Annotated in this window: 61 protein-coding genes and 7 tRNA genes (1 of these 68 cut by a window edge); 35 read left to right on the top strand and 33 right to left on the bottom strand. The window is 67.5% G+C overall.

What is annotated here, in order from left to right; all coding sequences use genetic code 11:
- From OEL49_RS12050 to OEL49_RS12070, 5 genes are all read left to right on the top strand, one after another.
- On the top strand, positions 1-930 hold the end of the coding sequence (locus OEL49_RS12050) for a PAS domain-containing protein (RefSeq protein WP_287874824.1). 2,937 nt of this gene lie to the left of the window's left edge; 930 of the gene's 3,867 nt are visible here — the last part of the coding sequence; the start codon falls outside the window, past its left edge; the stop codon is at positions 928-930.
- Entirely contained in the window at positions 927-2,051 is a 1,125-nt protein-coding gene (locus tag OEL49_RS12055) for an HD domain-containing phosphohydrolase (RefSeq protein ID WP_287874826.1), read from the top strand. Before OEL49_RS12050 ends, OEL49_RS12055 begins: the two co-directional genes overlap by 4 nt.
- 40 nt (positions 2,052-2,091) lie before the next feature.
- Positions 2,092-3,222, top strand: coding sequence for a response regulator (locus OEL49_RS12060; protein WP_014237810.1), 1,131 nt, complete (start codon positions 2,092-2,094; stop codon positions 3,220-3,222).
- 331 nt (positions 3,223-3,553) lie between these two features.
- A complete protein-coding gene (locus tag OEL49_RS12065) occupies positions 3,554-4,078 on the top strand; it encodes a hypothetical protein (RefSeq protein WP_157870644.1) in 525 nt (174 codons plus the stop codon).
- Positions 4,079-4,093: 15 nt separating this feature from the next.
- On the top strand, positions 4,094-4,696 hold the full coding sequence (locus OEL49_RS12070) for a hypothetical protein (RefSeq protein WP_014237811.1): 603 nt from the start codon (positions 4,094-4,096) through the stop codon (positions 4,694-4,696).
- Between the two features lie 147 nt (positions 4,697-4,843).
- On the opposite strand, the gene parC is transcribed toward OEL49_RS12070, so the two are convergent.
- Together parC and OEL49_RS12080 are read right to left on the bottom strand one after the other, a co-directional pair.
- Complete coding sequence (gene parC, locus OEL49_RS12075) at positions 4,844-7,387, bottom strand: DNA topoisomerase IV subunit A (RefSeq protein WP_287874830.1); 2,544 nt, start codon at positions 7,385-7,387, stop codon at positions 4,844-4,846.
- 2 nt (positions 7,388-7,389) lie between these two features.
- On the bottom strand, positions 7,390-9,363 hold the full coding sequence (locus tag OEL49_RS12080; protein ID WP_287874832.1) for a DNA topoisomerase IV subunit B: 1,974 nt from the start codon (positions 9,361-9,363) through the stop codon (positions 7,390-7,392).
- Between the two features lie 346 nt (positions 9,364-9,709).
- Here OEL49_RS12080 and OEL49_RS12085 point away from each other — a divergent pair, with 346 nt between their 5' ends.
- Entirely contained in the window at positions 9,710-12,070 is a 2,361-nt protein-coding gene (locus OEL49_RS12085) for a penicillin-binding protein 1A (RefSeq protein ID WP_287874834.1), read from the top strand.
- A gap of 247 nt (positions 12,071-12,317) precedes the next feature.
- Here the strand turns inward: OEL49_RS12085 and OEL49_RS12090 are convergent, their stop codons facing one another.
- Complete coding sequence (locus OEL49_RS12090) at positions 12,318-12,896, bottom strand: hypothetical protein (RefSeq protein ID WP_287874836.1); 579 nt, start codon at positions 12,894-12,896, stop codon at positions 12,318-12,320.
- A gap of 473 nt (positions 12,897-13,369) precedes the next feature.
- Positions 13,370-13,444, bottom strand: a tRNA-Val gene (locus tag OEL49_RS12095).
- Positions 13,445-13,601: 157 nt separating this feature from the next.
- Here OEL49_RS12095 and gltX point away from each other — a divergent pair.
- From gltX to OEL49_RS12145, 10 genes are all read left to right on the top strand, one after another.
- Positions 13,602-14,993 carry a glutamate--tRNA ligase gene (gene gltX, locus OEL49_RS12100; RefSeq protein ID WP_014237815.1) on the top strand — a complete coding sequence of 464 codons (1,392 nt, stop codon included), beginning with the start codon at positions 13,602-13,604 and terminating at the stop codon, positions 14,991-14,993.
- Positions 14,994-15,059: 66 nt separating this feature from the next.
- A tRNA-Ala gene (locus OEL49_RS12105) sits at positions 15,060-15,135 on the top strand.
- Positions 15,136-15,158: 23 nt separating this feature from the next.
- Positions 15,159-15,234 (top strand) — tRNA-Glu (locus OEL49_RS12110).
- Between the two features lie 89 nt (positions 15,235-15,323).
- Positions 15,324-15,400, top strand: a tRNA-Asp gene (locus OEL49_RS12115).
- A 232-nt stretch (positions 15,401-15,632) separates the two neighbouring features.
- Positions 15,633-15,708, top strand: a tRNA-Ala gene (locus OEL49_RS12120).
- Between the two features lie 23 nt (positions 15,709-15,731).
- Positions 15,732-15,807, top strand: a tRNA-Glu gene (locus OEL49_RS12125).
- Positions 15,808-15,862: 55 nt separating this feature from the next.
- A tRNA-Asp gene (locus OEL49_RS12130) sits at positions 15,863-15,939 on the top strand.
- Positions 15,940-16,016: 77 nt separating this feature from the next.
- Complete coding sequence (locus OEL49_RS12135) at positions 16,017-16,778, top strand: SIR2 family NAD-dependent protein deacylase (RefSeq protein WP_014237816.1); 762 nt, start codon at positions 16,017-16,019, stop codon at positions 16,776-16,778.
- Positions 16,779-16,962: 184 nt separating this feature from the next.
- Complete coding sequence (locus tag OEL49_RS12140; RefSeq protein ID WP_287874839.1) at positions 16,963-18,780, top strand: lytic transglycosylase; 1,818 nt, start codon at positions 16,963-16,965, stop codon at positions 18,778-18,780.
- 291 nt (positions 18,781-19,071) lie between these two features.
- The gene (locus OEL49_RS12145) at positions 19,072-20,292 is read left to right on the top strand and encodes an MFS transporter (protein WP_014237818.1); all 1,221 of its coding nucleotides are present in this window, start codon (positions 19,072-19,074) and stop codon (positions 20,290-20,292) included.
- Between the two features lie 108 nt (positions 20,293-20,400).
- On the opposite strand, the gene OEL49_RS12150 is transcribed toward OEL49_RS12145, so the two are convergent.
- From OEL49_RS12150 to OEL49_RS12160, 3 genes are read right to left on the bottom strand one after another with little or no spacing between them, the layout of a single operon-like run.
- Complete coding sequence (locus tag OEL49_RS12150) at positions 20,401-22,413, bottom strand: dipeptide ABC transporter ATP-binding protein (protein ID WP_014237819.1); 2,013 nt, start codon at positions 22,411-22,413, stop codon at positions 20,401-20,403.
- Positions 22,413-23,861, bottom strand: a complete 1,449-nt coding sequence (locus OEL49_RS12155; RefSeq protein WP_014237820.1) for an ABC transporter permease — start codon at positions 23,859-23,861, stop codon at positions 22,413-22,415. Before OEL49_RS12155 ends, OEL49_RS12150 begins: the two co-directional genes overlap by 1 nt.
- Before the next feature lies 1 nt (position 23,862).
- Entirely contained in the window at positions 23,863-24,840 is a 978-nt protein-coding gene (locus OEL49_RS12160) for an ABC transporter permease (protein ID WP_014237821.1), read from the bottom strand.
- A 132-nt stretch (positions 24,841-24,972) separates the two neighbouring features.
- Between OEL49_RS12160 and OEL49_RS12165 the strand changes: the two genes are divergently transcribed.
- Positions 24,973-26,241 carry a TIGR03862 family flavoprotein gene (locus OEL49_RS12165; protein WP_014237822.1) on the top strand — a complete coding sequence of 423 codons (1,269 nt, stop codon included), beginning with the start codon at positions 24,973-24,975 and terminating at the stop codon, positions 26,239-26,241.
- 82 nt (positions 26,242-26,323) lie between these two features.
- Positions 26,324-26,809 carry a diguanylate cyclase gene (locus OEL49_RS12170; RefSeq protein WP_014237823.1) on the top strand — a complete coding sequence of 162 codons (486 nt, stop codon included), beginning with the start codon at positions 26,324-26,326 and terminating at the stop codon, positions 26,807-26,809.
- A gap of 42 nt (positions 26,810-26,851) precedes the next feature.
- Here OEL49_RS12170 and OEL49_RS12175 read toward each other — a convergent pair whose 3' ends face one another.
- The 10 genes from OEL49_RS12175 to ppx form a co-directional block, all read right to left on the bottom strand.
- Positions 26,852-28,456, bottom strand: coding sequence for a sensor domain-containing diguanylate cyclase (locus OEL49_RS12175; RefSeq protein WP_043799383.1), 1,605 nt, complete (start codon positions 28,454-28,456; stop codon positions 26,852-26,854).
- Positions 28,457-28,508: 52 nt separating this feature from the next.
- Positions 28,509-29,378: an EamA family transporter gene (locus tag OEL49_RS12180; protein WP_014237825.1), complete on the bottom strand. Its 870-nt coding sequence runs from the start codon at positions 29,376-29,378 to the stop codon at positions 28,509-28,511.
- Positions 29,379-29,431: 53 nt separating this feature from the next.
- Positions 29,432-32,440: a PAS domain S-box protein gene (locus OEL49_RS12185; protein ID WP_157870647.1), complete on the bottom strand. Its 3,009-nt coding sequence runs from the start codon at positions 32,438-32,440 to the stop codon at positions 29,432-29,434.
- A gap of 163 nt (positions 32,441-32,603) precedes the next feature.
- Positions 32,604-33,392 (bottom strand): enoyl-CoA hydratase, encoded by a 789-nt coding sequence (locus OEL49_RS12190; RefSeq protein WP_014237827.1) that lies wholly within the window; start codon positions 33,390-33,392, stop codon positions 32,604-32,606.
- Positions 33,393-33,463: 71 nt separating this feature from the next.
- The gene (locus OEL49_RS12195; protein ID WP_287874848.1) at positions 33,464-35,122 is read right to left on the bottom strand and encodes an acyl-CoA synthetase; all 1,659 of its coding nucleotides are present in this window, start codon (positions 35,120-35,122) and stop codon (positions 33,464-33,466) included.
- 59 nt (positions 35,123-35,181) lie between these two features.
- On the bottom strand, positions 35,182-35,769 hold the full coding sequence (locus OEL49_RS12200; protein ID WP_014237829.1) for an ABC-type transport auxiliary lipoprotein family protein: 588 nt from the start codon (positions 35,767-35,769) through the stop codon (positions 35,182-35,184).
- A complete protein-coding gene (locus tag OEL49_RS12205; RefSeq protein ID WP_014237830.1) occupies positions 35,766-36,689 on the bottom strand; it encodes an MlaD family protein in 924 nt (307 codons plus the stop codon). The genes OEL49_RS12200 and OEL49_RS12205 overlap by 4 nt, the downstream gene beginning before the upstream one ends.
- A gap of 19 nt (positions 36,690-36,708) precedes the next feature.
- On the bottom strand, positions 36,709-37,482 hold the full coding sequence (locus OEL49_RS12210) for an ABC transporter ATP-binding protein (RefSeq protein ID WP_014237831.1): 774 nt from the start codon (positions 37,480-37,482) through the stop codon (positions 36,709-36,711).
- Positions 37,479-38,594, bottom strand: coding sequence for an MlaE family ABC transporter permease (locus OEL49_RS12215; protein WP_014237832.1), 1,116 nt, complete (start codon positions 38,592-38,594; stop codon positions 37,479-37,481). Before OEL49_RS12215 ends, OEL49_RS12210 begins: the two co-directional genes overlap by 4 nt.
- Positions 38,595-38,598: 4 nt before the next feature.
- A complete protein-coding gene (gene ppx, locus OEL49_RS12220; RefSeq protein ID WP_014237833.1) occupies positions 38,599-40,134 on the bottom strand; it encodes an exopolyphosphatase in 1,536 nt (511 codons plus the stop codon).
- A gap of 231 nt (positions 40,135-40,365) precedes the next feature.
- Between ppx and ppk1 the strand changes: the two genes are divergently transcribed.
- On the top strand, positions 40,366-42,474 hold the full coding sequence (gene ppk1, locus OEL49_RS12225) for a polyphosphate kinase 1 (protein ID WP_014237834.1): 2,109 nt from the start codon (positions 40,366-40,368) through the stop codon (positions 42,472-42,474).
- A gap of 256 nt (positions 42,475-42,730) precedes the next feature.
- Positions 42,731-43,297: an NADPH-dependent FMN reductase gene (locus tag OEL49_RS12230; protein ID WP_014237835.1), complete on the top strand. Its 567-nt coding sequence runs from the start codon at positions 42,731-42,733 to the stop codon at positions 43,295-43,297.
- 110 nt (positions 43,298-43,407) lie between these two features.
- Here the strand turns inward: OEL49_RS12230 and OEL49_RS12235 are convergent, their stop codons facing one another.
- Positions 43,408-45,630, bottom strand: a complete 2,223-nt coding sequence (locus OEL49_RS12235; RefSeq protein ID WP_014237836.1) for a RelA/SpoT family protein — start codon at positions 45,628-45,630, stop codon at positions 43,408-43,410.
- Between the two features lie 184 nt (positions 45,631-45,814).
- On the opposite strand from OEL49_RS12235, the gene OEL49_RS12240 reads away from it, so the two are divergent.
- Positions 45,815-46,741 carry a DMT family transporter gene (locus tag OEL49_RS12240; protein WP_014237837.1) on the top strand — a complete coding sequence of 309 codons (927 nt, stop codon included), beginning with the start codon at positions 45,815-45,817 and terminating at the stop codon, positions 46,739-46,741.
- On the top strand, positions 46,741-47,541 hold the full coding sequence (locus tag OEL49_RS12245) for a zinc-dependent peptidase (RefSeq protein WP_014237838.1): 801 nt from the start codon (positions 46,741-46,743) through the stop codon (positions 47,539-47,541). Before OEL49_RS12240 ends, OEL49_RS12245 begins: the two co-directional genes overlap by 1 nt.
- On the opposite strand, the gene OEL49_RS12250 is transcribed toward OEL49_RS12245, so the two are convergent.
- From OEL49_RS12250 to OEL49_RS12265, 4 genes are all read right to left on the bottom strand, one after another.
- Positions 47,511-48,284, bottom strand: a complete 774-nt coding sequence (locus tag OEL49_RS12250; protein WP_014237839.1) for an alpha/beta fold hydrolase — start codon at positions 48,282-48,284, stop codon at positions 47,511-47,513. The two genes, OEL49_RS12245 and OEL49_RS12250, sit on opposite strands and share 31 nt — an antisense overlap.
- Position 48,285: 1 nt before the next feature.
- Entirely contained in the window at positions 48,286-49,191 is a 906-nt protein-coding gene (locus OEL49_RS12255; RefSeq protein ID WP_014237840.1) for an alpha/beta fold hydrolase, read from the bottom strand.
- Positions 49,192-49,258: 67 nt separating this feature from the next.
- Positions 49,259-50,296 carry a potassium channel family protein gene (locus tag OEL49_RS12260; protein ID WP_287874858.1) on the bottom strand — a complete coding sequence of 346 codons (1,038 nt, stop codon included), beginning with the start codon at positions 50,294-50,296 and terminating at the stop codon, positions 49,259-49,261.
- Complete coding sequence (locus tag OEL49_RS12265) at positions 50,293-50,859, bottom strand: DUF2062 domain-containing protein (RefSeq protein WP_043799396.1); 567 nt, start codon at positions 50,857-50,859, stop codon at positions 50,293-50,295. Before OEL49_RS12265 ends, OEL49_RS12260 begins: the two co-directional genes overlap by 4 nt.
- Positions 50,860-50,935: 76 nt before the next feature.
- Here OEL49_RS12265 and OEL49_RS12270 point away from each other — a divergent pair, with 76 nt between their 5' ends.
- Entirely contained in the window at positions 50,936-53,413 is a 2,478-nt protein-coding gene (locus OEL49_RS12270; protein WP_287874860.1) for a DNA internalization-related competence protein ComEC/Rec2, read from the top strand.
- A gap of 32 nt (positions 53,414-53,445) precedes the next feature.
- Here OEL49_RS12270 and OEL49_RS12275 read toward each other — a convergent pair whose 3' ends face one another.
- The 3 genes from OEL49_RS12275 to OEL49_RS12285 all read right to left on the bottom strand — a co-directional run bounded on the left by OEL49_RS12275 (position 53,446) and on the right by OEL49_RS12285 (position 57,552).
- Positions 53,446-55,467, bottom strand: coding sequence for a methyl-accepting chemotaxis protein (locus OEL49_RS12275; RefSeq protein WP_014237872.1), 2,022 nt, complete (start codon positions 55,465-55,467; stop codon positions 53,446-53,448).
- Between the two features lie 101 nt (positions 55,468-55,568).
- A complete protein-coding gene (lolD, locus tag OEL49_RS12280; RefSeq protein WP_043798326.1) occupies positions 55,569-56,270 on the bottom strand; it encodes a lipoprotein-releasing ABC transporter ATP-binding protein LolD in 702 nt (233 codons plus the stop codon).
- A 40-nt stretch (positions 56,271-56,310) separates the two neighbouring features.
- Positions 56,311-57,552 (bottom strand): lipoprotein-releasing ABC transporter permease subunit, encoded by a 1,242-nt coding sequence (locus OEL49_RS12285; RefSeq protein ID WP_287874890.1) that lies wholly within the window; start codon positions 57,550-57,552, stop codon positions 56,311-56,313.
- Between the two features lie 234 nt (positions 57,553-57,786).
- On the opposite strand from OEL49_RS12285, the gene OEL49_RS12290 reads away from it, so the two are divergent.
- Both OEL49_RS12290 and recJ read left to right on the top strand, forming a co-directional pair.
- A complete protein-coding gene (locus tag OEL49_RS12290) occupies positions 57,787-58,860 on the top strand; it encodes a hypothetical protein (protein WP_287874863.1) in 1,074 nt (357 codons plus the stop codon).
- A gap of 36 nt (positions 58,861-58,896) precedes the next feature.
- On the top strand, positions 58,897-60,594 hold the full coding sequence (recJ, locus tag OEL49_RS12295; RefSeq protein ID WP_014237876.1) for a single-stranded-DNA-specific exonuclease RecJ: 1,698 nt from the start codon (positions 58,897-58,899) through the stop codon (positions 60,592-60,594).
- A gap of 125 nt (positions 60,595-60,719) precedes the next feature.
- Here recJ and OEL49_RS12300 read toward each other — a convergent pair whose 3' ends face one another.
- Positions 60,720-61,616 carry a DMT family transporter gene (locus OEL49_RS12300; protein ID WP_014237877.1) on the bottom strand — a complete coding sequence of 299 codons (897 nt, stop codon included), beginning with the start codon at positions 61,614-61,616 and terminating at the stop codon, positions 60,720-60,722.
- A gap of 130 nt (positions 61,617-61,746) precedes the next feature.
- Between OEL49_RS12300 and prfB the strand changes: the two genes are divergently transcribed.
- Both prfB and lysS read left to right on the top strand, forming a co-directional pair.
- A protein-coding gene (prfB, locus tag OEL49_RS12305; RefSeq protein WP_014237878.1) for a peptide chain release factor 2 occupies positions 61,747-62,851 on the top strand; the annotation gives its coding sequence in 2 pieces (ribosomal slippage) (positions 61,747-61,827 and positions 61,829-62,851; 1,104 coding nt in all).
- Between the two features lie 26 nt (positions 62,852-62,877).
- The gene (lysS, locus tag OEL49_RS12310) at positions 62,878-64,380 is read left to right on the top strand and encodes a lysine--tRNA ligase (RefSeq protein WP_152089066.1); all 1,503 of its coding nucleotides are present in this window, start codon (positions 62,878-62,880) and stop codon (positions 64,378-64,380) included.
- 123 nt (positions 64,381-64,503) lie between these two features.
- On the opposite strand, the gene OEL49_RS12315 is transcribed toward lysS, so the two are convergent.
- The 3 genes from OEL49_RS12315 to OEL49_RS12325 are packed head-to-tail and all read right to left on the bottom strand — an operon-like array spanning position 64,504 to position 69,681.
- A complete protein-coding gene (locus OEL49_RS12315; RefSeq protein ID WP_287874868.1) occupies positions 64,504-67,299 on the bottom strand; it encodes a response regulator in 2,796 nt (931 codons plus the stop codon).
- Positions 67,296-67,826 (bottom strand): YfiR family protein, encoded by a 531-nt coding sequence (locus OEL49_RS12320; RefSeq protein ID WP_287874870.1) that lies wholly within the window; start codon positions 67,824-67,826, stop codon positions 67,296-67,298. The genes OEL49_RS12315 and OEL49_RS12320 overlap by 4 nt, the downstream gene beginning before the upstream one ends.
- A 1-nt stretch (position 67,827) precedes the next feature.
- On the bottom strand, positions 67,828-69,681 hold the full coding sequence (locus tag OEL49_RS12325) for a TonB-dependent receptor plug domain-containing protein (RefSeq protein ID WP_287874872.1): 1,854 nt from the start codon (positions 69,679-69,681) through the stop codon (positions 67,828-67,830).
- A 371-nt stretch (positions 69,682-70,052) separates the two neighbouring features.
- Between OEL49_RS12325 and OEL49_RS12330 the strand changes: the two genes are divergently transcribed.
- Both OEL49_RS12330 and mnmC read left to right on the top strand, forming a co-directional pair.
- On the top strand, positions 70,053-70,751 hold the full coding sequence (locus OEL49_RS12330) for a glycine zipper 2TM domain-containing protein (RefSeq protein ID WP_287874875.1): 699 nt from the start codon (positions 70,053-70,055) through the stop codon (positions 70,749-70,751).
- A 46-nt stretch (positions 70,752-70,797) separates the two neighbouring features.
- Positions 70,798-72,765 carry a bifunctional tRNA (5-methylaminomethyl-2-thiouridine)(34)-methyltransferase MnmD/FAD-dependent 5-carboxymethylaminomethyl-2-thiouridine(34) oxidoreductase MnmC gene (mnmC, locus tag OEL49_RS12335; RefSeq protein WP_287874877.1) on the top strand — a complete coding sequence of 656 codons (1,968 nt, stop codon included), beginning with the start codon at positions 70,798-70,800 and terminating at the stop codon, positions 72,763-72,765.
- Here mnmC and OEL49_RS12340 read toward each other — a convergent pair.
- Positions 72,749-73,699, bottom strand: a complete 951-nt coding sequence (locus OEL49_RS12340; RefSeq protein ID WP_130459273.1) for a LysR family transcriptional regulator — start codon at positions 73,697-73,699, stop codon at positions 72,749-72,751. The genes mnmC and OEL49_RS12340 overlap by 17 nt on opposite strands.
- 120 nt (positions 73,700-73,819) lie before the next feature.
- On the opposite strand from OEL49_RS12340, the gene OEL49_RS12345 reads away from it, so the two are divergent.
- Positions 73,820-74,746: a sodium-dependent bicarbonate transport family permease gene (locus OEL49_RS12345; protein ID WP_130458640.1), complete on the top strand. Its 927-nt coding sequence runs from the start codon at positions 73,820-73,822 to the stop codon at positions 74,744-74,746.
- 69 nt (positions 74,747-74,815) lie between these two features.
- Here the strand turns inward: OEL49_RS12345 and OEL49_RS12350 are convergent, their stop codons facing one another.
- From OEL49_RS12350 to OEL49_RS12360, 3 genes are all read right to left on the bottom strand, one after another.
- Complete coding sequence (locus OEL49_RS12350; RefSeq protein ID WP_287874880.1) at positions 74,816-75,706, bottom strand: FHA domain-containing protein; 891 nt, start codon at positions 75,704-75,706, stop codon at positions 74,816-74,818.
- A 176-nt stretch (positions 75,707-75,882) separates the two neighbouring features.
- Positions 75,883-76,371 carry an FKBP-type peptidyl-prolyl cis-trans isomerase gene (locus tag OEL49_RS12355; RefSeq protein ID WP_014237888.1) on the bottom strand — a complete coding sequence of 163 codons (489 nt, stop codon included), beginning with the start codon at positions 76,369-76,371 and terminating at the stop codon, positions 75,883-75,885.
- A 10-nt stretch (positions 76,372-76,381) separates the two neighbouring features.
- A complete protein-coding gene (locus tag OEL49_RS12360) occupies positions 76,382-76,846 on the bottom strand; it encodes a peroxiredoxin (RefSeq protein ID WP_014237889.1) in 465 nt (154 codons plus the stop codon).
- A 222-nt stretch (positions 76,847-77,068) separates the two neighbouring features.
- Here OEL49_RS12360 and OEL49_RS12365 point away from each other — a divergent pair, with 222 nt between their 5' ends.
- The 5 genes from OEL49_RS12365 to OEL49_RS12385 all read left to right on the top strand — a co-directional run bounded on the left by OEL49_RS12365 (position 77,069) and on the right by OEL49_RS12385 (position 82,597).
- Positions 77,069-77,752: an SIMPL domain-containing protein gene (locus OEL49_RS12365; protein ID WP_287874882.1), complete on the top strand. Its 684-nt coding sequence runs from the start codon at positions 77,069-77,071 to the stop codon at positions 77,750-77,752.
- A gap of 135 nt (positions 77,753-77,887) precedes the next feature.
- Positions 77,888-79,378, top strand: coding sequence for a TolC family protein (locus tag OEL49_RS12370; RefSeq protein ID WP_287874884.1), 1,491 nt, complete (start codon positions 77,888-77,890; stop codon positions 79,376-79,378).
- A 2-nt stretch (positions 79,379-79,380) separates the two neighbouring features.
- Entirely contained in the window at positions 79,381-80,637 is a 1,257-nt protein-coding gene (locus tag OEL49_RS12375; protein ID WP_287874886.1) for an efflux RND transporter periplasmic adaptor subunit, read from the top strand.
- Positions 80,637-81,383, top strand: coding sequence for an ABC transporter ATP-binding protein (locus OEL49_RS12380; protein ID WP_287874888.1), 747 nt, complete (start codon positions 80,637-80,639; stop codon positions 81,381-81,383). Before OEL49_RS12375 ends, OEL49_RS12380 begins: the two co-directional genes overlap by 1 nt.
- Complete coding sequence (locus OEL49_RS12385) at positions 81,377-82,597, top strand: ABC transporter permease (protein WP_014237894.1); 1,221 nt, start codon at positions 81,377-81,379, stop codon at positions 82,595-82,597. Before OEL49_RS12380 ends, OEL49_RS12385 begins: the two co-directional genes overlap by 7 nt.
- Positions 82,598-82,876: the final 279 nt, after the last annotated feature.

The following is an 82,876-nucleotide window of genomic DNA, read 5'->3' on the forward strand; positions in this document are numbered from 1 at the left end:
CCCCTGGCGCCGGAGCTGCAATACCTGGAGCGGCCCCTGCGCGCCTGCCATGTGGAATCCCTGGCCCTGGGCCAGTGCGCCGCCGGCACCACGGCGGCGGACCCCCAGCGCCGCCTGGGCGGCATCGCCATCCTCATCGCCGAGGACAACCAGGCCAACCGGCTGGTGCTGCGGGAACTGCTGGAATCGGAAGGGGCCAGCATCGTCTGCGTCGAAAACGGCCTGGAGGCGGTGGAAACCCTGCAACGACGCGGCCCCCAGGATTTCCAGCTGTTCCTCACCGACGTCCAGATGCCGGTCATGGACGGCTACACCGCGGCCCGGGAAGTGAGCCGCCAGTACCCGGAACTGCCCATCATCGGCGTCACCGCCAACGTCACCCTGGAAGACCGGCAGAACTGCCTCAACGCCGGCATGGTGGACCACGTGGGCAAGCCCTACCAGCTCGACGCCCTGGTGGAGGCCATCCTGCGGGTGGTGCGCAGCGACGCCCGGCCCTCGCCCCTGTGGCAGGCCCCGCCCAACCCGCTGCCGGTGCAGGCGGCGCCGGCGCCGGCAGCCCCGGCCCAGGCCGACTCCGGCGAACTGGACTGGCCCCAGCTGCGCAGCCGCCTGGGGGTCAAGCCCGGGCTGATGGAACGCTTCCTGCGCCTGTTCCTGGAAAGCAACGGCCGCCTGCCCGACGAACTGCGGGACCTGGCCTGCAACCCGGACCTGGAACGGCTGCGCCGCCTCGGCCATGCCCTCTACGGCTCCGCCGCCAACCTGGCCGCCGTACCCACCGCCACCCTGGCCCGCCGCCTGGAATACGCCGCCGCCACCGGCGAGCCGGAAAGCACGGTCCTGGCCGGCGAGCTGGCGGACCAGCTGGAGCGGCTGTTCGCCACCATCCACCAGTATCTGGACCAGTTGCAGGAGAACGCGCCATGACCTCCCGGCCCATCCTCGTCATCGCCGACGACCAGGCGGAAAACCTCCTGCTGCTGGAGGCCATGCTCCAGGAAGACTACGAAGTGCGCACCTTCCCCGACGGCACCGACGTCCAGCTCTACCTGAAGCAGGGCGGCCGGGCCGACATTTTCCTGCTCGACATCGTCATGCCCCACCTGGACGGTTTTTCCCTCTGCCGCCAGATCAAGGCCAATGCGACCACCCGGGAACTGCCGGTGATCTTCATCACCGCCCTCGACAGCCCGGACGTGGAAGCCCGGGGCCTGGCCCTGGGCGCGGTGGACTTTATCCACAAGCCCTTCTCCATGCCCGGCATCAAGGCCCGCCTGCGCACCCACCTGCAGCTGGCCGCCACCAGCCGCCAGCTGCGGGAGCAGAACGAAAACCTGGAAGCCCTGGTGGCCCAGCGCACCCGGGAATACATGGAGCAGACCCGGGAACTGCTGCAGCGCAAGCAGCAGGTCATTTCCGGCCAGGAGGCCACCATCCGCGCCTTCTGCTCCCTGGCCGAAGCCCGGGACAACGAGACCGGCAACCACATCCGCCGCACCCAGAACTACGTGCGCATCCTGGGCCTGGAACTGCAGGACCACCCGGACTTCCGCCACCACCTGGACGACCAGGTGGTGACCCTGCTCTACAAGTCGGCCCCCCTGCACGACATCGGCAAGGTGGGCATCCCCGACCGCATCCTGCTCAAGCCGGGCAAGCTGGACGCCGCCGAGTGGGAAATCATGCGCGAGCACTGCCGCATCGGCCGCGACGCCATTTCCCAGGTGGCCAAGGAAGTGGGGGAAGACAACGACTTCCTGCGCTACGGCATGGAGATCGCCTACGGCCACCACGAGCACTGGGACGGCGGCGGCTACCCCCAGGCCATCAGGGGCGAGGACATTCCCGTCTCGGCCCGCCTGATGGCCGTGGCCGACGTCTACGACGCCCTCATTTCCCGGCGCGTCTACAAGCCGCCCATGCCCCACGACGAAGCCCTGGCCTACATCGTCGGCCAGGCCGGCAGGCATTTCGACCCCACCGTGGTGGCCGCCATGCAGGCCCAGGAGCGGGCCTTCGTGCGCACCGCCACCGAATTTAGCGACTGAACCAATTCACATCAGCAATCAGTAATCTGCGGGAGGAACCATGAAGATTTTCATCGTCGACGACGACCCCCTGGCCCGGCTGGTCACCACCAACAGCCTGGAAGAACAGGGCTTCACCATGATCGAGCTGGAGGACGGCCAGGCCTGCCTGGGCCGGGTGGAGGAGCAGCCCGACATCATCATCCTCGACGTGGAAATGGACGGCCTCGACGGCATCGCCACCTGCCGCGCCCTGCGCCAGGACGGCCACGAACGGCCCCACGTGCTGTTCATCTCCAGCCACGACGACATGGAGACCCGGCTGGCGGCCTACGACGCGGGCGGCAACGACTTCCTGGTCAAGCCCTTCATGCCCGACGAGCTGACGCGCAAGATCCGCCAGGCCATCGGCCAGCTGGAACTGCGCGACTCCCTCGCCTCCCGGGCCGACATGGCCCAGACCGTGGCCTTCTCCGCCATGTCCTCCATGGGCGAGATGGGCGCCGTGCTCGAATTCATGCGCAAGTCCTTCCTTGCCCTCAGCCCCCGGGAACTGGCCCAGGAAATTTTCAACACCCTGGGCGGCTACGGCCTCCAGGGCGCCGTGGAAATCCGCAGCCCCGACCACGCCCCCCTGCACTTCAGCAGCCAGGGCTCGGTAGCCCCCCTGGAAAGCGCCATTCTCGAATACGCCCGCAACCTGCCGCGCATCGTCCAGTCCGCAGAACGCATGGTCATCAACTACCCCCTGGTGACCCTGCTCATTCCCCAACTGCCCCAGGACGACCCGGACCGGGTCGGCCGCCTGCGGGACCACCTGGCCATCGTCGCCGAAGCCGCCGAAGCCCGGCTGCAGGCCCTGGGCACGGAAAACCTGCGCCTGGCCCAGGCCGAAGCCATCGTCCAGGCCGTCACCCAGCTCAGCGTCACCCTGGAAGAGATCGAAAAACGGCAGCAGGAACAGCGCCTGCAAGCCCAGGCCGCCCTGATCGCCCACCTGCACGAAATGGAAGACGCCTTCGTCCGCCTGGGCCTCAGCAGCGAACAGGAACACTCCCTGATCCGCATGGCCCGCGCCGCCATGGAAGACCAAAGCGCCTCCCAGGCCGGCCAGGAGACGCTGGAAATCAGGTTGAGGGAAGTGGTGCGGGCGTTGAACCGGGCTATTCAGGGGAAGGCGGTGAGGCAGTGAGGGGGAATGAATGTTTGTCGGCCGAACGGAAACGACGGCTGCTCGCAAAAATTGGCAATTCATAATTGGACCGACTTTCTTGAGCCGAATCTCTACCTAGCCATGTCCACTTCCGACCATGAGTGGTCATTGATGAATTTGTCCCGTAAGCGGACATCCGAGCAACCTTCTTGGTGTCCGCATTATTGGAGTTGTTATACGGACCCATCGGAGGCCACTTCCTTGCCCCACAAGCAATTCCTTAAGCATAGTTGCTGCCTGTATATCAATTCATATACGGACCCAGAGGGTCCGTTTAATAACTCTTAGGTTTCTCAACACAGAGGTGCGTATGTCCCAGGAAACTCCGAAGATGACTTTTGGTGACGTCATTACTCAGAAAGACGTCACTGACGCCATATTCAAGAATCTGACTTGGTATCTTGCCTGTGGCGCATTGTTGAAATTCACCATTGCGCTCGGGCCATCCGGCAATTGGTGCTTAGTGCTCCTCATGTTCGCAACTTTCATCGGTCTATTCACCTTGAACATGGCGTTTGGTGTGAATCACATCCTCATGCCGATTGACGCAGGGCTCGGTCAAACTCTCGATCAACTGCGACAACAGAACGCCGCCGATAAAAGGAACAGCAGCAAGTTCAAAAGAACCCTTGGTTTCATGTTTGGCTCCTTGAAGGGCTGGACTTACCTTGGCTTGTCATGCATCTACGTGGCGGTCACTTTTCAGCTTGTAGGTTTGGCCGCTAACAGTGTTCCGGCCCCAAGTGACCCTACCAAGGTTGCGGAGGTGGCGGCGCCTCAGGGAGTGGCGACGAACGAGAAAGCTAACCCTGCGGCGGGGGACACTGCGCGATAAAGTCGCGCAGCGTCCATGACCTCCACGTTGGGTGCTTTAATGTCTCCCCTAGAAAAGAGCACATTCGCGAAGATGTTTGAGGCTGCCGAGTTGTGCCGGGAGCGCGCTCTTGATATTCCTATGCTTGTATTGCTCTACACGGCGATGGATACGTTGGCTTGGGCGCTTTATGGCGATAAGACCCAAGGGGTTCGCGAGCGGTTCACTGCGCTCTGCGACAGTCACATTCTTCCAGGCAGTAGCATTCAATGTGCGGCGCTAGAACTCTACGCCGCAAGATGCTCTGTTCTCCACACCCTTGGGTGGGAGTCGGATTTGAGTAAATCAGGTAAAGCAAGGTCAGTCTTCTACTCATTCGGTACTGACGATCCAACGCTAGCTCAAGCAGCACTCGAACTTACCAATCCAGGCCAATTTGTCTCGCTTAGGCCCGATGAACTTCTAGTTGCTGTTAAGGGGGCCGTCGCAACAATTGCGAAGCTCGCTTCCAAGGACGAAGGGCTTGCTACCCGCTTGTCCATTGCTGCAGGTAAACAGTTCAGATCGCTCGAATCCACCGCTGGTGACAAAATTTTTGGGGCGTTTATTGAAAGGATGCAAAGCAATGAACGCACCTAACCCGTCATTCCAGTGGACCGCCTCCGGCGGCCGCTGAATTCCAACGTTGAACTTCCGCTTTCCCAAGCAACCGATTTCAGCTTTGAGTCGAAAGCAGTCAAAAAAAAGGGGCGCCTAAGCGCCCCTTTTCTTTTCCCATCAACCGCCCTACTTCAGCGGCGTCTCCCGTACAAAGCCCACCGGCTGGGTTCTACCGATGAAGGCTTCGCCCTTGCGGGCCCGGGCGCTGAGGAAGATTTGCACGTCCTTGGGCGTCACGGACATCTGGGTTTCCTTGCCGGTCTTGGAGATGCAGCGGATCTGCAGGGTCTCGTCGGAGGCGGCCACGGCCACGGCGGCCAGGGTGTCGCCTTCGTTGAGTTTCATCAGGATGACGCCACGGCCGCCCCGGGGCAGTTCGTTCACGTCGGCGATGGGGAACACCAGCAGGCGGCCGCCGCTGCTGATGGCGAGCAGGGTTTCGTGGCTGTCGAAGGTCCATGGCGAGAGAATGGTGTCGCCCGGCTCGACGCTGATGAACTGCTTGCCGGCCTTGTTGCGGCCGAGCATGTCGCCGATGCGGCAGGTGAAGCCGTAGCCGCTGGAAACGGCCAGCAGCACCCGCTGTTCGGCGTTGCCGCAGACCATCTGGGCCACCTTGGCGCCGCTGGGGATGGTGATGAGGGTGGCCACCGGCACGCCGTCGCCGCGCCCGCCGGGCAGGCTGGAGACGGGCACGGTGCAGGCCCGGCCATCGGTGAGCAGCACCACCACGTTGTCCACGGTGCGGCATTCCTGGGCGGCGAAGAGGCGGTCCCCTTCCTTGAAGCCGACGGTGGAAAGGTCGAGGCCGTGGCCCTGGCGGGTGCGCATCCAGCCCTTTTCGGAGAGCAGCACGGTGACGGGTTCATTGACCACCACCTGGGCCACGGCGGCCCGCTCGGCGGCTTCCACCACGGTGCGGCGCTCGTCGCCGTATTTCTTGGTGTCGGCCTTGATCTCGCTGATGATCAGGCTCTTCATGGCCTTGTCGTCGGCCAGGAGGTTTTCCAGGCCGGCCTTCTCTTCCCGCAGCTCGGCCAGTTCCTGCTCGATCTTGATGCCTTCGAGGCGGGCCAGCTGGCGCAGGCGGATTTCCAGGATGTCTTCGGCCTGGCGGTCGGAGAGGTTGAAGCGGGCGATCAGCGCCGCCTTGGGCTCGTCCGACTCGCGGATGAGGTGGATCACTTCGTCGATGTTGAGGAAGACGATGTGCCGGCCTTCCAGGATGTGGATGCGGTCGTTCACCTTGCCCAGGCGGTGCTCGGTGCGGCGGCGCACGGTGTCGAAGCGGAAGGCGATCCACTCGGCCAGCAGGTCCTTCAGGGTCTTCTGCCGCGGCCGGCCGTCCAGGCCGATGGCCACCATGTTGATGGGGGCCGAGGATTCCATGGAGGTGTGGGCCAACAGGATGTTCATGAACTCGTTCGCATCCTGGCGGCTGGAACGGGGTTCGAACACCAGGCGCACCGGGTGCTGCTTGTCGGATTCGTCCCGGGCCTTTTCCAGCACCGAGAGGATCAGCTGCTTGGTCTGGGTCTGTTCCTGGGTCAGGGTCTTCTTGCCGGTCTTGACCTTGGGATTGGTCAGGTCCTCGATCTCTTCCAGGATCTTCTGGTTGGAGGCGGAGGGCGGCAGTTCATAGACCACCAGCTGCCACTGGCCCCGGGCCAGTTCTTCCACCTTCCAGCGGGCGCGCACCTTGAGGGAGCCGCGGCCGGTCTCGTAGGCGTTGCGGATGTCGGCGGGGGTGGAAATGATCTGGCCGCCGCCGGGGAAGTCCGGCGCCGGGATGTATTCCATGAGGTCGGCCACGGACAGTTCGGGCTTCCTGATCAGGGCGATGGCCGCTTCGGAGACTTCCCGCAGGTTGTGGCTGGGCATTTCCGTGGCCATGCCGACGGCAATACCGGAGGCGCCGTTGAGCAGCAGCATGGGCAGGCGGGCCGGCAACAGGGCCGGTTCCTGGAAGGCGCCGTCGTAGTTGGGCTGGAAATCCACGGTGCCCATGTCCAGCTCGCCGAGCAGCAGCTGGGCGATGGGGGTGAGGCGGCATTCCGTGTAACGCATGGCGGCGGCGGTGTCGCCGTCCCGGGAACCGAAGTTGCCGATGCCGTCCACCAGGGGGTAGCGCAGGGAGAAATCCTGGGCGACGCGGACGATGGCTTCATAGACGGAGGAATCGCCGTGGGGGTGGTATTTACCGATGACGTCGCCCACCACCCGGGCGGACTTCACCGGCTTGGCGCCGCTGGTCAGGCCCAGCTCGTTCATGGCGTAGAGGATGCGGCGCTGCACCGGCTTCTGGCCGTCGCAGACATCGGGCAGGGCCCGGCCCTTGACCACGCTGACGGCGTATTCCAGATAGGCCCGCTCGGCGAAGAGGGCCAGGGGGGCGGAATCGGCGTCCGTCGGCAGGGGCGGCAGGGGGGCCAGGTTGTTGCCGCCACCACTGCCCCCGGAGGCAGCAGCCACGGGCATGTCCGCCTCGGCATCGCCAGCATCGCCGCTGGATGCGGCTTCCAGGGCACCGTCCATTTGCGCTGCCTGTTCGATCAGGTGTTCGGCCACGGCCTCGGCCTGGGCCACTTCGGCGGCAGTCGCCTTGTTGTCGTCGGCGGCGAAGAGATCGCCGCTCAGGCTGTCGTTGTTATGGTCGTTCTTGTGGGTCATGGTCAGATATCCGCCTCGACTTCGTTACCGTGCACTTCCAGCCATTCGCGGCGGGAGCTGGCTTCGCCCTTGCCCATGAGCATGTTCATCTTGGCGATGGTCTCTTCCATGGGGTAGTCGCCGAATTCCACCCGCACCAGACGGCGGGTGTCCGGGTTGAGGGTGGTGTCCCACAGCTGTTCGCTGGACATTTCGCCCAGGCCCTTGAAGCGGGAGATGGAGAGGGCTTCGAGCTTGATGCCTTCCTTGACCAGCTTGTCCTTCACCGCTTCCAGCTCGTTCTCGTCCAGGGCGTAGATCTTGCGCGGCGGCCGGTTCTTGCCCTGGCCCGGCACGTCCACCCGGAACAGGGGCGGCTTGGCGACGTAGATGTTGCCGTTGGCGATGAGCTTGGGGAAATGGCGGAAGAACAGGGTCAGGAGCAGACACTGGATGTGGCTGCCGTCCACGTCCGCGTCGGACATGATGATGACCTTGCCGTAGCGCAGGCCGTCGATGCTGGTGTCGCTCTCCAGAGTGTGGTGGTCCACGCCGATGGCGACGGCGATGTTGTGGATTTCCACGTTGGCGTAGAGCCGGTCCGGCTCCACTTCCCAGCTGTTCTGCACCTTGCCGCGCAGGGGCAGGAGAGCCTGGAATTCCTTGTCCCGGCCCTGCTTGGCGGAACCGCCGGCAGAATCGCCTTCCACCAGGAACAGCTCGTTGCGCTCGATGTCGTCGGATTCGCAGTCGGTGAGCTTGCCCGGCAGCACGGCGACGCCGCTGCCCTTCTTCTTTTCCACCTTCTGGGCGGAACGCTGGCGGCTCTGGGCCTGCTTGATGGAAAGCTCGGCGAGCTTCTTGCCGTATTCCACGTGCTCGTTGAGCCACAGCTCGAAGGTGTCGCGGAACATGGCGCTGACCAGCTTCACCGCGTCCCGGGAATTGAGGCGGTCCTTGGTCTGGCCCTGGAAGCTGGGGTCCAGGATGCGGGCGGAAAGGAGGAAGCTGGCGCGGCCGAAAACGTCTTCCGGCAGCAGCTTGACGCCCTTGGGCAGCAGGCTGTGCATGTCCACGAAGCTCTTCACGGCCTGGAAGATGCCGTCCCGCAGGCCCGATTCGTGGGTGCCGCCGCCGGGGGTGGGAATCAGGTTCACATAGGATTCCCGGGCCAGGGCGCCCTCTTCCGTCCAGGCGATGGCCCAGGCGGCGCCCTCGCCCTCGGCGAAACCGTCGCCGTTGGTCGGCTTGCCGGCGTATTTTTCGCCGACGATCATGGGGATCACCAGGTCGGTGCCGTCCAGCAGCTCGGCCAGGTAGCCGCGCATGCCGTCCTTGTAGGCCCATTCCTTGGTCTCGCCGCTGCGCTCGATGTGCAGGGTGACGGCAACGCCGGGCAGCAGCACGGCCTTGGAGCGCAGGATGTGCTCCAGCTCGCCCATGGGGATGGTGGGGGAATCGAAATACTTGGCGTCGGGCCAGGCGCGCACCCGGGTGCCGCTGGCCTTCTTCGGCGCATCGCCGATGCGGACCAGGGGCTCCACCACGTCGCCGGCGGCGAAGACCAGGCGGTGCATGCCGCCTTCCCGGGCCACTTCCACCTCCAGGCGGGTGGACAGGGCGTTGGTGACGGAAACGCCGACCCCGTGTAGGCCGCCGGAGAAGCTGTAGGCGCCGCCGGCGCCCTTGTTGAACTTGCCGCCCGCGTGCAGGCGGGTGAACACCACTTCCACCGTCGGCGCATTTTCCACCGGGTGCAGTTCCACCGGAATGCCGCGGCCGTTGTCGGCCACGGAAATGGAACCATCAACATGGACGGTGACCAGGATGCTCTTGGCGAAACCGGCAATGGCTTCGTCCGCCGCGTTGTCGATGACTTCCTGGATGATGTGCAGGGGATTTTCGGTCCGGGTGTACATGCCCGGACGCTGCTTCACCGGTTCCAGTCCCTTGAGGACCGTGATCGACGAAGCGTTGTAATCGGAAGGATTGCTCATGGTGCTTTTTTCCCCGTTTCGGGCAAAGCGGCAAAAACGCCGCGACAGGCTAAACAAAACGGGCGTCAGATTACCAAATTCGGGCCGGCAACGCCCATCCTGCTTGTATGACAGGCGGGCCGCCAACCGGCCCCGGCGCGGTACCTCACCCCTACCGCCCCCCATTTAATCGTTGAAAAACAAGGGCCATCCCCGAGAAAAGCGGCCGCAGTCCGATAATTCCCCGACTATTGCGGTGCAGCGATAAAATTGGCGCCAGGCAGCCGTTCCAGCGCCAGCCAAGAAGTCCGGCCCCGCCCCGCCTGCGGCAAGGGCAGCGGCCAGACAGCGGAAAGCGATCCAGCCCTTGAATCCCCACACCTTCCCCGTTCGCCTCCAGACCCTCCTCCTCGACTACTGGCAACGCCTGCGCCACCTCGGCTGGCGCGGCGTGCTGCTGCTCCTGGCCCTGCCGCCGGCCCTGCTGCTGGCCTACGCCCTGCTGCTGATCCCCTTCACCCCGGGCATCAGCGACCTGCGCAAGGCCAAACAGGAGCAGCCAGCCCGCATCCTCAGCGCCGACGGCAAGGAACTGGCCGTGTTCAAGCGGGCCAACCGGGAATGGGTGAAGCTGGCCCAGGTGTCGCCCCGGGTGGTGGAGGCCCTCATCGCCACCGAGGACCACCGCTTCTACCAGCACCACGGCATCGACTGGCGCCGCACCGTCGGCGCCGCCCTCAACACCTTTTCCGGCGACCGCCAGGGCGGCTCCACCCTGACCCAGCAGCTGGCCCGCAATCTCTACCCGGACGAAATCGGCCGGGCCCCCACCCTGACGCGCAAGCTGAAAGAGGCCATCACCGCCCTCAAGATCGAGGCTCTGTATACCAAGGAGGAAATCCTCGAGACCTACCTGAATACGGTGCCCTTCCTCTACAACGCCTACGGCATCGAAATGGCGGCCCGCACCTATTTCGACACCTCCGCCGGCAACCTGGACGTACTGCAGAGCGCCACCCTGGTGGGCATGCTCAAGGGCAACAGCTATTACAACCCGGTGCTCAACCCGGAACGGGCGGTGCAGCGGCGCAACACGGTGCTGGCCCAGATGGTGAAGCGGGAACGCCTCTCCCCGGCCCAGTTCGACGGCCTGAAGAAAAACCCCCTGCGCCTGGACTTCGAGCGCCAGAGCGAGCCGGAAGGCCCGGCCCCCCACTTCGCCCAGCAGCTGCGCAAATGGCTCATCGCCTGGGCCGACGACCATGGCTACAACGCCTACGCCGACGGCCTGGTGGTGTACACCACCCTGGATTCCCGCCTGCAGACCTGGGCCAACCAGGCCGTGGCGCGCCAGGGCTACGTGCTGCAGAACCAGGCCGATGCGGCCTGGAACCGCCGCGGCGGCTGGAACGCCGCCAATCCCCTGGTGCGCACCCTGGTGGGTGAAACGCCGGAATACCGCAGCGCCGTCGCCGCCGGCCTGGGCCAGGAGGAGGCACTGAAGAAACTCCTAGCCGACAAGGCCTTCATGGCCGCCCTGCGCCAGCAGAAGACCCGCATCCAGGCCGGCTTCCTCGCCCTGGACCCGCGCAACGGCCAGGTCCGGGCCTGGGTCGGCAGCCGGGATTTCAGCCAGGACGCCTTCGACCACGTGCAGCAGGCCAAGCGCCAGCCCGGCTCCACCTTCAAGCCCTTCGTCTATGGCGCCGCCTTCCTGCGGGGCGCCCAGCCCGGCGACAGTCGCATGGACCAGGCCGTGGAAATCCCCCTGGCCGGCGGCGAAATCTGGCGCCCCGCCGACCACGAGCCGCCCAGCAACCAGCCCATTACTCTGGCCACCGCCCTGGCCCTGTCGAAAAACACCGTCACCGCCCAGCTGATGCAGGAAGTGGGCGCGGTGCGGGTCGCCCGCCTGGCCCAGGCCATGGGCATCCGCCAGAGCCGGCTGGAAACGGTGCCCTCCCTGGCCCTGGGCACCAGCCCGGTGAGCCTCCGGGAAATGGTCGCCGCCTACGGCACCATCGCCAACGGCGGCGGCTACCTGGAGCCGGTGCTGGTGAGCCGCATCGAAAACGGCAAGGGCAAGATCCTGGCCGAATTCGCCCCGGCGGACCCGGAACCGGCCCTGCCACCCAAGGTGGCCTACACCCTGGTGGACACCATGCGCGGCGTCATCGACCGGGGCACCGGCAGCGCCATCCGCAGCCGCTTCGGCATCCGCGCCGACGTGGCCGGCAAGACCGGCACCACCCAGGACAACACGGACGGCTGGTTCATCCTCATGCACCCCCAGCTGGTGGCCGGCGCCTGGGTCGGATTCAACGATGCCCGCATCACCCTGCGCAGCGACTACTGGGGCCAGGGCGCCCACAGCGCCCTGCCCATGGTGGGCGATTTCTTCCAGCAGGCCCTGCGCTCGCGCCAGATCGACGCCAAGGCCCGCTTCGCCGAACCCGAGGACAGCAACCTGTTCACCCGCGTCCTTGCCTGGGGCCGGGACTGGTTAACCCAACTGCTGGCCCCCGCGCCGGAAGCGCCCCCGCCCCACAGCTCCCGCCGCGCCCCCGCCCCGACCAGCCCGCCGCCGCAACCCGAGCCCCTGCCCGTCGAACCGCCCCCGGCCCCCCCGCCGGAAGAGGCCAACCGCTACGGCGAACCGGGCTTCAATCCCCTGGCCCCGCCGCCGCCCAGTGCCCCGACACCCAGCACTCCGGTGGAAGGCCAGTAGATCTGTCCATCCAAATCAATTCCTGGGCTGCAAAAACCACCGGCTGAAGTCTTTTCCGAGGCTGTCCCTGGGGCGGGATGGCTACGATTCCCCTGCAGCAGAGAAGACGAGTCTGAAGCGCGTATCGAAGACAGCACCCGGTGGCTGCAGATGGGCCACATCACAGGCTCTCGCCGGTGGGATTTCCACCGGCGCATGAATCGACGAACTGCGCCAGACTCCCCCAGCGAAGGACCGGACTAGATGGTCACAATTGCCCACCCTTGGTGTAGCTCTTGACCCTTTTGATATACGGTTCGCATCCAGCCAGATTGCCGCTGAACTCCCAATCCTTGATGACCTTGTCCTCCCCCACAACCAATTTGATGGTGCAGTTATAGCTAACAGGTACCAATTGAGATGAGGTTGTGGTTCCAAAAACCGGCGTGCGTCCTACATATCCAGTCGTAGTCGCCGTTTGGGGCATAAAAACTGCTGAATTCCGGCTTTCTCCCCAGTAATAGACCGTGTCCCCGGAAAACTCCTGCTTACTGTTCGGATAGCCGAGAGCACTGAATGCTTCCTTCTCATGTCGTCCTACCAAGGCATTGAGACCATCCTCAAGCTGACCAAAGGTTGCGCAACCAGACAGGGCGACTGCAGCGACAACGATAGCGAGGTTTTTTTTCATAGGCTTTTTCCTCTCCAGGTTCAACGAGGGGGCAGATTCTACGAAAACCTTTTTGCCACGGGCAAGCCTCCGGACAACATGAAAAACAACGTAGGTCTCCTGCTGCCGGAGCAAGGAAATGGGCTTGTCGCCCACGACCTCGAGAAACGTGGCCATAGAGGTAGCATCCTTCGTTAGCTCCATGACCTTGCTCTAAGGACACCTCTCGACAAACTCGCCTACCCGCCAGGATCACGGAACTGGTTGCGGCTTGGTTGGAGCGAGGGAGCGGCCCCCTTGGCCTGCGTTATGGCTGCTCCCCACAGAGAAGTAGCGGGCATACCCAGCAGAAAGCTCCGCGAAAAACTTGGCCAATGCAAAGCTCTTGGTACCGATGGCAAGGCTCTTCTCGGCAACGAAGGTTTCGGCAACCCGGACGAAACAGTAGTAGGAAACACCGACAGCCGGCACGGAGCAGGCAGGGGGATGATGACGAAAGGGGAAAACCGGGGGACGAGTCTGAGGTCGCAAAGGACATCGACAGGACTAGCGGAGATGGGGCTTTTTGCCAGAGCAGAAGGCAAAAAGCAAAAAAGCCGCCAAAAGGCAGCTTTTTGTTCTTCGTCACACCGTCGTTTTCCAGAGATTTCTGGTGGGTGGTACAGGGATTGAACCTGTGACCCCTGCCGTGTGAAGGCAGTGCTCTACCGCTGAGCTAACCACCCGGTGCGTCGAAGAGGTGCGCATTAGACCACAACAATTTCGGGTGGTCAAACGTTTTTGAAAAAAACATCTTTTCTCCCCCGGAGCGCCCGCTGCCGGGACCGGCGTCCATGGCATCCATTACAATAGCCTTCTTTTGTTCAACGCCAGACACCCACCATGATCCGTACCCGTTTCGCCCCCAGCCCCACCGGTTATCTGCACATCGGCGGCGCCCGCACCGCCCTCTTCTCCTGGGCCTACGCCCGCCGCCACGGGGGCAAGTTCGTGCTGCGCATCGAGGATACGGACGTGGCCCGTTCCACCCCGGAAGCCGTGCAGGCCATCATCGACGGCATGAACTGGCTCGGCCTGGAGCACGACGAAGGCCCCTTCTACCAGATGCAGCGCATCTACCGGTACAAGGAAGTGATCCAGCAGATGCTGGAAGCCGGCACCGCCTACCACTGCTACACCTCCCCCGAAGAACTGGAACAGATCCGCGAAGCCCAGCGGGCCAAGGGCGAAAAGCCCCGCTACGACGGCCGCTGGCGCCCGGAGCCGGGCAAGACCCTGCCCACCCCGCCTTCCGGCATCCAGCCGGTGGTGCGCTTCAAGAACCCGGTGGACGGCGTGGTGACCTGGGACGACCTGGTCAAGGGCCGCATCGAGATCAGCAACAGCGAGCTGGACGACTTCATCATCGCCCGGGCCGACGGCACCCCCACCTATAACTTCTGCGTGGTGGTGGACGACTGGGACATGGGCATCACCCAGGTCATCCGCGGCGATGACCACGTGAACAACACCCCGCGCCAGATCAATGTGCTGCAGGCCCTGGGCGCCAGCGTGCCCCAGTACGCCCACCTTTCCATGATCCTGGGCGACGACGGCCAGAAGCTGTCCAAGCGCCATGGCGCCGTTTCCGTCATGCAGTACGACGAGGACGGCTATCTGCCGGAAGCGGTGCTCAACTACCTGGGCCGCCTGGGCTGGTCCCATGGCGACGACGAAGTGTTCTCCATGGAACAGTTCTGCCAGTGGTTCGATCTGGACCACATCACCCCGTCGGCCGCCCAGTTCAATACGGAAAAGCTGAACTGGCTCAACGCCCACTACATCAAGCAGGCCGACAACGGCCGCCTGGCCGACCTGGTGCGCCCGCGCCTGGCGGCCCGGGGCATCACGCCGGCGCCGGTGCCGGCCCTGGAATCCATCATCGCCCTCTACAAGGAACGGGTGCATACCCTGAATGAGCTGGCGGATGCGGCCGAGGTGTTCTACATCGACATCCACCCCAACGCCGAACTGCTGGCCCAGCACCTCAGCGAGGAAGCCAAGCCGGCCCTGGCCGACTTCATTGCCGGCGTCCAGGGCGTCAATTGGGAAGCGCCGGCCATCGGCGCCCTGATCAAGGAGACCGTGGCCAAACACGGCCTGAAGATGCCCAAGCTGGCCATGCCCCTGCGGGTGCTGCTCACCGGTCAGGCCCAGACCCCGTCCGTGGATGCGGTGGTGGCCCTGTTCCCCCGGGAAAAGGTGCTGGCACGACTGGCCGCAGCAAAAATTTAAAAAAAGTTGGCAAAGAGGGTTTACAAGCCAAAAAACGCTCCCTATAATTCGGCCTTCTTTCGCGGCGGGGGTATAGCTCAGCTGGGAGAGCGCTTGCATGGCATGCAAGAGGTCCGCGGTTCGATCCCGCGTACCTCCACCATACAAATGCGAAAGATACCTAGGGTCCCCATCGTCTAGAGGCCTAGGACACCGCCCTTTCACGGCGATAACCGGGGTTCGAATCCCCGTGGGGACGCCACCTACAGCAGGGCTTGCTGATCGACAAAATCAGCAAGCCCTAAGTTTTGTAAGCGGCACCAGTTTTACCGTTGCAAGCTTCAGAAGTTCGGAGTGGTAGTTCAGTTGGTTAGAATACCGGCCTGTCACGCCGGGGGTCGCGGGTTCGAGTCCCGTCCACTCCGCCAGCTAAAAGCAAAAAGCCAGCAGAAATGCTGGCTTTTTGCTTTTCAGCCCTCCCCTTGTCACCCCCGACCGCCCTACGAGCCTTTCCCCATCAGGCCCACAGCCCGTCAAAGAGTACGCGGCAAGAGACAAAACAGGGACTTATCCAGGTGAATGGCGATTTTCTTAAAAAAAATCACAAAAGGGCTTTACAACCCCAAAAACGCTCCCTATAATTCGGTCTTCTTTCGCGGCGGGGGTATAGCTCAGCTGGGAGAGCGCTTGCATGGCATGCAAGAGGTCCGCGGTTCGATCCCGCGTACCTCCACCATACAAATGCGAAAGATACCTAGGGTCCCCATCGTCTAGAGGCCTAGGACACCGCCCTTTCACGGCGATAACCGGGGTTCGAATCCCCGTGGGGACGCCACAGATTCAAGTGGTACCGGCAGCATCGGTAGCGCAGTACAGAGTTAAAGCAGTTTGGAGTGGTAGTTCAGTTGGTTAGAATACCGGCCTGTCACGCCGGGGGTCGCGGGTTCGAGTCCCGTCCACTCCGCCAACAAAATAGAAAAAACCGGCCCTGGGCCGGTTTTTTCGTTTCCAGCCCCCATTTCCTCATATCTCCGGGAATCCGCCATGGACACAGCCGCCACCCTGGATGCCGTTGCCGAAGAACTGGCAGAGGCCCGCCGCGTCCTTTTCATCACCGGCGCCGGCATCTCCGCCGACTCGGGACTGCCCACCTACCGGGGCGTCGGCGGACTCTACGAGGAGGACCTGACGGCGGAAGGCTTCTCCATCGAAGAGGCGCTGTCAGGCCCCATGCTGCACCAGCATCCCCAGATCACCTGGAAATACCTGGCCCAGATCGAGCGCACCTGCCGCGACGCCCGCCCCAACCGGGCCCACCAGGTCATCGCCGATCTGGAACGGCGCGGCACCGCGGTCACCGTCTTCACCCAGAACATCGATGGTCTGCACCGCCAGGCCGGCTCTTCCGACGTCATCGAGATCCACGGTCGCCTGCATCATCTGCACTGCACCCGCTGCAGTTACGAGGTGGAAGTGGACAGCTTCTCCGATCTGGAACTGCCGCCGGCCTGCCCCCGCTGTAACGCCCTGGTACGGCCCCGGGTGGTGCTTTTCGGCGAATCCCTGCCGCAGATGGAAATGGAACAGCTGCTCCGCACCCTGGATGCCGGCCCCGACATGGTCTTTTCCATCGGCACTTCCAGCCTCTTTCCCTATGTGGCCGAACCGGTGCTGTGGGCCAGCGAGCAGGGCATCACCACGGTGGAGATCAATCCGGGCACCACGCCCGTCAGCCCCTTCGCCGACCACCACATCACCCAGGGGGCTGCCGCCACCCTGGAGGCCCTGTGGCAACGCCTCCGGTAAAGACCGTACGTCATTCCAACGGCCTGGATTTTTTACCTTTGGCAGCGGATATCCCCTTCTTTTCATAGGGTATAATTCCGCGATTAGGTCATCCTGAAACGTCGTGCCCGACGCCCGGCCCGCCTGCCGTGCCGGCCCTCGGGAATCCCCCCGCCTGGCGGGGAACAGCAGACAAAGAGAATCTATGACGCTCGACGACACGCTAGGCTGCACCCTCCGCTTCATCCGGCAACTCCATCGTTCCCTCCCGGCCCTGGCCTGCGGCGCCCTCTTCGCCGCCACTCCCGCCCAGGCCAACGACCAGCCCCTGACGCTTTCCTTCGCGCCCAGCCTGCAGTCCATGGTGCCGTCCCGCACCGAACTGTCCGCCCGCCCCGAAGCCAGCCCGGTCCAGAACGATGGCAGCCTGCCGGTGGAGGAGATCGCGCCGATCCCCCAGTTACCCCGCACCATCGACCTCACCGCCTCCCCCGACAACCTATGGGAACGCATCCGCAACGGCTTCGGCATGCCGAACCTGAACAACGACCTGGTGCTGACCCACCAGCAGTGGTACATGAACCGGCCCGATTACGTGCGACGCATGGTCGAACGCAGCCGCCGCTACATGTTCCACATCGTCGAGGCCATCGAGAAGCGCGGCATGCCCATGGAACTGGCCCTGCTGCCCATGGTGGAAAGCGCCTACAACCCCATGGCCTATTCCCGCAGCCACGCTTCCGGCCTGTGGCAGTTCATTCCCTCCACCGGCAAGAACTTCAAGCTGGAACAGAACTGGTGGGTGGACGACCGGCGCGACATCATCGCCTCCACCTCCGCCGCCCTGGACTATCTGCAGACCATCTACGAGATGCACGGCGACTGGCAGCTGGCCCTGGCTTCCTACAACTGGGGCGAAGGCGCCGTCGGCCGGGCCATCGCCAAGAACCGGGCCAAGGGTCTGCCGACAGATTACGAAAACCTGACCATGCCGGCGGAAACCCGCAACTACGTGCCCAAGCTGCAGGCCCTCAAGAACATCCTCTCCAACCCCCGCCTGCTGGCCCAGTTGGACCTGCCCCAGATTCCCAACCAGCCCTACTTCGCCGCCGTGGCCAAGCCGGCCGACATGGACGTGAAGGTGGCGGCCAAGCTGGCGGAAATGCCGGTGGATGAATTCGTCGCCCTCAACCCGGCCCATAACCGCCCGGTGATCAAGGCCGACCGTCCCCTGGTGCTGCCGGCGGAAAAGGTGGAGCGCTTCCGCGCCAACCTGGAAAACAACGAAGCCCCCCTCTCCTCCTGGACCTCCTACACCCTCAAGGCCGGGGAAAAGCTGGACAAGGTGGCAGCCCGCCTGGGCGTCTCCGTAGCCCACCTGAAGACGGTGAACGGCCTGCCGCCCAAGGCCAAGGTAGGCGCCGGCACCACCCTGCTGGTCCCGGCCCGGGACGGCATCGAAGGCGACCTCGCCGTCGCCTCCTTCACCCCGCCGGCAGCCGAAACCGCACCCGCCCGCAGCGACGCCCGCGCTGATTCCCGTGCCGACTCCCGCAACGAACCCCGGGCCCAGCCGGCCAAGTTCCACGTGGTCAAGAAAGGCGACACCCTCTTCTCCATCGCCCGCCGCTACGACGTTTCCGTGGACGAGCTGAAGCGCTGGAACAAGCTGGGCCGCAACATGGCCGCCGGCACCAAGCTCACCGTGGCCCCCGCCGTCGCTGCTCCCGCTGCTGCCGCCAAGACCACGGTGGCCAGCGCCCCGGCCAACGGCCGCGTCAGCGCCACCCTGGAAGGCAAGAACCTCAAGCTGAGCAAGAACGACAAGGCCCCGGCCAATGCCAAGGCCGCTGCCGCCAAGGCCAAGATGGCCCGCTACACCATCCGCAAGGGCGACACCCTGGCCGGCATCGCCAAGAAGTTCAAGGTGGAAGCGGACGACATCAAGCGCTGGAACAAGGTGGCTCCGGGCAACCTGAAACCGGGCCAGACCATCACCATCCAGCTGGCCCAGAACGACTGAGGCCGAAGGACGACGGATAAAGGCGCCTGCGGGCGCCTTTTCTTTTGGCCGACGGGGCGCGGCAAGGATTTTCCGCCTTCCGCCACCTTTCCCCGACGGCTACGTTGTGGCGCGCCTAAGCTGCCGCCACCTGCAGGTGCAGCCCTACACCGTCATCTCCAGTGCTTCAAGTACGGATATCCCCGCTCCGGCGGGATTGCGGCGGGGCGTAGAATTCAAGCCTTCGCCGCCGTCCCTGCCGGCGCCGGGCCGCGCCTGGCCGCCCCGGAACCCGGCCTCCACTCGCTGACCATGACCCCCACGTCTTCCACCGCTGCAGCCGCCGATAACGGAGGGCTGCAAGCCGGCACTCCCGCCTTCCGTCGCGCCAACCTGGCCCTGGCCACCGGCGGCTTCACCTGCTTCGCCCTGCTTTACGGCACCCAGCCGGTGCTGCCCCAGCTCACCCACGAGTTTGGCATCTCCCCGGCCAGCGCCAGTTTCAGCGTCGCCGCCGGCACCCTTTCCATGGCCCTGCTGCTCATTCCCCTGAGCCTCATCGCCGACCGCTATGGCCGGGAACGGCTGATGCGCCTGGGGCTGCTGGGGGCCGCCTTGTTCGCCTGCGCCTCCGCCTTCATGCCGGACTTCCACCTGCTGGTGCTGTGCCGGGCCCTGCTGGGCGCCTGCATTGCCGGGGTACCCGCCGCCGCCATGGCCTACCTGGGGGAAGAGATCGCCCCCCACGCCCGAGGCCGGGCCATGGGCCTCTACATCGCCGCCAACGCCCTGGGCGGCATGTCCGGGCGCTTTCTCTCGGCCCTGGTGACGGGCTGGTGGGACTGGCGCCACGGCCTGGGAGCCCTGGGCCTGCTGGGGCTGCTGGCGGCCTTCACCTTCTGGCGCCTGCTGCCGCCGGCCCAACACTTCAGGCCCCGCTCCCTGAAGCCCCGCCTGCTGCTGGCGGACGTGGGCCGCATCTACGCCGACCCGGGCCTGCCCTGGCTGTTCGTCACCGCCTTCCTCATCATGGGCAGCTTCGTCGGCATCTACAACTACCTGGGCTTCCGCCTCAGCCTGCCGCCCTACGGCCTGGGCCCGGCGGCCATCGGCGCCATCTTTCTGCTCTACGCCGTGGGCAGCGCCTCCTCGGCCCTGGCCGGCCACCTGGCGGACCGCATCGGACGCAGCCGCATCGTGCTGCTGATGAGCCTGACCATGGCCGCCGGCATCGGCCTCACCCTAGCCGCGGCCCTGCCCCTGATCATCCTCGGCCTGGCCGTGTTCACCTTCGGCTATTTCGCCGTGCATGCGGTGGCCAGCGGCTGGGTGGGACGCCGGGCCGGGCCGCGGCGGGGGCTGGTCTCCGCCCTGTACCTGTCCAGCTATTACCTGGGCGGCAGCGTCATCGGCAGCGCCACGGGCTGGCCCTGGATCCATGGCGGCTGGCCGGGAGTGGTGGCCACCCTGCTGGCCTGCGTGGCGGTGGTGCTGGGCATCGCCCTCTCCCTGCGGCGCCTGGGAGACGGCTAAGGAACCCGGAAAAAACCCAGGCCGCAAAGGCAGAAGGGACGCCACTTTCCACCATGGCACGGTGGAGAATGGCGTCCCTTCTGCCTTGCAGGGGTGCTTGTTTTGCGGCTAGTCCGCCGGATAGAGATGGCAGCGCACCACCACGCCGCCGGCCTGGGTGCTGGGGGCCGGATACTCCTGGCGGCAGCGCTCGCTGGCCTGGGCGCAGCGGGGATGGAAATGGCAGCCCTGGGGCGGCCGCGCCGGGGACGGCGTTTCGCCGGGCAGGCGCACCATTTCCCGCTGCCCCGCCAGGCGGGGCTCGGGCACGGCCGAGAGCAGGGCCCGGGTATAGGGATGGCAGGGAGCCGCCAGCACCTGCTGCACCGGCCCCTGCTCGACGATGCGGCCCAGGTACATCACCGCCACGTCGTGGGCCAGGTATTCCACCACGGCGAAGTTGTGGGTGATGAAAAGATAGGCCAGCCCCAGTTCCTCCTGCAGGCGGCGCAGCAGGTTGAGAATCTGGGCCTGCACGGAAACGTCCAGGGCCGAGGTGGGCTCGTCGCACACCAGCAGTTCGGGCTGCACCGCCAGGGCCCGGGCGATGGCGATGCGCTGGCGCTGGCCGCCGGAAAATTCGTGGGGATAGCGGCCCAGAGCCTCCGCCGGCAGGCCCACCGATTCCAGCAGGGCGGCCAGGGCCGCCCGCCGTTCGTCCCGGCTGGCGGCCACCCGCAAGGCGGTCATGCCTTCCTCGATGATCTCCCCCACGGTGAGGCGGGGGTTGAGGGAGGCAAAGGGGTCCTGGAACACCATCTGCATGCGCCGGCGCAGGGGCTTCAGTTCCCGCTCCGGCAGACCCAGCAGCTCCCGACCATCGAGCCGCACCGAGCCGGTGGCCGGCAGCAGGCGCAGCACGGCCTTGCCGGCGGTGGTCTTGCCGCAGCCGGATTCGCCCACCAGGGCCAGGGTACGGCCCCGCTGCAGTTCCAGGGACACCCCGTCCACCGCCTTGACGTGGCCCACGGTGCGCTTGAAGAGGCCCTTGCGGATGGGGAAATGGACCTTCAGTTCGCCCACGGCCAGCAGGTTTTCCCGGGCGGCGTCGGCGGCAGCGGCAGCAGCCGGTGGCGCGGCGGGCAGGTCCGGCAGGCGCTGCTCGCCACCCGGCAGCTGCTGGGCCACCCAATGGCAGCGCACCTGATGACCTGCTTCAAGCTCTGTCCAGCCCGGGCTTTCCAGCCGGCAGCGGTCCATGGCCACCGGGCAGCGGGGGGCGAAGCGGCAGCCGGCGGGCATGGCGGCCAGGCCCGGCACCTGGCCGGGAATGGTGGCCAGCTGGGCGCCCCGCTGGCCCAGGTCCGGCAGGGCAGCGAAGAGCTTTTGCGTATAGGGGTGGCGCGGGCTGGCGAAAAACTCCTGGCGGGGGGCCGTCTCGACGATTTCGCCGGCGTACATGACGCCGACCCGGTGGGCGCTGCGGGCCACCACGCCCAGGTCGTGGGTGATGAGCAGCATGCCCATGGCCCGTTCCGCCTGCAGCCTGGCCAGCAGGTCGAGAATCTGGGCCTGGATGGTCACGTCCAGGGCCGTGGTCGGCTCGTCGGCGATGAGCAGGCGCGGCTCCCCGGCCAGGGCGATGGCGATCATGGCCCGCTGCTTCATGCCGCCGGAGAGCTGGAAGGGATATTCCTCCAGCCGCCGCTCCGGGTCGGCGATGCCGACGGCGGTGAGCAGGGCCAGGGCTTCCCGGCGGGCCGCCTCGCCCTTCATGCCCCGGTGCCGTTCCAGGGATTCGCCGATCTGGCGGCCGATGGTCAGCACCGGATTGAGGCTGGTGGCCGGCTCCTGGAAGATCATGGCGGCGGCGCTGCCGCGGCGGTCGCGCATGGCCGCTTCGGGCAGGGCCAGGATTTCCTCCCCTTCCAGCCACACCTCGCCGCCCTGGATGCGCCCGGCGTTGGGCAGCAGGCGCAACAGGGCCAGGGCGGTGGCGGACTTGCCGCAGCCGGATTCGCCGAGCAGGGCGAAGGTCTCGCCGGGGGCCACGGCGAAGGAGACGCCGTCCACGGCGGTGAGCACCCGGCCGCCGGCGAGGAAGCCGGCCTTGAGGTTGCGGACGGAAAGCAGGTCGGACATCAGGCGGCCCTCGGATCGAAAGCGTCCCGCACCACGTCGGCGAAGAGGTTGGCGGCCAGGACCAGGATGAACATGAAAACGAAGGCGGCGGCCAGGGACCACCACACCATGGGCTCCCGGGCCAGTTCCATGCGGGCGTTGTTGATCAACGACCCAAAGCTGACCATGGTCGGATCAACTCCAATTTCCAAATATGAAAGAACAGCCTCAGTCATCACTAGAGAGGAAAAGTCCATGACCAAGGCAATCAGCACGATGTGCATGACGTTGGGCAGGATGTGACGCAGCAGGATGCGCCAGGAGGAAACGCCGAAGGACTGAGCCGCCTGGATGTACTCGAGTTGGGACAGCTTCAGGGCCTCGCCCCGCAGCAGGCGGGCCAGGCCGGTCCAGCTGGTCATGCCGAGGATGAAGCAGAGGGCCAAGAGGCGCAGGTCGGCCCGCTCGGCGGCGGTGGCGAACCACTCCGGATGGGTGTCGATCACCACCTGCATCATCAGCACGGCAGCAGCGATGAGCAGCACACTCGGGATGGAGTTCAGGGTGGAATATAGATACTGGATCAGGTCATCCACCCAACCGCGAAAATAGCCAGCAGAGATACCTAGCAATACGCCAATAGGAAGAGTTACAAGGGTAGTGACCAAACCGATAACAAGTGAGGTACGGATACTCTTCAAGACCAAATAGAGGATATCCTGACCCACCTTATCGGTACCCAGTACATGGTATTCCGGTGCCAGGGCCAGCAGGGGCGTGAGCAGCAGGAAGAGGCCGGCCAGGGTCAGCAGCAAGGCATCCCAGGCCGGCGCCGTACTGGTGGGCGGCCGCCACCACAGGTCCCGCCAGGACTGCCGGAAGGAACACTGCCGGCGCCGGGCCAGACGGCCGACGAGAAAAATCGCCAGCCCCCCCCACAGCAGGGCCGCCAGGCCGTACCCCTGCAGCAGGCGCCGGGCCACGTCGCCGGCCCAGGCGGATTCCTCCGTTCCCAGGTGGGCGCCGCCGAACTTGAGGCGGGGAAAGTCCCGCTGCTGCACCAGGCTGCCGTCGGGCTGGCGGACTTCCTGCATTTCCTTGGCGTAGGCCCGGGTCGCCAGGGGCGCCGAATAGGTCTTTTCCACCTGGGTGCGCAGAGGCGTCAGGAGGGCGTCCAGGAGCGAAAGGACTTCAACCCCGTAGGCCGGGGCCGCCGCAACGCCGCCACCCTGGCCGTTCTGCGGGGCATCGGCCAGGCGGGGCCGGTAATGGGCGGAGTCCAGCAGACCCACTGCCACGAACAACGCCAGTACTGCCAGAGAGGCCATGCCGGTACGGCTGTGCAGCACCCGGCCCCAGGCGGCGCGCAGGGGCGGCGTGCGGGCCACGCCCCAGGCCAGCAGGCCAAGGGCCGCCACCAGCAGCCAGATGACCAGGTCGGACCAGAGAAAGACGGGAAGGAAGGCCATGTCAGTCGAAGCGAATCCGCGGGTCCGCCAGGGTGTAGGAAATGTCGGTCAGGATCAGGCCGGCGATGTACAGCACGGAGCCGATGAAGACCATCGAACGCACTACGGCAAAGTCCTGACTCTTGATGGCATCAATGGTGTAACTACCTAATCCGGGAATGCCAAAAAAAGCTTCTGTAATTAGTGCGCCGAGAAACAATGACGGAATCACCACCACCACCCCGGTGAGGATGGGGATCATGGCGTTGCGCAGCACGTGGCGGAACATCACGGCGCTCTCCGAGAGGCCCTTGGCCCGGGCGGTGCGCACGTAGTCCTTGCCCATTTCCTCAAGGAAGATGGTGCGGTACCAGCGGGCGCTGCTGCCGATGCCGGCGACGACGCCGATGGCCACCGGCAGGAGCAGGAATTTCCAGGCGTCCAGGCCCTCCACGTAACCGGAGATGGGCACCAGCCGCCACACCTTGGAGATGAGCCACTGGCCGCCGATGATGTAGAACAGGCCGGAGATGGACATCATGGCGACGCAGGCGACGACGCCCCAGAAATCCAGGGCCGTGGCGCGGAAAAAGGCCAGCAGCAGGGCCAGGGAAACGGTCACCAGCAGGCCCAGGATGAAGGTGGGAATGGCGATGGCCAGGGAGGGCCCCATGCGGGTGCGGATTTCGGTGGCGATGTCGCGGCCGTCCTCCGCCGCGCCGAAGTCGCCGACGAAGAGCCGGGCCGACTTGGTGAAGAAAATGGTACGGGTCGCCTTTTCCAGGCCGGCGGCCTCGCCGTTCCAGAAGAGGGGGGCATCGTAGCCCCGCTCCGCCTTCCACTTGGCGATGGCTTCCGGGGTCACCCGTTTCACGCCCAGCTGCATGCGCGCCATGTCGTCCGGCGTATTGACGACGAAGAAGAGGGCGAAGGTGAGCAGGTTCACCCCGATGAGAATGGGGATGGCGTAGAGGAGGCGACGCAGGAGGTAGGCAAGCATGACCCCGCGACTATACCAAGGCCGCCCCGCCCCTGACCACCAAAGCGCTTTGCCCGGACCCGGCGCCGGCCCTAGAATGGCGGCCGGTTTGCCTTCTTTTGCCCCTGCCCGAGTCCCGCCCGAGTCCCGCCCATGACCCCCATGCCCTCCCCTCCTCCCCACGTCGCCGTCATCGGCGGCGGCCCGGCCGGGCTCATGGCGGCGGAAGTGCTGGCCCGGGACGGCGCCCAGGTCACCGTCTACGAGGCCATGCCCTCGGTGGGACGCAAGTTCCTCATGGCCGGCAAGGGCGGCATGAACATCACCCACAGCGAGGACTTCGCCGCCTTCCAGGAACGCTACGGCAGCGCCCGGGAACGGCTGGCGCCCCTGCTGCAGGAATTCGGCCCGGAGGCCCTGCGGGCCTGGATCCACGGCCTGGGCGTCGACACCTTCGTCGGCACCTCGGGCCGGGTCTTCCCCACCGAGATGAAGGCGGCGCCCCTGCTGCGGGCCTGGCTGCACCGGCTGCGCCAGGAAGGCGTCGCCTTCCAGGTGCGGCACCGCTGGCTCGGCTGGAGCGCCGACGGCGCCCTGCGCTTTGCCACGCCGGCAGGGGAAATTGAAGTAAAGCCCGCCGCCACGGTGCTGGCCCTGGGCGGCGGCAGCTGGGCCAAGCTGGGCTCGGACGGCGCCTGGGTGCCCACCCTGGCCCGGGCCGGCATTGCCGTGGCGCCCCTGCGACCGGCCAACTGCGGCTTCGACGCCGCCTGGAGCCCCCACTTCCGGGAGCATTTCGCCGGCCAGCCGGTGAAGCCGGTGGTGGCCGCCTGCAGCGGCCCCGACGGCCGGGCCTGGCGCCGCCAGGGGGAATTCGTGGTCAGTGCCGACGGCGTCGAGGGCGGCCTCATCTACGCCCTCTCCGCCCCCCTGCGGGACCTCATCGAGCGGGACGGCAGCGCCACCCTGAGCCTGGACCTGCTGCCCGGCCACAGCGCCGAGCGGGTGCTGGCCGAGGTGCGCCGCCCCCGGGGCTCCCGTTCCCTCTCCAGCCACCTGCAAAGCCGCCTGGGCCTGAAGGGGGTGAAGATGGGCCTGCTGCGGGAATGCCTGGACAAGGAGCGGTTCCAGGACGAGGCCGCCCTGGCTGCCGCCATCAAGGCCCTGCCCCTGCGGCTGGTGGCTCCCCGCCCTCTGGACGAAGCCATCAGCAGCGCCGGCGGCGTGCGCCTGGAGGAGCTGGACGAGCAGCTCATGCTGCGGCAGCGGCCCGGCCTCTTCTGCGCCGGCGAAATGCTGGACTGGGAGGCACCCACCGGCGGCTATCTGCTCACCGCCTGCTTCTGCACCGGCCGAAAAGCTGGCATGGGAGCCGGGCAATGGTTAAAGTTGAGGCAACGGGCGGCCAGCACAACAACATAAGGGCCGCCTCAAAGCCAGACGCCGCTCCCGGCCGCCCCTGCGCCATTCACGGGAGCCTCCCGTCGCCATCAAGGAGGGACTTATGCTGCACGAAGATGTCGAACAGTTCGGGAATTTCCTGTTCACCCTGGAATGGCTGCTGGAAGTCTCCGCCCGCTACGACAGCAATATCCACTTCCACCTGGTGCATGTCGACTTCGGCTCCCCCCACATCCTGGGCGAGACCTACGGCGCCCAGGCGGCCAGCCTCAAGCTGCACGAAGTCCAGGACGCCCTCGGCCAGACCCTGCGCAAGACCGACCTGGTGGCCCGGCACGGCGTCGATTTCTGGATCATCATGCCCAGCGACCCCAGCATCGACCCCCTCTCCACCCGCCTGCGGGAGATCATCGAGGTCGCCTCCCAGTGCGGCCTGGAGATCGTGGGTCGGGACATTTCCTTCTTCTCCCTGAAACAGGGCCATCCGGAACTGGGCCTCAACTGTTCCGGCATGGATTTTCTCGCCTACCTCAAGCACAACCACAGCCGCCTGGCCCTGCACGAGCTGGAATTGCCGGCCCAGAACTGAAAAAGGGCGCCGCCGGCGCCCTTTTCCTTCCACCCCACCGCTTCAGGTGGTAGCGATCACGTAGCGGCCGCGGCCGCTTTCCTTGGCCCGGTACATGGCCTGGTCCGCCTGCAGCAACAGGGTATTGGCGGCGCTCTCGCCGTCACCCAGGGCGATACCGATGGAAACCCCGAGACGGCAGCTCTGATCCTGGACCGGGAACGGCTCCGCCAGGGCTTCGATGCACTTGGCGGCGACCCGGGCCGCGGCCTGCTCCGCCTGGCTATCCAGATCGCCCATGAGGATGACGAATTCGTCGCCGCCGACCCGGGCCAGGGTGTCGCTGGCCCGCACGCAGCCGCTGAGGCGGCCGGCCACCAGGCGCAGCACCTCGTCCCCGGCCTCGTGACCCAGGCTGTCGTTGATCGGCTTGAAGCCGTCCAGGTCGAGGAACAGCAGGGCGATGCGGCTGCCCTTGCGCTGGGCCAGGACCCGGGCCTGGCTCAGGCGGTCGGCCAGCAGCATGCGGTTGGGCAGGCCGGTGAGGGCGTCGTGGTGCGCCGCCTGGGCCAGGGCCGCCTGGCTCTCGCTGAGCTTGCGCAGGAGCCGGTTGAAGGCGGCGGTGAGATGGCCCACCTCGTCGTTGCGCAGCACCGGCAGGGGTTCCAGGGGGCACTCGCCGCGGGTCATGCGGTCGGCGTGCTCCGCCGTGCGCCGCAGGGGGCGGAAGACGTGGGCCAGGCCCAGGGAAGCCAGCACCAGGAAGACCAGGGACACCACCACGCTGTTGCGCAGGATGTACTGCTGCACCCGGGTCACCGGCTCGAAGGCTTCCGCGGTGGGCAGGCGGGCCACCACGAACCACTCGGCGCTGGGCACGGAGACGATGGCCACCGCCTCTTCCACACCCTTGGCGTTGACGGTGATGCCGGTGCCCCGATAGCCGGCCATGGCCCGGTCGTGCAGGGGATTGACGCCGGCCGGCGGCGTCGGCTTGAGCACCAGTTCCGGCTCGGTGGCGGCGACGAAGACCCGGTCCCGCGGAGAGATGAGGAGGAAGCCGCCGCTGCGGCCGATCCGGCTCTGCAGCAGCAGGTTGAGGAAGCCCGGGGTGGCCAGGGGCGTCAGGCCCACCAGGGCGGCCTGCACCCGGCCCTGCTCGTCCCGCACCGGAGCCGCCATGGGCAGCACCGGCTCCCGGTCCAGCCAGTCCGGCGCCGGCCGGCCCAGGCTGGCTTCGCCGGCCAGGGCGGCCTGCACATATTCCCGATCCGCCAGGTTGATCCTGGCCTGCAAGGGCCGCTCGGGGAAATCGGCCAGGATGGCGCCCCGGGAATCCACCAGCAGCAGCCCCTGGTTGAACAGGGGATGCAGTTCATGCCGCTCCTGCAGCCAGGCCCGCAACTGCCGGGGCTGGCCCAGCAACTGCCGGGGCAGGCTGGCCGCCAGGCGCTGCAGCAGGTCGCGCCGCTCGACCAGCTTGCTGTCCACGTCCCGGGCCACATAGCTGGCCAGGGCCTGCTGCTGGGACGCCACCACCTTGTCCAGATCCTCGCGCAGGAACTGACTGAGGATGAAATAGCGGGCCGTCGTGCCGACGACCACGATCCCCAGCCCCAGGAGCAGGATGCGCAGGATGATGCTGTGGGAAAGCTGGCGCAGTCTCATGGTGCCCATCATAGCGGAAGGCGGCGGACCGCAATCTGACTTGAAGTCCCCATCAGGCTGCCGCCGCCACAAAACGGCGGCGTCCCCAGCGGTTCAGCCAGAGGGAGACGAGGATGACGCTGCCGCCCAGAGCGATGCGTTGCAGGTCCGCGTCCCGGTTCCAGATCAGCAGATTGACCACCAGCCCCAGGGGCACGTGCAGCTCGTTCATCACCGCCAGGGTGCCGCCATCCACCCGGGTGCTGCCCTTGACCCACCAGAACATGCCCAGGGCCGTGGCGAACAGGCCCATCCACAGCAGCACGCCCCACTGTACGGCGGTCGTGGGCAGCCGGGCCGGATTGCCAAAGATGAGGAAGGACGGCAGGGCCAGCACCAGGGCGCCGAGGAAGAAATGGCCGAAACAGCGGGACAGGGGGAACTGCAGCGGATAGCGGGCCAGCAGGTGGCGGCACAGCACCTGCCCGGCGGCAAAGGTGGCGTTGGCCAGCTGCAGCAACAGGAAGCCCGCCAGGTATTCCCCCGCCACCGGCTGGAAGCGGATCACCACCCCGCCCCCCACCGCCACCAGGGCGGCCACCAGGGCCCAGGGATTGAAGCGCCGGGCCAGGGCGTCGTCGAGCATGGTGACGTAGATGGGGGTGAGCACGGTGAACAGCAGCACCTCGGGCACCGTCAGCACGGTGAAGCTGCGGTAGAGACAGAGGTAGGTGACGCCGAACTGCAGGGCCCCGGCCAGCCACAGCCCGACCACCAGGCGCCCGGGCAGGCCGCGCCAGCGGGTGAAGGGAATGAACACCAGGGCGGCGATGGCCACCCGCACCAGCACGGCGAAATCGCTGTCCACCCGCCCCGCCAGGTATTCGCCGATAAGGCTGAAGGAAAAGGCCCAGAGCAGGTTGACGGTGATCAGGTAAGGCATGGGAGAAAACGACGGCCCGGGGCCATCCGGCTAATGGAGGCGGGAGTATGCCATCACCGGGGCGCACTGGCAGCCTCGGTCCCCTCCTCCGGCCTGGGCCTGGCCTCGATGGGCAGCCAGACGGTGAAGGTGCTGCCCCGGCCCGGCTCGCTCTCCACCTCCAGGCGGCCCTGATGCTTCTGCACGATGCTGTAGGCCAGGGAGAGGCCCAGGCCGGTGCCCTTGCCCACGGGCTTGGTGGTGAAAAAGGGCTCGAACAGGCGGTGCAGGTACTCCGGGGCGATGCCGCAGCCGCTGTCGCTCACGGCGACGAACACCTCGTCGCCGCGGCGGCCGGTGCGCAGCCAGATGTCGCCCTTCTTGGGAATGGCCTGGGCCGCATTGACCAGCAGGTTCATGAAGACCTGGTTGATCTGGGACGGCTCGCACCACACCAGGGGCAGTTCGCCGTATTCCTTGTGCACGGTGCACTTGTACTTGAGCTCGTTCCAGACGATGTTGAGGGTGGAATCCAGGCCCTGGTGCAGGTCGGCCCACTGGCTCTCGGCCTCGCCGGCCCGGGAGAAGTCCTTCAGATCCCGGGCGATCTTGGCCACCCGCTCCAGCCCGTCCCGGGACTCGGCCAGAAGCTGGACGATGTCGCTGCGGAGGAAATCGAAGTCCTTCTCCAGCTTCAGCTGGCGGGCGCTTTCCAGCTGCCGGCAATCGCGGCAGGGACCGCTGTCCGCCGCCTCATAGGCGGCGATGATGGCGAAGATCTCCCGCAGGTAGTGGTCCAGGGTGCCCAGGTTGGAATAGACGAAGCCGATGGGGTTGTTCATCTCGTGGGCCACCCCGGCCGCCAGCTGGCCGATGGAGGCCATCTTCTCCGACTGCAGCAGCTGGCTCTGGGCCTCGGCCAGCCGCTGGTTGAGGGCCTTTGCCTCGGCCAGGGCCTGCTGCAGTTCCTGCTCCGCCCGCTTGCGCCCGTCGATGTCGCGCACCACGGCCAGTACCCGCTGGCCGCCGGAGAGACGGAATATCTGCAGGTTCACCAGGACCCAGAACTGCCGCCCCGAACTGCCCCGGGCCATCCACTCGAAGGACTGGGGCCCCTCCTCCTGCACCCGCCGCATGTAGTCCCGGGCCGCCTGGGGCGGGAAAGCAGGGTCGTCGGCGGTGATGCCCTGCACATCCAGGGACAGCAGCTCCTTCCGGCTATAGCCGTACATGCGGCAGGCGCCGCCATTGACGTCCAGGATGCTGCCGCTGGCGACGTCGTGCACGAAAATGGCATCGCCGATGGTGTCGTAGATGGTGCGGAACTTGTCCTCGCTCTCGGCCAGGGCCGCCTCGGTGGCCCGGCGCTCGGTGATGTCCTCCTTCACCGCCAAGTAATGGGTGATGCTGCCGTCGGGCTGGCGGATGGGGTTGATGCTGGCGTCTTCCAGGTATTCGCTGCCATCCTTGCGCCGGTTGAACAGTTCGCCGCGCCAGCCCTCGCCCCGGGACAGGCAGCGCCACATCTCCTCGTAGCTGGAGCGTGGCGTGCGCCCGGACTGCAGGATGCGCGGATTCTGCCCCAGCACCTCCTCCCGGCTGTAGCCGGCGGTGCGCACGAAGGCCTCGTTCACGTATTCGATCTCTGCCGCCAGGTTGGTGATGACGATGCTCACCGGGCTCTGCTCCGCCGACAGCAGGAACTTGCGCAGCTCGGCCTCGGCCCGCTTGCGTTCCGTGATGTCCCGGGAAATGCCCTGGATGTGGGTGACCCGTCCCTGGGCATCGGTGATCAGGGTCATCACCGCCTCGGTCTGGATCAGGGAACCGTCCTTCCTCGGCTGCACCAGTTCGTAGTGGCGTGAGGCGGCAGCCTCCTGGCCCGTATCCACGGCGGCGATCCAGCGCTCCAGCTCCCCGTCCAGGTGCTGGTGGCACTCCGGTGTCAGCAGGTCCGCCATGGTCTGCTGCAGGGCCTCGTCCACGGTGATGCCGCGCATGGCCTGCACCGAGGGGCTGACATAGGCGAAGCGGCGGGAAGCCAGTTCGTACAGCCACACCACGTCGCTGCCGCTCTCGGCCAGCAGGCGGAAGCGGGCTTCCTGCTCCCGGGCCTGCAGGGCGGCGCTGAAGACCCGCCCCAGCAGCAGCAGCACGGCCATCAGCACGACGCCCGCCGCCGTCAGCCAGGCGAAGTTGCGCCGGGCCTCGCGATAGATTTCGCTGTCGTCCATTTTCGCCACCAGCAGCCAGTCGGTCTGGCCCACCGGCAGCACCACGCCCAGCACCGCCAGGCCCCGGTAATCCCGCCCCGCCAGCGCCTCGCCGACGCCATGCAGGGCCATGCCCGAGATCAGCCCCGGCGTGTCCAGGGGCAGGCGCAGGTTGAGGGGAGCCCCGGCCTGCCGCCCCAGGGGAGAAAGAAACAGTACCTCGTCCCCGTCCCGCCGCACCAGCAGGCTTTCCCCGGTGGCGCTGGGGACGGGCCACTGGCTGACCATGGGATAGAGCACCCTGGCCGGGTCGATCTCGAACAGGGCGTAGCCGATGAGGCGCCCCGTCTCCCCCTCGGCGAAGAGGGGCACCAGCAGGTCGAGGACCACCTCGCCCTCGCGTCCGGCCTTGCGATGAAAGTCCACCAGGCGCGGCCTGCGGCTCTCCAGCAGGGCCTGCACCGCTTCCTGGTGCAGGGTGTCGTCCCACAGATGATCGTCCGCCGGGTCGGCCAGATAGCTGCGGCCGGCCAGGTCATGCAGGCCGATGGCGGAGATTTCGGGAATGGTCTGCTGCAGGTAGCGGAAACGCTGACGCAGCCCGGCTGCGGCCCGGGCGTCGCCCGGTTGCTGCAGGAGGCGGGCGAAATGCTGGGACATGACGCTGCCCGGCGGCTGGCTGAGAAAGATCAGGCGATCCTCGATCCAGCGCTGGATTTCCTGGGACTTGAGGGCCGCCACCGCCTGCAGCTGCTGTTCCGCCGTCTCCCGGGCGGCGCCGAACAGCACCTGGTGGCTGCGGTAGAGCCCGCCCGCCAGGAGCAGGACGAAGCCGATGATGGCCACCAGCCAGTGCCTTGCGGTCGGCACGAAGGCCGTCTCAACCCTATCACCTGCGGACATGGCGTTCACTCTCTCCCCGGCCTGTGCGGCGCCAGGCCCCGGCCGGCGGATCTCCGGCCATGGGGCATCCTACCGCGGCAGGGCCGGGAAAGTCCCGGCTGCAGGACATTTCCGGCCCTGTCGGGCCCGTTCAGGCGGCCTGCCAGACTGGCTTGCGCTTTTCGATGAAAGCGTCGATGCCCTCGGCGGCATCGCCGGCCATCATGTTGCAGGCCATGACCTCGCCGGCATACTGGTAGGCCGCTTCGATGCCCATTTCCAGCTGCTTGTAGAACATCTGCTTGCCCGTAGCCACGGCCACCGGGCTCTTGGCCAGGATGGACTGCACCAGGTGCTCCACCGCCTCGTCAAGATCGCCCAGGGCCACCACCCGGTTCACCAGGCCCCGGCGCTGGGCTTCCCCGGCATCGATGAACTCGCCGGTGAGCAGCATTTCCAGGGCTTCCTTGCGCCCCATGTTGCGCGCCAGGCCGACGGCGGGGGTGGAGCAGAAGAGGCCCACGTTGATGCCGGAAACGGCGAACTTGGCCACGTCGGCGGCCACCGCCAGGTCGCACATGGACACCAGCTGGCAGCCGGCAGCGGTGGCGATGCCGTGGATGCGGGCAATGACCGGCTGGGGCATTTCCTGGATGGTCAGCATGACCTTGGCACACAGCTTGAACAGGGCCTGCATGAAGGCCTTGTCGTGGTTGCTGCGCATTTCCTTGAGGTCGTGGCCGGCACAGAAGGCCTTGCCGGCGCCCTGCAGCACCACGACGCGGACCGTCTTGTCGGCGGCGATGCTCTGCAGTTCGGCCAGCAGGGTTTCCAGCATGGCGTTGGAGAGGGAATTGAACTGGGCCGGACGGTTCAGCACCAGGGTGGTACGGCCGTCGGGGCGGTCTTCGCGCAGCAGGATGGGTTCCTGGTTTGTCATTGTTTGTCTCCTACAGAAAAAAGCCGGAGGCTGTGCTGTCTGCCCCCGGCTTGGTTATGGATGCGGCTGGATTACTCGATGGCGGCGGTGGACTTGGCCATTTCCCGCAGCACGTACTTCTGGATCTTGCCCGTGGAAGTCTTGGGCAGGGGTCCGAAGATGACCTTCTTCGGCACCTTGAAGCGGGCCATGTGCTCGCGGCAGAACTCGATGATTTCCACCTCGGTGATGCTGACGCCGTCCTTCAGTTCGATGAAGGCGGCCGGCACCTCGCCCCACTTGGGATCGGGGGTGGCCACCACGGCCGCGGCCATCACCGCCGGATGGCGGTAGAGGGTGTCTTCCACCTCGATGGAGGAGATGTTCTCGCCACCGGAGATGATCACGTCCTTGGAACGGTCCTTGATCTTGACGTAGCCGTCGGCCTGCATCACCGCCAGGTCGCCGGTGTGGTAGTAACCGCCGGCGAAGGACTCTTCCGTGGCCTTGGGGTTCTTCAGGTAGCCCTTCATCACCAGGTTGCCGCGGAACATGATCTCGCCCATGGTCTCGTTGTCCCAGGGCACCGCCTCCATGGTGGCCGGATCGAGCACGGTGATGGCTTCCTGGGCGTGGTAGCGCACACCCTGGCGGCCGTTCAGGTTAACCTGCTCGCCCACCGGCAGATCGAACCACTCGGGCTGCTGGGCGCAGACGGAAGCGGGACCGTAGGTCTCGGTCAGGCCATAGACGTGGGTGATCTTGAAGCCGATCTTGGCCATGCCTTCGATGACGGCGGCGGGGGGCGGCGCGGCGGCGATGAGGCCGGAGACGCCGTGGTTGATGCCTTCACGCCATTCGGCCGGCGCATTGGCCAGCATGGAATGGACGATGGGCGCGCCGCAGTAGTGGGTCACCTTGTTTTCCCGGATGGACTGCAGGATCAGCTTGGGATCGACCCGGCGCAGACAGACGTTGGTGCCGGCATTGGCCGCCATGGTCCAGGGGAAGCACCAGCCGTTGCAGTGGAACATGGGCAGGGTCCACAGGTACACCGAGTGGGGCGGCATGCCCCAGGAAACGATGTTGGACATGGCGTTGAGGTAGGCGCCCCGGTGGTGATAGACCACGCCCTTGGGGTTGCCGGTGGTGCCGGAGGTGTAGTTGAGGGAGATGGCGTCCCATTCGTCCTGGGGGCCCTTCCACTCGTAGTCCGGGGTGCCTTCGGCCAGCAGGACCTCGTAGTCCTTCTCTCCCAGCAGGTCACCGGGGCCGGTGTATTCGCTGTCGTTCACATCGATGACGACGATGCTGCGGCCCAGTTTTTCCAGGGCCGGCCCGACGATGTGGGAATACTCCTTGTCGGTGATGAGGATCTTGGCCTCGCCGTGGTTCAGCATGAAGGCCACGGCTTCGGGATCGAGACGGGTGTTGAGGGTGTTGAGCACGGCCCCGGTGACGGGCACGCCGAAGTGGCATTCGTACATTTCCGGCGTGTTGTTGAGCATCACGGCGACGGTGTCGCCTTCCTTGATGCCCCGGGCTTCCAGGGCGGAGGCCAGGCGCCTGGCGCGGTTGAAGGTTTCCAGCCAGGTATAGCGGCGCTGGCCGTGGATCACGGACACCCGTTCCGGGTAGATGTAGGCGGAACGGGCAATGAAGGTTAGCGGCGACAGCGGCACATAGTTGGCCGCATTCTTTTCCAGACCCTGCTTGTAGATGTTGCTGCTGTTGTCGTTATGACCTGCCATGAATATCCCTCTTATGTGTTTGCGTTGGTATTTTTCATGAACTCCCTGCCCCCGGACTGCTAACGGCAGGGAGCCAGTCTGGCCTCCCGCTCCAGGTCGGCCAGCCGACGTCCGATTTCCTGGCCGAAGGCATCGGCAGCCAGGCTCAGCGCAACCACCCCACCCCGCGCATCGGGGCTAGGAGCGGGCTTCTCCACGCTGAACGGACGCTCGAATATGAGTTTGCGCTGTTTGTCGAACAATGTCATGCGGCCCTGCAACACGCCGCGGCTCTGGGTCGGGCTGTCGAAGACCTGGGTGAATTCATCCACCTCCAGGCGCAGGGCGCAACCGCCGTTGCCGCCGCCCAGCTGCTGACGCAGGCGCAGGTTGAGCAACTGCCCCGCCGGCGCCGCCCAGCGGCTCTGGCTGTAGGCCATGAGGCGGCTGGCGTCGTCGTAGGCCAGACGGTAATTCACTGCCGGCGTATCGAGCCAGGGGACCAGGCGCAGCTCCAGGCTGACGGGCCTGGCCACGGCGCTGGCCTCGGCCAGGCGCGGCCCGAAATCGTAGGTGGCGGCCGGCGGGGCGCCGCGGCCGCCGGCGCAGGCGGCCAGGGTCAGCAGCAGGGAACAGGCGGCGAGGCGCCCGATGGTGGCGAAGGTCATGGATTTCTCCCGGGATGGGGCAGGAAGCCGGGCTCCCCGGGGCCGGGCACGGGGGCCGGGGCGCCGAAGATGAGGCTTTGAGGGTCCCGTTCCACCTGGTTCAGGACCCGATTGAGCTGGCGCGTGCTGGCGGCGATGTCGCCGGCCAGGTCGCCCCAGCGCGGCGACAGCAGCCCGGCGCCGGATTCGCCGCCGCCAGACTGTTCCAGCCGCTCCGACAGGCGGCGCAGGCCGGCCACCAGTTCCTTGGCTTCCCTGGCGGTGCCGGCGCTGCCTTCGAGGGCGCTGCTGAGGTGTTTCAGGTTGTCGTCGGCCAGGGCCTTGCGCAGCTGCACCAGGGTCGGCCCCAGCTCCTGGGCGGCGGGTTTCAGGCCGGCGGAGATGCTTTCCAGGTTGGCCAGGGTGTTGCCGACCCGGCGCTGGTTCTCCTCCCCCACCAGCTGGTTGGCGGAAGTCAGCAGTTCCCGCGCCTGGCGCAGGGTCTCGGCGCCGGCATCGGAAAGCTCCTGGATCAGGGAAGGCTGCATGGGAATGCGCGGCAGGCCGTCGCCGGCCGCCAGGGGACGGTCGTCGTCGCCCCGCTCCTCCAGCTGCACCTGGGCCAGGCCGGTGACGCCCTGGTAGTTGAGCAGGGCCACGGTGCTGCGGGTCACCGGCACCTCGTCGAGGATGCTGATGCGGATGAGGATGTCGTCGGGCTGGTTCTTGTCCAGGCGGATATCCTCCACCCGGCCGACGCGGATGCCCCGGTAGCGCACCTGGGCCTGCAGGTTGAGGCCGGTGACGTTGCCCTGGGTCACCACCAGGTAGTCCCGGGTGACGTCGTGCTTGCCGCCGAACCACCACACGGAGAACAGGACGGCCGCTGCCAGAAGCAGGGTGAACAGTCCGGCAACGAGGGCATGGGCGCGGTTTTCCATAAACGACTCCTGCTGACGCCTAGAGGGGCGCGGGGGCGGCCGGGCCTGGGGCCGCGGCGGCGCCGCCGAAAAAACTCGAAATGAAGGGATGCTCCACCCGGCGCACCTCCTCCGGCGTGCCGAAGGCGACGATGCGCTGGTCGGCCAGCACGGCGATATGGGTGGACAGGCCGGTCAGGGTGGCCAGGTCGTGGGTCACCATGATCACGGTGAAGCCCAGCTCGGCCTGCAGTTCCCGGATCAGGCGCACGAAGCCTTCGCTGCGGTCCGGGTCCAGGCCGGCGGTGGGCTCGTCCAGGATCAGCAGTTCCGGCTCCAGGGCCAGGGCCCGGGCCAGGGCCACCCGCTTGACCATGCCGCCGGAAAGTTCCGCCGGCTTGAGCAGGCCGTGGCGCGGGTCCAGTTCCACCATGGCCAGCTTCAGGTGCACCAGGTCCCGGATCAGGCTCTCGTCCTCCAGGCCGAATTCCCGCAACGGGAAAGCCACGTTGTCGAAAACGGAGAGGGCCGAATACAGGGCGCCCTGCTGGAACAGCATGCCGAAGCGCTGGCGCAGGGCCCGGTCCACGCCCGGGTCCCCCGAATAGAGGGGGCAGTCGAAGAGATGGACCCGCCCCTTCCACGGTCGCAGCAGCCCCACCACCTCCCGCAGCAGGGTGGTCTTGCCGCTACCGGAGCCGCCCACCAGGCCCACCATCTGGCCCTGCTCCACCACCAGGTCCAGCTCCCGATGGATCACCGTGTCACCGTAGCGGCTCCACAGGCCATGGACTTCGATGACCGGCCGGCTCATTTGGGCAGCCCGATCTCGCGGGTGGCGATGGCGAACAGAGCATCCACCAGGATGACGATGGTGATGGCGGTGACCACGGCGGCGGTGGTGCGGGCCGAAAGACTCTCGGTGTTGGGTTTGACGTGGAGGCCGAAGTGGCAGGCCACCAGGGAAATGAGCAGGCCGAAAACCCAGCCCTTGGCCAGGCCGATCCACAGGTTGGCCAGGGGCACGGCCTTGGGCAGCTGGTCGAGGAAGAAACCGTAGGACAACCCTAGCTGCAGGTTGGCCGAGACCATGCCGCCCAGGATGCCGGCGGCGGAGGTCCACAGCACCAGCAGGGGCAAGGCGGTGGTGAGGGCGGCGATTTTCGGCAGCACCAGGCGCTGGGTGCGGGAGATGCCCATGGTGGCCAGGGCGTCAATTTCCTCGGTGACCCGCATGACGCCGATCTGGGCCGTCATGGCCGAGCCGGAACGGCCGGCCACCAGCACCGCCACCAGCACCGGCCCCAGTTCCCGGATGATGCTGATGCCCAGGATGTTCACGATGAAGATGTCGGCGCCGAACATCTTCAGTTGCAGGGCCGACAGGTAGCTCATCACCACGCCGATGAGAAAACCCACCAGGGCCGTCACCGGCAGGGCCTTGGCGCCGCTCTTGTAGAGGGTGGCCGAGTACTCGACCCAGGGCAGTTCCCGGGGATGGCGCAGCAGGTAGGCCAGGTCCAGCACCAGCTGGCCCAGCAGGGCCACCAGGCCGAGCAGGTTGTGGCTGAACTTGAGGACGAAGACGCCGAGGGCTTCCACCGCTTCGAAGGGGCGGGCCGGCGGCAGGGCCGCAGCCGCCGGCGGCAGGGCCGCCACCCGTTCCAGGGCGCGCCGGTGATCGGCTGCCAGGGCCACGCCGGGCGGCCACTGGCGGCCCCAGGCGCGCCACAGGAGGAGCGCCCCCAGGCTGTCGAGACGCCCCAGGGTGGTCAGGTCCCAGCCGGCACCGGCGGCGGCCAGGGCGGCCAGGCGATCTTCCAGCTCGGCCAGGGAACGGGGCAGGGAGGCCAGGGTCCAGTCGCCGCTGATGCGGGCGATGGGGCCCGCGTCGCCCTGTACCGTTTCCAGGCCGCCCGCGTTCATGGCTTCAGGCCGCCTGCCTGCCGCCACCCTTGGCGGCGTTGAGGCGCTTCAGGCGGAATTCCAGGCCGGCCCGCTGCCAGGCCTGGATTTCTTCGGCGAAGGCTGCCGCCGTCAGGGGATTGGCGGCCAGCCAGTCCGCCGGCAGTTCCAGGGTGGCGCCCTTGTCGCCCATGGCGATGCTGTAGGGCGGCCGCCCCTGGTCGCTGCGGGAGCGGTGGAAGAGTACGGCCAGGCGCAGGGAGAGGATCAGCAGCCAGTTCACGTCGCCCTTGGGCAGCACCGCCACCTTGTCCAGCTTGCCCCGGTGCCCCAGCACCAGCATGGCCAGGCGGGCCTGGTCCTTCTTGGAGAAGCCGGGCATGTCGGCGAAGGTGAGGATGTAGGCGCCGTGTTTGTGGTAGCCGTTGTGGGCGATGGAAATGCCGATCTCGTGCAGCTTGGCGGCCCAGCGCAGGAAATGCTCCGCATTGTCCCGGTCCGTGCTGTCGCCGCCGCAGCCGCCCGTATCAAGGTGGCTGAAGATTTCCCCGGCGGTCTGCTCCACCCGCTGGGCCTGCCACAGATCCACCTGGTAGCGGCGCATGAAGCTGGCCACGGTGGCGTCGCGCATGTCGTGGTGGTGGAAACGGCCCAGCAGGTCGTAGAGCACCCCCAGGCGCAGGGCGCCGTCACCGTAGGTCATGTGCTCCAGCTGCAGGGTCTCGAAGATGGCGCCCATGATGGCGATGCCGCCGGAAAGCACCGGCGTGCGGTCGTTGCGCAGGCCTTCCAGGGGCATGGCCTCGGCGGAGCCGGCCTTGAGCAGGATGGCGCGCAGCTTCTGCAGGCCCTCCCGGGTGATGCCGGCGACGCCGCCCGGATTGAGGTTGTTCAGCTCCAGCACGTCGGCGATGGCCCGGGCCGTGCCGGAGGAGCCGACGGCCTCGTTCCAGCCCAGGCGCTGGTAGTCGTGGGCGATGGTCTGGATTTCCTTGCCCGCCGCCACTTCGGCTTCCCGCAGGCGCTTCTTGTCCACCTTGCCGTCGGGGAAGAAGCGCACCGTGTAGCTGACGCAGCCCATGTACAGGGATTCCAGCAGCAGGGGCTCGGCGCCGCGGCCGATGATGAATTCGGTGGAGCCGCCGCCGATGTCGAAGACCAGGCGCTTGTGCTCCGCCGGCGGCAGGGAATGGGCGGCGCCGATGTAGATCAGGCGCGCCTCTTCGCGGCCGGCGATGATTTCGATGGGGAAGCCCAGGGCCTCTTCCAGCCGGGGCAGCAGTTCGGGGGCGTTCTTCGCTACCCGCAGGGTGTTGGTGGCCACCACCCGCACGGCGTCGGGGGCGAAACCCCGCAGGCGCTCGCCGAACAGGCGCAGGGCGGCGATGGCCCGTTCCTGGGCGGCTTCGTTGAGGTATTTGTCGGGGGACAGGCCGGAAGCGAGCCGGACCGGCTCCTTGAGGGAATCCAGGGGATAGATCTGGTCGTCCACCACCCGCCCGACCTGCAGGCGGAAGCTGTTGGAGCCCAGATCGACGGCGGCAATCAATTCATAGCGCATGCAGCGGGCAGCCTTTTCAGTGGCTCTTGTTCTGTCGGAGAGCCGTCATTCTAGCACCCGCAATGTGGGCGTCTCGTGACAGCGACCCGGAACGCCCCGCACGGCACCAACCGTGGGAAAGGGCGCATACTGGTCGTTTGCGGTCATATTCCCTTAACATTAACGTAACAAAATGGCGTTTGTCCGTAATCCGGCAATCACGCCACTCCCCTGCCCCGCGCCACCGCCGCCATGAACCTGAACCGATCCCACATCTACCGCCGCTTCCCCCCGGAAAATTTCATCAACCGGGAACTGGGCCTGCTGGCCTTCAACCGCCGTGTCTTCGCCCAGGCAGAGAACCTTTCCATCCCACTGTTGGAGCGGCTGCGTTACCTGTGCATCGTTTCCTCCAACCTGGACGAGTTTTTCGAGATTCGTGTCGCCGGCCTGAAAGAACAGCTCAAGCTGGGTTCCTCCACCCGCACCACCGACGGCAAGACGCCCCAGGAGGTGTATCGCCAGGTATCCGCCGAAGCCCACCGCCTGATGCACGAGCAGTACGAACTGCTCAACGCCGATGTGCTGCCGGCTTTGGAGAAGGAAGGCGTGCAGTTCCTGCGCCGTACCCGCTGGACCGACGCCCAGCGCGAGTGGGTGCGAGACTATTTCTTCCGCGAGGTGATGCCGGTGCTCACCCCCATCGGCCTGGACCCTTCCCACCCCTTCCCCCGGGTGCTCAACAAGAGCCTCAACTTCGCCGTGGAACTGGAAGGGCGGGACGCCTTTGGTCGCAATTCCGGCGCCGCCATCGTCCAGGCGCCCCGGGTGCTACCCCGGGTCATCCGCCTGCCGCGTGAGTTGGGAGAAACGGAATATAGCTTCGTCTTCCTCTCCTCCATCCTCCATGCCTTCGTCGGCGAACTATTCGCCGGCATGAACGTGCTGGGTTGCTACCAGTTCCGCGTCACCCGCAACTCCGACCTCTTCGTGGACGAGGAAGAGGTGAAGAACCTGCGCACCAAGATTCAGGGCGAACTGCCCCAGCGTCATTTCGGTGATGCGGTGCGTCTGGAGGTTGCAGACAACTGCTCCCCCGCCATGAGCGAATTCCTGCTCGGCCAGTTCAACCTGTCGGAAAACGATCTGTACCGGGTAAACGGCCCGGTGAATCTGGTGCGCCTGATGCAAATTCCCGACCAGGTGGACCGGCCGGACCTGAAATTCCCCCCCTTCCCCCCGGGGCTGCCGAAGACCCTGGAAAAGCGGGCCAGCATCTTCGCCAGTATCCGCAAGAACGACATCCTGCTGCACCACCCCTACCAGAGCTTCACCCCGGTGATCGACCTGCTCAGCCAGGCGGCCACGGACCCGGCGGTGGTGGCCATCAAGATGACGGTGTACCGCACCGGCACCGACTCGGTGCTGATGGAATCCCTCATCCGCGCCGCCGAGAACGGCAAGGAAGTGACCGCGGTGGTGGAACTGATGGCCCGTTTCGACGAAGAGGCCAACATCAACTGGGCCACCCGTCTGGAAGAAGTCGGCGCCCACGTGGTGTACGGCGTGGTGGGCCACAAGACCCACGCCAAGATGATCATGATCGTGCGCCGGGAAGAGGACAAGAACGGCCAGAGCCGCCTGCGCCGCTATGTGCACCTGGGCACCGGCAATTACCACCCACGCACCGCCCGGCTGTACACCGACTTCGGTCTGCTCACCGCGGACGAGCAGATGGGGGCCGACGTCAACGAAGTCTTCAAGCAGCTCACCGGCCTGGGCCGGGCCCAGGCCCTGCACCACCTGTGGCAGGCGCCCTTTACCCTGCACGCCAACATCATCGCCGCCATTCGCAAGGAAGCGGAACACGCCAAGGCCGGCCGGCCCGCCAGCATCATCGCCAAGATGAATTCCCTGCTCGAGCCGGAGACCATCATGGCCCTCTACGAAGCCTCCCAGGCCGGGGTGAAGATCGATCTCATCGTGCGTGGCGTCTGCGCCCTGCGCCCCGGGGTGCCGGGGCTGTCGGAGAACATCCGGGTGCGCTCCATCATCGGCCGCTTCCTCGAACACCACCGGATTTTCTATTTCCACGCCGATGGCGCGGAAAACGTCTATCTCTCCTCCGCCGACTGGATGGAACGCAACTTCTTCCGCCGCATCGAACTGTGCTTCCCGGTACTGGACCCGAAGCTGAAGAAGCGGGTCATCGTCGAAGGCCTGCGCCCCTACATGGTGGATAACCAGCAGGCCTGGGAAATGGATGGCGCCTCCGGCGGCTACACCCGCAAGCGCAGCCCCCGGGCCAAGCCCCGCTGCGCCCAGAGCGAACTGCTGCAGGGGCTTTCCAGCGGCGTCTGAAAAGCCCGAACCCTACCCCCGCCAGAAGGCAGAAGGGACGCCCATCTCCGCGCATCAAGGGCCGGGAGTGGCGTCCCTTCTGCCTTCCAGGGCAGGGTGGCCGCAGATGCCCATACCGCCGCCCCCGGCGACGGCCTTGCCTTTCCCGGCCAGGGGAACGATGCTGTCACTTCCCTGGCCTCACCCCCAGACTGCGTCACCCCGCATCATCCCGCCTCACCCGTTCCCGTTGCACTGACTTCAAGGAGAAGAGGAAATGAGCACCGCCACCCCGCTGCGCATCGTCACCCTGGTTGGCAGCCTGCGCCAGGCCTCCTACAACCGCATGGTCGCCAACACCCTGCCGGAACTGGCCCCGGCCGGCGTCACCATCAGCGCCCTGCCCGCCCTCAACGACATTCCCCTCTACAACGGCGACGTGGAAGCCCAGGGCATCCCACCCGCCGTCACTGCCTTGGCTGACGCCATCCGGGCCGCCGATGGCCTCATCATCATCACCCCCGAATACAACTATTCCGTACCCGGGGTGCTGAAGAACGCCATCGACTGGCTCTCCCGGATTCCCAACCAGCCCTTCGCCGGCAAGCCGGTGGCCCTGCAATCCGCCTCCATGGGCCCCTTTGGCGGCGCCCGGGCCCAGTACCACTTGCGCCAGGTGCTGATCTATCTCAACCCGCGGGTCTTCAACGTGCCGGAAGTGATGGTGGGCAGCGTGCAGAACAAGGTGGATGCGGCCAACGGCAAGCTCAACGACGCCAGCACCCGGGATTACATTGCCGGCCAGTTGGCCAAGTTCGCCGACTTCATCCGCGCCGGCGCCTGAACCGCCCCGCGGTAGCAGGCGAAAAAGAAAACGCCCTCCTTGGAGGGCGTTTTTTCTTGCCGCCGGGGCGTCCGGCCACAGCCGAGCGAGGCGGCTTTACCTGGCGGGCGTCACCCCCGCCGCGCCCCCACCACGCCCTGGACATCGTGGATCAGCTTCAAGGTCCGCGTCAGCTGGGGCAGGTTGAGGATTTCCACGGTGAAGCCCATGTGGGCCTGGCCCTGCTTGGAGAGGGTCTGCACGCCGATGACGTTGATCTTCTCCCGGGCGAAGACGTCGGAGATGTCCCGCAGCAGGCCCTGGCGGTCGTGGGCGTCCACCGTGATGTCCACCGGAAAGATGCCGTGGGGATGGCCGCCCCACTCGGTCTCGATCACCCGCTCCGGGTGCAGGGCCTGGAGGTTGGCAAAGTCCGGGCAGTCGGCCCGGTGGATGGAGACGCCCTTGCCCCGGGTGACGAAACCCTGGATCGGGTCCGGCGGTGCCGGCTTGCAGCAGCGGGCCAGCTGGGTCAATAGCTTGTCCACGCCGACGATGAGAATGCCCCGGTCGCCGGCGCCCTCCCCTTCAGCCGGTTTGGGCCGGCGCACCGGCATGGGTTCCATGCCCCGCTCGTCCACCGGCGGCTCGGTGCCGCGCACGGCGGCCTGGAACAGGCGCAGGTTGAGTTCGTTGCGGGCGGCGGCGATGTAGAGGTCGTCCGCCTTGGCGTAGCCCAGCTTGCCCGCCAGTTCTTCCAGATTGGTGCCGCCGCCGCCGACCCGCTGGATTTCCTTGGCCACGATGCCCCGGCCTTCGGCCAGGGATTCTTCCAGGGCCAGGTTGGAGAACCAGGCCCGGGCCTTGGTGCGTGCCGTCTTGGTGGCGATGTAGCCGAGGGAGGGATTGAGCCAGTCCCGGGAGGGGCCGCCCTGCTTGGCGGCGACGATCTCCACCCGCTGCCCGGTCTTCAGGGCCGTATCCAGGGGCACCAGGGCCCCGTCCACCTTGGCGCCGCGGCAGCGGTGGCCCAGGTCGGTGTGCAGGCGGTAGGCGAAGTCCACCGGGGTGGCGCCTTGGGGCAGGTCCACCACCTTGCCCTGGGGCGTCATGACGTAGATGGTCTCGTCCAGGGCGGCCTGCTTGTAGTGGTTCACCCAGTCGGAGGAGTCGGATACTTCGTCCTTCCAGGTCAGCAGCTGGCGCAGCCAGGCGATCTTGTCGTCGTAGTTGTCCTCGGAGCTGTGCTTGGTGCCTTCCTTGTAGCGCCAGTGGGCGGCCACGCCCAGCTCGGCGTGGCGGTGCATTTCCCAGGTGCGGATCTGCACTTCCAGGCTGCGCCCGTCGGGGCAGCGCACGGCGGTGTGCAGGGAGCGGTAGTTGTTGCCCTTGGGATTGGAGATGTAGTCGTCGAATTCCTTGGGGATCGGCGTCCAGATGTTGTGCACGATGCCCAGCACCGTGTAGCAGTCCTTGACCTCGTCCACGATGACGCGCAGGGCCCGGATGTCGTACACCTCGGAGAAATCCACGCCCTTCTTGCGCATCTTGTTCCAGATGGAATAGATGTGCTTGGGCCGGCCGTAGATTTCCGCCTTGTGGATGCCCACCGCCGCCAGCTCGGACTTGACCCGGTCCACCGCGTCGATGATGAACTGCTCCCGCTCCAGACGCTTCTCGTCGAGCATCTTGGCGATTTTCTTGTAGGTGTCCGGGTGGATGAAGCGGAAGGAGAGGTCCTCCAGCTCCCACTTCAGTTCCCACACCCCCAGGCGGTTGGCCAGGGGCGAATACAGTTCCAGGGTTTCCCGGGCCACGTGCACCCGCAGGTCGTCCGGCTCGGCGGCGTAGTAACGCAGGGTCTGGGTGCGGGAGGCGAGGCGCAGCAGCACCACCCGGATGTCTTCCACCATGGCCAGGAACATCTTGCGCAGGACTTCCACCTGGGCCTTCATTTCCTGGGGATTCTGGGTGGTGTCGGCGACGAAGCCGCGGGAGATGGGGCGCAGCCGGTTGAGGCGGGAGATGCCGCCCACCAGGTGGGCGACGCCGCCGCCAAAGCGTTCGTTGAGGGTTTCCAGGCCCTTCTCGTCGTAGGTGGCCACGGCGAAGAGCAGGGCCGCGGCGCGGGAGTCCGCGTCCAGCTTCAGGCCGGCGATGATGAGGGCCATCCCCAGGGCGTGGGAGAGGATGCCCTCGCCGCTGCCCAGGGTGTTGTCGCCATAGGCGTCACGGGCGAAGAGGGCCGCCTCCCGGATAAAGGCCGTCTCGTTTTCGGAGAGGCCATCGGTGAGGGTCAGGAGGGACTGTTCGAAGTCGCTCTGCGCGGCGACGGAATGGACGACGGAAACCATGGCGCGGATTATACGCCCCTGGCGGCAAATACGCCGGGACCCGCGCCGGGCCGCCTCCCGGGGCCGGCAGTGCCGCCAACGTAGGTCCGCCGCGACCCCGGGCACTGGCCCGCCGTTGGGGCATAATCCACGCTCCAGCCAACGACAAAGGCCGCGCCCCCAGGTAGCGGCCGGACAGAGAGACATGAACCCCAACACGCCCCTTTACCGGCATCCCTACCTGCTGCTGACCCTGACCGCCCTCTTCTGGTCCGGCAACATGGTCCTGGGCCGCGGCATCCGCGCCGACGTGCCGCCCATCGCCCTGGCTTTCTGGCGCTGGGTCATCGCCCTGGCCCTGATCGCGCCCCTGGCCCTGCCCCACCTGAAGGAACAGTGGCCCCTGCTGAAAAAGGGCTGGAAGCCGGTGCTGCTGCTGGGCATCCTCGGCGTCGGCTGCTACAACACCTTCGCCTACGTGGCCCTGCAGTACACCGCCGCCACCAATGCGGTGCTGCTCAACTCCTTCATTCCCATCGTCACCATCGCCCTCTCCTGGCTGTTCCTGGGCAAGCGCCTCAAACCCATCGAAGCGGTGGGCGTGGCCATTTCCTTCCTCGGCGCCACCACCATCATCGCCCGGGGCGACCTGGCGGTGCTGCTGGGCCTTTCCCTCAACCTGGGGGACGTGTGGATGCTGGGGGCGGTGCTGACCTGGGCCATCTACACCGTGGGCCTGCAGTGGCGCCCGGCCGGGGTGCATCCCATGCTCATGCTGGGCGCCCTGACCCTGGTGGGGGTGCTGGCCCTGGCGCCCATCTACGCCCACGAGCTGGGGGCCTTCGGCGGCCCGGCCCGGCACATCAACCTGCACTGGGGCTCCCTGGCCGGCATCGCCTACGTCGGCGTCCTGCCCAGCTTCGTCGGCTACATCTTCTACAACCGGGGCGTGGCCGAGGTGGGGGCCAACAAGGCCAGCCTCTTCATCCACCTCATGCCGGTCTTCGGCACCCTGCTCTCCGCCCTCTTCCTGGGCGAACTGCCCCACCTCTACCACTTCGTCGGCATCGGCCTCATTTTCAGCGGCATCTACCTGACCATGGCCCGCCTGCCCCGTCTCAAGGGCGCCTGATGGGCTGGCTCGACCGACTGCTGGGACGCCGCCGGCCCCGCCCCATTCCGCAGCCCCTGTGGCAGCAGACCGTGGCCCGCCTGCCCTTCCTGCAATGGCTTCCGGCGGCGGACCTGGCGCGCCTGCAAAGCCTCAGCGAAGCCTTCCTGGCGGCCAAGCAGTTTTCCGGAGCCGCCGGCCTGGAGGTGGATGACGCCATGGGCGTGCACATCGCCGCCCAGGGCTGCCTGCCCATCCTCAACCTGGGCCTGGAGTGGTACGACGACTGGGTCGAGATCATCGTCTATCCGGACGAGTTCGTGGTGCCCCGCCAGGAGATGGACCCGGACGGGGTGGTGCACGAATACGACGAGGTGGCGGCGGGCCAGGCCTGGGACGGCGGCCCCCTGATCCTCTCCTGGCAGGACAGCCAGATGGCGGGGGACGGCTACAACGTGGTGATCCACGAATTCGCCCACAAGCTGGACATGATCAACGGCGCCCCGGACGGCCTGCCGCCCCTGCATCCGGGCATGGACAAGGAGGCCTGGATAGCCGCCCTGGACGGGGCCTACGATGATTTCCTGGCCCGGGTGGAGCGGGCCGAAGCCAGGGGCGAGGAGGCCCTCGAGCAGTTGCCCATCGACCCCTACGGCGCCGAGCATCCGGGGGAATTTTTCGCCGTGGTCTCGGAGAGCTTTTTCGAACAGCCCCAGGTGGTGGCCGCCGAGTATCCGGCCCTCTACGCCCAGCTGGCCCTGTTCTACCGCCAGGACCCCCTGGCCCGGGCTCAGGCCGCCGGTTCCAGCCGCTCCAGGTAGCGCACCAGGGCTTCTTGCACCGCCTCCGGCTGATCCCGGTGGGGCGAGTGGCGACAGTCCGCCAGTTCCAGCAGTTCCACCTCCGCCGGCACCTGCTCGGCGATGACCTCGATCTGGCGCAGGGTGGCGTATTCGTCGTCCTTGCCCTGGATGGCCAGCACCGGCACCCGGATGCCCGACAGGTAGGACTCGATGTTCCAGTCGCGGAACTGGGGCGAGAGCCAGGTATCGTGCCAGTCGTGGAAGACCCGGAAGGCATCCCGGTGGTAGCGCCCCAGGCGGGAGGGCCAGTCGGTCTGGCGCCAGGCTTCGCCGGCCTGGCGGATGCCGGCCAGGGCCTCCTCCTCCACCCAGGCGTGGGGCGCCAGCACCACCAGGCCGGAGACGGCCTCGGGATAGGTGCCGGCGTGGATCAGGGCGATGGAGCCGCCGTCGGAATGACCCACCAGCACGGGCCGTTCGATGTCCAGGGCGGCCAGGGTGGCGGGCAGCATCTCCAGAGCCTCGTCGTGCATGTAGCGGGGAGTGCGCGGTGACGGCGCCGGGTCCGAATCGCCGTAACCCTGGCGGGAAAAGACCAGGGTGCGGCAGCCCGTGGCCTGGGCCACCTTGTGCGGGAAGTCGCGCCAGAAGCCGACGCAGCCCAGGCCCTCGTGCAGGAACACCAGGGTCGGGCGATAGATCTGGTGGGCGCTGATCAGCTCGTATTCCAGCTCGCGCCCGAGCACATTCACTTTGGCCACATCAGGCTCCCAGCAGGAATTCCCGGACCACCGCCACCTGGGCCGGGTCCTGGAACATGGGGGCGTGGCCGACGCCGGGGATTTCCCGGGTCCACGCCTGGGGACCGCGCCGGGCCATCTCGGCCAGGGCCTCCCGGGGCAGCAGGTCCGACTCGGCGCCGCGGATGACCAGGGTCGGGCAGCGGATGGCGTCGTAGTAGGGCCACAGGATGACGTCCTGGTGCATGACGAAGCCGAGCTGGAAGGCCTCGGCGATGGCCGGGTCGTAACGCATCTCCCACTGGCCATCGTCGGCCTGGCGCACGCTGGTCTCGGTCAGGTGGCGCCATTGGGCGTCCGTCAGCGAGCCGAAGGGGGCCGAGACCTGGCGGATGAACTGCTCCGCCGCCTCCAGGCTGGGGAAGCGGGGCGCCTTGCCCACGTATTCGCCGATGCGGCGCAGGGATTCGTTGGTGATCACCGGCCCCACGTCGTTGAGGATGAGACGGGTGATGGGGCTGCGCTCCATGGCGGCGATGCACATGCCGATGAGGCCGCCCATGGAGGTGCCGAGCCAGTGCACTTCGGCCACGTCGAGGCGGGCGATGAGGCTCACCATGTCCGCCACGTACTGGGGAAAACCGTAGCCGGACGCCTTTTTCAGCCAGTCGCTGCGGCCCCGGCCGACCACGTCCGGGCACACCACCCGGTAGTGCCGGCTCAGCTGGCGGGCAAGGAAATCGAAATCGCGACCGTTGCGGGTGAGGCCGTGCACGCACACCAGGACCCGGGGATTGGCGGGATCGCCCCACTGGGTATAGGCCATGCGATGCAGGCCGGAGCCGTCCAGGGCGGCGCAGAGCACCCGCTTCTCGACCATGGCCGGCGCGGGGGAAAACAGGCGGCGCAGACTGTTGCAGATATTCATGGGCCTCGTCTCCTGGCAGAGGGTATGGCCCAAAGTCTAGCACTCCCGCGGGGGAGCGCCCCGCCGCCTAGCCGATCATTTCCAGCAGGGAGGCTTCCAGCTCCTGCCGCCCCAGGGCCGAGGCCATGGCGACGATGACGTAGCCGGGATTCAGTTCGTAGTCCTTGGGCGGGTTGAAGACCCAGTCCAGCTTTTCCCGCACCGCCAGCAACACGTACTCGTTGCTGCGCAGCTTCAGGTTGCCCAGGGGCGTCGGCGGGAAATGGCCGGGCACCGCCACCTCTTCCACCCGCAGGCGCTTTTCCGACTTCAGCATCTCGTCGAGGAAGGAGACCACGTGGGGCCGCACCATGAGGGAGGCCAGGCGCATGCCGCCGGTCAGGTCCGGGGAGAAGATGGCGTCGGCGCCGGCCTTCTTCATCTTCTCCACGTTGCGCGACTCCTGGCAGCGGGCCACCACCCGGATGGCCGGATTGAGCTGCTTCACCGTGATGGTGATCATCAGGTTGCGCGAATCGTCGCCGGTGACGGCGAAGACGCCCCGGGCCGATTCCAGCCCGGCGCCCAGCAGCACGTCGTCGTCGGAGGCGTCGCCGTGCAGGTAGAGCAGGCCCGGGCTTTTTTCCCGCTGGGCCTCCAGGCCTTCCAGGTTTTCCTCGATGGCGACGAAGTGGCGGTTGGTGGCTTCCAGCTCCCGCGCCACGTTGCGGCCCACCCGTCCGAAACCGCAGACGATGTAATGGCCGGTGAGCTTCTTGATCATCTTTTCCATGCGCCGTCTCCGCAGCGTGCCGTTGAGATCCGATTCCACCAGGGTCACCGTGACCGTGGAGAAGAGAAAGGACAGGGTGCCTGCCCCGAGAATGCCGATGAACACCGTGAACATCCGGGCCGCCGGATTCTGGGTCATCTCGATGATTTCGCCGTAGCCGATGGTGGCCACGGTGATGAAGGTCATGTAGAAGCAGTCGAACCAGGTGTAGCGCCCCCCGGTCAGCAGGTGGTAGCCGAAGGTGCCGATGACATGCACGGCCACCAGCATGATCAGGGCTCCATAGAGGTAACGCTGGACCTGGAGCGGCTGATTGCTGGTGCTGGCACTCATGGGAATGGATTCGGGGGCGGCGGCGGTGGTTGGCGATAGCGGCGGCGGCGCCATGCGTAGAGCAGGTATGCGCGCCATGCCGTACGGACAATACCATATCCCGCCAGGGCCAGCAGCAGGCCCAGGCACACCAGGCCCAGGGCCAGGGGCTCGCCCAGGGCCAGCAGCCAGTCGCCCAGGGCGCCGATCCAGGCCAGCATGCCCCCATCCCCCGGCTCCGGCGGCGCCACGAAGGCGCCTCCTTCCCGCAGCAGCACCAGCCGGCCCAGATGGTAGGCGACGAAGTAGAGCGGCACGATGGTCAGGGGATTGGTGTACAGGGTGGTCACCAGGGCCAGGGGCAGATTGACCCGGAACAGGGTGGCCAGGATGGCCGCCCCCAGCATCTGGAAGGGGCCTGGAATGAGGCCGCAGAAGAGGCCCACGGCCACGCCGCCGGCGGCGGAATGGCGGTTCAGGTGCCACAGGCGGGGATGCAGCAGGGTGCCGGCAAAGGGCGCCAGCCAGCGGTTGCCGATCAGGGCCTGGTGGTCGGGCAGAAAACGCTTCAGATGTTTGCGCACCATGGATTCATTCTACTGCGCCGGCCCCCGGACGGCCCAGGGCCAGCCCGGGGGCGAAAGTGGCTATGCTATCGCCATGAACTGGCCCCTCTATTCCTTCGCCCTGGGCATCGTCCTGCTGCAACAGCAGCCGGCCCTGCCGCCCTGGCCCTGGCTGCCCCTGGGGGCGGCGGCAACCCTCGGGCTGCTGGCACTGGGGCGGCGGCCCGGCGCCCTGCCCCGCCTGGGAACAATCCTGCTGGCCGCGGCCCTGGGTTTCCTGTGGGCCGGCTGGCGGGCCGAGACCCGCCTTGCCGAACGGCTGGCGCCGGCCCTGGAAGGACTGGACCTGCAGCTGCAGGGCCGCATCGCCGCCCTGCCCCAGGACTTTGGCCGGGGCCAGCGCTTCGAGTTCGCCGTGGCGCCCGGGGCCGGAGTGAGCCTGCCGCCGACCCTCCTGCTCTCCTGGTACGACCGGCCGGAAACGCCCCGGCCGCGCCTGGAGCCGGGCCAGAAATGGCAGCTGACGGTGCGCCTGAAGCGCCCCCACGGCCACGCCAACGGCGCCGGTTTCGACTACGAGGCCTGGCTCCTGGAACGGGGCATCGGCGCCACCGGCTATGTGCGCGAAGCTGGGGACAACCGCCTGCTGGGCCGCAGCGACGGCTTCTTCAGCCGCATCGAACGGCTGCGCCAGGCGGTGCGGGAGGACTTCCAGGCCCGCCTGCCGGAGGCCGACTATCCCTACGCCGGCATCCTCACCGCCCTGGCGGTGGGGGACCAGAAGGCCATTCCCGGCGACCAGTGGAAGGTCTTCGCCGGCACCGGCACCACCCACCTGATGAGCATTTCCGGGCTCCACGTGACCATGATGGCGGCCCTTGCCGCCGCCCTGGCCGGGGCCCTGTGGCGCCGCTCGCCAACCCTCATGGCGCGCTGGCCGGCCCAGCGGGCGGCGCTCCTGGCCGGCTGGCTGGCGGCGGCCGGTTACACGCTGCTGGCCGGTGCCGGGGTGCCGGCCCTGCGCACCCTGGCCATGCTCGGCGCCGCCGCCCTGGCCCTGGCCAGCGGCCGCCGGGTGGCGCCCGGCAACGTCCTCGCCTTCGCCCTGCTGGCGGTGCTGCTGCCGGACCCCTGGGCCGTCCTGGCGCCGGGCTTCTGGCTGTCCTTCGTCGCCGTCGGCGCCCTGCTGCTGGCCGCCCGCCCCCTGGCGGAGGAGCCGCCGCGCCAGTCCTGGCGCCGCCTGGGGCGGCACCTGGGACACTGGAGCCTGACCCAGTGGGTCGCCACCCTGGGCACCCTGCCCCTGCTGCTGCTCTTCTTCCAGCAGTTCTCCCTGGTCTCGCCCCTGGCCAACGCTCTCGCCATTCCCCTGGTCAGCCTGGCGGTGACGCCCCTGGCCCTGGCGGCGGCCCTGCTGCCCCTGCCCGGGCTGGCCGCCGCTGCCCACGCCCTGCTGCACGGACTGATGCTCTGCCTGCAGTGGCTGGCAGCCCTGCCCGGGGCCCTGTGGACGCCGCCGGCGCCCACCCTGCCGGCCCTGTTCCTGGCCGCCCTCGGCTGCGTCTGTGTGCTCCTGCCCCGGGGCTTTCCCGGCCGCTGGCTGGGGCTGCTGATGCTGCTGCCCCTGCTGACCACGCCCCAGCCCCGGCCGCCGCCGGGCCAGGCCTGGGTCACCCTGCTCGACGTGGGCCAGGGGCTGGCAGTGGCGGTGCGCACGCAAAAGCACACCCTCCTTTACGACGCCGGGCCTTACTACAGCCCGGAATCGGATGCGGGGGAGCGGCTGGTGCTGCCCTGGCTGCGGTCCGTCGGCGTGGATCGCCTCGACACCCTGGTGGTGACCCACCGGGACTGGGACCACTCGGGCGGCGCCCGCTCGGTGCTGGAAAGCCTGCCGGTGGCGCTGCTGCTCGATTCCCTGCCCCCGGCATCCCCCGAGGCCCGGGACCTGCAGCCCCTGGCCCAGGAACGGCGGGCCTGCGCCGAGGGGCAAGGCTGGGAATGGGACGGGGTGCGCTTCTCCATGCTGCATCCGCCGGCAGGCAGGGTGGATGCGCCCCAGGGCAGGAGCAACCACCAGAGCTGCGTCCTGCTGGTGCAAGCGGCGGGGCAACGGCTGCTGCTCACTGCCGACATCGAGGCCGCCGACGAAGCCTGGCTGCTGGCCCGTCACCGGACGGAGCTGGCCAGCCAGGTGCTGCTGGTGCCCCACCACGGCAGCCGCAGTTCATCCACGGCACCCTTCGTCGCCGCCGTCGGCGCCCGGGAGGTGCTGTACCCGGTGGGCTACCGCAACCGCTTCGGCCATCCCCGGCCGGAGGTCGTGGAACGCTATGCCGCCAGCGGCGCCCGGGCCTGGCGCACGGACCGGGACGGGGCCATCGGCCTGGTCCTGGGCGCAGCCACGGCCAGCGGCAAGCCGGAACTCTGGGCCGAACGGCAGCGCCGGCCCCGCTACTGGTACGACCGCTACGCCTGGAAGGAGAGCGGCCAGGGTGGGCCGGACGAAGAAGAAAACGGTAACGACGGCAAGGCCCCGGCACCAACGACAACGGCCCCGCAGGGCCGTTGAAGAAGGCGGGCCGGCAGGCCGACGGGGTAGGATCAGCCGGCCTGGAAGCGGGCCGCCTCGGTCTGCAGGGCCTCGGCCAGTTGCTCCAGCTGGCCGGCGGTGTTGGCGTTTTCGCTGACGGCGGCGCTGTTCTCCTCCGCCATCTGGGCGATGCGCTCCACGTTCTTGGCGATCTCGGTGCTGGCGGCGCTCTGTTCCCGCAGGGAGGAGGAAATGTCGCTCACCATGTCCACCACCTGCTGGGCCCCGGCCTGGATCTGGCCCATGGCGTCGCCGGCCTCCCGGGCCAGTTCGACGCCCTGGGAAACCCGCTCGACACCGTGCTTCATGCTGACCACGGCCTCCTGGGTGCCGCCCTGGATGGCGGCCACCATGTCGGTGATCTCCTGGGTGGAATGGGCGGTGCGTTCGGCCAGCTTGCGCACCTCGTCGGCCACCACGGCGAAGCCCCGACCCGCCTCGCCGGCCCGGGCCGCCTCGATGGCGGCATTGAGGGCCAGCAGGTTGGTCTGGTCGGCGATTTCCTTGATGACGCCGACGATGGTGGAAATCTTCTCCGAATGCTGGCCCAGGTCCTCCACGATGCCGGCGGACTGGTTCACGGCGCTGGCGATCTGCTCGATCTCCTGCACCACGTTGCCGACGATCTGGGCGCCCCGGGCCGACAGGTCGCCGGACTGGGACGAAAGGGCGTGGGCGTCCTGGGCATTCTTGCTGATGTGATCCACGCCCACGGTCATCTGCTCGATGGCAGCCGCCATGGAGGAGGCAGCCTCGCTCTGCTGCTGGGTGGACAGGGTGATCTGTTCGCTGGCGTCGGCCATGCTGCGGGCCGAGGCGGAGAGCTGGTTCACGCTCTGCTGCACGCTGGTGGTGAGGCTGGCGAAGGCGCCGGCCACCTCGTTGAAGCTGCCGGCCACCTGCTGCAGTTCATCCTTGGACTGGAGCTGGATGCGGGCCGTCAGGTCGCCCTGGGCGATGCGGTGGGCGCTGGCGGAAAAGCCGGTGATGCAGGAAACGATGGCCAGGTAGGCGCCGGCGGAAAGGTAGATGAAGACCAGCACCATCACCAGGGACAGGCCCAGGTTGAGCAGCAGGCCTCGTTCGGCCTTGGCCTTGCGCTCGCCGATGAGCTGCTTGGCGGTGGGCAGCAGGGTGTCGTAGAGCTGGGCGTAGCCCTTGTCGATGACGGCGGTGGACTGCTTGAAGAAGTCGCCGGAATCGGTGACGAACATGCCGGCGATGATGTCCTGGTTCACGATATTCACCAGGCCGCTCACCGCCTCGTTGAGATCCTTGGAGGAAGTGCCCAGGGTGTCGCGGATGGCCGGGTTGTGGCGGGCCGTCTTCTGCAGGTTCACATTGAGGGCGGCCAGGGTGTCGGAAACCTGGGCCATGAGGATGCCGATATCGACCCGCTGGTGATCGTTGATGCTCTTCTTGGCCAGGATGCCGGTGCCCTTGGCCCGGGTCTGGCCGAGACGCTCCAGCATGGAGGGCAGCTTGACCACGGCGGTTTCCAGCAGATAGTAGGAATCCATGTTGGGGTCGATGGTGAGGCCGCTCTCGTCGGCCACGTCCACCTTCAGCTGCAGGATGGCGGCGATCAGCCGGGTGTGGGCCGCAAAGCTCTCCGTGGCGGTCCAGGAAAGGCCGTCGGCGGCAATCAGGTTCCACTCCTCGTTGATCTTCTTCCACTCTTCGGAGGCGGCAACGGAGGCCGGCAGGATCGGACCCAGGCCCTGCAGGGCGGTCTTCACTTCGCCGGTCTTGGCCTCCCTCTTGGGCAGCAGGCTGGCGTCGCCATTGATGACGCCGGCGGAAAGGCCGCGGTGCTGCTGGGTGAACTGCACCAGGCGGTCCATGGGCACGATCACCTCCAGGGCCGCCAGTTCGTCGTTGGCCAGGTGGATCTGGCTCTGCAACTGACGCGACAGATTGACGAAGAGCACGGCGATGGCGATCAGGGCCACCAGGCCGATGAGGGCGAATTTCTTCGGATAGGTCAGCCGATGCATCAAGGCAATGGCCGGTGCAAACAGGATTTGCATCATTTTTTTAGGCTCCAGGTTGAACAGCGTCTTGCGGTCTGCGCCGCCTTTCTCCCTCGGGTCTTTTTTTAGTATTTGCTACGGGCAATGCCAAAACAGGTCGCTTACCAGGGCTCCTCCAGGAACATGCCGTCGGCCAGGTGCACCGTGCGGTCGGCCCGGGCCGCCAGGGCCGGATCGTGGGTGACGATGACGAAGGCGGTGCCCTGCTCCCGGCTCACTTCCAGCATCAGGTCGAACACCTGCTCCGCCGTATGACGGTCCAGGTTGCCCGTCGGTTCATCGGCCAGCACGCAGGCCGGGCGGGTCACCAGGGCCCGGGCGATGGCCGCCCGCTGCCGCTCGCCGCCGGACAGTTCCGACGGCAGGTGGTGCAGGCGATGGCCCAGCCCGACTTTCTGCAGCATGGCCTCGGCCTGGCTTTCCGCCTCGGCCCGGGGCAGGCGGCGGATGAGCAGGGGCATGGCCACGTTCTCCAGGGCCGTGAATTCCGCCAGCAGGTGGTGGAACTGGTACACGAAGCCCAGGTAGCGGTTGCGCCACTCGCCCCGGGCCGCCTCGGACAGGCTGAAGGGATCGGCGCCCTTGAGCCGCACCGTGCCGGCGGTGGGCCGGTCCAGCCCGCCCAGGAGGTGCAGCAGGGTGCTCTTGCCCGAGCCGGAGGAACCCACCACCGCCAGGCGCTCACCGGGCTGCAGGGAAAGGTCGATGCGGGTCAGCACCGGCACTTCCAGGTCGCCCTGGCGATAGACCTTGGACAGGCCCTGGCAGGCCAGCACGGCCGTATCGCTGGCCCTATTCTCCATCGCACTTTCCGCTACTGCTGCCGCACTTGCCATCGCTGCCTCATTCATAACGCAGGGCCTCCGCCGGATTGACGCGGGAAGCGCGCCAGCTCGGGTAGAGGGTTGCCGCCAGGGCCAGCACGAAGGCGATGGCGGTGATACCGGTGACGTCGCCCCACTGCAGTTCCGACGGCAGCTGGGAGATGTAATACACATCCTTGGCCAGGAACTGGGTGCCCAGCACCCGCTCGATGAAGGGCACCACCACGTCGATGTTCAGGGCCAGGGCGACGCCGCCGACCACCCCCAGGCCCAGGCCGATGACGCCGATGAGGGCGCCCTGGACCACGAAGACCGCCATGATGCTGCGGGGGCTGGCCCCCAGGGTGCGCAGGATGGCGATGTCCGCCTGCTTGTCGGTGACGGCCATGACCAGGGTGGAAACGATGTTGAATGCTGCCACGGCCACGATCAGGGAAAGAATGATGAACATCATGTTTTTCTCGATTTGCACGGCGCGGAAGAAGTTGGCGTGGCTGCGGGTCCAGTCGGAGATGTAGGCGTCCTCCTGGATCAGGGGCACCAGTTCCCGGGCCACCCGGGGGGCGCGGAACAGGTCGTCCAGCTTCAGGCGCACGCCGGAGACGCCGTCGCCCAGGCGGTACAGCAGCTGGGCGTCGCTCATATCGATGAGAGCCAGGCCCGAGTCGTATTCATACATGCCGGCCTCAAAGATGCCGACCACGGTGAAGGAGCGCAGCCGCGGCACCACCCCGGCCGGGGTCACGGTGCCCTGGGGCGCGATCAGGGTCACCTTGTCCTCCAGGGTGACGCCCATGGCATTGGCCAGGTCGCTGCCGAGGACGATGCCGAAACCGCCGGGCTGCAGGTTCTCCAGCTTGCCCGCCTTCATGAAGCGGCCAAAGTCCGCCACCTTGTCCTCCAGCTCGGGGATGATGCCCCGCACCAGGGTGCCGCGCACCGTCTCGTCCCGGGAGAGCATGGCCTGGGCCTGGACGAAGGGCGCCGCCGCCTTCACTTCCGGATGCTGCAGGGTCTGCCGCCCCACCTCCAGCCAGTTGTGCAGCTCGCCGTTGATGGCGGTGACCTGGATGTGGGAAGCCACCCCCAGGATGCGGGTGCGCAGCTCCTTCTGGAAGCCGTTCATCACCGACAGCACCACGATCAGGGCCGCCACGCCGAGGGCGATGCCGGCCATGGAAATAAGGGAAATGAAGGAGATGAAATGGTTGCGGCGCTTGGCCCGGGTATAACGCAGGCCGACCAGGAGTTCGTAGGGCAGTTTCATGCCGAGGGGAGGCCCGCAGGAACGGGCTGAAAAGCAAAGGCGCTATGCTACACTTTTGCCCGCTTTTGGCCACTTGCGGCAATACACAGCGGGCTGGCGCCGACGGCGCCGGACCCGGCTCAAAGGCTGGCCGCAGCTCCCGGAGCAGCACCAAATGTCGCCTCGGTCGGCCCCGCCGCATTCTCCTTGTTTTCCCCCATATTCTTCTTTTCCAGCCAGGCTTTGCCCATGCGCCTCACCCTCCTCGTTCCCGAACTGCTGTGGCCCGAACCGGAAGACGATCTGGCCTGGCAGGCCCTGGATTGCCCGGCCCTGGCCACCCTGCTGCAACGGAGCGAACTGCAGCGCCGCCCGGCCCTGGCCGCCGAGGCCCAGGCGGCCCGCTGGCTGGGCCCGACGCCGCAACCCCTGGGCGCCCTGCGCCTGCTGGGAGAGGACGGTGCCGCCCTGGCGCCGGACGCAGGCATCTGGCTCTGTGCCGACCCCATCCACCTGCGCCTGCACCAGGAAGAGATCATCGTCGCCGACAGCCGGGAACTGGACCTGCAAGCCGCCGAAGTCGAAACCCTGGCCGCCAGCCTCAACGCCCACTATGCGGGCGAGGCCAGCTTCCACCCGGTGACGGCCAGCCGCTGGTATGTGCGCCTGGAGACGCCCTGGGCGGCCGAACTGCCCGGGGACGCCCTGCCGCCCCTTTCCGCCGCCGCCGGCCGCCGCCTCAACCTGCCGACCCCGGCGGACCTGCCGTCGCGCCGCCTGCTGGCCCTGATGAATGAAATCCAGATGCTGCTGCACAGCCACCCGGTGAACGAAGCCCGGGGCGAGCGGGGCCTGCCCGCCGTGAACGGCCTCTGGCTGTGGGGCGCCGGCAGCCTGGGGCCGGCGGCAGCGGCCCCGGAGGCAGGCGCCATCTGGAGCAACCAGCCCCTGCCCCGGGGACTGGCCCGGGCCGCCGGTCTGCAGCACCATCCCCTGCCCGCCTCCGCCCACTCCCTGTTGCAGGCCGGGCCGGCTGAAGAACGCCATCTGGTGTGCCTCGACGACCTGCTGCAGGCTGCCCAGGACCAGGATGCCCAGGCCTGGCGCGACGCCCTGGCGGACCTGGAAAACCGCTGGTTCGCTCCCCTCAAGACGGCCCTGGCCAAGGGGCGCCTCAGCCAGCTGGAAGTGGTGGCCGGCACCAGCTACGGCGACCTGACCTGGCAGGCGAGCCCGCGCCAGATCAAGGGCGGCCTCTTTTCCTTTTTCGCCGGCAAGCCCGAAGCCCTGCAGCAGCTGGCCCGCCGCCTGGCCGCCGCCTAGGCCCCGACCGCCCCCAATTTCCCCAAAGTCACCGTCATGACCCAGCTCATCGCCCGCCCCGTCCCGCCCCGCCCCCAGTGGCAACTGGAGCAGGAAGGCCTGCACCCGCTCCTGGCCCGCATCTACGCCGCCCGGGGCATCAAGCACAAGGCCGAACTGGATTACGACCTGAAAAGCCTGATTCCCCCGAGCCAGCTCACCGGCACCGAAGAGGCCGCCATCCTCCTGGCCGATGCCATCGAGGCCGAGGCCCGCATCCTCGTCGTCGGCGACTACGACTGCGACGGCGCCACCGCCACCGCCGTGGCCGTGCGCGCCCTGCGCCTCCTGGGCGGCACGGTGGACTACCTGGTGCCCGACCGCTTCGTCCACGGCTATGGCCTTTCGCCCCAGATCGTCGAGCTGGCGGCAGAGCGCCAGCCGGACCTGCTGGTCACCGTGGACAACGGCATCGCCAGCATCGAAGGGGTGGAAGCGGCGCGCCAGCTGGGCATCGCCACCCTCATCACCGACCACCACCTGCCGGCCGAGACCCTGCCGGAGGCGGACTGCATCGTCAATCCCAACCAGCCCGGCTGCACCTTCCCCAGCAAGGCCCTGGCGGGAGTCGGCGTCATGTTCTACGTGGCCCTGGCCCTGCGCGCCGAGATGCGCCGCCGCGGCGCCTTCGGCCCGGAGCGCCCGGAGCCCAACTTCTCCTGCCTGCTGGACCTGGTGGCCCTGGGCACGGTGGCCGACGTGGTCAAGCTGGACCACAACAACCGCATCCTGGTGGCCCAGGGCCTGAAGCGCATGCGCGAAGGCAAGCTGACGCCGGGCATCCGCGCCCTCTTCCGTGCCGCCGGACGCAATCTGCAGACCGCCTCCGCCTTCGACCTGGGCTTCACCGTCGGCCCCCGCCTCAACGCCGCCGGCCGCCTCTCGGACATGAGTCTGGGTATCGAATGCCTCATCACCGACGACGAGGCCCGGGCCGCCAACATCGCCCAGCAGCTGGACCAGCTCAACCGGGAACGGCGCGAGATCGAGGCCGGCATGCAGGAACAGGCCCTCATCCACCTGGAAAACTTCGACCTGGAAGCCAGCGGCGCCGGCGTCGCCCTCTTCGACCCGGACTGGCACCAGGGGGTGGTCGGCATCCTGGCCTCCCGCATCAAGGAAAAGCTGCACCGCCCGGTGTTCGCCTTCGCCCGGGGCGACGACGGCCAGATCAAGGGTTCCGGCCGCTCCATTCCCGGCCTGCACCTGCGGGATGCCCTGGATCTCGTCTCCAAGCGGGCCCCCGGCATCCTGCTGCGCTTCGGCGGCCACGCCATGGCCGCCGGCGCCACCCTGATGGAAGAACGCTTCGAGGAATTCAAGAGCCTCTTCGCCCAGGTGGCCGACGAACTGCTCAACCCGGCGGACCTGACCCGCACCCTGGAGACGGACGGCGCCCTGGAGGCCGGCTACATCTCCCTGCAGGTGGCGGAAATGCTGGCCGGCGAAGTGTGGGGCCAGGGCTTCCCGGCGCCGTTGTTCGAGGACGTGTTCGAGGTGGAAAGCCAGCGGGTGCTGAAGGACAAGCACCTCAAGCTGCGCCTGAAGAAGGAGCGGTCGGTGCTGGAGGCGATCCAGTTCAACGCCACGGAAAATCCCGGCCCCCGGGCCCGCCTGGCCTACCGCCTGACCATCAACGACTACAACGGGGTGCAGACGCCCCAGCTGGTGGTGGAGCACTGCGCCCCGGCCTGAGGAGCAGAAGGGACGGGCCTTCCCAGGCAACCTGCCGGGAAAGTCGCGTGAATGCTGGCTCCCAGGGCAGGTGATTTCCAGCCTTCGCCCCGGGCCGCGACGCCCGCCCGGGCGCCAAACGCGGTCTAGCTGCGCTTCACGGACACCGCGCCCACCGCCGCCAGGATCAGCAGGGCCGCCACCCCTTCCCGCCAGCCGGGCTGCTCCCCCAGGATCAGGGCTCCGCCGAGGACGCCGATGAGGGGCGTCACCAGGGAGGACAGGGAGGACACCGCCACCGGCACCATCAGCACGATGCGGTTCCAGGCCCAGTAGCAGAACATGAAGGCGACGAAGACGTTGTAGGAGACGCCGAAGGCCGGCCAGAACGAGGGCCAGGCCAGGCGCGAGGTTTCCAGGGGAAGCGCCACCGCCAGCATGGGCAGGCCGCCCAGGACCATCATCCAGCCCGTCAGGGCGGTGGTGGACAGCCCCACCGGCAGACGCTTCAGCAGCACCACCCCGAGGGCCCAGCTCCACGCCGCGCCGACCATGCAGGCCACCCCCACCGGCGCCCGCAGCATGCCTTCCAGGCTGTCGCCCATGAGCACCCCGACCCCGGCCAGGCCCAGCAGCAGGGCCACGATGCGGCCCGCCGTCAGCCGCTCGCCGAGAAGCCACACCGACAGCAGCACGCTCCACAGGGGCATGGTGTAGCCCAAGAGGGCAGCCCGTCCCGAGGGCAGCAGGCCGACGCCGTAGATGGCGAGGACATTCCAGCCGACGATGTTGGTCAGGGTCACCAGGGCCAGGCGGCCCCAGCGGCTGCGGGGTACCCGGATGCTGCCGCCGCCGGCCCGGGCGATGGCCAGGATGCCGAGGCCGCCCAGCAGCAGGCAGCTGCCGCGGAAATAGAGGGGCGGCACTTCGGACAGCACCACTTTCATCACCGGCCAGTTGAAGCCCCAGCCCAGGGCCAGGGCGGCCAGCAGCAGGAGCCCCTGGCGGGGCAGACGTTCGAAACTGGAGGTGGGGAGGGACACCGGCGGCAACCCGGAAGAAAAGGGGCTACGGAGTTTACTCCTTTGCCCGCCTTCCTTGCATCGTCGCGGCCACCGGGAGCCCGGTGCAAAGTGTATAATTGCCGGTTTTCCCAGCAGAACAGCCAAGAACATGGAAGCGGAACAGCTCAACGCCATCGCCAACAAGCTTGCCGACCTGGAATCCCGGTCGGCGGAACTTCGGAGGTATCTTTGACTACGACACCAAGGAAGTCCGTCTAGTCGAAGTCTCCCGGGAACTGGAAAGTCCCGACGTCTGGGACGACGCCAAGCGCGCCCAGGACCTGGGCCGGGAAAAGAAGGCCCTGGAAGGCGTGGTGGTGACCCTGCAGGAAGTGGCCCAGGGTCTGGCCGACGGCAAGGAGCTGTTCGAGATCGCCCGTGAAGAAGGCGACTTCGACACCGTGGCCGCCGTGGCGGCCGACAACGAGGCCATCGAGGCCAAGGTGGCGGCCCTGGAATTCCGCCGCATGTTCAACAATCCCCAGGACCCGAATCCCTGCTTCCTGGAAATCCAGGCCGGCGCCGGCGGTACCGAGGCCCAGGACTGGGCTTCCATGCTGCTGCGCATGTACCTGCGCTACACCGAGCGCAAGGGTTTCGACGTGCAGGTGCTGGAAGAATCCGAAGGCGACGTGGCCGGCATCAAGAGCGCCACCCTGCGCATCGCCGGCGACTACGCCTACGGCATGCTGCGCACCGAGACCGGCATCCACCGCCTGGTGCGCAAGAGCCCCTTCGACTCCAACGCCCGCCGCCACACCTCCTTCACTTCCGTGTTCGTCTATCCGGAAGTGGACGACTCCATCGAGATCGACATCAACCCGGCGGACGTGCGCACCGATACCTACCGCGCCTCCGGCGCCGGCGGTCAGCACATCAACAAGACCGACTCCGCCGTGCGTCTGACCCACGTGCCCACCGGCATCGTGGTGCAGTGCCAGAACGACCGTTCCCAGCATCGCAACCGGGACGAAGCCTGGCAGATGCTGCGGGCCCGCCTCTACGAATTCGAACTGCGCAAGCAGCAGGCCGAGCAGCAGAAGCTGGAAGACGCCAAGTCCGACATCGGCTGGGGCCACCAGATCCGCTCCTACGTGCTGGACCAGTCCCGCATCAAGGACCTGCGCACCAACTTCGAAACGGGTAACACCCAGGCCGTACTCGACGGCGACCTCGACGACTTCATCCAGGCCAGCCTCAAGCAAGGCGTGTAAGCGAATAAAACATCAGGCAGACGACCATGACCGAACAGACCGCACAACCCCAGGACGAGAATCAGCTCATCGCCGAGCGCCGGGCCAAGCTGGCCAAGTGGCGCGAGAGCGGCAAGGCCTACCCCAACGACTTCCGCCGCGAGAACACCGCCGGCCGCCTCGACGAGCTGTACAGCGAGAAAACCGCCGAGGAACTGGAAGCGGCCCCCATCAGCGTCAAGGTCGCCGGCCGCATCATGCTGCGCCGCCTCATGGGCAAGGCCAGCTTCGCCACCATCCAGGACGTTTCCGGCCGCATCCAGCTCTACGTCAAGGTGGACCTGGTGGGCGCCGAAGCCTATGACGACTTCAAGCACTGGGACATCGGCGACATCGTCGGTGCCGAAGGCACCCTGTTCAAGACCCGCACCGGCGAACTGACCATCCAGGTCTCCGAGATCCGCCTGCTGTCCAAGGCCCTGCGCCCCCTGCCGGAGAAGTTCCACGGTCTGACCGACATGGAACAGCGCCACCGCCAGCGCTATCTCGACCTGATCATGAACGAGTCCTCCCGGTTCACCTTCGTGGCCCGCAGCCGGATGATCCAGTCCATCCGCAACTACATGATCAGCCACCACTTCCTGGAAGTGGAAACGCCCATGATGCACCCCATCCCCGGCGGTGCCTCGGCCAAGCCCTTCATCACCCACCACAACGCCCTGGACATGGAACTGTTCCTGCGCATCGCGCCGGAGCTGTACCTGAAGCGCCTGGTGGTGGGCGGCTTCGAGAAGGTCTTCGAAGTTAACCGCAACTTCCGCAACGAAGGCCTCTCCACCCGCCACAACCCCGAATTCACCATGATGGAGTTCTACGAGGCCTATGCCGACTACAAGCTCCTCATGGACTTCACCGAAGGCCTGCTGCGCCACGCCGCCCGCGACGCCCTGGGCACCGAGGTGTTCCAGTACCAGGGCCGGGAGCTGGACCTGTCCAAGCCCTTCGCCCGCCTGACCATGGTCCAGGCCGTGCGTGCCCAGTGCCCCGGCTACTCCGAAGCCGAACTGAATGACGCCGAGTGGCTGAAGAAGAAGCTGGGCGAGATGAAGGTCGCGGTGAAGCCCGGCATGGGCCTGGGCGCCCTGCAGCTGCTGATGTTCGAGGAAGTGGCGGAAAGCCAGTTGTGGGACCCCACCTTCATCATCGACTACCCGGTGGAAGTCTCCCCCCTGGCCCGGGCCTCCGACAGCAACCCGGAAATCACCGAGCGCTTCGAGCTGTTCATCGTCGGCCGGGAAATCGCCAACGGCTTCTCCGAGCTGAACGATCCGGAAGACCAGGCCGCCCGCTTCCTGGAGCAGGCCAAGGCCAAGGATGCCGGCGACGAGGAAGCCATGTTCTACGACGCCGACTACATCAAGGCCCTGGAATTCGGCCTGCCCCCCACCGGCGGCTGCGGCATCGGCATCGACCGCCTGGTCATGCTGCTCACCGACACCGCCAACATCCGGGACGTCATCCTCTTCCCCCAGATGCGCAAGGAAGACTGAACGCCGAACCCTATCGACTCCGCCCGGAGTCGATAAAAAAGGCGCGGTGGCCGCAAGGCCCCGCGCCTTTTTTCTTGCCTGCCGCCGCAGCCCGGATGCCGGCCCGGCAGGCGCTCCACCGCCCTAGTGGCCGCCCTGCTCCATGTAGCGTTCCAGGGCGCTGCGGGTATCGGCCAGGAGTTGGGGCAGGCTCTCGCCCAGGCGCCGCACTTCGGCCGCCTGCCCTTCCCGGGCAGCCGCCTCGACCCGGGCCGCCAGTTCGGACAGGGGCCGGGCACCGATGCTGGCAGCGGCGGACTTGAGGCTGTGGGCCGCCTCCCGGGCCGCTGCCAGGTCGTCCTGGGCCATGTTCTGCAGGGCCTGGCTGGCCTGGGCAAGGAAGGTGGAAACGAAGCGGGCCAGGAAGATGCTGCGCACCTCCCCCGCCTCTTCCTGGCGCGCGGCAATGGCGTCCAGCACAGCCGCGTCCAGCAGGGCTCCCGCCTCCCGCTCCGGCCGGGCCTGGACCCGCACCTGGGCGCCGCCTTCCGGCGGTCCCAGCCAGTCGGTGAGCAGGGCCACCAGGGCCAGCTCGTCGAAGGGTTTGGGCAGGAAGCCGTTCATGCCGGCGGCCAGGCAGCGCTGCCGGTCCTCGGCGAAGGAATTGGCGGTGAGGGCGATGATGGCGGTGGGCAGCCGACCCGCCTGGATCTCCCGCTGGCGCAGCTCCCGGGAGGCGGTGAGGCCGTCCATGACCGGCATCTGGCAATCCATGAGGATCAGGTCGAAATCCCGCTCGGCCCATTTTTCAAGGGCCTCCCGGCCGTGGTTGGCCACCTCCACCTGGCAGCCGAAGACCTGCAGCAGGCCCCGGGTCACCTCCTGGTTGGTCAGGTTGTCCTCCACCAGCAGCACCTTGCCGTGGAAGCGGGGCCGGTTCGGCACCGCAGCAGCCGCCGGGCGCCAGGCGGCCCCCTGCCAGCCGGCAGCCGGCGGCAGCTCGGCACCCCGGGGCGCCACCATGAAGGCCTGGCCGATGCTGCGCACGAATTCCTTGCGCGACACCGGCTTCGACAGGCGCTGGGCAAAGACCTGGGCCAGTTCCCCTTCCAGGGTGCTGGCGCCGAAGTCGGAGAGGGCGATCCACACGCCGCCGCAGCGGCGGTGCCAGTCCTGCCAGGTGGCCTCGGGCAGTTGCAGGTAGCACAGGTCGGCCAGCACCGCCTGGGCCGCGCCCTCGCCCAGGAGCCGCTCCGCCTCGGCGGCATTGCCGGCCAGGCGGCAGTCCAGGCCCAGGCTCTGGGCGTAGTCCTGCAGGATCAGGGCCAGGGTGGGCTGGGGTTCCAGCAGCACCAGGCGGAAGCCCGGATAGTGGATGCCGGTGGGGTTGTCCCGCACCACATGGAAAGGCAGCTCGAAACTGAATTCGCAGCCCTCGCCGGGACGGCTGGAGACGGTCAGGTCCCTGGCCCCCATCAGACGCACCAGCTCCCGGCTGATGGCCAGGCCCAGGCCCGTGCCTTCGGCCCGCCGGCTGGCGGCTTCCTCGATCTCGGCCGGCGTCTGGGAGGCGGCGCTGGTCTGGGAGTAGGCCTGGAACAGCTTGCCCTGCTCCGATTCGGGAATGCCGGGCCCGGTGTCGCGCACGGTGAAGCGCAGCAGGATCACGTCGCCCCGCTCCCGGCTGTCGCCGGCGGCCCCCGGACTGCGCTCCACCCGCAGACAGACTTCGCCCTGCTCGGTGAATTTAACCGCATTGCCGAGCAGGTTGAAGAGCACCTGCTTGAGCCGGTTGGGGTCCCCCGCCAGGGTCACGGGCAGTTCGCCCTTGAGATGCACCGCCAGCTCCAGGCCCTTTTCCCGGGCATTGGGCGCCAGCAGCAGGGCGGCGCTCTCCACGGTGTCGGCCAGGTCGAAGGGCACCGCATCCACGGTCAGCTTGCCGGCCTCGATCTTGGAAAAGTCGAGCACATCGTTGAGCACGTTGAGCAGGGTTTCACCGGAACGCAGGGCGGCCTCGGTCATGCGCCGCTGGTCGCCGGAGAGGGCCGTGGTCTGCAACAGGCGGATCATGCCCAGCACGCCGTTAAGGGGGGTGCGGATCTCGTGGCTCATGGTGGCGAGGAAGCGGCTCTTGACCCGGCTTGCCTCCTCCGCCGCATCCCGGGAATGGGTCAGTTCCTCGGTGCGGGAGGCCACCATTTCCTCCAGGGATTCCCGGTAGCGGGCCAGGCGTTCGTCCCGCTGCTCGATCTCCGCCAGCATGGCATTGAAACTGTCGATGAGGCGGCCCACCTCGTCCTCGCTGCCGCTCTCCTCCCGCTCCACCCGCAGGGAAAAGCGCTTGTGCCGGGTGATGTCCCGGGTGGCCTGCTCCAGGCGCACCACCGGGGCGGCGATGATGTGCTGCAGGCGGCGTGCCGCCAGCACCGCGGCGAGCATGGAAAGCACCGTCACCAGCAGCCAGATGAGGGCGCCCCGGCCCACCGCATCCCAATAGCCGTCGCGGCTGGCCAGCAGCTCGATGTGGCCGACCACGCCGCTGCGGAAGACGATTTCCCGGCTCTCCCGGATGCGGTTCCAGGAGGCCGGCAGCCAGGCCAGGCGCTCCTGCTGCAGCGGGTTGCCGCGCAGGTAGCGGGCGAAGAGCTGGCCCTGGGCATCGCTCACCAGCACCTCGATCACCGCCGGGTCGGCGGAAAGGGCCCGCAGGGTATCCTGGGCCGCCTTGCCGTCGTTGAAGACCAGGGGCGCCTCCAGGTTGCGGGCGGTGACGTCGAGCAGGGCCTGCAGGTTTTCCCGGTTGAACTGCTCCACCTCGCGCAGGCCGTGGATCAGGGTCAGGCTGGCATAGACCAGCAGGGCCGAGGCGGCCACCAGCATGAGGACAAGGCGCAGCTTTTCGCCGATGGGCAGGGAGCGGAATCTACGGCGCATCATCGTGGCCTTCCGTAAATGGTGCGGGCCAGGCGCAGGAGATGGGCGCTGAGCCGGATGTTGGCGCGGCGCAGGGCCGCAAGATTGACGTCGAAGGCGACCTGGGTGCCTTCCCGGGCCAGGCCCACCATGCAGCCCTGGCTGACCAGGTCCTCGCCTTCGCACACCGTCAGCACCGGCGCCGTCGCCAGGGCCTGGGTCCACTCCAGGTCCCAGTCCCCCTGGCTGCGCCCGGGGGCGTCGCCGAGGAACAGCACCTGGCAGTCCCGGGCCTCGGCCGGGCGGCTGCGGGGAGAGACGCCGATGCGCCGCCCGAGCAGGGTCTGGCTGTCCAGGGCGAGCAGGGAATCGACCACCGCCCCCCGGCCGGCGACGCAGATCAGGGTGTGTTTGACCGACCAGTTGCCCTCGCCCCACTCCGCGTAGTTGGCCAGATTGGCCACCAGGGCCGCCTTCACCGCCGCCTCCGAGGGCGGGTTGGCCAGCGCCCACAGGGGCCAGCAGCAGAGCAGCAGCAGGCAACGCCTCACGTCAGAAGCCCCAGCTCAGCACGACGCTGAGTTCCCGGCGCAACACGGTTTCCTGGAAGAAGGGCTGGTCGCCGAATTCCCGGTGCTTGGGCCCCAGGAGATTGCGTCCGATCAGGGAGACTTCGCTGCGCCGGTCCAGGCGCCGGGTCCAGCGCAGGTCGAAGGTGCCGTAGCCGGCGACGCCGCGCTGGTCCATGGGGCCGACGCCGCGCCAGGTCAGGTCCAGGCGCTGGTTGCGGGACAGGTCCCAGAGGGAGCGGATGAACAGCTGCTCCCGGGGAAAGCCGCCCTGGAAGGAGATCAGGGCCGGGCCGGCGGGCCGGCTGCTGTAGTCCAGGGCCTCCCGGTACAGGGTGAAGCCGCCGCGCAGCTGCCAGTGGGCCGCCGCCTGCCAGTCCAGCGCCCATTCCAGGCCCCGGGTGCGGCCCTGGGCGTTGTTGAAGTACATCATGGAACTGGCGCCATCGAACTCGATGGTCTGCAGGTCCTTGTAATGGTTCTGATAGACCGACACATCGCTGCTCAGGTTCGGCGTCAGCTGGGCCCGCCAGCCGGCCTCCAGGCTGCGCAGCCGCTCCGGGCGGAAGGCCGGATTGCCGACGGCCGGCAAAGGCCCGACTCCGGGGCCGTTGAAGCGGATGGCCGTATCCACCTGGTTGGGGGAACGCACCGCCCGGGCCGTGCCGGCCCACAGGGTGTGGCCGGCGGCGGCGTTCCACACCGCCCGCAGGTTGGGCTGCCATTCGCTGCCGTGGTCGGGAACCCGCTCCAGCTTGGCCCCGGCGATGATCTGCAGGGTTTCCGGGATGACGCTCCACTCGTCCTGGACAAACAGGTTGGTGACGGTGCGCTGGGAACTGACCGGGCTGAAGGAGAGCTTGGCCGAACTCACCGAGTCGAAACGGTACTGGCGCCAGCCGCCGCCCCACACCAGCCGGTGGGCCGGGTTCAGGTTGACCGTGTGCTGCAGATCCACGTCCGCCACGGTCTCTTCCAGCACCGCGCCGGAAGAGGGCTCCCGGCGCCAGGAGTGGTCCACATAGGACTGCACCTGCAACTGGGAGCCATCGCCCAGGCGGCGGCTGAGACGGCCCAGCAGGTGCTGGCCGGAAATGTCGTTGGCCGTGGACAGGGGATAGGGAGCACCGCCGCTATGTCCCTGGTAGGCCTCGCCGTTGACCATCCAGGTGTCGCTGCCGGCGGCGCTGTCGGCGCGGAAGCCGATGCGGTCGGCGCGCCAGGTGTCGCCGGCACCGCTGCCGGTGAGGGACTGGTGGTCGTCCCGGCTGCGGCTGCGGGCGTAGAGGCGCCAGGCACCGCCCTCCTCCGTGGTGCTGCCCCAGCGCACGTTGGCCATGCCCTTTTCCACGTTACCCACCGCCAGGGTCGCCTGGCCGCCCTGGGTCTCGTGGGCGGAGCGGGTGACGATGTTGATCACCCCATTGACCGCGTTGGCGCCCCACAGGGCGGCCCCCGGCCCCCGCACCACCTCGATGCGGGCGATGTCGTCGAGGGCGATGTCGTAGGCGTCCCAGAAAACGCCGGAATAGATGGAGTTGTAGATGCTGCGGCCGTCGATCAGCACCAGCAGCTTGCCGCCGAAAAAGCCGTTGAAGCCCCGGGCGGAGACGCCCCACTTGTTGCCGTCGATCTGGGCCACGTGCAGGCCTGGCACGGTGCGCAGCAGGTCCGGCAGGGTGGTGGCGCCGAGGCGCTGGATGTCCTCCCGCCGCAGCACGGTGGTGGCAGCCGGCGCCTGGGCCAGTTCGGAAGGGTGCTTGAGCACGGAACTGACTTCCGTGCGCAGCAGCTCTTCGATGGAAAGGGTGGACAGGCTGGCCAGCTCGGCCGCCACGGGCTCATCCCCGGCCGCACGGGCCGGTTCCTGGAGCAAACAGGCGGCGCTGCACGAAGCCAGCGCCAGCAGCGCAGAAAGACGCGCCTTGAAAGGCATGCACACCACCCCTGAACGTTTCTTGTTGTTCGATGCTCTATGGCAAGGAGCCCCCGGCCCCTTTTTATGAAGGGTGGATTTTATCGGCTTGAAGCCCCCAGGGAAAGCGAATCGATTGTATCTACGCCGAAAAACCGGCCTTGGGGCACACCGCCTTCCCCTTGCGGCAAGAAGCATTAACAAAGGTAACAATCTGTTTCCCCGGTCGGCCAAAGGCCGGACAAGGCGTTCTAATAGCCATGGAATCCCTCATTCGCCCCCGGAGCAACGCCATGGAAGTCAAAGCCCTCCACCCCCTGATCAAGATCGCCGCCGTTTCCGTCACCGCCCTCAGCCTGGCCGGTGTCGGCGTCCTCACCGGCATCCTGCCGGCCCCAGGCCAAAACAAGCCGGCGGAAACGCCCAGTGCCACCATGGCCGCCGCAGAACCTGCCCCGGCAACGATCGCAGCCCCGGCCGCCACCACGCCCCCGGCTGAAGCCGCCCCCCCGGCAGCCGCCAGGACGGCGCCGCCGGTGGCCGCCAGCAAGCCCAAGGAAAGCGCCAAGCGGGCCAAACCCGTGACCAAGGAACAGCCGGCAGCGGCCACCGTGGCCCAAGGCGAAGCCGTGCCGGCCAAGGCTGCGGCACCTGTATGCAAGGACTGCGGCGTCATCGAAAGCATCATGGAAGTGAAGAAGCCCGGTGAAGGCACGGGCCTGGGCGCCGTCGCCGGCGGCGTCCTCGGCGGTCTCCTGGGCAACCAGGTAGGGGGCGGCAAGGGCCGCACCGCCATGGCCGTCCTCGGTGCCGCCGGTGGCGCCTACGCCGGGCACCAGGTGGAAAAGAACGCCCGCAGCAACATGGAGTACCAGATCACGGTGCGCTTCGACGACGGCACCACCCAGCGCTTCACCGAAACCAATCCCCCGGCCTGGCGCCAGGGCGACCGGGTCAAGGTCAGCGACGGCATCCTGCGCAGCGCCGACTGAAGCCCGGGCTTAACGGCCCCATGGGGGCGTGCGACAATCCGCCCCCATGAGCACGCCCGCCTCCCCTGCCCCCCATTCAGTCGCCGACGCCAATCCCGACGCCTACCGGCCCCTCGTTCCCGCCCGCCTCTGCCGCAACGACGCCGGCGTGCCCTACTCGCCGGACTACGACGACATCTACCACACCGCCGCCGGGGCCCTGGGCCAGGCCCGCCACGTCTTCCTCGCCGGCAACGGCCTGCCCCGGCGCTGGCAGCAGCTGGAAAGCTTCACCATCGTCGAGACCGGCTTCGGCATCGGTCTCAATTTCCTCGCCACCTGGGCCGCCTGGCGGGACGATCCGGCCGCCTGCCGGCGCCTGCATTTCGTCTCCCTGGAAAAGCATCCCTTCAGCGCCGCCGACCTGGGCGAACTGCACGCCGCCCATCCCGAGCTGGCAGACCTGGCGGCCGAACTGCGGGCCCAATGGCCCCTGCTTACCCCCGGCGTGCACCGCCTGCATTTCGCCGGCGGCCGGGTCAGCCTGACCCTTTTCTTCGGCGACGCCCAGAGCCTGCTGCCCCAGTTGCGGCTGGCCGCCGACGCCTTCTACCTGGACGGTTTCGCCCCGGCCAAGAATCCGGACCTGTGGTCCCCCTTTGTCTTCCGCGGCCTGGCCCGCTGCGCCGCCGCCGGCGCCACCCTGGCCACCTGGTCGGTGGCCGCCGGGGTGCGCGAAGGCTTGCAGGCCGTCGGTTTCGTCAGCGACAAGGCCCCCGGTTTCGGCGGCAAGCGGGACATGCTGCAGGGCCAGTACCGGGGTCCGGGCGTGCGTCGGACGGTGATGCCGGGCAAGCGCATCCTGGTCATCGGCGGCGGTTTCGCCGGCACCTCCACGGCCCACCGCCTGGCGGAGCGGGGCTACCAGGTGACCCTGCTGGATCAGGCCGAGGGCCCCGGCTGCGGCGCCTCCGGCAACCGGGTCGGGGTCCTGCGCCCCCTGCCCAGCCTGGACGACAACCGCCTCTCCCGCCTTACCCGCAGCGCCTTCCTGTACACCCGCCGCCACCTGCTGGCCCTCTCCGCCGCCGGCCTGCCGGTGCGCTGGGGCGCCAGCGGCGTCCTGCACCTGGCCCGGGACAAGACCCACGAAGCCACCCAGCGCCAGGTGGCCGAAACCTTCGCCGCCCCCGAGCTGTTCCGTTACGTGGACGCGGCCGAGGCCTCCCGCCTCATCGGCTGGCCGGTATCGGTGGGCGGCTGGCATTTCCCCGGCGGCGGCTGGGGCATGCCCCCCAGCCTGTGCCAGGCCAACCTGCAGGCCCATCCGGCCATCGAGCAACGCTACGGCCAGCGGGTGGAAAAACTGCAGGCCGGCGCCGACGGCTGGGCCGCCTACGCCGCCGACGGCACCCTGCTGGCTGAGGCCGACCAGGTGGTGCTGGCCAATGCCGCCGACGCCAGGCGCCTGGGGGGCTGCGACTGGCTGCCCCTGCGCAGCGCCCGGGGCCAGGCCACCCTGGTGCCGGAGACGGCCACGCCGCCCCTCGACATGGTGGTGTGCCGCCTTGGCTACGTGACGCCGGCCCTGGACGGCCTGCGGGTCTGCGGCGCCTCCTTCCTGGCCGGGGATGAAGACCCCCAGCCGCGCCTGGAAGAGCAGCAGGACAACCTGGCCAAGCTCAATTTCATCCTGCCCGGCTTCGCCAAGGACCTGGCAGCGGCAGACCTGGGCAGCCGGGTGGGCTTCCGCCCCATTTCCCCGGACCGCCTGCCCATGCTGGGCCCCCTGCCGGAAAACACCGCTCCGGCAACCGGCGCCCGCCTGCAGACCCTGCCGCGCCGCCCCGGCCTGTGGCTGGCCAGCGGCTTCGGCGCCCGGGGCTTCGTCTGGTCCGCCTGGGCCGGCGAATTCCTGGCCAGCCAGATAGCTGGCGATCCCCTGCCCCTGGAAGGGGATCTGGCGGACGCCCTGGACCCGGCCCGCTTCCTGCTCAAGCCGGTGAAGGCCGCACGCTTCAACGACCGGGAATAGCCCCTGCCACCGCCAGGGCCAGACGCTGGCCCGCCTCGGCCTCCAGCCGGGGAGCCCGTTCCTGCAGATAGTCCAGGAAGGCCTGGGCCAAGGGCGTCAGGCGCTTGCCTGCCGGCGCCACCACCTGCCAGCGGGCCGGAATGGGCGTGCCCCGCACCGGCAGCACGGCGATCCCCAGTTCTTCCGGATGGGGCCCCAGGGCGTGGGCCGACAGCACGGACAGGCCCAGCCCCCCCGCCACCGCCTGACGCACCGCCTCGTTGCTGCCCAGCTCCAGCCGGGGGCGCAGTTGCACGCCCCGGGCGGCAAAGAACTCCTCGGCCGCCAGCCGGGTGCCGCTGCCCGGTTCCCGCAGCACGAATTCCGCATCGGCCAGGGCCCCTGCTGCCACCTGCTTGCGCTTGGCCAGGGGATGGTCGGCCGCCGCCACCACCACCAGCGGATTGGTCAGGAAGGGAACGGCGCTCACCGGCGTCTCCGCCGGCGGCTTGGTCATGATGTACAGGTCATCCTGGTTCTCCAGCAGCCGGCCGACCACCGCCTGCCGGTTCAGGACCACCAGGGACACTTCCACCGCCGGCCGGACCTTGCGGAATTCCCCCAGCAGGCGGGGAATGAAGGCTTCGGCGGTACTGACCACTGCCAGCCGCAGCCGCCCCCCCTGGTCGCCCCGCAGCACGGCCAGCTCGTTTTCCAGCTGCCCCAGCTCCTCCGCCACCCGGGCGGCGGCCGCCGCCACCAGGCGCCCCGCTTCCGTCAGGTGCAGGCGGCGTCCCACCCGCTCGTGCAGGGGGAGGCCGACCTGCTCGGCCAGCTGCTTGAGCTGGGCCGAGAGGGTGGGCTGGGTCAGGTGCAGGCGCTCCGCCGCCCGGGAAACGCTCCCTTCCTGGGCAGTGGCCAGCAGCAGGCGCAGTTGATGGAGGGTCAGGTGCAGGGAACCGCCAAGCCGATACATATATTGATCTTTATCTATGCAATATTTAGAAATATATGATTTTTACAAATACATGAAAAGACTCAGAATGCGCCACACCAAAACAAACGGAGTCTGTTCGTGCTTGATGCCGTCCCCTTTTTCTTCGCCCTCGGCGCTGTCGCCAGCCTGGCCCGCAGCGAGCTGAAGCTGCCGACTGCGGTTTTCGAGGCCCTCTCCATCTACCTGCTGCTGGCCATCGGCCTCAAGGGCGGCAGCGAAATCGCCCATAGCAGCGACCCGGCCCTGCTGACCCATGCCGCCCTGGCCATCGGCCTGGGAGCCCTCATCCCCCTCTTCGCCTTCCCCCTCTTCCGCCTGCGCTTCAACCGCTTCGATGCGGCCTCCCTGGCCGCCCATTACGGCTCCATCAGCGTCGTCACCTTTGCCGTCGGCACCACCGTACTGGCCAGCCGTGGGGTGGCCTACGAAGGCCATCTGGCCCTGCTGGCCGCCCTCATGGAGGCGCCCGCCATCCTGGTGGCCACCGTGCTGGCCCGGCTTGGCGGCGAAGAGCGCCCAGACTGGCGCAAGCTGATCCATGAAGTCTTTGCCAACAAGAGCGTGCTGCTGCTCCTGGGCGGCATCCTCATCGGCTGGGCGGCCGGCCCCCACGGCACCGAGCCCCTGAAGCCCCTCTTCACCGACCTCTTCAAGGGCGCCCTGTGCCTGTTCCTCCTGGAAATGGGGCTGGTGGCGGCTTCCCGCCTGGGGGACCTGCGCAAGGCCGGGTTCTTCCTGGTGGCCTGCGGCATCGCCCTGCCCCTGGGCAACGCCGCCCTGGGCTGGCTGGCCGCCAGCTGGATGGGGCTGTCCGTGGGCGGGACCGTGCTGCTCATGACCCTGGCGGCCTCCGCCTCCTACATCGCCGCACCGACGGCCATGCGCCTGGCGGTGCCGGAAGCCAACCCGGCCCTGGGTATCGCGGCGGCCCTGGCCCTCACCTTCCCCTTCAACGTGCTCTTCGGCATTCCCCTTTACCTGTGGGTGGCCCAGCAGCTGGCCTGAAATCCGGCCTTCCGCCCGCCAAAAAAAACGGCAGCCCTGGGGCTGCCGTTTTTTTTCATGAAGCCGGGATCAGCGGTAGAAGACCTGGAAGCGCACCTTGCCCTGGTCCCCCAGGATCACCACATCCCCGTCCTGCAGGGTCACCTCGCCCACGCGCTGGGCCATGTTGCCGTTGTGGAAGGTGCCGTTGGTGGACTGGTTGTCGCGCAGCAGCAGCTTGCCGCCGATGGGGCCGACCCAGGCGTGGCGGTTGGAAACGTGGGGATCGCCGATGACCACGCTGGCCTCCACCGAGCGCCCCAGCATGAGGCCCTGGCCCACGGGGAATTCCTGGCCCTGCAGGGGGCCGGCAATGCAGCGCAGGCAGGCCACCGGCTCCGGCCGGGAAACCAGGGTGGCATCGCTGCCCGGCATTGCCTCGGCAACGGCAGCAGGAGCGGCAGGTGCCGGTGCCACCGGCGGCAGGGTGGCCACCGGCGACGGCACGGCAGGCTCGACGCGGCAAGCCCCAGGCTGGGACGCCTCGCCGGCAAGCAGGCGGCGGTAGGTGGACACCTTGTTCCAGTGGATGATCCAGCACACCAGGCTGACCAGGCCGAACAGCAGGCCGAGGAAGGGAATGGGCGAAAGCAGGCCGAAGATGCAGCTGATGAGGCCCACGGTCAGGCCGCCGTCGCCGAAGGCCTGGGTCTGCCGCGCCTCGCCCTCCCGCTTGAGGGCGCTGGAGAGGATCACCACCGCGGCCAGCCAGACGATGAAGCCGATGGCGGGAATCAGGGTCAGCCACACCAGGGCCGAGGGAATGGCCGGGCGGAATTCGGGACGGGTGGCATCCAGGCAGCGCTGCAGGTTGAGCAGATAGAAGACCATGGCGACGATGACGCCGATGGCGAGCAGCAGGACCAGACCGACAACGATGAAGCCCAATCCCATCATGGCATTGGCTGCGGAATCGTGCATGGAGTTCTCCCTGAAACGGCCCGTGGCCCGGGCCTGTCAATGATTTGAGTGCAACGCGGCAACTGGCTCGGGACTATAGACCAGGCCCCGGAGCTAAGCAAACGGCATGACCGGCGTCCCATGAAAAAAGGCCCTGCAGCAGCAGGGCCCTTTCACGGCACGGAAGCGGGACGGGATTACTCGTCGTCGCACTCGCCGTCGTCGTGCACGTGACCGTGTTCCAGCTCGGTGGCGCTGGCGGGGCGCACGGCGGTGACGGTGCAGGTGAACACCAGGGCGGTACCGGCCAGGGGATGGTTGCCGTCCAGGACCACCTTGCCGTCGGCGATGTCGGTGACGCGGTAGAGGATGAAGTCATCGTCGTCGCTGCCTTCGGGGGCACCTTCGAACTGCATGCCCACTTCCAGGGTCTCGGGGAAATTCTCCCGGGGCTCCATCTGCACCAGTTCGGAATCGTATTCGCCGAAAGCGTCGTCCGGCTGCAGCTTGACCTTGACGGTTTCGCCCACGCTCTTGCCCTGCAGGGCCTCTTCGATCTTGGGGAAGATATCGTCGTAACCACCGTGGATGTAGACCAGCGGATCCTTGCCCGCATCCACCAGGACGCCGTCCGGATCGGTGACGTTGTAGTCCAAGGTGACGACGGTATTCTTAGCTACTTGCATGGGGAATTTCCTAAAGTTCCTTGGCCAGGCGCAGCATTTCCAGCGCATGGCCCTTGGCGTTGACGCCGTAGAAGGCGTGGCGAACAAGGCCCTGTTTGTCGATGACGAAGGTGGAGCGGAGGATGCCGTGCTTCTTCACGCCGTCCACTTCCTTCGCCTGCCACACCCCGTAACGACGGCAGACCTGGCCCTCCTCGTCCGACAACAGGCGCACGGAAATGCCGTGCTTGTCGCGGAACGCGGCGTGACGCAGACAGTCGTCCCGGCTGATGCCGAGCAGGGTGCAGTCCCGGCGCTCGAACTCATCCTCATGATCGGAAAAGTCCGTGGCCTCCAGGGTGCAGCCCGGGGTGTCGTCTCTGGGGTAGAAGAAGAGAATGATGTGGCGCTTGCCCTTGTATGCCGCAAGCTCCACCAGCTCCATGTCTGCATCCGGAAGCGCAAACTCCGGCGCAGCCTGACCAGGTTTCAGCATTGCTGTCTCCTCAAAGACGCCTCAAGGACCTTGCCCGAGGTGAGCCGATTCTAGCCGAGCTTGAAGGGCCGTGCCAGCGACCGAACAAATGTCCGGGAGGGCCGGCGGCGGCGTTAGAATGGCCAATTGCACCCGGCCGGCGGCATCGCTATTCATCCGGCATTGACGGAACCTTCATTCGCCTGCCCGGGTCAGCCTCTCTTTGCCGTCGAAAGGAAAGCCATGCATCCCTCCCGCCCGACCTCCCGCCTCAGCTTCGCCCTGCTCGCCCTCGGCCTCGCCGCTGCCGCCCAGGCCGGCACCATGGTGGACCTTTCCGCCAGCGCCAGCCGCAGCGCCCCCAACGACCTGGTCCTGGCCAGCGTCTTCGCCGAAGCCAGCGGCCCCACCACCGCCGACCTGGCGCAGAAGGTGAACACCCAGATCGCCGAAGGCCTGCGTACCGCCAAGGCCTACAAGGACGTCAAGGTGCGCAGCGGCGGCACCCACACCTATCCGGTTTACGGCAAGAGCGGGCGCATCGAGTCCTGGCGCATGCGCTCCGACATCGCCCTGGAAGCCCGGGACGCCGGCGCCCTCTCCGAGCTGCTGGGCAAGCTGCAGACCACCATGGGCGTGGGCGGCGTGCAGTTCATGCCGACCCCGGAAACCCAGAAGAAGGCCGAGGACGAAGCCACCGTGGAGGCCATCGCCGCCTTCAAGGCCCGGGCCAAGCTGGTGGGCGACACCCTGGGCAAGTCCTGGCGCATCAAGCAGCTCAGCGTCGGCAGCAGCGGCGGCCGCCCCCCCGTCTATCCGCGCATGAAGAGCGCCCTGATGGCCGCCGAGGCCGTTCCCATGCCCCTGGAAGGCGGCGACTCGGCCGTCACGGTGAACATTTCCGGCCAGATCGAACTGGCCGATTGAGGCCGCCACGCCCCCGCCCGGCAGGATGACCGGACGGGGGCCGATGCAACATCCGGTAACAATTTGCCGTCCCGGTACGGCCCAGGGGCCCGCTATACTTCGGCTCAAAATTCCTAAGGCTTCGGCCGCGCCCCGATGAAACCCGCAACCATGCCCGTGACGGCACCTGCCCGCTCCGCTTTCGCCCCCCTTCCCCTGGCCCTGGCGTTCGCCGCGGTCCTGGCCGCCGCCCCGGCCCTGGCCCTGGACCCCCTGGGCAGCGATGCCCTGGCGCCGCCCCGACCGGCCCTCGGCGGCAGCGAGGGCCAGGGCGCCAATCCCTGCCCCGAGCAGCCGGTGAGCGGCCCCTTGTCTCTCACCGAGGTGGTGGAGCGGGCTCTCTGCCACAATCCCCAGACCCGGGAAGTGTGGGCCAACGCCCGGGCCCAGGCGGCCCTGGTGGGCGTGGCCCAGGCGGCCTACCTGCCCGGCCTCAGCCTCAGCGCCGGCCAGAGCCGCAACCGCAACGACAGCCGCAAGCCGGAGAGCTACACCCAGAAGAATGCCGGCCTGACCCTTTCCTACCTGCTGTTCGACTTCGGCGCCCGGGCCGCCACCCTGGAGAATGCGCGGCAGTTGCTGGCCGCCGCGGCCGCCACCCAGGACAGCACGGTGCAGGCCGTGTTCCTCGCCGCCCTGCAGGCCTACTACCAGGTCCAGGCCACCGAGGCGGCCCTGGTGGCCGCCCGGGAATCGGAACGGGCCAGCCTGGAAAGCTTCAACGCCGCCGATGCCCGCTACAAGGTGGGCACCGCCACCCCGGCGGACCGGCTGCAGGCCCAGACCGCCTACTCCCAGGCCTCCCTCAAGCGCATCCAGGCCGACCGGGATTACAAGAACGCCCAGGGCACCCTGGCCAACGTCATCGGCGGCGAGGCCCACCGTCCGCCGGCCCTGGTGCCCGCCACGCCGGTGGTCGCCCCAACCCGGGAATTCACGGCGGATGTGGACGCCCTGGTGGCGGAAGCCCGGCGCCGCCGGCCCGACCTGGTGGCGGCGGAAGCCCAGTACCAGGCGGCCCAGGCCAATGTGGAGGCGGTGCGCGCCGCCGGCCTGCCCACCCTGTCCCTCACCGCCGGTCCGGCCTACCAGGACCTGGGCGGCAACGTCAGCAATACCTCGAGCATCGGCGTCACCCTCAACGTGCCCCTGTTCACCGGCTTCTCCACCACCTACAAGGTGCGCAACGCCGAATCCCTGAAGGAAGCCCGGGAAGCCCAGCGGGAGCGCATCCGCCAGCAGGTGGCCCTGGACGTGTGGAAGGCCTATCAGGGCCTCATCACCGCCGGCCAGTCCCTGCAGACCACTGCCGACCTCCTGGTCTCCGCCGAGGCGGCGGAAAAGGTCGCCCTGGGCCGTTACAAGGCCGGCCTGGGCAGCATCCTGGATGTCCTCAACGCCCAGAGCGCCCTGGCGGCGGCCCGCCAGCAGCGTGTCCAGGCCACCTTCGAGTGGAACGTCTCCCGCGCCACCCTGGCCCAGTCCATGGGCAACCTGGACATTTCCCTGCTGCAAAGCCTCCCCGACGCAGCCACCGCCAATGCCGGCCAACCCGCCGCCAGCGGCCCCATCCAAGGTTCCAACTGATCATGAAACGCCCCCAGAAGAAAACCGTCGTCCTGATTCTGGCCGCCCTGCTCCTCGCCGGCGGCGGCTACGTCGCCTACCAGAAGCTCACCGCCCCGGGCCTGGAGCAGCGCTACAAGCTGCAGACCCTGGAAAAGGGGGAACTGACCCAGAGCGTCTCGGCCAACGGCACCCTCAACCCGGTGACCCTGGTCAATGTGGGCACCCAGGTTTCCGGCACGGTGAAAAAGCTCTACGTGGATTTCAACGACCAGGTGAAGCAGGGCCAGATATTGGCCGAGCTGGACGACTCCCTCTATTCCGCCCAGGTGCACCAGAGCGATGCCAACATCGCCAGCGCCCGGGCCTCCCTGGACCTGGCCATCGCCAGCGAGGAACGCATGAAGTCCCTCTTCGCCCAGGAATACGTCAGCCGCCAGGAGCTGGACCAGGCGGTGCAGGCCCGCCGCAGCGCCCAGGCCCAGCTCAACCAGTACAAGGCGGCCAACGACAAGGACCGGGCCAACCTGGGCTACTCGGTGATCCGCTCCCCGGTTTCCGGCGTGGTGGTGGACCGGCAGATCGACGTGGGCCAGACCGTGGCCGCCAGCTTCCAGACCCCCACCCTGTTCAAGATCGCCCAGGATCTGACGGCCATGCAGATCTACACCAGCTTCGCCGAGGCCGACATCGGCAACATCAAGGTGGGCCAGCCGGTGAAGTTCAATGTGGATGCCTTCCCCAACCGCCAGTTCAAGGGCGAGGTGAAGCAGGTGCGGCTCAACCCCACCACCCAGCAGAACGTGGTCACCTACAACGTGGTGGTGGTGGTGGACAACCCGGAGCAGATTCTCCTGCCGGGCATGACCGCCTATGTGAACATCGCCGTGGCCAAGCGCAGCGAGGTGCTGCTGGTGCCCAACGCGGCCCTGCGCTACAAGCCCAACGGCGGCCAGAAGCCGGCCCCGAATGCCGCCGGCAATGCCGCCGCCAATGGCGCCCCGGCCGGCGGCCCGCCGGGAGCAGCCGGCCCCGGCAACGGCAAGGGTGCCGGCGAGCGCCAGCGCAAGCGGGACAGCGCCAGCGGCACCGTCCATGTGCTGCGCGGCGGCGAAGTGGTGCCGGTCAGCGTCAGCCTGGGCATCACCGACAACCGCAACACGGAAATCGTCGGCGGCGAACTCAATGCGGGGGACCAGGTGATCGTCGGCGAGAACCTGCCGGACGGCGCCAATGCCGGCGGCAGCAGCGGCGGCACCATGCGCATGAGGATGTTCTGATGAGCGCTGCGACGGCCTCCGCCGACGCGGCGGCGGTGATCGAGGTGGCCGGCCTGGACAAGGCCTACGACACCCCCATGGGCCCCTTCCCGGTGCTCAAGGGCGTCAGCCTTGCCATCCATGCCGGCGAGTTCGTCGCCATCATGGGCCCCTCCGGCTCGGGCAAGTCCACCTTCATGAACATCCTGGGCTGCCTGGACCGGCCCAGCGGCGGCGACTACATCCTCGACGGCAAGCACGTCTCGGACCTGGACAAGGACCAGACCGCCCTGCTGCGCAACCGCACCATCGGCTTCGTCTTCCAGGGCTTCAACCTGCTGCCGCGCATGAGCCTGGAGGACAACGTGGCCCTGCCCCTGGTCTATTGCGGCGTGGACAAGGAAGAGCGGCGCCAGCGGGCCCGGGAACTGCTGGCCAAGGTGGGCCTGGGCCAGTACGCCAAATCCCTGCCCAACCGCATCTCCGGTGGCCAGCAGCAGCGGGTGGCCATCGCGCGGGCCCTGGTGAACCGGCCCCGCCTGATCCTGGCCGACGAGCCCACGGGCAACCTGGACAGCCACACCAGCGAGGAGATCATGGCCCTGTTCGAGGAACTGAACCGGGAAGGCATCACCATCGTCCTGGTCACCCACGAGCCGGACATCGCCCAGCACGCCAAGCGCCAGGTGCGCTTCCTCGACGGCCGCATCGTGCACGATGCGCCGACCCACCACGACCTGCCCGCCGGGGAGATCCAGCCATGCTGACCGCCATGCTCGGCGAAGCCTGGCGCGCCATGGGCGCCAACCGGCTGCGCACCTTCCTCACCATGCTCGGCATGGTCATCGGCGTCGGTGCCGTGGTGCTGATGCTGGCCATCGGCCAGGGCGCCCAGTACGCCGTGGCCCAGTCCATCAACTCCATGGGCAGCAACCTGTTCATCGTCCTCTCCGGCTTCACCAACGCCGGCGGCGTGCGCAGCGGCAGCGGCAACGCCCCCACCCTGACCGTCACCGATGCGGAAGCCATCACCGAGCTGGACGGGGTGGAAACGGCGGCGCCGGTGCACCAGGGCTCGGCCCAGCTGGTGTATGGCTCGAGCAACTGGAACTCCTACGTCATCGGCACCACGCCGGCCTATCTGGACGTGCGCTCCTGGGCCCTGGTGGACGGCTCGCCCTTCACCGATTCGGACCTGCGGGCCTCGACCCGGGTGGCCCTGATCGGCAAGACCGCGGCCCAGAACCTGTTCGGCGCCGAGAACCCGACGGGCAAGACCCTGCGCATCGGCCAGGCCCCCTTCCTCATCCTCGGCGTGCTGGCGCCCAAGGGCCAGAGCCTGGACGGGAGGGACCAGGACGACGTGCTCATCGTTCCCCTCACCACCGCCCAGCGCAAGCTCTTCGGCACCCCCTTCCAGGGCTCGGTACGGGCCATCATGGTCAAGGCCGCGGCGCCCGAGGTGATGCCGGCGGTGGAAAATTCCATGAACGCCCTGCTGCGCCAGCGGCACCGCATCCGCCCCGGCCAGGACGACGACTTCAACGTGCGCAACCTCACCGCCGTGGCCGACTCGGCGGCGGAGACCACCCGCATCATGTCCCTGCTGCTGGGCGCCATTGCCTCCGTCTCCCTGCTGGTGGGCGGCATCGGCATCATGAACATCATGCTGGTCTCGGTCACCGAACGGACCCGGGAGATCGGCATCCGCATGGCCATCGGCGCCCGGGAGAAGGACATCCTGACCCAGTTCCTGCTGGAGGCCATCGTCATCTCCATCGCCGGCTGCCTCATCGGCCTGCTGCTGGGCATCGGCGGCGCCGTGCTGACCAACCTGCTCACTGGCACCGCGGTCATCATCTCCGGCAGTTCGGTCATCGTCGCCTTCAGCGTCGCCGCCGGGGTCGGCATCTTCTTCGGCTACTACCCGGCCCGCAAGGCCGCCCGCCTGGACCCCATCGAGGCCCTGCGCTACCAGTAGATCTTCACAAAGCCCTGCCCCACCAGGCAGAGGGGACGCCACTCTTCACCGCATCACCGTGGAGAATGGCGTCCCTTCTTCGTTTCAGGACAGGCAATAAAAGCGAGCCACAGAGGGCACAGAGAACACAGAGTTGAAGCGTCGCCGTGGCGAAGCTGGGGGCGAAAGCTGGGGGCGAAAGCTGGGGGCGAAAGCTGGGGGCGAAAGCTGGGGGCGAAAGCTGGGGGCGAAAGCTGGGGGCGAAAGCTGGGGGCGAAAGCTGGGGGCGAAAGCTGGGGG

Origin of the sequence: Azospira sp. (genome assembly GCF_030247495.1) — a bacterium.
GTDB classification, from domain to species: domain Bacteria; phylum Pseudomonadota; class Gammaproteobacteria; order Burkholderiales; family Rhodocyclaceae; genus Azospira; species Azospira oryzae.

Excerpts from the sequence above, each read along its gene's own strand:
- OEL49_RS12055 (WP_287874826.1), top strand. The coding sequence starts at position 927 with ATGACCTCCCGGCCCATCCTCGTCATCGCCGACGACCAGGCGGAAAAC.
- OEL49_RS12060 (WP_014237810.1), top strand. The coding sequence starts at position 2,092 with ATGAAGATTTTCATCGTCGACGACGACCCCCTGGCCCGGCTGGTCACC.
- OEL49_RS12065 (WP_157870644.1), top strand. The coding sequence starts at position 3,554 with ATGTCCCAGGAAACTCCGAAGATGACTTTTGGTGACGTCATTACTCAG.
- OEL49_RS12070 (WP_014237811.1), top strand. The coding sequence starts at position 4,094 with ATGACCTCCACGTTGGGTGCTTTAATGTCTCCCCTAGAAAAGAGCACA.
- parC (WP_287874830.1), bottom strand. The coding sequence starts at position 7,387 with ATGACCCACAAGAACGACCATAACAACGACAGCCTGAGCGGCGATCTC.
- OEL49_RS12080 (WP_287874832.1), bottom strand. The coding sequence starts at position 9,363 with ATGAGCAATCCTTCCGATTACAACGCTTCGTCGATCACGGTCCTCAAG.
- OEL49_RS12090 (WP_287874836.1), bottom strand. The coding sequence starts at position 12,896 with ATGGCCACGTTTCTCGAGGTCGTGGGCGACAAGCCCATTTCCTTGCTC.
- gltX (WP_014237815.1), top strand. The coding sequence starts at position 13,602 with ATGATCCGTACCCGTTTCGCCCCCAGCCCCACCGGTTATCTGCACATC.
- OEL49_RS12135 (WP_014237816.1), top strand. The coding sequence starts at position 16,017 with ATGGACACAGCCGCCACCCTGGATGCCGTTGCCGAAGAACTGGCAGAG.
- OEL49_RS12140 (WP_287874839.1), top strand. The coding sequence starts at position 16,963 with ATGACGCTCGACGACACGCTAGGCTGCACCCTCCGCTTCATCCGGCAA.
- OEL49_RS12145 (WP_014237818.1), top strand. The coding sequence starts at position 19,072 with ATGACCCCCACGTCTTCCACCGCTGCAGCCGCCGATAACGGAGGGCTG.
- OEL49_RS12150 (WP_014237819.1), bottom strand. The coding sequence starts at position 22,413 with ATGTCCGACCTGCTTTCCGTCCGCAACCTCAAGGCCGGCTTCCTCGCC.
- OEL49_RS12155 (WP_014237820.1), bottom strand. The coding sequence starts at position 23,861 with ATGGCCTTCCTTCCCGTCTTTCTCTGGTCCGACCTGGTCATCTGGCTG.
- OEL49_RS12160 (WP_014237821.1), bottom strand. The coding sequence starts at position 24,840 with ATGCTTGCCTACCTCCTGCGTCGCCTCCTCTACGCCATCCCCATTCTC.
- OEL49_RS12165 (WP_014237822.1), top strand. The coding sequence starts at position 24,973 with ATGACCCCCATGCCCTCCCCTCCTCCCCACGTCGCCGTCATCGGCGGC.
- OEL49_RS12170 (WP_014237823.1), top strand. The coding sequence starts at position 26,324 with ATGCTGCACGAAGATGTCGAACAGTTCGGGAATTTCCTGTTCACCCTG.
- OEL49_RS12175 (WP_043799383.1), bottom strand. The coding sequence starts at position 28,456 with ATGAGACTGCGCCAGCTTTCCCACAGCATCATCCTGCGCATCCTGCTC.
- OEL49_RS12180 (WP_014237825.1), bottom strand. The coding sequence starts at position 29,378 with ATGCCTTACCTGATCACCGTCAACCTGCTCTGGGCCTTTTCCTTCAGC.
- OEL49_RS12190 (WP_014237827.1), bottom strand. The coding sequence starts at position 33,392 with ATGACAAACCAGGAACCCATCCTGCTGCGCGAAGACCGCCCCGACGGC.
- OEL49_RS12195 (WP_287874848.1), bottom strand. The coding sequence starts at position 35,122 with ATGGCAGGTCATAACGACAACAGCAGCAACATCTACAAGCAGGGTCTG.
- OEL49_RS12200 (WP_014237829.1), bottom strand. The coding sequence starts at position 35,769 with ATGACCTTCGCCACCATCGGGCGCCTCGCCGCCTGTTCCCTGCTGCTG.
- OEL49_RS12205 (WP_014237830.1), bottom strand. The coding sequence starts at position 36,689 with ATGGAAAACCGCGCCCATGCCCTCGTTGCCGGACTGTTCACCCTGCTT.
- OEL49_RS12210 (WP_014237831.1), bottom strand. The coding sequence starts at position 37,482 with ATGAGCCGGCCGGTCATCGAAGTCCATGGCCTGTGGAGCCGCTACGGT.
- OEL49_RS12215 (WP_014237832.1), bottom strand. The coding sequence starts at position 38,594 with ATGAACGCGGGCGGCCTGGAAACGGTACAGGGCGACGCGGGCCCCATC.
- ppx (WP_014237833.1), bottom strand. The coding sequence starts at position 40,134 with ATGCGCTATGAATTGATTGCCGCCGTCGATCTGGGCTCCAACAGCTTC.
- ppk1 (WP_014237834.1), top strand. The coding sequence starts at position 40,366 with ATGAACCTGAACCGATCCCACATCTACCGCCGCTTCCCCCCGGAAAAT.
- OEL49_RS12230 (WP_014237835.1), top strand. The coding sequence starts at position 42,731 with ATGAGCACCGCCACCCCGCTGCGCATCGTCACCCTGGTTGGCAGCCTG.
- OEL49_RS12235 (WP_014237836.1), bottom strand. The coding sequence starts at position 45,630 with ATGGTTTCCGTCGTCCATTCCGTCGCCGCGCAGAGCGACTTCGAACAG.
- OEL49_RS12240 (WP_014237837.1), top strand. The coding sequence starts at position 45,815 with ATGAACCCCAACACGCCCCTTTACCGGCATCCCTACCTGCTGCTGACC.
- OEL49_RS12245 (WP_014237838.1), top strand. The coding sequence starts at position 46,741 with ATGGGCTGGCTCGACCGACTGCTGGGACGCCGCCGGCCCCGCCCCATT.
- OEL49_RS12255 (WP_014237840.1), bottom strand. The coding sequence starts at position 49,191 with ATGAATATCTGCAACAGTCTGCGCCGCCTGTTTTCCCCCGCGCCGGCC.
- OEL49_RS12260 (WP_287874858.1), bottom strand. The coding sequence starts at position 50,296 with ATGAGTGCCAGCACCAGCAATCAGCCGCTCCAGGTCCAGCGTTACCTC.
- OEL49_RS12270 (WP_287874860.1), top strand. The coding sequence starts at position 50,936 with ATGAACTGGCCCCTCTATTCCTTCGCCCTGGGCATCGTCCTGCTGCAA.
- OEL49_RS12275 (WP_014237872.1), bottom strand. The coding sequence starts at position 55,467 with ATGATGCAAATCCTGTTTGCACCGGCCATTGCCTTGATGCATCGGCTG.
- lolD (WP_043798326.1), bottom strand. The coding sequence starts at position 56,270 with ATGGAGAATAGGGCCAGCGATACGGCCGTGCTGGCCTGCCAGGGCCTG.
- OEL49_RS12290 (WP_287874863.1), top strand. The coding sequence starts at position 57,787 with ATGCGCCTCACCCTCCTCGTTCCCGAACTGCTGTGGCCCGAACCGGAA.
- recJ (WP_014237876.1), top strand. The coding sequence starts at position 58,897 with ATGACCCAGCTCATCGCCCGCCCCGTCCCGCCCCGCCCCCAGTGGCAA.
- lysS (WP_152089066.1), top strand. The coding sequence starts at position 62,878 with ATGACCGAACAGACCGCACAACCCCAGGACGAGAATCAGCTCATCGCC.
- OEL49_RS12315 (WP_287874868.1), bottom strand. The coding sequence starts at position 67,299 with ATGATGCGCCGTAGATTCCGCTCCCTGCCCATCGGCGAAAAGCTGCGC.
- OEL49_RS12330 (WP_287874875.1), top strand. The coding sequence starts at position 70,053 with ATGGAAGTCAAAGCCCTCCACCCCCTGATCAAGATCGCCGCCGTTTCC.
- mnmC (WP_287874877.1), top strand. The coding sequence starts at position 70,798 with ATGAGCACGCCCGCCTCCCCTGCCCCCCATTCAGTCGCCGACGCCAAT.
- OEL49_RS12350 (WP_287874880.1), bottom strand. The coding sequence starts at position 75,706 with ATGCACGATTCCGCAGCCAATGCCATGATGGGATTGGGCTTCATCGTT.
- OEL49_RS12355 (WP_014237888.1), bottom strand. The coding sequence starts at position 76,371 with ATGCAAGTAGCTAAGAATACCGTCGTCACCTTGGACTACAACGTCACC.
- OEL49_RS12360 (WP_014237889.1), bottom strand. The coding sequence starts at position 76,846 with ATGCTGAAACCTGGTCAGGCTGCGCCGGAGTTTGCGCTTCCGGATGCA.
- OEL49_RS12365 (WP_287874882.1), top strand. The coding sequence starts at position 77,069 with ATGCATCCCTCCCGCCCGACCTCCCGCCTCAGCTTCGCCCTGCTCGCC.
- OEL49_RS12370 (WP_287874884.1), top strand. The coding sequence starts at position 77,888 with ATGAAACCCGCAACCATGCCCGTGACGGCACCTGCCCGCTCCGCTTTC.
- OEL49_RS12375 (WP_287874886.1), top strand. The coding sequence starts at position 79,381 with ATGAAACGCCCCCAGAAGAAAACCGTCGTCCTGATTCTGGCCGCCCTG.
- OEL49_RS12380 (WP_287874888.1), top strand. The coding sequence starts at position 80,637 with ATGAGCGCTGCGACGGCCTCCGCCGACGCGGCGGCGGTGATCGAGGTG.
- OEL49_RS12385 (WP_014237894.1), top strand. The coding sequence starts at position 81,377 with ATGCTGACCGCCATGCTCGGCGAAGCCTGGCGCGCCATGGGCGCCAAC.